This window comes from Isoptericola sp. 178 (assembly GCF_030586525.1).
Classification (GTDB): domain Bacteria; phylum Actinomycetota; class Actinomycetes; order Actinomycetales; family Cellulomonadaceae; genus Isoptericola; species Isoptericola sediminis.
In genome coordinates, this window is sequence record NZ_JAUQYN010000001.1 from 869905 (window position 1) to 983636 (window position 113732).

107 protein-coding genes, 2 tRNA genes and 1 pseudogene (2 of these 110 only partly in view) are annotated in these 113732 nt (G+C 71.3%); 57 read left to right on the forward strand and 53 right to left on the reverse strand.

Features of this window, described 5'->3' with window-relative positions:
* Together Q6349_RS04065 and pknB are read left to right on the forward strand one after the other, a co-directional pair.
* Window positions 1–192, forward strand: the final stretch of a protein-coding gene (locus Q6349_RS04065; protein ID WP_304602970.1) for a serine/threonine-protein kinase. Its footprint begins 1221 nt before the window's first position; 192 of the gene's 1413 nt are visible here — the last part of the coding sequence; its start codon lies beyond the left edge, outside the window; its stop codon occupies window positions 190–192.
* Window positions 193–2271: a Stk1 family PASTA domain-containing Ser/Thr kinase gene (gene pknB / locus Q6349_RS04070; RefSeq protein WP_304602971.1), complete on the forward strand. Its 2079-nt coding sequence runs from the start codon at window positions 193–195 to the stop codon at window positions 2269–2271.
* 359 nt (window positions 2272–2630) lie between these two features.
* Here pknB and Q6349_RS04075 read toward each other — a convergent pair whose 3' ends face one another.
* From Q6349_RS04075 to Q6349_RS04090, 4 genes are read right to left on the reverse strand one after another with little or no spacing between them, the layout of a single operon-like run.
* Window positions 2631–3284, reverse strand: coding sequence for an aminodeoxychorismate/anthranilate synthase component II (locus tag Q6349_RS04075; protein ID WP_171246688.1), 654 nt, complete (start codon window positions 3282–3284; stop codon window positions 2631–2633).
* Window positions 3281–3451, reverse strand: a complete 171-nt coding sequence (locus tag Q6349_RS04080) for a hypothetical protein (protein ID WP_278237581.1) — start codon at window positions 3449–3451, stop codon at window positions 3281–3283. Before Q6349_RS04080 ends, Q6349_RS04075 begins: the two co-directional genes overlap by 4 nt.
* Complete coding sequence (locus Q6349_RS04085) at window positions 3448–4269, reverse strand: class E sortase (protein ID WP_304602972.1); 822 nt, start codon at window positions 4267–4269, stop codon at window positions 3448–3450. Before Q6349_RS04085 ends, Q6349_RS04080 begins: the two co-directional genes overlap by 4 nt.
* On the reverse strand, window positions 4266–4997 hold the full coding sequence (locus tag Q6349_RS04090; protein ID WP_304602973.1) for a DUF881 domain-containing protein: 732 nt from the start codon (window positions 4995–4997) through the stop codon (window positions 4266–4268). The genes Q6349_RS04085 and Q6349_RS04090 overlap by 4 nt, the downstream gene beginning before the upstream one ends.
* Before the next feature lie 129 nt (window positions 4998–5126).
* Between Q6349_RS04090 and Q6349_RS04095 the strand changes: the two genes are divergently transcribed.
* Entirely contained in the window at window positions 5127–5384 is a 258-nt protein-coding gene (locus Q6349_RS04095) for a cell division protein CrgA (RefSeq protein ID WP_304602974.1), read from the forward strand.
* Between the two features lie 85 nt (window positions 5385–5469).
* Here the strand turns inward: Q6349_RS04095 and Q6349_RS04100 are convergent, their stop codons facing one another.
* Both Q6349_RS04100 and Q6349_RS04105 read right to left on the reverse strand, forming a co-directional pair.
* Entirely contained in the window at window positions 5470–6294 is an 825-nt protein-coding gene (locus Q6349_RS04100; RefSeq protein WP_370375597.1) for a rhomboid family intramembrane serine protease, read from the reverse strand.
* A gap of 86 nt (window positions 6295–6380) precedes the next feature.
* Window positions 6381–6920, reverse strand: a complete 540-nt coding sequence (locus Q6349_RS04105) for a peptidylprolyl isomerase (RefSeq protein WP_304602975.1) — start codon at window positions 6918–6920, stop codon at window positions 6381–6383.
* Window positions 6921–7009: 89 nt separating this feature from the next.
* Between Q6349_RS04105 and Q6349_RS04110 the strand changes: the two genes are divergently transcribed.
* A complete protein-coding gene (locus tag Q6349_RS04110) occupies window positions 7010–7939 on the forward strand; it encodes a hypothetical protein (protein ID WP_304602976.1) in 930 nt (309 codons plus the stop codon).
* A gap of 73 nt (window positions 7940–8012) precedes the next feature.
* Here the strand turns inward: Q6349_RS04110 and Q6349_RS04115 are convergent.
* The 11 genes from Q6349_RS04115 to dnaA all read right to left on the reverse strand — a co-directional run bounded on the left by Q6349_RS04115 (window position 8013) and on the right by dnaA (window position 20541).
* Window positions 8013–8085: transfer RNA gene (locus Q6349_RS04115), tRNA-Ala, on the reverse strand.
* Between the two features lie 9 nt (window positions 8086–8094).
* Window positions 8095–8214, reverse strand: coding sequence for a DLW-39 family protein (locus Q6349_RS04120; RefSeq protein WP_304602977.1), 120 nt, complete (start codon window positions 8212–8214; stop codon window positions 8095–8097).
* Window positions 8215–8240: 26 nt separating this feature from the next.
* A tRNA-Ile gene (locus Q6349_RS04125) sits at window positions 8241–8314 on the reverse strand.
* A gap of 119 nt (window positions 8315–8433) precedes the next feature.
* Entirely contained in the window at window positions 8434–9486 is a 1053-nt protein-coding gene (locus tag Q6349_RS04130) for a DUF3566 domain-containing protein (RefSeq protein WP_304602978.1), read from the reverse strand.
* On the reverse strand, window positions 9486–12119 hold the full coding sequence (gyrA, locus tag Q6349_RS04135) for a DNA gyrase subunit A (RefSeq protein WP_370375598.1): 2634 nt from the start codon (window positions 12117–12119) through the stop codon (window positions 9486–9488). Before gyrA ends, Q6349_RS04130 begins: the two co-directional genes overlap by 1 nt.
* A 97-nt stretch (window positions 12120–12216) precedes the next feature.
* Complete coding sequence (gene gyrB / locus Q6349_RS04140; protein ID WP_304602979.1) at window positions 12217–14313, reverse strand: DNA topoisomerase (ATP-hydrolyzing) subunit B; 2097 nt, start codon at window positions 14311–14313, stop codon at window positions 12217–12219.
* Window positions 14314–14648: 335 nt separating this feature from the next.
* Window positions 14649–15164 carry a DUF721 domain-containing protein gene (locus Q6349_RS04145; RefSeq protein ID WP_304603094.1) on the reverse strand — a complete coding sequence of 172 codons (516 nt, stop codon included), beginning with the start codon at window positions 15162–15164 and terminating at the stop codon, window positions 14649–14651.
* A 61-nt stretch (window positions 15165–15225) separates the two neighbouring features.
* Window positions 15226–16401, reverse strand: coding sequence for a DNA replication/repair protein RecF (gene recF / locus Q6349_RS04150; protein WP_304602980.1), 1176 nt, complete (start codon window positions 16399–16401; stop codon window positions 15226–15228).
* An 18-nt stretch (window positions 16402–16419) separates the two neighbouring features.
* Entirely contained in the window at window positions 16420–17319 is a 900-nt protein-coding gene (gene gnd, locus Q6349_RS04155; protein WP_304602981.1) for a phosphogluconate dehydrogenase (NAD(+)-dependent, decarboxylating), read from the reverse strand.
* A 111-nt stretch (window positions 17320–17430) separates the two neighbouring features.
* On the reverse strand, window positions 17431–18564 hold the full coding sequence (gene dnaN, locus Q6349_RS04160) for a DNA polymerase III subunit beta (RefSeq protein WP_304602982.1): 1134 nt from the start codon (window positions 18562–18564) through the stop codon (window positions 17431–17433).
* A 546-nt stretch (window positions 18565–19110) separates the two neighbouring features.
* Complete coding sequence (dnaA, locus tag Q6349_RS04165) at window positions 19111–20541, reverse strand: chromosomal replication initiator protein DnaA (RefSeq protein WP_171246677.1); 1431 nt, start codon at window positions 20539–20541, stop codon at window positions 19111–19113.
* A gap of 314 nt (window positions 20542–20855) precedes the next feature.
* Between dnaA and rpmH the strand changes: the two genes are divergently transcribed.
* The 8 genes from rpmH to Q6349_RS04205 all read left to right on the forward strand — a co-directional run bounded on the left by rpmH (window position 20856) and on the right by Q6349_RS04205 (window position 26757).
* The gene (rpmH, locus tag Q6349_RS04170) at window positions 20856–20993 is read left to right on the forward strand and encodes a 50S ribosomal protein L34 (RefSeq protein ID WP_171246676.1); all 138 of its coding nucleotides are present in this window, start codon (window positions 20856–20858) and stop codon (window positions 20991–20993) included.
* Window positions 20994–20996: 3 nt separating this feature from the next.
* Window positions 20997–21356 carry a ribonuclease P protein component gene (rnpA, locus tag Q6349_RS04175; RefSeq protein ID WP_304602983.1) on the forward strand — a complete coding sequence of 120 codons (360 nt, stop codon included), beginning with the start codon at window positions 20997–20999 and terminating at the stop codon, window positions 21354–21356.
* Window positions 21353–21649: a membrane protein insertion efficiency factor YidD gene (yidD, locus tag Q6349_RS04180; protein WP_171246674.1), complete on the forward strand. Its 297-nt coding sequence runs from the start codon at window positions 21353–21355 to the stop codon at window positions 21647–21649. The genes rnpA and yidD overlap by 4 nt, the downstream gene beginning before the upstream one ends.
* Window positions 21650–21697: 48 nt before the next feature.
* Window positions 21698–22651, forward strand: coding sequence for a membrane protein insertase YidC (gene yidC / locus Q6349_RS04185; protein WP_304602984.1), 954 nt, complete (start codon window positions 21698–21700; stop codon window positions 22649–22651).
* Between the two features lie 10 nt (window positions 22652–22661).
* Window positions 22662–23183 carry a R3H domain-containing nucleic acid-binding protein gene (locus tag Q6349_RS04190; RefSeq protein WP_171246672.1) on the forward strand — a complete coding sequence of 174 codons (522 nt, stop codon included), beginning with the start codon at window positions 22662–22664 and terminating at the stop codon, window positions 23181–23183.
* 138 nt (window positions 23184–23321) lie between these two features.
* Window positions 23322–23960, forward strand: coding sequence for a 16S rRNA (guanine(527)-N(7))-methyltransferase RsmG (gene rsmG, locus Q6349_RS04195; RefSeq protein WP_304602985.1), 639 nt, complete (start codon window positions 23322–23324; stop codon window positions 23958–23960).
* Window positions 23961–24408: 448 nt separating this feature from the next.
* Entirely contained in the window at window positions 24409–25326 is a 918-nt protein-coding gene (locus Q6349_RS04200) for a ParA family protein (RefSeq protein ID WP_304602986.1), read from the forward strand.
* 111 nt (window positions 25327–25437) lie between these two features.
* Window positions 25438–26757 carry a ParB/RepB/Spo0J family partition protein gene (locus Q6349_RS04205; protein ID WP_304602987.1) on the forward strand — a complete coding sequence of 440 codons (1320 nt, stop codon included), beginning with the start codon at window positions 25438–25440 and terminating at the stop codon, window positions 26755–26757.
* Window positions 26758–27338: 581 nt separating this feature from the next.
* Here Q6349_RS04205 and Q6349_RS04210 read toward each other — a convergent pair.
* From Q6349_RS04210 to Q6349_RS04245, 8 genes are all read right to left on the reverse strand, one after another.
* Complete coding sequence (locus tag Q6349_RS04210) at window positions 27339–28331, reverse strand: D-alanine--D-alanine ligase (RefSeq protein WP_304602988.1); 993 nt, start codon at window positions 28329–28331, stop codon at window positions 27339–27341.
* 29 nt (window positions 28332–28360) lie between these two features.
* Window positions 28361–29596, reverse strand: a complete 1236-nt coding sequence (locus Q6349_RS04215; protein WP_171246786.1) for a PLP-dependent aminotransferase family protein — start codon at window positions 29594–29596, stop codon at window positions 28361–28363.
* Between the two features lie 250 nt (window positions 29597–29846).
* A complete protein-coding gene (gene trxA / locus Q6349_RS04220) occupies window positions 29847–30185 on the reverse strand; it encodes a thioredoxin (protein WP_304602989.1) in 339 nt (112 codons plus the stop codon).
* 29 nt (window positions 30186–30214) lie between these two features.
* Window positions 30215–31228 (reverse strand): thioredoxin-disulfide reductase, encoded by a 1014-nt coding sequence (gene trxB / locus Q6349_RS04225; protein WP_304602990.1) that lies wholly within the window; start codon window positions 31226–31228, stop codon window positions 30215–30217.
* 82 nt (window positions 31229–31310) lie between these two features.
* Window positions 31311–33131 carry a hypothetical protein gene (locus Q6349_RS04230; RefSeq protein WP_304602991.1) on the reverse strand — a complete coding sequence of 607 codons (1821 nt, stop codon included), beginning with the start codon at window positions 33129–33131 and terminating at the stop codon, window positions 31311–31313.
* A gap of 91 nt (window positions 33132–33222) precedes the next feature.
* Complete coding sequence (murJ, locus tag Q6349_RS04235; RefSeq protein ID WP_304602992.1) at window positions 33223–34956, reverse strand: murein biosynthesis integral membrane protein MurJ; 1734 nt, start codon at window positions 34954–34956, stop codon at window positions 33223–33225.
* Window positions 34953–37067 (reverse strand): DUF6049 family protein, encoded by a 2115-nt coding sequence (locus tag Q6349_RS04240; protein WP_304602993.1) that lies wholly within the window; start codon window positions 37065–37067, stop codon window positions 34953–34955. The genes murJ and Q6349_RS04240 overlap by 4 nt, the downstream gene beginning before the upstream one ends.
* Before the next feature lie 10 nt (window positions 37068–37077).
* Window positions 37078–37683: an NUDIX hydrolase gene (locus tag Q6349_RS04245; RefSeq protein WP_304602994.1), complete on the reverse strand. Its 606-nt coding sequence runs from the start codon at window positions 37681–37683 to the stop codon at window positions 37078–37080.
* Between the two features lie 171 nt (window positions 37684–37854).
* Here Q6349_RS04245 and Q6349_RS04250 point away from each other — a divergent pair, with 171 nt between their 5' ends.
* On the forward strand, window positions 37855–39276 hold the full coding sequence (locus Q6349_RS04250; protein ID WP_304603095.1) for a CCA tRNA nucleotidyltransferase: 1422 nt from the start codon (window positions 37855–37857) through the stop codon (window positions 39274–39276).
* Here Q6349_RS04250 and Q6349_RS04255 read toward each other — a convergent pair.
* The 5 genes from Q6349_RS04255 to Q6349_RS04275 form a co-directional block, all read right to left on the reverse strand.
* Complete coding sequence (locus Q6349_RS04255) at window positions 39246–41459, reverse strand: SpoIIE family protein phosphatase (protein WP_304602995.1); 2214 nt, start codon at window positions 41457–41459, stop codon at window positions 39246–39248. The two genes, Q6349_RS04250 and Q6349_RS04255, sit on opposite strands and share 31 nt — an antisense overlap.
* Before the next feature lie 146 nt (window positions 41460–41605).
* Window positions 41606–43105 carry an MDR family MFS transporter gene (locus Q6349_RS04260; RefSeq protein ID WP_304602996.1) on the reverse strand — a complete coding sequence of 500 codons (1500 nt, stop codon included), beginning with the start codon at window positions 43103–43105 and terminating at the stop codon, window positions 41606–41608.
* A gap of 132 nt (window positions 43106–43237) precedes the next feature.
* On the reverse strand, window positions 43238–44578 hold the full coding sequence (locus Q6349_RS04265; protein ID WP_304602997.1) for an MFS transporter: 1341 nt from the start codon (window positions 44576–44578) through the stop codon (window positions 43238–43240).
* A 284-nt stretch (window positions 44579–44862) separates the two neighbouring features.
* A complete protein-coding gene (locus Q6349_RS04270; protein WP_304602998.1) occupies window positions 44863–45954 on the reverse strand; it encodes an inositol-3-phosphate synthase in 1092 nt (363 codons plus the stop codon).
* The gene (locus Q6349_RS04275) at window positions 45951–46622 is read right to left on the reverse strand and encodes a PadR family transcriptional regulator (protein ID WP_304602999.1); all 672 of its coding nucleotides are present in this window, start codon (window positions 46620–46622) and stop codon (window positions 45951–45953) included. The genes Q6349_RS04270 and Q6349_RS04275 overlap by 4 nt, the downstream gene beginning before the upstream one ends.
* 289 nt (window positions 46623–46911) lie before the next feature.
* Here Q6349_RS04275 and Q6349_RS04280 point away from each other — a divergent pair, with 289 nt between their 5' ends.
* The 6 genes from Q6349_RS04280 (at window position 46912) to Q6349_RS04305 (ending at window position 52512) form a co-directional block, all read left to right on the forward strand.
* Complete coding sequence (locus tag Q6349_RS04280; protein WP_304603000.1) at window positions 46912–49413, forward strand: transglycosylase domain-containing protein; 2502 nt, start codon at window positions 46912–46914, stop codon at window positions 49411–49413.
* Between the two features lie 175 nt (window positions 49414–49588).
* The gene (rpsF, locus tag Q6349_RS04285) at window positions 49589–49879 is read left to right on the forward strand and encodes a 30S ribosomal protein S6 (RefSeq protein WP_304603001.1); all 291 of its coding nucleotides are present in this window, start codon (window positions 49589–49591) and stop codon (window positions 49877–49879) included.
* Window positions 49880–49996: 117 nt separating this feature from the next.
* Window positions 49997–50533 (forward strand): single-stranded DNA-binding protein, encoded by a 537-nt coding sequence (locus tag Q6349_RS04290; RefSeq protein ID WP_171246654.1) that lies wholly within the window; start codon window positions 49997–49999, stop codon window positions 50531–50533.
* A 79-nt stretch (window positions 50534–50612) separates the two neighbouring features.
* Window positions 50613–50849, forward strand: a complete 237-nt coding sequence (gene rpsR, locus Q6349_RS04295; protein ID WP_106265817.1) for a 30S ribosomal protein S18 — start codon at window positions 50613–50615, stop codon at window positions 50847–50849.
* Window positions 50850–50865: 16 nt separating this feature from the next.
* On the forward strand, window positions 50866–51315 hold the full coding sequence (gene rplI, locus Q6349_RS04300; RefSeq protein ID WP_171246653.1) for a 50S ribosomal protein L9: 450 nt from the start codon (window positions 50866–50868) through the stop codon (window positions 51313–51315).
* 255 nt (window positions 51316–51570) lie between these two features.
* Window positions 51571–52512, forward strand: a complete 942-nt coding sequence (locus tag Q6349_RS04305) for a hypothetical protein (protein ID WP_304603002.1) — start codon at window positions 51571–51573, stop codon at window positions 52510–52512.
* Window positions 52513–52651: 139 nt separating this feature from the next.
* Here Q6349_RS04305 and Q6349_RS04310 read toward each other — a convergent pair whose 3' ends face one another.
* Window positions 52652–53974, reverse strand: coding sequence for an MATE family efflux transporter (locus tag Q6349_RS04310; RefSeq protein ID WP_304603003.1), 1323 nt, complete (start codon window positions 53972–53974; stop codon window positions 52652–52654).
* Between the two features lie 296 nt (window positions 53975–54270).
* Between Q6349_RS04310 and dnaB the strand changes: the two genes are divergently transcribed.
* From dnaB to Q6349_RS04330, 4 genes are all read left to right on the forward strand, one after another.
* Entirely contained in the window at window positions 54271–57087 is a 2817-nt protein-coding gene (gene dnaB, locus Q6349_RS04315) for a replicative DNA helicase (protein WP_304603004.1), read from the forward strand.
* 347 nt (window positions 57088–57434) lie between these two features.
* Window positions 57435–57695 carry a helix-turn-helix domain-containing protein gene (locus Q6349_RS04320; protein ID WP_304603005.1) on the forward strand — a complete coding sequence of 87 codons (261 nt, stop codon included), beginning with the start codon at window positions 57435–57437 and terminating at the stop codon, window positions 57693–57695.
* Window positions 57692–58960, forward strand: a complete 1269-nt coding sequence (locus Q6349_RS04325) for a type II toxin-antitoxin system HipA family toxin (protein ID WP_304603006.1) — start codon at window positions 57692–57694, stop codon at window positions 58958–58960. Before Q6349_RS04320 ends, Q6349_RS04325 begins: the two co-directional genes overlap by 4 nt.
* A 329-nt stretch (window positions 58961–59289) precedes the next feature.
* Window positions 59290–60561 carry an RICIN domain-containing protein gene (locus Q6349_RS04330; protein ID WP_304603007.1) on the forward strand — a complete coding sequence of 424 codons (1272 nt, stop codon included), beginning with the start codon at window positions 59290–59292 and terminating at the stop codon, window positions 60559–60561.
* A 2-nt stretch (window positions 60562–60563) separates the two neighbouring features.
* Here the strand turns inward: Q6349_RS04330 and Q6349_RS04335 are convergent, their stop codons facing one another.
* Together Q6349_RS04335 and Q6349_RS04340 are read right to left on the reverse strand one after the other, a co-directional pair.
* Window positions 60564–61082, reverse strand: coding sequence for a hypothetical protein (locus tag Q6349_RS04335; RefSeq protein WP_304603008.1), 519 nt, complete (start codon window positions 61080–61082; stop codon window positions 60564–60566).
* 162 nt (window positions 61083–61244) lie between these two features.
* The gene (locus Q6349_RS04340; protein WP_304603009.1) at window positions 61245–62534 is read right to left on the reverse strand and encodes a glycoside hydrolase family 32 protein; all 1290 of its coding nucleotides are present in this window, start codon (window positions 62532–62534) and stop codon (window positions 61245–61247) included.
* A 156-nt stretch (window positions 62535–62690) separates the two neighbouring features.
* Here Q6349_RS04340 and Q6349_RS04345 point away from each other — a divergent pair, with 156 nt between their 5' ends.
* The 5 genes from Q6349_RS04345 to Q6349_RS04365 all read left to right on the forward strand — a co-directional run bounded on the left by Q6349_RS04345 (window position 62691) and on the right by Q6349_RS04365 (window position 68471).
* The gene (locus Q6349_RS04345; RefSeq protein ID WP_304603010.1) at window positions 62691–64016 is read left to right on the forward strand and encodes an ABC transporter substrate-binding protein; all 1326 of its coding nucleotides are present in this window, start codon (window positions 62691–62693) and stop codon (window positions 64014–64016) included.
* Window positions 64017–64155: 139 nt separating this feature from the next.
* Window positions 64156–65043: a carbohydrate ABC transporter permease gene (locus Q6349_RS04350; RefSeq protein WP_304603011.1), complete on the forward strand. Its 888-nt coding sequence runs from the start codon at window positions 64156–64158 to the stop codon at window positions 65041–65043.
* A complete protein-coding gene (locus Q6349_RS04355; protein ID WP_304603012.1) occupies window positions 65040–65879 on the forward strand; it encodes a carbohydrate ABC transporter permease in 840 nt (279 codons plus the stop codon). The genes Q6349_RS04350 and Q6349_RS04355 overlap by 4 nt, the downstream gene beginning before the upstream one ends.
* A 76-nt stretch (window positions 65880–65955) precedes the next feature.
* Window positions 65956–67308, forward strand: a complete 1353-nt coding sequence (locus tag Q6349_RS04360; RefSeq protein WP_370375599.1) for a NosD domain-containing protein — start codon at window positions 65956–65958, stop codon at window positions 67306–67308.
* Between the two features lie 125 nt (window positions 67309–67433).
* Complete coding sequence (locus Q6349_RS04365) at window positions 67434–68471, forward strand: LacI family DNA-binding transcriptional regulator (RefSeq protein WP_304603013.1); 1038 nt, start codon at window positions 67434–67436, stop codon at window positions 68469–68471.
* Between the two features lie 150 nt (window positions 68472–68621).
* Here Q6349_RS04365 and Q6349_RS04370 read toward each other — a convergent pair whose 3' ends face one another.
* Together Q6349_RS04370 and Q6349_RS04375 are read right to left on the reverse strand one after the other, a co-directional pair.
* Window positions 68622–69848 (reverse strand): glycoside hydrolase family 32 protein, encoded by a 1227-nt coding sequence (locus tag Q6349_RS04370; RefSeq protein WP_304603014.1) that lies wholly within the window; start codon window positions 69846–69848, stop codon window positions 68622–68624.
* A 1-nt stretch (window position 69849) separates the two neighbouring features.
* Entirely contained in the window at window positions 69850–71202 is a 1353-nt protein-coding gene (locus tag Q6349_RS04375; protein WP_304603015.1) for a glycoside hydrolase family 172 protein, read from the reverse strand.
* Between the two features lie 171 nt (window positions 71203–71373).
* On the opposite strand from Q6349_RS04375, the gene Q6349_RS04380 reads away from it, so the two are divergent.
* From Q6349_RS04380 to Q6349_RS04420, 9 genes are all read left to right on the forward strand, one after another.
* Window positions 71374–72399 carry a LacI family DNA-binding transcriptional regulator gene (locus Q6349_RS04380; RefSeq protein WP_304603016.1) on the forward strand — a complete coding sequence of 342 codons (1026 nt, stop codon included), beginning with the start codon at window positions 71374–71376 and terminating at the stop codon, window positions 72397–72399.
* Window positions 72400–72496: 97 nt separating this feature from the next.
* Window positions 72497–73798: an ABC transporter substrate-binding protein gene (locus Q6349_RS04385; RefSeq protein ID WP_304603017.1), complete on the forward strand. Its 1302-nt coding sequence runs from the start codon at window positions 72497–72499 to the stop codon at window positions 73796–73798.
* An 80-nt stretch (window positions 73799–73878) separates the two neighbouring features.
* Window positions 73879–74748: a carbohydrate ABC transporter permease gene (locus Q6349_RS04390; RefSeq protein WP_304603018.1), complete on the forward strand. Its 870-nt coding sequence runs from the start codon at window positions 73879–73881 to the stop codon at window positions 74746–74748.
* A 17-nt stretch (window positions 74749–74765) separates the two neighbouring features.
* On the forward strand, window positions 74766–75710 hold the full coding sequence (locus tag Q6349_RS04395) for a carbohydrate ABC transporter permease (protein ID WP_304603019.1): 945 nt from the start codon (window positions 74766–74768) through the stop codon (window positions 75708–75710).
* A 90-nt stretch (window positions 75711–75800) separates the two neighbouring features.
* A complete protein-coding gene (locus tag Q6349_RS04400) occupies window positions 75801–76004 on the forward strand; it encodes a twin-arginine translocation signal domain-containing protein (protein WP_304603020.1) in 204 nt (67 codons plus the stop codon).
* Window positions 76005–76025: 21 nt separating this feature from the next.
* Window positions 76026–77204 carry a fructotransferase gene (locus Q6349_RS04405; protein WP_304603021.1) on the forward strand — a complete coding sequence of 393 codons (1179 nt, stop codon included), beginning with the start codon at window positions 76026–76028 and terminating at the stop codon, window positions 77202–77204.
* Window positions 77201–78139 (forward strand): carbohydrate kinase, encoded by a 939-nt coding sequence (locus tag Q6349_RS04410; protein ID WP_304603022.1) that lies wholly within the window; start codon window positions 77201–77203, stop codon window positions 78137–78139. The genes Q6349_RS04405 and Q6349_RS04410 overlap by 4 nt, the downstream gene beginning before the upstream one ends.
* A 120-nt stretch (window positions 78140–78259) precedes the next feature.
* The gene (locus Q6349_RS04415) at window positions 78260–79444 is read left to right on the forward strand and encodes an AI-2E family transporter (RefSeq protein ID WP_304603023.1); all 1185 of its coding nucleotides are present in this window, start codon (window positions 78260–78262) and stop codon (window positions 79442–79444) included.
* Between the two features lie 118 nt (window positions 79445–79562).
* A complete protein-coding gene (locus Q6349_RS04420) occupies window positions 79563–79793 on the forward strand; it encodes a hypothetical protein (protein ID WP_304603024.1) in 231 nt (76 codons plus the stop codon).
* Here Q6349_RS04420 and Q6349_RS04425 read toward each other — a convergent pair.
* The gene (locus tag Q6349_RS04425; protein ID WP_304603025.1) at window positions 79790–80377 is read right to left on the reverse strand and encodes a TetR/AcrR family transcriptional regulator; all 588 of its coding nucleotides are present in this window, start codon (window positions 80375–80377) and stop codon (window positions 79790–79792) included. The genes Q6349_RS04420 and Q6349_RS04425 overlap by 4 nt on opposite strands.
* A 118-nt stretch (window positions 80378–80495) precedes the next feature.
* On the opposite strand from Q6349_RS04425, the gene Q6349_RS04430 reads away from it, so the two are divergent.
* On the forward strand, window positions 80496–81515 hold the full coding sequence (locus Q6349_RS04430) for an aldo/keto reductase (RefSeq protein WP_304603026.1): 1020 nt from the start codon (window positions 80496–80498) through the stop codon (window positions 81513–81515).
* A 67-nt stretch (window positions 81516–81582) separates the two neighbouring features.
* Here the strand turns inward: Q6349_RS04430 and Q6349_RS04435 are convergent, their stop codons facing one another.
* Together Q6349_RS04435 and Q6349_RS04440 are read right to left on the reverse strand one after the other, a co-directional pair.
* The gene (locus tag Q6349_RS04435) at window positions 81583–82635 is read right to left on the reverse strand and encodes a S66 peptidase family protein (protein ID WP_304603027.1); all 1053 of its coding nucleotides are present in this window, start codon (window positions 82633–82635) and stop codon (window positions 81583–81585) included.
* Complete coding sequence (locus tag Q6349_RS04440; RefSeq protein ID WP_304603028.1) at window positions 82632–83450, reverse strand: alpha/beta fold hydrolase; 819 nt, start codon at window positions 83448–83450, stop codon at window positions 82632–82634. The genes Q6349_RS04435 and Q6349_RS04440 overlap by 4 nt, the downstream gene beginning before the upstream one ends.
* Window positions 83451–83600: 150 nt before the next feature.
* Between Q6349_RS04440 and Q6349_RS04445 the strand changes: the two genes are divergently transcribed.
* Window positions 83601–84284 (forward strand): type 1 glutamine amidotransferase domain-containing protein, encoded by a 684-nt coding sequence (locus Q6349_RS04445; RefSeq protein WP_304603029.1) that lies wholly within the window; start codon window positions 83601–83603, stop codon window positions 84282–84284.
* 31 nt (window positions 84285–84315) lie between these two features.
* Here Q6349_RS04445 and Q6349_RS04450 read toward each other — a convergent pair whose 3' ends face one another.
* Window positions 84316–85335, reverse strand: coding sequence for a bile acid:sodium symporter family protein (locus Q6349_RS04450; RefSeq protein WP_304603030.1), 1020 nt, complete (start codon window positions 85333–85335; stop codon window positions 84316–84318).
* A gap of 116 nt (window positions 85336–85451) precedes the next feature.
* Window positions 85452–85832, reverse strand: coding sequence for a helix-turn-helix domain-containing protein (locus Q6349_RS04455; protein ID WP_304603031.1), 381 nt, complete (start codon window positions 85830–85832; stop codon window positions 85452–85454).
* Between the two features lie 79 nt (window positions 85833–85911).
* Between Q6349_RS04455 and Q6349_RS04460 the strand changes: the two genes are divergently transcribed.
* Window positions 85912–86319 (forward strand): RidA family protein, encoded by a 408-nt coding sequence (locus tag Q6349_RS04460; RefSeq protein WP_304603032.1) that lies wholly within the window; start codon window positions 85912–85914, stop codon window positions 86317–86319.
* Between the two features lie 83 nt (window positions 86320–86402).
* Here Q6349_RS04460 and Q6349_RS04465 read toward each other — a convergent pair whose 3' ends face one another.
* Complete coding sequence (locus Q6349_RS04465) at window positions 86403–87245, reverse strand: alpha/beta fold hydrolase (protein ID WP_304603033.1); 843 nt, start codon at window positions 87243–87245, stop codon at window positions 86403–86405.
* 93 nt (window positions 87246–87338) lie between these two features.
* Between Q6349_RS04465 and Q6349_RS04470 the strand changes: the two genes are divergently transcribed.
* A complete protein-coding gene (locus tag Q6349_RS04470) occupies window positions 87339–87944 on the forward strand; it encodes a TetR/AcrR family transcriptional regulator (RefSeq protein WP_304603034.1) in 606 nt (201 codons plus the stop codon).
* A gap of 23 nt (window positions 87945–87967) precedes the next feature.
* On the opposite strand, the gene Q6349_RS04475 is transcribed toward Q6349_RS04470, so the two are convergent.
* A complete protein-coding gene (locus tag Q6349_RS04475; protein WP_304603035.1) occupies window positions 87968–88483 on the reverse strand; it encodes a CGNR zinc finger domain-containing protein in 516 nt (171 codons plus the stop codon).
* A gap of 93 nt (window positions 88484–88576) precedes the next feature.
* Between Q6349_RS04475 and Q6349_RS04480 the strand changes: the two genes are divergently transcribed.
* Window positions 88577–89437 (forward strand): alpha/beta fold hydrolase, encoded by an 861-nt coding sequence (locus Q6349_RS04480; protein ID WP_304603036.1) that lies wholly within the window; start codon window positions 88577–88579, stop codon window positions 89435–89437.
* Window positions 89438–89459: 22 nt separating this feature from the next.
* On the opposite strand, the gene Q6349_RS04485 is transcribed toward Q6349_RS04480, so the two are convergent.
* The 3 genes and pseudogenes from Q6349_RS04485 to Q6349_RS04495 all read right to left on the reverse strand — a co-directional run bounded on the left by Q6349_RS04485 (window position 89460) and on the right by Q6349_RS04495 (window position 91645).
* Window positions 89460–89909, reverse strand: coding sequence for an SRPBCC domain-containing protein (locus tag Q6349_RS04485; protein ID WP_304603037.1), 450 nt, complete (start codon window positions 89907–89909; stop codon window positions 89460–89462).
* 39 nt (window positions 89910–89948) lie between these two features.
* Window positions 89949–90626: pseudogene (locus tag Q6349_RS04490) on the reverse strand (NADPH-dependent F420 reductase); the annotation flags it as partial.
* Window positions 90593–91645 (reverse strand): LLM class flavin-dependent oxidoreductase, encoded by a 1053-nt coding sequence (locus Q6349_RS04495; RefSeq protein ID WP_304603039.1) that lies wholly within the window; start codon window positions 91643–91645, stop codon window positions 90593–90595. The pseudogene Q6349_RS04490 and the gene Q6349_RS04495, both read right to left, overlap by 34 nt.
* Before the next feature lie 80 nt (window positions 91646–91725).
* Here Q6349_RS04495 and Q6349_RS04500 point away from each other — a divergent pair, with 80 nt between their 5' ends.
* A complete protein-coding gene (locus tag Q6349_RS04500; protein ID WP_304603040.1) occupies window positions 91726–92241 on the forward strand; it encodes a MarR family winged helix-turn-helix transcriptional regulator in 516 nt (171 codons plus the stop codon).
* A gap of 45 nt (window positions 92242–92286) precedes the next feature.
* On the opposite strand, the gene Q6349_RS04505 is transcribed toward Q6349_RS04500, so the two are convergent.
* On the reverse strand, window positions 92287–92829 hold the full coding sequence (locus Q6349_RS04505) for a hypothetical protein (RefSeq protein ID WP_304603041.1): 543 nt from the start codon (window positions 92827–92829) through the stop codon (window positions 92287–92289).
* A gap of 82 nt (window positions 92830–92911) precedes the next feature.
* Here Q6349_RS04505 and Q6349_RS04510 point away from each other — a divergent pair, with 82 nt between their 5' ends.
* From Q6349_RS04510 to Q6349_RS04530, 5 genes are all read left to right on the forward strand, one after another.
* Window positions 92912–94552 (forward strand): alpha-amylase family glycosyl hydrolase, encoded by a 1641-nt coding sequence (locus Q6349_RS04510; protein ID WP_304603042.1) that lies wholly within the window; start codon window positions 92912–92914, stop codon window positions 94550–94552.
* 145 nt (window positions 94553–94697) lie between these two features.
* Window positions 94698–95240 (forward strand): hypothetical protein, encoded by a 543-nt coding sequence (locus Q6349_RS04515; RefSeq protein WP_304603043.1) that lies wholly within the window; start codon window positions 94698–94700, stop codon window positions 95238–95240.
* 1 nt (window position 95241) lies between these two features.
* Window positions 95242–96390 (forward strand): ComEC/Rec2 family competence protein, encoded by a 1149-nt coding sequence (locus tag Q6349_RS04520; protein ID WP_304603044.1) that lies wholly within the window; start codon window positions 95242–95244, stop codon window positions 96388–96390.
* Window positions 96387–97775: a patatin-like phospholipase family protein gene (locus tag Q6349_RS04525; RefSeq protein WP_304603045.1), complete on the forward strand. Its 1389-nt coding sequence runs from the start codon at window positions 96387–96389 to the stop codon at window positions 97773–97775. The genes Q6349_RS04520 and Q6349_RS04525 overlap by 4 nt, the downstream gene beginning before the upstream one ends.
* An 11-nt stretch (window positions 97776–97786) precedes the next feature.
* Complete coding sequence (locus Q6349_RS04530; protein ID WP_304603046.1) at window positions 97787–98629, forward strand: DUF3626 domain-containing protein; 843 nt, start codon at window positions 97787–97789, stop codon at window positions 98627–98629.
* A 9-nt stretch (window positions 98630–98638) separates the two neighbouring features.
* Here the strand turns inward: Q6349_RS04530 and Q6349_RS04535 are convergent, their stop codons facing one another.
* From Q6349_RS04535 to Q6349_RS04545, 3 genes are all read right to left on the reverse strand, one after another.
* On the reverse strand, window positions 98639–98860 hold the full coding sequence (locus tag Q6349_RS04535; protein ID WP_304603047.1) for a DUF2180 family protein: 222 nt from the start codon (window positions 98858–98860) through the stop codon (window positions 98639–98641).
* 171 nt (window positions 98861–99031) lie between these two features.
* Window positions 99032–99826, reverse strand: coding sequence for a 4'-phosphopantetheinyl transferase superfamily protein (locus tag Q6349_RS04540; RefSeq protein ID WP_304603048.1), 795 nt, complete (start codon window positions 99824–99826; stop codon window positions 99032–99034).
* A 26-nt stretch (window positions 99827–99852) separates the two neighbouring features.
* Window positions 99853–100125 carry a DUF1905 domain-containing protein gene (locus Q6349_RS04545; protein ID WP_304603049.1) on the reverse strand — a complete coding sequence of 91 codons (273 nt, stop codon included), beginning with the start codon at window positions 100123–100125 and terminating at the stop codon, window positions 99853–99855.
* 256 nt (window positions 100126–100381) lie between these two features.
* Between Q6349_RS04545 and Q6349_RS04550 the strand changes: the two genes are divergently transcribed.
* Entirely contained in the window at window positions 100382–101278 is an 897-nt protein-coding gene (locus tag Q6349_RS04550) for a hypothetical protein (protein WP_304603050.1), read from the forward strand.
* Between the two features lie 45 nt (window positions 101279–101323).
* Here Q6349_RS04550 and Q6349_RS04555 read toward each other — a convergent pair whose 3' ends face one another.
* The gene (locus Q6349_RS04555; RefSeq protein WP_304603051.1) at window positions 101324–103435 is read right to left on the reverse strand and encodes a glycosyltransferase family 39 protein; all 2112 of its coding nucleotides are present in this window, start codon (window positions 103433–103435) and stop codon (window positions 101324–101326) included.
* Window positions 103436–103621: 186 nt separating this feature from the next.
* Between Q6349_RS04555 and Q6349_RS04560 the strand changes: the two genes are divergently transcribed.
* Complete coding sequence (locus Q6349_RS04560; RefSeq protein WP_304603052.1) at window positions 103622–104485, forward strand: alpha/beta fold hydrolase; 864 nt, start codon at window positions 103622–103624, stop codon at window positions 104483–104485.
* A 41-nt stretch (window positions 104486–104526) separates the two neighbouring features.
* On the opposite strand, the gene Q6349_RS04565 is transcribed toward Q6349_RS04560, so the two are convergent.
* On the reverse strand, window positions 104527–105750 hold the full coding sequence (locus tag Q6349_RS04565) for a cytochrome P450 (protein ID WP_304603053.1): 1224 nt from the start codon (window positions 105748–105750) through the stop codon (window positions 104527–104529).
* Window positions 105747–106685 carry a PDR/VanB family oxidoreductase gene (locus Q6349_RS04570; RefSeq protein ID WP_304603054.1) on the reverse strand — a complete coding sequence of 313 codons (939 nt, stop codon included), beginning with the start codon at window positions 106683–106685 and terminating at the stop codon, window positions 105747–105749. Before Q6349_RS04570 ends, Q6349_RS04565 begins: the two co-directional genes overlap by 4 nt.
* A gap of 207 nt (window positions 106686–106892) precedes the next feature.
* Here Q6349_RS04570 and Q6349_RS04575 point away from each other — a divergent pair, with 207 nt between their 5' ends.
* From Q6349_RS04575 to Q6349_RS04590, 4 genes are read left to right on the forward strand one after another with little or no spacing between them, the layout of a single operon-like run.
* Window positions 106893–108431 carry an MFS transporter gene (locus Q6349_RS04575; protein ID WP_304603055.1) on the forward strand — a complete coding sequence of 513 codons (1539 nt, stop codon included), beginning with the start codon at window positions 106893–106895 and terminating at the stop codon, window positions 108429–108431.
* Window positions 108428–109414, forward strand: a complete 987-nt coding sequence (locus Q6349_RS04580) for a GDP-mannose 4,6-dehydratase (RefSeq protein WP_304603056.1) — start codon at window positions 108428–108430, stop codon at window positions 109412–109414. Before Q6349_RS04575 ends, Q6349_RS04580 begins: the two co-directional genes overlap by 4 nt.
* A 28-nt stretch (window positions 109415–109442) precedes the next feature.
* Window positions 109443–110156, forward strand: coding sequence for a sugar phosphate nucleotidyltransferase (locus Q6349_RS04585; RefSeq protein WP_304603057.1), 714 nt, complete (start codon window positions 109443–109445; stop codon window positions 110154–110156).
* Window positions 110157–110167: 11 nt separating this feature from the next.
* Window positions 110168–111064 carry an NAD(P)-dependent oxidoreductase gene (locus Q6349_RS04590; RefSeq protein ID WP_304603058.1) on the forward strand — a complete coding sequence of 299 codons (897 nt, stop codon included), beginning with the start codon at window positions 110168–110170 and terminating at the stop codon, window positions 111062–111064.
* A gap of 27 nt (window positions 111065–111091) precedes the next feature.
* On the opposite strand, the gene Q6349_RS04595 is transcribed toward Q6349_RS04590, so the two are convergent.
* Window positions 111092–111802, reverse strand: a complete 711-nt coding sequence (locus Q6349_RS04595; protein ID WP_304603059.1) for a bifunctional 2-polyprenyl-6-hydroxyphenol methylase/3-demethylubiquinol 3-O-methyltransferase UbiG — start codon at window positions 111800–111802, stop codon at window positions 111092–111094.
* 127 nt (window positions 111803–111929) lie between these two features.
* Between Q6349_RS04595 and Q6349_RS04600 the strand changes: the two genes are divergently transcribed.
* The 3 genes in view from Q6349_RS04600 to Q6349_RS04610 are tightly spaced (at most 19 nt apart) and all read left to right on the forward strand, a layout consistent with a single transcriptional unit that may run on beyond the window.
* Window positions 111930–112685, forward strand: a complete 756-nt coding sequence (locus tag Q6349_RS04600; protein ID WP_304603060.1) for a glycosyltransferase — start codon at window positions 111930–111932, stop codon at window positions 112683–112685.
* Between the two features lie 19 nt (window positions 112686–112704).
* A complete protein-coding gene (locus Q6349_RS04605) occupies window positions 112705–113115 on the forward strand; it encodes a GtrA family protein (RefSeq protein WP_304603061.1) in 411 nt (136 codons plus the stop codon).
* Window positions 113090–113732, forward strand: partial view of a carbohydrate deacetylase gene (locus tag Q6349_RS04610; protein ID WP_304603062.1) — the 5' portion only. 224 nt of this gene lie beyond the right edge of the window; the window shows 643 of its 867 coding nt (coding positions 1–643); it begins with the start codon at window positions 113090–113092; its stop codon lies beyond the right edge, outside the window. The genes Q6349_RS04605 and Q6349_RS04610 overlap by 26 nt, the downstream gene beginning before the upstream one ends.

The following is a 113732-nucleotide window of genomic DNA, read 5'->3' on the forward strand; positions in this document are numbered from 1 at the left end:
CTGCTGGGTCTGCTCGGCGTCCTGCTGGTGGCGACGCTGGTCAGCGGCTCCGGCGACGACGGGGACGCCTCCGCGACCGCAGGCACGACACATTCCGTGAACGTGGGGGCGATGACCGTGACCGACTCTGGGATGATGCTCCCAGACCCGCCGCGCCCCGTCGGCGCGGCCATGACCGAGAAGGACGTCTGAGTGGTGGAGAACACGCCCCGAGTACTCGCCGGCCGTTACGAGGTCGGTGAGCTCATCGGCCGTGGCGGCATGGCCGAGGTGCACATCGGCCACGACGCACGCCTGGGCCGCACGGTCGCGATCAAGGTGCTGCGGTCCGACCTCGCACGCGACCCGTCGTTCCTCGCCCGGTTCCGCCGCGAGGCGCAGTCCGCCGCAGCACTGAACCACCCGGCGATCGTCGCCGTCTACGACACCGGCGAGGACATCTCCACCGACGCCGTCGGTCACCAGGTCCACATCCCGTTCATCGTCATGGAGTACGTCGAGGGCCACACGGTCCGGGACATCCTCGCCGACGGCGCCGCCGTGCCGATCGAGGAGGCCGTCGAGATCACGGTCGGCGTGCTCAGCGCGCTCGAGTACTCCCACCACGCGGGCATCGTGCACCGCGACATCAAGCCCGCCAACGTCATGATCACGCCCACGGGTGCGGTCAAGGTGATGGACTTCGGCATCGCCCGCGCCGTCGCCGACTCCGCCGCGACGATGACCCAGGGCCAGGGCGTCATCGGCACCGCGCAGTACCTCTCGCCCGAGCAGGCGCGAGGCGAGCAGGTGGACGCCCGCAGCGACCTGTACTCCACCGGCTGCGTGCTGTTCGAGCTGCTCACCGGCCGTCCGCCCTTCATCGGCGACTCCCCGGTGGCGCTGGCCTACCAGCACGTCGGCCAGGCGCCGCAGCGACCCAGCGAGTTCGCCAACGACGTGCCCGAGGTGCTCGACCGCATCGTCCTGACCGCCCTGACGAAGGACCGCGACCAGCGGTACTCGACGGCCGCGGACTTCCGTTCGGACCTCGAGTCCGCGATGCGCGGCGGTGCCGTGGGGGCGCCGGCCATCGGTGCGCTGGCGGCCGGCGCTGCTGCCGGCTACGCCGCGACGCAGGTCCTGGGTGACGGCAGCTCGACCCAGGTCATGAACCCCGCCCAGCAGTCGCCGTGGGGGACGGCGGGAACGACCGCCGACCAGTCGGCCGTCGGTGCGGGGCCGCCGGAGAGGGACGACCAGAGCCGCAAGGGCCTGATGTGGACCCTCATCGCCGTCGCCGTGCTGGCCCTCGCCACGATCCTGTTCTTCGCGCTGCGCGGCGGCGACTCCGCCCCGGAGACCGTGACGGTGCCCGAGCTCACCTCGGACATGAGCCCGACCGAGGCGGAGCGGGCACTCGAGGCCGTCGGGCTCGGCTTCTCCCAGCGGCCAGACCCCGACTCCGACGAGCCGGAGAACACCCTGACCCGGTCGGACCCGGCGTCGGGCGAGGAGGTCGAGGCCGGCTCGACGGTCGACGTCTTCTTCTCCACCGGCCCGGAGACCTTCGGCATGCCGGACCTCACCGGCCTGTCCCAGGACGAGGCCGAGTCCCAGATCGAGGACGCCGGCCTCGAGGTCGGCGAGGTCTCCGAGCAGGCCAGTGCCGACTTCGACGAGGGCGAGGTCATCTCGACCGACCCGGCGCCCCGCGAGGCGGTCGAACCCGGCGACAGCGTCAACCTCACCGTGGCCAACGGCCAGGTCGAGCTGCCGAACCTCATCGGCATGTCCGAGGACGAGGCCAAGAGCACCCTCGACGGCCTTAACATCAGCTGGAACACAGAGCGCCAGGAGGTCGACGACGCCAACGACGCCGGCCGCGTGGTCAACCAGTCGCCCGAGGCCGGCACGATCGGTCGCGACGAGTCGGTGACGATCTCCATCGGCGAGGAGCGTGAGGTCGAGACCGTCCAGCTGCCCGACGTGGTCGGGCTCTCGGCCCAGGAGGCCGAGCAGCGGCTCAACAGCGAGGCCAACGTCAACGTCCAGCAGACGACCGCCAGCTCCGCGGACTACTGCTCCGGCTTCGTCTCGGCCATGGACCCGGGCGCCGGCTCCGAGGTCGAGGTGGGCTCCACCGTCACGATCACCGTCTCGACCGGCGAGCCCGGGCAGAACTGCACCGGTGGTCCGACACCGGAGGAGCAGCCCCCGGGTCAGCAGGACGGGAGCGGCAGCGCCGACGACGGTGCGTGGCTCCCGGTCGAGCCGGACCCGACCGACTGACCGCCGGTGGCGGGGACTCCAGAGGTCCCCGCCATCGCGCCGTCGGCATCGGCCAGCGACCTGTGGTCGGCCGCTCGCTGTCGATTCAGAACAACTTCTGTCGACTCAGGACAACTCCTGTCGAGTCAGGGCGTTCCTGCCGCGAGTCAGTACATTCCTGCCGCGAGTCAGGACGACCTCGATCGAGTCAGGGCGCGGGCATCAGCCGGGTTCCCCGACGAGATCAGGCCATGCCGGCCCTGACCGTGCCACGCACGTCCTGACTCCACAGAGTTCGTCCTGACTCGGCGAGGATCGGCCTGACTCGGCGGCCTTGGTCTTGACGCGCAGGGTCCTGGCCCGGCCGGCCCGTGGGCTGATCAGGCGGCGTGCACGAGCGGTGCCATGCCGGCTGACCGCTCCACGGCACCGGCGTCGCCGCACACGGCCAGCCAGTTGGCGAGGAGCCGGTGACCCCCCTCGGTCAGCACCGACTCCGGGTGGAACTGCACCCCGTGCAACGGCAGCTCGCGGTGCTGGAGACCCATGACGACCCCGCTGGCGGTCGCCCCCGTGACCTCGAGCTCGGCCGGCACCGTGTGCGGCTCGACGGCGAGGGAGTGGTACCGCGTCGCCGTGAAGGGCGAACCCAGGCCGGCCAGCACGCCGACTCCCCGGTGCTCGACCTCGCTGGTCTTGCCGTGCATGAGCTCGGGCGCGTGGGAGACCGTGGCGCCGTAGACCTCGGCGAGGGCCTGGTGCCCGAGGCAGACGCCCAGCATCGGCGTCGTGGAGCGGGCGCAGGCCCGGATGACGTCCTCGGAGGCCCCCGCCTGCTTCGGCGTTCCCGGCCCCGGGGAGATCAGCACGCCGTCGAACGCTGTGCCGTCCTCGGTGCGGTAGCGCCCGTCGGCATCCGGCTCGGGCACGGCGTCGTTGCGCACCACGGTGGTACGCGCGCCGAGCTGGTCCAGGTAGCCGACGATCGTGTAGACGAAGGAGTCGTAGTTGTCCACGACGAGGATGGAGGTCATGGTGCGTGCGCCTCGACGGTGTTGTCGTTGATGGGGACGTACTCGGAGAACCAGGGGAAGACCCACTCGAAGCAGACCCAGACGGCCGCGACGAAGAGCGCCAGGAGCAGGAGCGCCCGGAACCAGGCCGGACCCGGCAGGGCGCGCCACAACAGGCCGTACATCATCTCACCCCCGCGTCGTCGTCGGCCAGGGCCTGGATCTCGACCCCGGCGTCGAGGAGCTCCGCCGGGACCCCCTCGTCCACCGGCGCCCAGTAGTCCAGCTCGCCGTGCACGACGTAGCGCTGCGCCGCCGAGTACATCGGGTGGCACGCCGTCATCGTGAGGAAGCGCTGGGTCAGCTCGGGCAACGGTTCGCCCGGCCGCACGCCGGGGACCGGGGAGACGACCTCGACCTGGTTCGGCCAGACGATCTGCGACGAGGTCATCTTGTAGACGTACCAGGTGTCCCGGGTTCGCACGACGAGGGCGTCACCCTCTCGGAGATCGGCGATCTGGTGGAAGGGACGTCCGTAGGTGGTGCGGTGGCCCGCCATCGCGAAGTTGCCGAGCTCACCCGGGTTGGCGCTGTCCGGGTAGTGACCGATCCCGAGCCGGTCGAGCACGGTGGCCTTGTCGATGCCCTCGGCGATCGGCTCGACGTAGTCCGTGCCGAACCTGGGCACGTAGAACTGCGCGAACACCTCGGCGAACGCCGCGTCGTCGGCGGCGGGTGGCTCGCCACGGTGCTCCGAGGCGACCGCCGGGCCCTCGGCAGCGGTGTTGCCGGACGGCACCTCCGCCGCCGGCGGCTCGGGCCAGTCGAGCTCGGCCAGCACCTGGCTGTGGATGCGCTCGGCCTGGACGTCCGTCCACCACAGCTGCCAGACGACGAAGAGGCCGAGGACGACCCCCGCCGTGATGAGCAGCTCCCCGACGAACCCGACCAGGGCGCTGAGCGGGCCTCCCCGCCGTCCGGCATCGGCGCCGGAGGCGTGCCTCACGAGAACACGTCCGTTCCCTCGGGCACGTCCGCGAACTGCACGTCCTGCCCGCCGGAGGCCGCCGGCACCTCGATGTCGTCGAGCTGCTCGGCGGAGTACCCGAGGTCGATCCAGTCGACGTAGTCCCGGTAGATCGCCACGCCGGGGGAGGAGTCGAGGGCGGCCTGGAGCTGGTCCGGGTCACCCACGGCCTCGACGACGTAGGGCGGCGAGAAGACCTTGCCGTGCAGCAGCATGATGTTCCCCGAGCACCGGAACGCGCTGGTCGGCGTGACCCGCTCGCCCTGGAGCGTCATGGCCTCGGCGCCGCCGGCCCACAGGGCGTTGACGACGTGCTGGACGTCCTGCTGGTGCACGACGAGGTCGTCGGCGGTGACGTTCTCGATGGACAGCGACGACGACGGGGCGTCCTCCAGGCTGACCCGCATCCCCGGGCCCTCGACGGGCCATGCACCGGAGACGACGCCCTCCTCGGACCGCAGGTCGGCGGACCGCCGCGGGACGTCCCCCGGGACGTTCTCGCTCAGCTCCTGGATCTCCGCGTCGAGCGCGGCGACCTGCTCGGTGAGCGCGTCGACACGGTCCGCCTCCTCGGCGACGACGGCGGACAGGTCCTCGGCGTGCCGGCTCTGGTCGTCCCGGTTCAGCTGGGCGCTGACCGTGAACAGCACCCCGGACAGCGCGAGCACGACCGTGACGGTGATCCCTGAGCGGATTCGTTGTGACACGAAGCGCCTCCTTCGTCATGATCGTGCCCGGGGCGGTGCTGTTGACCACTACGCTAGACGACGAACCGTCGTCGGCGTGCCGGGTGCTCACCCGGGACGCCGCACCATCGTCCTGACAGGAGCCGATCCGTGCCCGAGAAGTCCGAGAAGCCCCGCAAGAAGTCCGACGCCGCGGAGCCGCAGCTGCCGCACAAGGCCTCGGCCAACCCGCGGTGGCTCGTCCCGACGATGCTCACCCTGATGCTCGTCGGGCTCGCCTGGATCGTGACCTACTACCTCACGAGCCAGAACCTCGGTCTGCCCGTCCCCGCGCTCGGGAACTGGAACCTGCTCGTCGGCTTCGTCCTCATCATCGCGGGCTTCTCGCTCACGACCAGGTGGAAGTGACCCTGCTGTACAGATCACACGGGTGTGATTCCACACCTGTGCATATCCCTGGGGACGACGGTACGCGGGACCGCGAGGACCGCCGCTAGAACAGGCCCAGCAGGCCCGCCGCGGTGGGCACGGTCGAGTACTTCCACACGGCCGCCGCGACGAGCACGACGCCGACGGCGGTCGGCAGCGCCCAGCCCACGAGGCGCTGCCGCTCCCTCGGCGCCAGGGCGAACCCGGCGCCGAGGACGAGACCGACCACGAGCCCGCCGATGTGCGCCTGCCAGGCGATGTTCGGCACGAACAGCGGCAGGGCCATGTTGATCGCGATGAGCACCACGATCTGCCCCGCGTTGCGCCCGAGCCGACGCAGCACGGGGATGATGGCACCGAAGAGGCCGAAGACGGCGCCCGAGGCACCGACCACGCCGACGTACCAGCTCTCCTGCAGCGGGTCGGCCAGCAGCAGCACCCCGACCTGCCCGCCGACGGCGGCCAGGACGTAGAGGGCGACGAACCGGCCCCGGCCGAACGCCTGCTCGAGGAACGGCCCCACGAGCCACAGCGCGTACATGTTGAACAGGATGTGCAGCGGCGTCGTGGAGTGCAGGAAGGCCGCGGTGAGGAACCGCCACGGCTCCGCCTGGCCGATCGCCGGCGAGAACGCCCACCGCTGCGTCCATGAGGGATCCAACTGCTGGGTGGTGAGTTGCAGGATCCAGCTCACCGCGCACAGGCCGATGATCGTCAGCGTGACGACCGGCCGACCGCCCCGCGCCGTCCCGCCGAACACCGTGCGGACGCTGCGCGTGTTCCGCTGCGCCTCGGCGACGCAGTCGACGCACTGCACGCCGACGGCGGCCGGGCGCTGGCACTCGGGGCACGCCGGACGCCCGCAGCGCTGGCAGCGGACGTAGGACACGCGGTCCGGGTGCCGCGGGCACACCGGAGGAGCGTCCGTCGGCGGACCCGACGGCGGGAGCGGCGGGGTGCTGATGGTCGGGCCCTTCAGTCCTCGATCGTCACGCTCTGGATGACGACGTCCTCGACCGGACGGTCGCCCGGGCGGGTCGCGGTGGTGTTGATGGCGTCGACCACGGCACGGGACTCGTCGTCGGCCACCTCGCCGAAGATGGTGTGCTTGCCGTTCAGCCACGGCGTCTCGGCGGTGGTGATGAAGAACTGCGAACCGTTGGTGCCCTCGGCCGCGCCGGTCACCGGGTTGCGGCGCTTGCCGGCGTTGGCCATGGCGAGCAGGTACTTGCGGTCGAACGACAGCTCCGGGTGGATCTCGTCGTCGAAGGTGTAGCCCGGACCACCGGTCCCGGTGCCGAGCGGGTCCCCGCCCTGGATCATGAAGTTCTCGATGACGCGGTGGAAGATGACGCCGTCGTACAGCGGCTCGGTGCGCTCGGCACCGGTGCGCGGGTCGGTCCACGGCGTGGTGCCCTTGGCGAGACCGACGAAGTTCGCGACGGTCTTCGGCGCGTGGTTCGGCAGCAGCTCGAGGCGGATGTCACCGGCGGTGGTGTGGAGGGTTGCGAACATGGCACCCATCATGTCACCACCACCGGGCCCGGGGAGGTCACCTCGCGTGTGACGCTGCGCCCTTCTACCAGGGGTGGCAGAGTGGGGCCATGGTGCAGACTCCCAAGATCGACCCCGCCAAGGTGAAGGACTCCACCGCGGAGGTCACGGCCGCGCTCGTCGGCGCGGGCACCCGTGCCGCGGACAGCGCCAAGGACGCCGCAGGTCAGGCCAAGGACTGGGCCGGACCCCGATACGACGCCTTCGTCGAGTGGCTGCGGCCACGCGCGGAGAAGGCGTGGTACGACAGCGTCCAGGCTGCCGCACCCCGCGTGGAGGAAGCGGCCGGCAAGGCCGCACCGCTCGTCGACACGGCCCACGACAAGATCGTCGACGAGTACCTCCCCCAGATCGTGACCGCGTTCAACGCTGCCGCCGCCCGGGCCGCGGTGACCGCCGGCGAGGCCAGCAAGGCCGCGCAGAAGGCGGCCAGGGCCGCCGAGAAGTCGGCGCGCAAGGCCCAGCGCCGGTCCCAGCGCCGCAAGACGGTCGGCTGGACCCTCGCGCTGGGCGGTGCGGCAGCCGCCGGCTACGCGTTCTACCGCCGGGCCCAGCCCCAGAACGACCCGTGGGCCGAGCCGTGGGAGCAGTCCCGGACGCCGGACTTCGACGGTGTCGCGCGGGATGCCCGCCACGCGGTCGGTGACGCGGCCGAGGCCGTCGGCGAGGCCGCCGGCTCCGCCGTGGCCAAGGGTAAGGAGGCCGTCTCCGACGCCCGCGAGAAGGCCGCCTCCCGGACGTCCAAGTCCCGCCAGAAGGCGACCGAGGCGACCGGCGAGACGGCCGAGAAGTCCGGCGCGGCGGCAGCCACCGGTGCCGACAAGACCGCCGGCTCCACCCCGAAGACGGGTGCGGCGGCAGCCACCGGTGCCGACAGGACCACAGGCTCCACCTCGAAGACCGGGTCCTCGACGAAGGCTGCCGAGGACGCGAAGAACTCCGCGGGCCAGGCATCGCCCGCCGAGGACAAGAAGGAGTAGTCGTCAGCTGATCCCCGACGACGACGAGAGCCCCCGTCCGCGACGGACGGGGGCTCTCGTGCTGTCTCGTGGGTGGAGCCAGGGGGACTCGAACCCCCAACCCCCTGCTTGCAAAGCAGGTGCGCTACCAATTGCGCCATGGCCCCTGGGGGTCGTCAGTCGAGCGAGTCGGTGACCTCGGTCCACAGGTCCCGGTCCGCGGCGTCCTCCGAGAGGCGGCGCCAGACGACGTAGCCGACGGTCGCGGTCAGCAGGGCGACGACGATCTTCTTCACTTCGGACCTCCTCGTCGACCGTGGAGTGGGGCTAGGAGGACTTGAACCTCCGACCTCTTCCTTATCAGGGAAGCGCTCTAACCGTCTGAGCTATAGCCCCTCGCGGCACGTCCTCGGTGAGGGCGTGCAGCACGGAACATTACCGTACCGGCCCCACCGGTCCCAAACCGGAACCGGGGCGGCCGGGTGTGACGTCCGTCGCGCGGTGGCGACGGGTCGTCACTCGTCCGTCAGGGTGAGGTGCACACCGCCGACCAGGGCCGCGGTGATGTTGTACAGCATCGCCATGATGGTCGCGATGGCCGTGAAGAGGACGACGTTGACCAGGGCGATCAGGGTCGCCAGGGACAGCGTGCGCTCGAACTGGACGATCTGGGTGATGTCGACGGCCTGGGGCCCGAGCGTCGAGATGAGGAACTCCTGGATCGTGGCGAACGTCCCGATCGAGTTCAGCGAGTACCAGACGACGGCGGTCGCGACGACGGTCATGATCCCCAGGGCCACGGAGAGCAGGAACGCCAGCTTCATGATCGACCAGGGGTCGATCCTCGACACCGACAGGCGGACGCGACGCGGGCTGCCGAGGCCCTCGGGCCCGGCGACCGACGGCTGCGTGCCGGTCTGCGGCGACCCGTCGGCGGTCGGCGACTGCTGCGCGGTGCCGTGGACGCCTCCCGCCGAGTAGTGCATCTCCGGGCGGGGTCCCGAGGACGTGCTGCCCGGCGGCGGGGGAGGTGCGGACGACCCGGTGGAGCTGCTGTCGTGCGACCCGGACGTGGACATCCCGGCCGAGGCGGCGGACGCGGCGGACTGGACCTTCTTGGCCGCCGTCCGCGCGGCGGCCAGGGCGACCGCGGCGGCCTTGACGGCACCGTTCTTGTCGGACGTCTCCACTGCGGGACCGGCGGCGGGCCGGTCCGAGGTCGACGCCGGGCGGCCGGCCGTCGGAGCCGGGTCGGACGTCGACGCCGGCGTGGCCGACGTCGAGGCCTCGTCGGCCGCCTGACCGTGCGTGGTCGGCTGGGCGGGCTCGGCGCGGTCGGCCCCGGCCGTGGAATCGCTGCGACCGTTCGTGGCGACGGACTCGCTGCGACCGTTCGGCGTCGAGGACTCCGACGTCTCGCCGGCCTCGTCAGGGGCGGTCGCGGAGGTCCCCGCGGCGGTGGCGGACGACGACTCCTTCGCCGTCCCGGACCCGTTCGTGGGCTCGCTGCTGTCGACCGGTGCGGTCGCGGAGGTGTCCGCCTTCGGCGTCGTCTTCTGGCTGACCATCAGATGTTCCCGTCCCCGGTCTCGTCCTGCGCCGGCGTGTCCGCCGTCGCCTCCTGCGTCGGCTCGACGTCGTCGGCCGGTCCTTCCACGCTAACCGACTCGGCCTCCTCGCGGCGCTCGACGTTCCGCGCGACGGCGATGATGCGGTCTCCCTTGTCCGGCTTTGCGAAGGTCACACCCTGGGTGGTGCGCCCCGTCTGGTTCACCTCGTCGACCCGGGAGCGGACGATCTTGCCCTTGGACATGATCACCAGCACCTCGGTGTCCGGTTCGGTGACGAGTGCCCCCACGAGGTCGCCGCGCGCCTCGACGAGGTTCGCCACCTTGATGCCGTAGCCATTGCGACCCTGGAGACGGTACTCCTCGATCCGGGTGCGCTTGGCGAACCCGCCCTCGGTGACGACGAACAGGTCGGTGTCCGGCTCGACGACGTCGGCCGCGAGCAGCTCGTCGCCCGTCCGGAACTTCATGCCCGTCACGCCGGAGGTGGCGCGGCCCATCGGCCGGAGCGTGTCGTCGTCGGCCGCGAAGCGGATCGACTGGCCCTTCCGCGACACGAGGATCAGCTCGTCGTCGGCGTCGACCAGGCGTGCCGCGACGAGCTCGTCCGGGGTGCCGTCCTCGTCCGTGCGCAGGTTGATCGCGATGAGTCCGCCGCTGCGCGGGGAGTCGTAGTCGGTCAGCCGGGTCTTCTTGACCAGTCCGCGCCGGGTCGCGAGCACCAGGTACTCGGCGTCGTCGTAGTCCCGCAGCGCCAGGACCTGGGCGATCTGCTCGCCCGGCTGGAAGGCGAGCAGGTTGGCCACGTGCTGGCCCTTGGCGTCGCGCGCGCCCTCGGGGATCTCGTACCCCTTGGCGCGGTAGACGCGGCCGGCGTCGGTGAAGAACAGCAGCCAGTGGTGCGTCGTGGTCACGAAGAAGTGGTCGACGATGTCGTCCTCGCGCAGCTGCGCCCCGCGGATCCCCTTGCCGCCGCGCCGCTGGGCCCGGTAGGAGTCGGTGCGGGTGCGCTTGGCGTACCCGCCGCGGGTGATCGTGACGACCACGTCCTCCTCGGGGATGAGGTCCTCGATGGACATGTCGCCGTCGAACGGCAGGATCTGCGTGCGGCGCTCGTCGCCCCAGCGCTCGACGACGGCGTCCAACTCGTCGGCGACGATCGTCCGCTGCCGCTCGGGCCGGGCCAGGATGTCCTGGTAGTCGTCGATCTGCGCCTGCAGCTTGGCGTGCTCCTCCAGGATCTGCTGCCGCTCCAGGGCCGCGAGACGGCGCAGCTGCAGGGCCAGGATCGCGCTCGCCTGCTGCTCGTCGATGTCGAGCAGGTCCATGAGCCCGGAACGTGCCTGCTCGGCGTCCGGGGAGCGACGGATGAGGGCGATGACCTCGTCGAGGGCGTCGAGGGCCTTGAGGTAGCCCTCGTAGATGTGGATCTTGTCCTGGGCCTCGCGGAGCAGGAACTCGGTCCGGCGCCGCACGACCTCGATCTGGTGCGTCGTCCAGTGCCGCACGAACGCGTCGAGGCTCAGGGTGCGGGGCACGTCGTCGACGAGCGCGAGCATGTTCGCGCTGAAGTTCTCCTGCAGCGAGGTGTGCTTGTACAGGTTGTTCAGCACGACCTTCGCGACGGCGTCGCGCTTGAGCACGATGACCAGCCGCTGACCGGTGCGCCCCGAGGTCTCGTCCCGGATGTCGGCGATGCCGGCGATCCTGCCGTCGTTGACCAGGTCCGCGATCTTCGTGGCCAGGTTGTCCGGATTGACCTGGTAGGGCAGCTCGGTGATGACCAGGCAGATCCGGTTCTGGATCTCCTCGACGTTGACCACGGCGCGCATCGTGATCGACCCGCGACCGGTGCGGTACGCCTCCTCGAGGCCCTGGGTCCCCAGGATCTGGGCGCCGGTGGGGAAGTCCGGCCCCTTGATGCGCTGGAGCAGCGCCTCGAGCAGCTCCTCCTTCGAAGCCTCGGGGTGGTCCAGGTGCCACCGCACGCCCGCGGCGACCTCCCGCAGGTTGTGCGGCGGGATGTTCGTCGCCATGCCGACGGCGATGCCGGCGGACCCGTTGACCAGCAGGTTCGGGATGCGCGAGGGCAGGACCGTCGGCTCCTGGGTGCGGCCGTCGTAGTTGTCCTGGAAGTCGACGGTGTCCTTCTCGATGTCCCGCACCATCTCCAGGGCGAGCGGGTCCATCTTGCACTCGGTGTACCGCGGGGCGGCCGCCGGGTCGTTGCCGGGGGAGCCGAAGTTCCCCTGGCCGGCCACCAGCGGGTAACGCATCGACCAGTCCTGCACGAGGCGGACCAGGGCGTCGTAGATCGCCGTGTCACCGTGCGGGTGGTACTTGCCCATGACGTCGCCGACGACGCGCGAGCACTTGGAGAACGAGCGGTCCGGCCGGTAGCCGCCGTCGTACATCGCGTACAGCACCCGCCGGTGGACCGGCTTGAGGCCGTCTCGCACGTCGGGCAGGGCACGCCCGACGATGACGCTCATCGCGTAGTCGAGGTAGCTGCGCTGCATCTCGAGCTGCAGGTCGACCTGCTCGATGCGTCCGTGCGCGATGGCCGTCAGGGCCTCCGGGGGACCGCCGTCGGCGCCCTCGGCCATGTCCGGGCCGGGAGTCTCGTCCGTCACCGTGAATCTGTTCCTTCCTGCGCCGCCGGGGCGCTGGTCCTGCCTCGATCACCCGATGTACAGGACGAGACGTCGCCCTGTACGTGCCGTCGTCGACTCAGATGTCGAGGAACCGGACGTCCTTGGCGTTGCGCTGGATGAAGCTGCGGCGGGACTCGACGTCCTCGCCCATGAGCACCGAGAAGATCTCGTCCGCCGCGGCCGCGTCGTCCATCGTGACCTGCAGCAACGTCCGGTGCTCGGGGTCCATCGTGGTGTCCCAGAGCTCGGAGTAGTCCATCTCGCCGAGGCCCTTGTACCGCTGGATGCCGTTGTCCTTCGGGATCCGCTTGCCGGCCGCCACGCCCTGCTCGAGGAACGCGTCGCGCTCCCGGTCCGAGTAGACGTACTCGTGCGGGGCGTTGGACCACTTGAGCCGGTAGAGCGGCGGCTGGGCCAGGTAGACGTGCCCGTGCTCGATGAGGGGGCGCATGTACCGGAACAGCAGCGTCAGCAGCAGGGTGCAGATGTGCTGGCCGTCGACGTCGGCGTCGGCCATGAGCACGATCTTGTGGTACCGCAGCTTGGCCAGGTCGAAGTCCTCGCCGATGCCGGTGCCGAACGCCGTGATGAGCGCCTGGACCTCGTTGTTCGACAGGGCCTTGTCCAGGCGCGCCCGCTCGACGTTGAGGATCTTGCCGCGGATCGGCAGGATCGCCTGGTGGTGCGGGTCGCGGCCGCGCACGGCCGAACCGCCGGCCGAGTCACCCTCCACGATGTAGATCTCGCACTCGTCGGGACGGTTCGACTGGCAGTCCTTCAGCTTGCCCGGCATGCCGCCGGAGCTGAGGATCCCCTTGCGGCGGGTGGCCTCGCGCGCCTTGCGGGCGGCGATGCGCGCCTGGGAGGCGGAGATCGCCTTGCGGATGATGTCGCGGCCCTCGTTCGGGTGCGCGTCGAACCAGTCCGTCAGGCGCTCCCGCACGATGCGCTGGACGAAGGTCTTCGCCTCGGTGTTGCCGAGCTTCGTCTTCGTCTGGCCCTCGAACTGGGGCTCGGCGAGCTTGACGCTGAGGACGGCGGTGAGCCCCTCGCGGATGTCGTCCCCAGTGAGGTTCTCGTCCTTGTCCTTGAGGATGGCCTTGTCCCGCGCGTAGGTGTTGACCAGGCTGGTCAGCGCCGCACGGAAACCCTCCTCGTGGGTACCGCCCTCGGTGGTGGAGATCGTGTTCGCGAACGTGTGGACCGACTCGCTGAACGCCGTCGTCCACTGCATCGCGATCTCGACCGAGACCTTGAGGTCCGTGTCCTCGGCCTCGAGGTCGATGATCTCGGGGTGGATGATGTCCGACTTCTTCGCGGTGTTGATGTGCGCGACGTAGTCCCGCAGCCCGCCGTCGTACTTGTACGTGACGGTGCGCACGGCACCCGCCGCGGACTCGGAGTCGTGCACCTCGTCGTCGGGCGAACCGGCCGTCTCGGCACCGTCCCCGGTCGACCCCTCGCCGTCCAGGGCCGCGACGACCGCCCGCGAGTCGAGCGCGCCGGTCACCTCGTCCGGGCCCGAGACGTGCTCGGTGCGCTCGTCGGTCAGCGTGATGCGCAGGCCCTTGTTGAGGAACGCCATCTGCTGGAACCGCGCGCGCAGCGTCTCGAAGTCGTAGTCCGTCGTCTCGAAGATCGACGCATCGGCCCAGAACGTCTGCGTGGTGCCGGTGCGGTCCGTCTCGCCCAGACGCTGCAGCTCGCCCACCGGCGCACCGCCGTCGGCGAAGTCCTGCCGCCAGGCGTAGCCGTCGCGCTCGACCTCGGTGATCACGCGGCTGGACAGCGCGTTGACCACGGAGATGCCCACGCCGTGCAGACCGCCGGAGACGGCGTAGCCGCCGCCACCGAACTTGCCGCCGGCGTGCAGGATCGTCATGACGACCTCGACGGTGGGCCGCCCCTCGGTCGGGTGCATGGCCACCGGGATGCCACGCCCGTTGTCCCGGACGCGCACCCCGCCGTCGGCCAGCAGGGTCACGTCGATCCGGTCCGCGTGGCCGGCCAGGGCCTCGTCCACGGAGTTGTCCACGACCTCGTAGACCAGGTGGTGCAGACCGCGTTCACCGGTCGACCCGATGTACATGCCGGGTCGCTTGCGGACGGCCTCGAGTCCCTCGAGGACGGTGATGTTCCCGGCGTCGTAGCCGCCGTCGGATCGCTGAGCCACAGGCTGGAGCACTCCTCGTCGTCCATGCACGCGACAGGGCCACCCGGGTGGTGCCCGGGCTGCAGCACACAGGATTGACGCGCGGGGCGCCGGCTGCGGGTCGGTGCTCGTTCGTCCCGGGGCAGCCTCACGACCCGAGCAGCCGACGACCGGCCCGAGGGCCGGTCGTACGCCGTTGACACGAGCCCGGGAGGCGGCCCGGGAACATCTGCTCAGTCTACCGTGAAAGCGCAAGAAATAGCGGGTCCCACGTGTCTGGGCGTGTGGGTTCCCCCACGTTGTCCACAGGCGTTGTCCACATCGGTGGTTGCTCGGGCCAACATCGCTCGCCCGGGTCAGCCGTAGGTGTCGCCCGGACCCGGTCCGCGCACCGTCCGACGGCCGCGCCGGAAGCTCGGACCCGACGGCCCGAGGACCGTCACCTGCTCCACGACGCCCTCACCGACCTCCTCGGCCAGCCGGCGCAGCAGGGTCGGCACGAGCAGCCGCACCTGCGTGGCCCACGCCGTGGAGTCGGTGCGCACCACCAGCACCTTGTCCTCGAACGTCTCGGGCGTGCAGTGGTCGGCCACCTGGGCGCCGACGATCTCGCGCCAGCGCCCGACGACGCCCCCGACCGACACCTCGGCCGTCCAGCCCTTGTCCCGCAGCAACCGCCCCACGACGTCCGACATCAGCTGCGGGTCGCGCGCGTTGGGGCCCTTGCCCTGGTCCTTCCGTGGTTCGGCCAGGGGGGAGCGCCGCGCGGGGGAGCCGGGCCGCAGGCCCTTGGCGCGGGCTGCTGCCTTGGCACGGTTGAGCGCCTCGCGCGCCACCTCCGAGGGCGGGGTGAGGTCGGTGCGGTCGACCACCGGCCGCGGATCACGGGGCCGTGGCTCGTCGTCGTCCGCCGGCTCCCGGGCGAGACCGTGCTCAGACACGCTCGACCCGCCCCTCGGCGACCTCGAAGCGGGCCCCGAGCAGTCGTTCCGGAACGTCACCGGGCACGGCCGCCGTGACCAGCACCTGACGGGCCTCGACCACGAGCTCCGCGAGCCGTTCACGACGCCGGACGTCCAGCTCGGCGAACACGTCGTCCAGGATCAGCACGGGGTCGGCGTCCGAGCCGTGGTCCGGGTCCCAGAAGACGTCGTCGGGCGCCGACGGCTCACCCCCGCCCAGGAGCCGGAACGAGGCGAGCCGCAGCGCCAGGGCGAACGACCACGACTCCCCGTGGCTGGCGTACCCCTTGGCCGGCAGCCCGCCGAGCGTGAGCTCCAGGTCGTCCCGGTGCGGGCCCACGAGGCTCTGGCCCCGGTCGATCTCGGCCGCCCGGCGCTCCTCGATCGCGGCGAGCATGAGCTTCTCGAGCTCGTCCGCGGGGACGGGGGCGCCGTCGCCCGCCACCACCGTGGACCGGTACACCAGCTCGGCGGCGCTGTCCGCATCGCTGACCTGCTCGTACGCGGTCGCCACCAGCGGCCCCAGGGCACGCACGAGCGCCGTGCGCCAGGCCAGCACCTGCCCGCCGAGCTGGGCGAGCCGGCCGTCCCACACCTCGAGGGTGGAGGTGTCCACGTCCCGCCCGCCGGCGCGGTGGCCCCGCAGCGACTTCAGCAGCGCCGAGCGCTGGCGGAGCACCCGCTCGTAGTCGGCGAGGACCCCGGCCGCGCGGGGCAGGAGCTGGACCACGAGCTGGTCGAGGAAGCGCCGGCGCCCCTCGGGGTCACCCTTGACCAGCGCGAGGTCCTCCGGGGCGAACAGCACCGTGCGCAGGATGCCGAGGACGTCGCGGGCACGACCGAGCTGACCGCGGTTGATGCGCGCGCGGTTGGCCTTGCCGGCGGTGATCTCGAGCTCGACGGTCGAGGCGCGGTCCCCCCGCACGACGCGTGTGCGCACCACGGCACGCTGTGCGCCGGCGCGGATCAGCGGGGTGTCGTTCGGGACCCGGTGGCTGCCCAGCGTGGCCACGTACCCGACGGCCTCGACCAGGTTCGTCTTGCCCCGCCCGTTGCGCCCCACGAACGCGTTCGGTCCGGGCTCCAGCTCGACGTCGACGGTCTCGTAGGACCGGAAGTCGAGGAGGGAGAGGTGCGAGACGTACATGACTCCAGTGTGGCGGGACTACTCGGCGGACGGTCTGACCGCGTGCCCGCCGAACTGCTGACGCAGCGCGGCGACGGACTTCATCGCGGGCGACTCGGGCTGGCGCGAGGAGAACCGCGCGAACAGCGCCGCCGAGATCACGGGCAGCGGCACGGCGTTGTCGATCGCCTCGTCGACGGTCCACCGACCCTCGCCGGAGTCCTCCACCCAGTCGTCGATGGCCTCGAACCGGGGGTCGTGCTCCAGCGCGCGGACCATGAGGTCCAGCAGCCAGGAGCGGACGACGGTGCCGCGCTGCCAGGCGCGCATCGTGCCGTGCACGTCGGTGATCAGGCCCTTCTTGGCCGCCAGCAGCTCGTAGCCCTCGGCGTAGGCCTGCATCAGGCCGTACTCGATCCCGTTGTGGACCATCTTGGCGTAGTGGCCGGCTCCCACCGGCCCCGCGTGCACGAAGCCTTCCTCCCGCGGTCCCTCGGGACGCAGGGCGTCGAAGACGGGCATGAGCTCGGCGACGTCGTCGTCGTCGCCGCCGCACATCAGGCCGTAGCCGTTCTCCAGACCCCAGACGCCGCCGGAGACGCCGACGTCGACGTACCCGACGCCACGCTCGGCGAGCTCGGCCGCCCGTGCCTGGTCCTCGGCGTAGTGCGAGTTGCCACCCTCGACGACGACGTCGCCCTCGCCCAGGAGTCCCGCCAGCTCGCCGAGGACGTCGCGGGTGGGGTCGCCGGCCGGCACCATCACCCACACCACGCGCCGCGGACCGGGCAGCGCGTCGACCAGCGCGGCGAGCGACTCGACGTCGGACACCTCGGGCCGGGGGTCGAACCCGGTCACCTCGATCCCGGCGCGGCGCAGCCGTTCGCGCATGTTGGCGCCCATCTTGCCCAGACCGACGAGACCCATGTGGGTGACCATGTGGAAAACCTCCGGAAGTGCGTCGCTGCGAGCGTACGTGGTGGGGCGCGCGGACGCGCGGGAAGCCGGACCGGGCGGGCGGCTACCGGGCCGGTGGCGCCGGCCCGGTCGTCAGGAGGAGAACCGGATGGGTACCAGGAGGTACCGGTACTCGGACGAGTCCTCGCCGTCCAGCGACTCCTGCCCGGTGAACTCCACCGGCTTGTTCGGGTGCGTGAACGACATCCGCACGAAGTCCGTGCCGAGCGCTCCGAGCCCGTCGAGGAGGAACTGCGGGTTGAACGCCACCTGGATGTCCTCGCCGACCAGGACGGCCTCCAACGCCTCGGACGCCTGCGCGTCGTCGCCCTGGCCGGCGTCGAGCACCACCTGGCCCTCCGAGAAGGCCAGCCGGATCGGGGTGTTGCGCTCCGCCACCAGGGAGACGCGCTTGGCGGCGTCGATGAGCGCCTGGGTGGGGACCACCGCGTGGATCGGGGTGGCGTCGGGGAAGAGCCGGCGCACCGCGGGGTAGTCGCCGTCCACGAGCTGGGAGGTGGTGTGCCGGCCGCCGGCCTCGAACCCGATCAGGTCGACGCCCTCGCCGGTGGACAGCCCGACGTTGACGAGGCCGCCGCCGGAACCGAGCGACTTGGCGACGTCGTTGAGGGTCCGCGCCCGGACCAGCGCGACGGCGCTGAACCCGGGGGTCGCGGGGGTCCAGGTGAGCTCGCGCAGCGCCAGACGGTACCGGTCGGTGGCGAGCAGCGTGATGCGCTCACCCTCGATCTCCATGCGCACACCCGTGAGCAGCGGCAGCGTGTCGTCCCGGCTCGCCGCGACGCTGACCTGAGCGACGGCGTGCGTGAGGGCGTCGCCCGCGACGGTGCCGCTCAGCTCGGGCATGGCGGGCAGGGCCGGGTAGTCCTCGACCGGCATGGTCAGCAGCGTGAAGCGCGAGGCCCCGCAGGTCAGGACCACCTTGTTGCCCTCGACCGTCACGTCGACCGGCTTGCTCGGCAGCGCGCGGGAGATCTCGGCGAGGAGTCGGCCGGAGACCAGCACGGTGCCCGGTTCGGACACCTCGGCCGCGATCTCGGAACGGGCGGAGACCTCGTAGTCGAAGCTCGCCAGCACGATGGAGCCGGCGGCGTCCGCCTCGATGCGCACACCGGCGAGCACGGGTGCGGGCGGCCGCGTGGGCAGGGTGCGGGCCGTCCAGGTCACGGCCTCGGCCAGGACGTCGCGCTCGACGCGGAACTTCATCCCACTCCTCGGGGCTCTCGTGCGGGTGGGGGCGGAGGTCTCGGCTGGTGGGGACCGAACCGCCCGTGGCCAAACACTACCGTGCCGCGGCCGCTCCGGTCCGCTCACCAGCAAGGGGTCGTCCGGCCCATGAAGGCGGAGGGGTCATCTGCAGAGAGAACACGTTCATCGTCGTCATAGGGCTTGTGGATTCTGTTGACGAACGCCGTTGCCGCAGGTCAGGGCGCTTGCAGCCGTGTGGAGACGGCTGGGGGCGAACCTGTGGGCAACCGGGGTCGCCTGGGGACGGCGGATTCTTTCCCCACAGGCGTCCACCGACGGAAGGGTGTTCGTCCACCGCGCTGACGGCGTGTTCCACAGGCGTCCACAGCAGAGTCCACAGGCGTGCTGCGGCGCTGGTCGGACCGGGGCCGAGTTGTCCACCACGCGGGTCCACAGCATGGGGACGACGCGGGTGAGGATCCCGTCGTCCCGGGGCAGTGCCTGTGGGCAACCCTGTGCACGGCCGTTGTCCACAGCTGTCCACAGGCCTGTGGAGAGGTGGGTTCAGCCGCGGTGCTGCTGCTTGATGCGGCTCGTGAGCTCGGTGACCTGGTTGTAGGTCGACCGGCGCTCGGCCATCTGACCGGCGATCTTCTTGTTCGCGTGCATGACCGTGGTGTGGTCGCGGCCGCCGAACTGCTGGCCGATCTTCGGCAGGGAGAGGTCGGTCAGCTCACGGCACAGGTACATGGCGATCTGCCGGGCCGTCACGAGGACCCGGGACCGGGACGACCCGCACAGGTCGTCGATCGTCAGGCCGAAGTAGGCGGCGGTCTGGGCGATGACGACGGCCGGGGTGATCTCGGTGGCCTGGTCGTCGTCGGTGATGAGGTCCTTGAGGACGATCTCGGCCAGGGCGAGGTCGACCTGCTGCTTGTTGAGGTTCGCGAAGGCGGTCACCCGGATCAGCGCGCCCTCGAGCTCACGGATGTTGGTGGAGATGCGCGAACCGATGTAGCTGAGGACGTCGGCCGGCACGTCCAGGCGTTCGCTCGCGGCCTTCTTGCGCAGGATCGCGATCCGCGTCTCGAGGTCCGGCGGCTGGACGTCGGTGATCAGGCCCCACTCGAACCGGGACCGCAGCCGGTCCTCGAAACCGTCGAGCTGCTTGGGCGGGACGTCGGACGTGATGACGACCTGCTTGTCGGCGTTGTGGAGCGCGTTGAAGGTGTGGAAGAACTCCTCCATCGTCTGTTCCTTGCCCTGCAGGAACTGGATGTCGTCGATGAGCAGGACGTCGACGTCCCGGTACCTGCGCTGGAAGGCACCGGTCCGGCCCTCACCGATGGAGTTGATGAAGTCGTTCGTGAACTCCTCGGAGTTCACGTACCGCACCCGCACGTGCGGGTAGAGGTTGTTCGCGTAGTGCCCGATGGCGTGCAGCAGGTGCGTCTTGCCGAGCCCCGAGTCGCCGTAGATGAACAGGGGGTTGTAGGCCTTGGCGGGTGCCTCGGCGACCGCGACGGCCGCGGCGTGGGCGAAGCGGTTGGAGGAGCCGATGACGAAGGACTCGAAGATGTACTTCGGGTTCAGCCGCGTGGGTTCGCTGTCCGCCGGGCGCTCGTCCGGCAGCCGGCCCGGGGGAGGGCCCGGCGTCGTCCGCTCGGGTTCCTCCATGCTCGGGGGCGGCGTGTAGTCCTGCGCCGGGCCCGTGAGGGCCTCGTGGCTCAGCTCGGGGTCGACCGTGATCCCGAAACGGGTGTCGCGTCCGAGGGTCGCCGACATGGCCGAGACCAGCTGGTCGCGCACGCTCGTCTCGAGGTACGTGCGCGTCTGCTCGTGCGGCACCGCGATGAACACGGTGTCGTCGAGGATCGCCATGGGCTTGGCCAGCTTGATGAACGCGAGCTGGCGTGCACTCATGTCGGGCCGTGCCTCGAGGGTCGCCAACGTCTGGTTCCAGACGTCGGTGATGTTCTCGTCGGGCTGTGGCACGGTGTCCTCCGGACTGTTCGCGAGCGGTGTCCACATAGTTTTCCACACCCTGTGGAGCCTGTGGACATCGGTGTGGACGATGAGGCCGGACCGTCCGTCCGTGTCGCCGTCGTCACGTCGGGAGCAGTTGACCTGACGGTGTCGGACGGCGTAACGTCGGACAGCCGTTCCAGGTACTTTTGCGCGCCTTCTTCCGGGCGCGAGCCTCGGGTCGGCTCGGTCGACACACTGCCTCGGCAGGTGTTGACCTGCAACCTGACCGACATCGTCGAGGAACTGACGGTGTACCTCCCCGACGTTTCTTGGAGTACCTCGTGAGCAAGCGGACCTTCCAGCCGAACAACCGCCGTCGCGCGAAGACCCACGGCTTCCGTCTGCGCATGCGCACCCGCGCCGGCCGCAGCATCCTGGGCAACCGCCGCCGCAAGGGCCGCGCGCAGCTCTCCGCCTGAGCCATGCTTCCCGCGGCGCACCGCATGCGCCGTTCCGTCGACTTCGAACGGGCGGTGCGCCGCGGCGCGCGCGCAGGCCGATCGACCGTGGTCGTCCACCTCTCCCGGGATCCGGAGAGGGGCGGGGGACCGCTGGTCGGTCTTGTCGTGTCCAAGGCTGTGGGCAATGCGGTTCGTCGCAACCTCGTCAAGCGCCGGCTGCGCAGCATCGCCGCCGGTCAGCTCTCGCGCGTCCCGGAGGACTCGCTCGTCGTCCTGCGGGCGCTGCCGCGCGCCGCGACGGCTGAGTACGCCCGCCTCGAGCGGGACGTCATGAGCGCGACGTCCACGGTCCTCCGACGCCTCGAGGAGCCGGTGCGATGAGCAGCACCGTGCTGTCCCGGAGCCGTGAGCTGATCCGCACGCTGCCCACCGCGGTACTCGTCGGAGCGATCCGCGTCTACCAGGCGGTCGTGTCACCGTGGACGGGACCGACCTGCAAGTACTACCCCTCCTGCTCGCAGTACGCGGTGGTGGCGCTCCGGCGCCACGGGCCGTTGCGCGGCACCGGGATGGCCCTGTGGAGGATTCTGCGGTGCAACCCGTGGAGCCTGGGCGGCGTCGACGACGTGCCGCCTGCTCGTGAGCACGAGCACCGCGGCGCCCACACGCACTGACATCCCGGGAGCGCGCCGCCCGGAGCCGCTTTTCGACAGAGGAGACATATGGGGTTTTTCGACACCATCCTGTACCCCATCCAATGGGTCGTGGCCTGGATCATGTACGGGTCGCACCAGATGTTCATGGCTCTGGGCATGCAGCCGGGACCGAGCTTCGCCTGGGTCCTATCCATCGTCGCCCTGGTGATCGTCATCCGGATCCTGCTGATCCCGCTGTTCTTCAAGCAGATCAAGGCGTCCCGCGGGATGCAGATGATGCAGCCGGAGCTGCAGGCCATCCAGAAGAAGTACAAGGGCAAGACCGACCCCTCGTCGCGTGAGGCCATGGGTCGCGAGACGATGGAGCTCTACCGCAAGCACGGCACCAACCCGATGGCGTCGTGCATGCCGATCCTGCTGCAGTCGCCGATCTTCTTCGCGCTGTTCCGCCTGCTCTACAACCTGGGCAACATCGCTGCCGGCACGCAGGACCCCATCGGTCCGATCGACCAGCCGGTCGCCGCCGACATTGAGAACTCCGCCCTCTTCGGCGCGAAGCTCTCGGACGTCTTCCTGCAGACGGACGACTGGGGCGTCCGCCTCGTCATCCTGTTCCTCATCGTGGCGATGAGCGCGACCACGTTCTTCACGCAGCGCCAGCTGACGATGAAGAACATGCCGAAGGCCGCGCTCGAGGGGCCGATGGCGAACACGCAGAAGATCCTGCTCTACATGCTGCCGCTGATCTTCCTGATCTCCGGCGTCAACTTCCCCGTGGGTGTGCTGATCTACTGGACCACGACGAACCTGTGGTCGATGGGTCAGCAGTTCTACACGATCAAGCGCATGCCGGCCCCGGGTTCGGAGGCGGAGCGTCTGCTCAAGGAGAAGCGCGCGGCCAAGGCGGCGAAGAAGGGGATCCTCCCGGAGGAGGAGAAGACCCCCGAGCCGCCGAAGCCGCAGGGCCAGCGCCAGCAGCCGGTGAGCAAGAGCCGCCAGAAGAAGAAGAGGAAGAAGTGAGGTCTGCGCGATGACCACGGACACGACGCCCGAGGGCTCCTCCGATCTCGTCACCCGTCTCGAGGAGGAGGGCGAGATCGCGGCCGACTACCTCGAGGAGTTCCTCGACATCGTCGACCTGGACGGTGACATCGATCTGGACATCAAGCACGACCGCGCGATCGTCGAGGTCGTCTCGGACGACGGCCCCGAGTCGCTCGAGGTGCTGGTCGGCGGCGACGGTGCGGTGCTGGACGCCCTGCAGGACCTGACCCGCCTCGCGGTGCAGGCCCGGACGGGGGAGCGCAGCCGGTTGATGCTGGACATCGCCGGGTTCCGCGCCGGCCGCCGGGGCCAGCTCGAGCGACGGGCGGAGGAAGCGATCCAGCAGGTGCGCCGGTCGGGGGAGGCGCTCTCGCTGGAGCCCATGAACGCGTTCGAACGGAAGGTCGTCCACGACGCCGTGGCGGCCGCGGGGCTGGTGAGCGACTCGGCCGGCGCTGATCCCCAGCGCCACGTCGTGGTGCACCCGGAGGCGTCGGCCTCCTCGTGATCGGTGACGAGAGCCCGTCGTTTCACGTGAAACGACGGGCTCTCGTCGTGTCCGGACCCGGTGGGCGGGGCGCCGCCGGGCCGGGGCGCGAGGCGCCCCGGAATCGTCAGGTGAGCGGAAGGTGCCAGGATGGGCGACATGACAGATGGCGACGAGGTGCTGGGTACCGGAGCTGCGGTGCGTGACTACTTCGGAGATCGATACGAGGTCGTGGCGGAGTACGCGCGGCGCCTGCGCGACGAGGGCGAGCTGCGCGGTCTGATCGGACCGCGTGAGGTCGACCGGCTGTGGGAGCGACACATCCTGAACTCCGCGGCCGTGGTGCCCTTCCTGTCCTCGGCGTCGACCGTCGCGGACATCGGCTCCGGGGCGGGCCTGCCCGGCATCGTCGTCGCGATCATGCGGCCGGATGCCGAGGTCTTCCTGGTCGAACCCATGGAACGCCGCACGACGTGGCTGACCGAGGTGTCGCAGGACCTCGGGCTCGAGAACGTCGTGGTCAAGCACGGGCGTGCGGAGGAGTACGACGGCGCGTTCGAGGTGGATGCTGTGACCTCCCGCGCCGTCGCTGCCCTGTCGAAGCTGGCGCGGCTGTCCCTGCCCCTCGTGCGCCCGGGCGGGGAGATGGTGGTCCTCAAGGGCCGGAGCGTCGAGCGGGAGATCGAGCCGGCGCGGAAGGTTCTGCGGAAGTTCAAGGCATCCGAGCCCGAGATCCTCGAGGGTCGGACGGTCGAGGGGGCCGAACCGACCACGGTCGTCCGTATCCGTCGCCGCTGAGTGTCATCACCGCGGCACGGGCGCCGCGTGGTCCAGTGCGCGTCCCGATGCCGGTGTGCCGTCCGGCACATGCGGGACCATGACCCGGGAGCACGGTCCACGTTTCACGTGAAACCGAGCACGCCCAGGTTGCGGGCGAAGGGCCTGCGTCCGCACGCTCTCGCGCCGATGGATGCGGTGGCAGCCGACCGCGGTGCACGGGGGTGTCAGGGCCGCGCCGGGGGGCGCGAGGCCGTAGAGTGTTCGCGGCACTGGTCAACGCCGACGCGACCTGGAGGATCGACCCGTGAACATGAGCAGCGATCGGCCGCACCACCCGTCGGAGGACGGTCGAGACGGATCTGCGTCGGGTGACGCGGACGGCTCCGATTCACGTGAAACCTGGTCGGCGTCGTGGGTCGGCGACGACCTCAGCGGGCCGCATCCGGAGGATCACCGTGAGGCGCTGATGGACTCGGTGCCGGAGGTGGACGACAGCACCCCGCTCGCTGCCCAGCTCGCACTCGACGCCCGTCGCCGGATCGAGCTCGACGGGCGTCGGTTCCCCCGCCCCGCGCACACCCGGATCCTGACGGTGGCCAATCAGAAGGGCGGCGTGGGCAAGACCACGACGACGGTGAATCTGGCCGCCGGTCTCGCGCGGGCCGGGCTCAAGGTGCTCGTCATCGACAACGACCCCCAGGGCAACGCGTCGACCGCTCTCGGGCTCGAGCACAGGGCCGGCACACCGTCCATCTACGAGGTGCTCGTGGACGAGGCGCCGCTGTCGAGCACCGTGCAGGAGTGCCCAGAAGTTCCCGGCCTCTGGGGCGTGCCCGCCACCATCGACCTCTCGGGCGCGGAGATCGAGCTCGTGTCGCTGGTCTCCCGGGAGACCCGTTTGCGCAAGGCGCTCGACACCTACCTGGACGAGCGGGAGGCGCGGGGCGAGGAGCCCATCGACTACGTGTTCGTCGACTGCCCGCCCAGCCTCGGCCTGTTGACCGTCAACGCATTCGTCACCGCTCGCGAGGTCCTCATCCCGATCCAGTGCGAGTACTACGCACTCGAGGGTCTCAGTCAGCTGCTGAAGACGATCGAGCTCATCAAGTCCCATCTCAACCGGGACCTCATCGTCTCGACGATCCTGTTGACGATGTACGACGGTCGGACCAATCTGGCCCAGCAGGTGGCCGCCGAGGTGCGGACCCACTTCCCGGACCAGACCCTCCGGACGACCGTGCCGCGGTCCGTGCGGATCTCCGAGGCCCCGTCTCACGGGCAGACGGTCATGACGTACGACCCGGGTTCGACGGGTGCGCTGGCGTACCTGGAGGCCGCCCGGGAGATGGCCGAGCACGCGGTCCAACGCGCTGACCTGCGATGACGCGCGTACGATCGGAGGAGTCAGGGTGAGTGACCTCGTGTGCACGATGCCGCAAGGACGCGGTGCGGACGGACCGACTCGCCCCGTTCACGACCAGGAGGCTGGTGGAGCATGAGCCAGAAGAAGCGCGGACTAGGCCGCGGACTCGGTGCCCTCATTCCCCAGGGCCCCGCCCCGGAGAAGCCGACCGACGTCTTCTTCGCCGGTGCGGAGGAGAGCGGGAACACCAACGTCCTCACGACGTCCGCCGAGAGTGCTGCGGACCCCGAGGAGGGGGGAGGTGCCCGGTCGGGGCGTCGCTCGGCTTCGTGGGACTCCGCGATCGCCGGTGGCCGACTGTCGATCAACGCGTCGTCGGCACGATCGGTGACGAGCGCTCCCGAGGCAGACGCCGCCTGGTCGGGGGAGACGATCGGCGCCCCGGGGCGGGACGGTGCGGTGGACTCGGCGACGCTCCGTACCCCGGCATTCGCCGTCTCGGAGCACGACGCCTCGGATGATCCTGCGTCGGCGGTCCTGACCGACTCCGGGGACCGCGAGCGGTCGGCCACGGTTCCGTCGGATCGGGCCGCCGACGGAGACGGACTGCTCCCGGTGCCGGGAGCACGGTTCGCCGAGGTTCCCCTGCGGGCGATCCGCCCGAACGCACGACAGCCGCGGACGGTCTTCGACGAGGGGGAGCTCGACGAGCTCGTCGACTCGATCCGCGAGATCGGTGTCCTGCAGCCGGTCGTCGTGCGTCCTCATCCGGAGATCGCGGGCGGCTTCGAGCTGATCATGGGTGAGCGGCGGTGGCGCGCAGCGGAACAGGCGGGGCTCGAGACCATCCCCGCCATCGTGCGTCAGACCGAGAACTCCCAGATGCTGCGAGATGCACTGCTGGAGAACCTTCACCGGGCCGCCCTCAACCCGCTGGAGGAAGCCGCGGCCTATCGTCAGCTCCTCGACGACTTCGGTTGCACGCATGACGAGCTCGCGGCTCGGATCGCTCGGTCCCGGCCGCAGATCTCCAACACCCTGCGGCTCCTGCGTCTCCCGCCGCTCGTCCAGCGACGTGTCGCCTCGGGCGTGTTGTCGGCCGGCCATGCCCGGGCACTCCTCGGCCTGTCTGATGGCGCCGAGATCGAGCGCCTGGCACAACGGATCGTCTCCGAGGGTCTCTCGGTCCGTGCGACCGAGGAGATCGTCACCCTCAAGCAGTCCGGGGACGACGAGTCGCCCCGTCGCAGGAAGCCTCGGGCCGGGCAGCGGGTCGAAGCGATGGACGAGTTGTCCTCCCGGTTGTCCGACCGGTTCGAGACCCGCGTGAAGGTCAACCTCGGCAAGACGAAGGGCCGGATGACGGTCGAGTTCGCCTCGGTCGAAGACCTCAACCGCATCTTGGAAGTCATGGCGCCGGAGGACCCCGGGGTGCTCAAACCGTCGGAGTAGGCGAGCAGAACTCAGGCCCGGGTGCCGTTTCACGTGAAACGGCACCCGGGCCTTGGTGTGTCCACCCATCCGCGCTCTCGCGTCCCGCGGCATCAGCCTCGCGTCCTGACTCCCCGGGCCTCGACGGCACTCCGTCGCCGCGCCGGGATGCGCCCACCTCGCAGTCCTCCGGAGGTGGGGGAAGGGTTTGTCACCGGGCCTCACGCCCGGTAGGGGGCGGTGGAGGCAGGAGTGTGTGGCGGGCAGGCCGTTTCACGTGAAACGCCGTGCCGTCGACGATGCGGAGCGCCACCCCGGTGAGCGATGCGGCGAGGAACGGAGAAGCCGCCGGACGTGGCGTGTGAAGAGGGAAGGCGGCACCACGAGGTCGCCGCGCCCGACCGCGTCGGCCGACGCGGCAGCGGCAGGAGGGTATGGGCCCGTCCCTCGGCAGATCCGGGGCCGCGCTCGTTCCACGTGGAACATGCCACGAGGCCAGAGGCCAGAGGCCAGACGCCAGAGGCGAGAGGCCAACGACCGCCGATCAGCACCCGCCGGTCAGCGGCGTGCAAACGCGACCGCCCACCGCCGGCCGCCCGCACTCAGTGCGTCGGAGCCAGAGCGTGCTCGACGATGCGCCGGTAGAGGGTCGGCAGCTCGTAGCCGGCGGCCGCGGCCGCCTGGGGAAGCAACGAGGTCTCGGTGAGGCCGGGGGAGACGTTGACCTCGAGCACGTGGGGTGTGCCGTCCGCATCGAGGATGATGTCGGTCCGCGACAGGTGCTTGAGCCCGAGGATCTCGTGCGCCCGGAGCGCGACGTCGGCGACCCGGGCACTGGCCTCGGCGTCGAGTCGTGCGGGGGTGAAGTACTCGACGGGGCCCGGGTTGTAGCGGGCGTCGTAGTCGTAGGACCCGCTGGTGACGATCTCGACCGCCGGGAGCGCTTCGAGGCCGTCCGGACCGTCGATCACCGACACCGCCACCTCGATCCCGTCCACGGCCCGCTCGATGAGGGCGGTGTCGCCGTAGGAGAAGCAGTCCACCATCGCGCGCGGGAACTGCGACGCCTCGTCCACGCGAGTGACGCCGAGTGCTGAGCCGCCCTGCACGGGCTTGACCACGAGCGGGAGACCCAGACGTTCGACGATCATGTCGAGGATCGTCTGCGCGCCGAGGTCGCGGAAGAGCGCCTGGGGCAGGGTGACGTAGTCGGGGGTGCTGATGCCGCCCTGGAGCAGCTCGGCCTTGGCGACCGGCTTGCTCCATGCCTGGCGGCTGCGGCGAGGTCCCGTGCCGACCGTGGGTACCCCGACCAGGGCGAGCACGTCCTGGAGCGACCCGTCCTCACCGCTCGCACCGTGCAGCACGGGCCACACCAGCGCCGGTTCGGTCTCCCGCAGGAAGCGCAGCAGGTCGGCGTCGACGTCGTGCACCTGGACCTCGACGCCGGCCTCCCGCAGGGCTTCGGCGACGCGGCGGCCCGACCGGACCGAGACGTCGCGCTCGTGGGAGAGCCCGCCGGCGAGAATCACGACAGGTCCGACACTTCCGGACGACATGGTCGTGGTGGCGGCGTCGGGCGCGGGGGCAGTCATGCGAGTGGTCACCTCAGAGGCTGGATGGGTCACGCGAGGTCGGGCGAGGGGATCTCGACGTCCGTCGGGTCGTCGTCGGGCTGGGCCGTGGTGCCGAACAGCTGCACGAGCTCGGACTCGGCGTTGACCACCGTCGCCAGGCGACGCACGCCCTCCCGGATGCGGTCCGGGGTCGGGAAGCAGAACGACAGCCGCATGTGGTCGGAGCCCTGGCCGTCGAAGTAGAACGCCGTGCCCGGGACGTAGGCCACGCGTTCGGTGACGGCACGCGGCAGCATCGACTTCGCGTCCAGCCCCTCGGGCAGCTTCACCCAGACGAAGAACCCCCCGACGGGTACGTTCCAGCTCGCGGCGGGGATGTGCTCGGCGAGCGCACCGACCAGGGCGTCGCGACGCTCGCGGTACATCTCCCGGTAGTCCTTGATCTGTGCTCGCCAGTCGCAGGTGTCGAGGTAGGTCTCGACCGCGAGCTGCGAAGCGTTCGAGGGCGACAGGATCGCGGACTCCGAGGCGAGCACGAGCTTCTCGCGCACGGCGTGCGGCGCGATGACGAAGCCGACGCGGTAGCCGGGGGCGAAGGTCTTGGAGAAGGAGCCGAGGTAGATCACGCCGTCGGCGTCGTAGGAACGCAGCGCCGGGTAGGGGTCGTCCTCGAAGCCGAGCAGACCGTACGGGTTGTCCTCCACGACGAGCACGCCGTGCCGGCGGCAGATCTCGAGGATCTGGGGGCGGCGCTCCACCGACATCGTCACGCCGGCGGGGTTGTGGAAGTTCGGGATGGTGTAGAGCATCTTGGCGCGGCGCCCCTCGGCCGCGAGCCGGCTCAGCGTCGCCTCGAGGGCCGCGGGAACCAGACCGTCGGCGTCGAGCTCCACGTGGACGACGTCGGCCTGGTAGGAGCGGAAGACGCCGAGGGCACCGACGTACGAGGGCGCCTCGGCGACGATGACGTCACCGGGATCGATGAAGATCCGCGTGACGAGGTCCAGTGCCTGCTGGGATCCCGTGGTCACGGTGATGTCGTCGGGGTGGGCCTCGACGCCCTCCATGGCGACGACCTCGGTGATGCGTTCGCGCAGGGACTCCTCGCCCTGCCCGGAACCGTACTGGAGCGCTCGGGTGCCCCGGGTGCGGATCAGGCGGTCCATGGCCTCGCCGATGACGTCGAGGGGGAGGCCCTCGATGAAGGGCATGCCACCTGCGAGGGAGACGACCTCGGGGCGGTTGGCGACCGAGAACAGTGCGCGGATCTCCGACGCTCGCATCCCGCGCGTCCGCTCTGCGTACGCGCCGAACCAGGGGTCGAGGCGCGTGCCGGAGGTCTGCTCGGTGAGGCGGTTCTGCTCAGTCACCTCGCCAGTGTCCCACGCCACCCGTGAAGGTCCCGTGAGCGGACCACAGTGCGGTCGTGGCCGCGGGGTCGGACCCGGGCCGCGAGCCGGGACGACAGCGGCCTCCCCCGTCGAGGACGGGGGAGGCCGCTGGACGTCGTGCCCCGGAGGTCGGGACGGTGTGTCAGGAGGAGGGGGCGGAGGCGAGCACGCCCTCGATCTCCTCGGTGAGGGCCCGCTTGGGACGGGCACCGATGATCGACTTGACGATCTCGCCACCGTGGTAGATGTTCAGCGTCGGGATCGACGTGATGCCGTAGGCCATCGTCGTGGCCTGGTTCGCGTCGGTGTCGAGCTTCGCGATCTTCACCTGGCCGGCGTACTCGTCGGAGAGCTCCTCCAGGATCGGGGCGACCATGCGGCAGGGACCGCACCAGGTCGCCCAGAAGTCGACGAGGACGGGGACGTCGGACTCGAGAACCTCGGTCTGGAAGGTGTCGTCGGTGACGGCGACGGTAGGCATGGTGTCTCCTTCGGTCGGGGAGCGGTGGGTCAGCCGGCGACGCTGTCGAGGGCGGCCGGAAGCTCCTCCGGGTCCGTCTCCGACATGTCGGCGAGGTCGGCGAGGTAGGCCTGGGCGTCGAGAGCGGCGGAGCACCCCGACCCGGCGGCGGTGATCGCCTGCCGGTAGGTGTGGTCGACGAGGTCGCCGCAGGCGAAGACGCCGGGGAGGTTGGTCCGGGTGGACCGGCCCTCGGCGAGCACGTAGCCGTCCTGGTCGAGGTCGACCTGACCCTGGAGCAGCTCGCTGCGCGGGTCGTGCCCGATCGCGACGAACACCCCGGTCACGTCCAGGTCGCGCTCCTCGCCGGTGACGGTGTCCCGCAGCCGCAGCCCGGAGACCTTGTCCTCGCCGTCGATCCCCACGACCTCGCTGTTCCAGGCGAAGTCGATCTTGGGGTCGGCCATCGCGCGGTCGGCCATGATCTTGGAGGCGCGCAGCGCGTCCCGGCGGTGGACGATCGTGACCTTCGACGCGAAACGGCTGAGGAACGTGGCCTCCTCCATCGCGGAGTCGCCACCGCCGACGACGGCGACGTGCTGGTCGCGGAAGAAGAAGCCGTCGCAGGTGGCGCACCACGACACGCCCCGCCCGGAGAGCTTCTTCTCCGCGGGGAGGCCGAGCTCGCGGTAGGCGGAACCGGTCGCCAGGACGACGGCGTAGGCGCGGAAGGTCTTCCCGCCGCCGGTGACGACGGTCTTGATCTCGCCGTCCAGCTCGAGCGTCTCGGCGTCGTCCCAGAGGATCTCGGCGCCGAAGCGTTCGGCCTGCTCACGCATGGCGTCCATGAGGTCCGGGCCCTGGATGCCGGGCGGGAAGCCGGGGTAGTTCTCGACCTCGGTGGTGTTCATCAGCGCGCCGCCGGCGGTCACGGAGCCGGCGACCACGACGGGGGCGAGTCCGGCGCGGGCGGCGTAGATCGCCGCGGTGTACCCGGCGGGGCCGGACCCGACGATGACGATGTCGCGCACCGGGGCGTCCTGGCTGTTCGACTGGTCGGTCACAATCTCTCCTGGAAGTCTGGGATCCGGTCGGAGGCCGGCACCTGGTGGCAACATGCGATACCCCCGGGACATTCCGAAGGGGTCAGGACACCGTGATCTCGTTGAGCTCGAGGCGGAACTCTCCCTCGGAGGTCGGCAGCTCGGAGGTCCACAGCACGAAACCGTCCATCACGACGGGCTCGTCCAGCTCGATGACGGTGTCGGACGAGTAGGACCCCGACGCGAGCACCTCGCCGTTCTCCGGGGCGTCGCTCCCGACGCGGCGGAGCTCCCACGCACCGCCCTCGCTGTTGGTGTTCAGCTCGATCTCGGTGACGGGCGCGGGCTCGCGCAGCTCGACCTGGTAGCCGAGTCCCTCCTTGAAGCCCCCGAAGACCGGGTCGTTCTCGTAGGTGTACGTGTGCCAGAACGTCGACGGGTCGGAGTCGAAGGCGAACTCGACCTTCTCCGGCTTCTCACCGTTGCCGAGCGGGTCGATCTCGCTGCCGGCCTCGATGATGGGCCGGACCTCGGGGCTCTCCGACTCGGTCGGTTCCGGCTCGCCGCCCTCGCCGCTGCTGCCGTCGGTGCCCTCGCTCGCCGCGGGGGCCGGTTCCTGGGACGGGTCCTCGGCGACGGTGGTGACGTCGAAGGGGCTGAGCGCCTGGCTCACCGCCCAGACGGCGGCGATCACGACGCCGACGAGGATCATGGCCAGGACGATCGGCGTGGGGTTCACGCCGCGCCGACGCGGGGCGGCGGTCGAGTCGAAGGAGCCCGTGGTCGGGCTCCCGGTGGCCGCCGGGCCGTACCCGGCTCCCGGCGGCGGAGGGGGGACCTGCCCCGGGGCGGCGGCCGGGGCCTGGCCGTAGGGAGCCTGCTGACCGTAGGCCGGGGGCTGAGCCTGGGTGGGCTGCTGCGCGTAGCCGCCCTGGGCGGCACCGTAGGCGGCGCCTGCCGCGCCTCCCATCGCCGCACCCCGGGCGATCCGGCCGCTGGAGGGCCGGCGCACGGGAGGTGCGGGCGGAGGCGTCCCGGGCAGGCTCTCGGTGCCGGCCGGGCTGCCGGCACCGAGCACCGACGAGCGCACCGGGCGTTCCGGCGTCGGCTGGACGAACTGCGGCAGGGATCCCAGGACGGAGACCTGGCCCCAGGGCTCGAGCGTGGCGACGACCTCGCCGGGATCGGCGGGCGCCTGGCCCTCGTCACCGAAGGTCCGTCGCACCAGCTCGTCGATCTGCTCGTCGACGTGCGGCACGAGCTCCGAGACCCCGAGGACCCCGTGCGGGCCGGTCTGGGCGGGCAGCGGTCGCACTGCGTCGGGCGCGATCCAGCTCACGTCCAGAGCCTCGCCGGGCCACCGCGCGGTGAGCGCGTAGTAGCCCAGGGCAACGACACCGCGGGCGTCCCGGGCCGCTGCGTCGCTCCCCGCCGCCTCGGCGTCGGCCAGCCCGGCGTCGATCCCGAGCCCGGTCACCACGACGCGGTGACCGTCGACCCGCACGGCCTCCGGCCGCAGCGCCAGGTGGTGCACGCCCCGCTGACGCGCGGACTCCAGGGCCGTGGCCGCCTCCCCCATGAGCGCCCGTGCCTGCTGGGCGTCCACGAGGCCGCGCGAGACGATCTGCGTGAGGGACTCCCCGGTGTACGGCTCGGTGATCACGTAGGACACCTCGCCGGTGCCGAGGTCGGTGCTGCCGACGTCGAGGACGCGGCACAGCCGCGGGTCGGCCACCAGCGCGGCGCGGCGGGCGGCGTCGATCGCCGCCGGCGCCTGCGGGCCGGTCACGAACGTGACGCGGACCGGACGGTCCAGGATCTGGTCGTGGGCCTCCCAGGCCTCGGCCGCCGCCAGGTCGGTGGCGGCGTGCTGGTTCAGCCGGTAGCGGTCGACCATGACGGTCCCGGGCTGGGCGGTGGTCACCTGGAGGCCTCCGTGGTGGTGTGGGGGAGCGTGGATCGTCGGGACGGTCCGGCGGGGCGTTCCTGCCGACCATGGTAGAGGGAGAGACCCGTCATGCGGGTCCCCGGCGGAGGCGACGCAGGATCGGGGCGAGCGCGTCGTCGAGCTCCCGGACCCGCATCAGCTTCAGCAGCCCGGCGTACGCAGCACCCATGACCAGGCCCGCGACGGCCGTCGTCAGCACCGCGAAGCCCCACGAGGACGACGCCGACGCGTCCAGCAGCCGGATCGTCAGCCACCCGAAGCCCCCCGCGACCGCCGCGGAGAGCAGGGCGCGGACGTACAGCCGCAGCACGCGGGCGCCGTCCATGCCGTGCAGCTTGCGGTTCATGCCGCGGATGCGCAGCAGCAGGGAGATCCACGTGGCCAGGGCGAAGGACCCTCCGGCCGCGGCCGCCCACGCCGTGTAGGGCAGCGTCTCCGTGGCGATCCACAACCCGGCCACCAGCGAGACGGTGGCGATGATCTGGATGACGAAGATGCTGCGACCGTCCTCGAAGGCGAAGTACATGCGTCGCACCAGCACGGTGGCGCCGAGGGCGATGGTCCCGACCGCCATCGCCCGCAGGATCGGCGCGATCGCCTCCACCTCGAGCTCGGACGCGGAGGGGAGCAGCGCCTTGGTCAGCGGGAACGCGAGGACGAGGAGCGCCGTCGCGGAGAAGACCGAGAAGATGCCCGCCGAACGCAGTCCGAGCGACATGTCCCGGCGCACACCCGGCAGGTCGCCCGCGTTGACGGCGGCGCTCATCCGGGGGAACAGCACCGTGACGATCGAGACCACGACCAGCGAGTGGGGCAACAGGTAGATCGACATCGCCTGGGTGTAGGCGGCAGGCCCGCCCGCGACCTCACCGAGGTCCTCGGCGAGCTGGCCGGCGGCACCGGTGACGTTCGTCAGGTAGATGACACCGAGCTGTTCCAGGACGACGGCGCCGATGGTCCAGCCGACCACCTTGCCGGCCGACCGCAGGCCGATGCCGCGCAGCCCCAGCCGGAAGCCCCAGCGGAACCCGGCCTTGCGCAGCGCGGGCACGAGGATCGCGGACTGCGCGGCGATCCCGAGGGTCGCGGTGCCGGCGAGCACCAGGGTCTGCACCGTCGTCCAGGCCCCCACGTCGTCCAGACCCGCGTCGGGCGCCTGCCCGAACAGCAGGATGAAGGTGCCGAAACCCACGATCGAGACGACGTTGTTCGCCACCGGGGCCCAGCCGTACGCCGCGAACCGGCCATGCGCGCTGAGCACCTGACCCAGCAACGTGTACAGGCCGTAGAAGAAGAGCTGCGGCAGGCACCAGTAGGCGAAGACCACCGCGAGCTGCCGGGCCTCGGGCGTCCAGGCGTCGCTGAGCGTCATGAGGTGCACGACCAGGGGCGCCGCCGCCACCAGCACGATCGTGCCGGACAGCAGGCCGAGCCCCGAGATCGTGAGCAGCTTGTCGAGGCGTTCGCGGGCGTTGCGCGCCGACATCGCCTTCATGATCTGCGGCACCAGGACCGACTGCAGGAAACCCGCCGAGATCAGCGCGAACAGCATGTTCGGCAGCTTGTTCGCGATGTCGAAGGCGTTGGCGACCGTCCCGACGGCACCGACCGCGCCGACGAGCAGCATCGTGCGCACCAGGCCCGACGCCCTCGAGGCGGCCGTGCCCAACGACATCGCCAGCGAGCCCTTGCCCAGGCTCGCCCTGCGCACCCCGTGCGGGTCCGCCGTCCGACCGGACGCGTCGTCGGGTCCGGCGGGGGTGGCGTCGGGTGCTCCCTGCTCAGGGGGATCGGTGGTCATGACGCGGTGTCCTCCGGGGATGGGGCCTGGGGCGGGACGGTCGTGGTCCGGCCCGTCGGGACGGCGGACTCGGCGACCTGCTCGCCGGTGGTGCGGCGGTCGGAGCGTCCGCGGCGGACGGTCCGCCAGATGCCGGTGAGGAACAGCAGGCCGATACCGGCCGCCATCACGGCGGTGCCGACCGTCTCCCACCCCGCCCGCACCCGCAGGGCGAACTCGGTGGGCGGGGCGACCTCGACACCGCTCGGTGCCAGCACCTCGACGGCGAGCGTCACGTCACCGGAACCGATCGCCCGGACCCGGACCTGGGCGTCCCGGGAGGTGCCGGCCGGGACGACGATCTCGGGGACCGTCTCCACGACCAGCCGGGGGTCGTCGGGCCGCAGCCGCACGGTGACGCGGGTGTCGACGGGCAGGTCGTTGCGGATGCGGACCGGGAGGTCTCCGGCGTCGCTGATCAGCAGGACGTCGGCCCGGTCCAGGACGCTGATGCCGGACCGCACCTGGGCGGCGTTCGCCTGCGCCAGCTCCACGGCGCCGGCCCGGGCCTCGGGGGTGTCCCGATAGGCGATCGACAAGGGCGCGAAGAGGTCGCGGTCCACCCCGGCGGTGAGGGTGCCCGGGTCCGCGGCGACGGTGGCGAAGGCGGCGACGTCCTCGGAGGTGGAGATCAGGCCGCGGACGGAACCGGGGGACAGCTCGGCGTCCGTCACCGCCTCCTCGGCGACGCGGGCGGACCGATCGTCGCCGGCGGAGGCCAGCGCCTCGCCGAGGTCGGTGAGCTCGACCCAGCTCTGCGCGGCCAACGCCCCGAGCACGGCGTCGAACGTGGCGACGTCCGGTGACCAGCCCCGCGGCAGCGCCGCCACGACGGGGGTGGCGGCCGCCGCCTCGGCCGCGTCCGCGGCGAGCACCGCCGTGTCGGCGAGGAGCCGTTGCACCGTGGCGGCGGGCTCGGACACCGCACCGCCGGAGCCCGTGGCGTCGTCGAGCACCGCGCTGATCGTCGCGTCCGGCACGGCGACCCGCAGCGGACCGGACCCGCTCGCCACGGAGCCGAGGGAGCCCGGGGCCTCGGGCAGCGCGATGCCCTCCGTGCCGAGCAACGCCCGGGCGCCCGCGGCGTCGGCGGCCGCGACCGTCGGTGCGTCCACCACCCCGGCGGGCCAGGCGATGCGGGGCCCCCAGTCGTCGGCCGCCTCCCAGTCCTCGGGCAGCACCTCCCGGCCCCCGGCGATCCGGGCGATGTCCGGCGCGTCGACGTCCGCATGGGCGAGCGCCGCCAGATCGGGGTCGCCGACGGGGAGGGTGACCACACCGGGACCGCCCTCCCGGAGCATCCGGTCGGCCCACCGGGCGGCGTCCTCGTCGACCGACCGCTCGGCGGTCGCCACGACGGCGGGGTCGACGGCGAGCGAGAGCGCGCCGACCTCGGAGGTGGCCGCCGCGAGGAGCTCGTCGTACGGGGCACCCGGCGCGCTCCAGGCCGCGACCGCGTCCGCGTAGTCCTCCGGTGCGGCCGGGTCGAAGGCCGGACCGGTCACGGGCGCGGCCACGCTGAGCGCGACGGGCGCCGGAGCACCCTGCCGTGCGGAGGAGGCACCGCGGCCCGGGTCGTACATCATGAACGTGTGCAGGGTCTCCAGCGTCGTCCGGGCGTCGTGGAGGCGGATCGACATCTGCCGGGGCCCCCACGGCGCGTTCTCCCCGAGGAGGAGGTCCTCGACGTCCAGCGTCAGCGTGACCTCCAGGGACTCGCCGGGCGGCAGGGGGTCGAGCTGCTCGCGCAGCTGGGTCGCGGCCAGACCCGTCTCCGCCGTCGACCAGGAGGCGACCTCGGTCCGTGTGGTGACCGGCCGCCAGCCCACCCCGAGCTCCGCGGTGAGGCCGGTGAACGCGCTGTCGCCGTCGTTGGTGACGCGGAGCGTGACCTCCTGGGTGTCGTCCGGGCCGACGACCGTCGGCGAGATCGCCACGATCTCGGTCGTGAGGTCTTCGTGGGCGGACGCCGGGACGGTCGGCAGGAGCACCAGGGGGGCGACCAGCAGCAGGGTGGACAGCAGGAGGAGCAGGGCGCGGCTGGGGGCGCCCCTCGTCCGGGAGTGGATCACGCGCAGGGCCTCACTCGACCAGGTCCGGGGTATGGGTCAGGACGTGCAGGGCCGTCGCCGCGAGGCGCTGCTCGTTGGGATACGCGAGCCGGTCGGGCAGCTCGGTCAGTGGCACCCAGCGGGCGTCCTCCGCCTCGCCGTCCGGGTCGTCGGCCGCCGTGATCAGGCCCCCGTCGGCACGCAGCAGGAAGTGGTGGACCACCTTGTGGACCCTGCGGTCCTCCCCGCTGAACCAGTAGTCGATGACCCCGAGGGTCCGGCGTACGGTGCCCTGGATCCCGGTTTCCTCGCGGATCTCGCGCACCGCGGCTTCCTCCGGGGTCTCGGCTCCCTCCAGGTGACCCTTGGGCAGGCACATCTCGAGCCGGCCGGCGCGGTTGCGCCGCAGGATGACCGCGGCCCGGTGACCCGAGACGTGCCGTTCGACGACCAGCCCGCCGGCCGACGTCTCGTCGACCACCGGCAGATGGCCCGTGCTTCCCGCGGTGCTCGGCACCGTCGCGCGGCGACGCAGCCGCGCCGGGTCGACCTTGAGGGGGTGCCCGCCCGGGGGGACCGGTACCGGCACGGGTGGGCGCTCCTCAGGAGCGCCGGGTGCCGGTACCGCAGATGACATGGACCTACCCTACCGAGAGAACCCGCTGGCCCTGACGACGTCGCCGACCGGGGACGACGGGGGCGGGCGCGCAGCGGGCACGGGGATCTGGGAAGATAGGCAGTCGTGTCGACCCCAGATTCTCCCGCCCCCGCGGCGCTGCTGCGCCGAGCCCTCGGTGTGCTCGCCCAGATGGCGCCGGCCGCCGTCGAGCTCGGCGAGATCTTCGCCGCCGCCGGCCACGAGCTCTCCCTCGTCGGCGGTCCGGTCCGCGACGCCTTCCTCGGCCGGACCAGCGCCGACCTCGACTTCGCCACCTCGGCGACGCCGGACGAGACCGAACGTCTCCTCGCCCGCTGGGGCGACGCGCACTGGGACATCGGCAAGGAGTTCGGCACGATCGGCGCCCGGCGGTACGCCCGGGACGCGGACGGCGGGACGGGTGGTGACGACGTCGTCGTGGAGGTCACCACCTACCGCTCCGACACCTACGACCCCGAGTCGCGCAAGCCCGTCGTGGCGTTCGGCGACACCCTCGACGGCGACCTCTCGCGGCGCGACTTCACGGTCAACGCCATGGCGGTGCGTCTGCCGGACCTGACGTTCGTGGACCCCTTCGGCGGGCTGTCCGACCTGGCCGCCCAGGTGCTGCGCACGCCCATCGCACCGGAGCGGTCCTTCGACGACGACCCGCTGCGGATGCTGCGCGCCGCGCGCTTCGCCGCCCAGCTCGGGTTCACCGTCGAACCCGCCACCCGGGCGGCTATCGACGAGATGGCCGGCCGGCTCGAGATCGTCTCGGCCGAGCGGGTCCAGGCCGAGCTCTCGAAGCTGCTCTGCTCGGACCGGCCCCGTGCCGGTCTCGAGGTGCTGGTCGACACCGGGATGGCCGACCACGTGCTGCCCGAGCTGCCGGCCCTGCGCCTGGAGATCGACGAGCACCACCGGCACAAGGACGTCTACGAGCACTCCCTGATCGTGCTCGACCAGGCGATCGCGCAGGAGACGGGGCCCGACGGCGCCGTGCCCGCTCCGGATCTCGTGCTGCGGCTCGCGGCGCTGCTGCACGACATCGGCAAGCCCGCCACCCGACGTTTCGAGCCCGGCGGCGGGGTGAGCTTCCACCACCACGAGGTCGTCGGCGCGAAGCTGACGGCCAAGCGGCTCCGCGCCCTGAAGTACGAGAAGCAGGTCGTCAAGGACGTCTCGCGGCTCGTCGAGCTGCACCTGCGCTTCCACGGGTACGGCGACGGCGCGTGGACGGACTCGGCAGTGCGGCGCTACGTCACCGACGCGGGGCCCTTGCTGGAACGGCTGCACCGGCTGACGCGGGCCGACTGCACCACCCGCAACCGGCGCAAGGCCAAGCGGCTCGCCGACGCCTACACCGACCTCGAGGAGCGGATCGCCCGGCTGCGCGAGCAGGAGGAGATCGACTCGATCCGGCCCGACCTGGACGGCACGCAGATCATGGCGATCCTCGGTGTCGGCCCCGGCCCGGTCGTGGGGCAGGCGTACCAGCACCTGCTGGGCCTGCGGATGGAGCACGGCCCGCTCGGCGAGGAGCGGGCGACCGCCGAGCTTCAGTCCTGGTGGGCGGCCCGGCAGGACTGACCGCTTCCGCGCCGGGAGCCGGTGCGGTTCTCGTGCGGGCCGACGATCTCCGTGTCGGCCTCGCCCGAGGACGGCACCGGGATGTTGCGCACCACGAGGATGCAGGTGTCGTCCTCCTGGGTGCCGTCCGCGCAGGCCTCGACGATCGCGTCCCGCGACGCCTCGGCCTCCAGGTCGGGGTCGACCTCCTCGACGCAGGTCAGCAGGTTCTCGAGCTGGGTGCGCAGCGGCCGGTCGCGGCGTTCGATGAGACCGTCGGTGAACAGGACCAGCGAGTCGCCGGGGTGCAGCACCGTCGAGGCCTCCGGCACCTCGCCGGTCAGCAACGGCGCCCCGATGGGCGTCGTGAGGGCCTCGTCGAGCTTCTCGACGTCGTGGTGGGAGTGGATCAGCAGCGGTGCGTGGTGCCCGGCCCGGGTGTAGGTGATCCGGCGGTTCCCGCCGTCGTCCGGGGGGTCGACGATCGCGAACACGCACGTGGTCATGTCCGCCATCTGCAGGCTCCGCACGAGGTCGTCGACGCCGGCGATCACCGCGCTCGGTGACAGCCCCGCCCAGGCCTCCGAGCGCAGCACGGAGCGCAGCTGGCCCATCGACGCGGCGGCGCGGATGTCGTGGCCGACGACGTCACCGACGGAGATCGCGACGCGACCGTCGGGCAGCGGCACGACGTCGTACCAGTCGCCGCCGACGTCGGCCCCCGCGGAGGCCGGCTCGTACAGCGCGGCGCAGTCCAGGCCCGGGGCCTCGACGATCTCCGGGAGCATGCTGTGCTGCAGGGTCAGGGCCGTCTGCTGCTCGCGGCGGTAGAGCCGGGCGTTGTCGAGGGCGAGCCCGGCCCGCGCCCCGAGGGCCACGATGTCGTGGACGTCGGAGGACGGGAAGGCGGTCGCGACGTCGCCGTCGTCGCTGACGACGATCAGGACGCCGATGTCGCCGGCGCGCCCGCGCAGCGGCACCACCATCGCCGAGCCGAGGCCGAGGCGCCGCAGCGCGTCGAGCTCCTCGGGGCCCGTGCGGGCCGGCAGCGACTCGATGTCGACGGGGAACGGTTCGGAGATCTCCTCGGTGCCGGTGGTGAGCACCCTGAGGACGGTCGGGGACTCGCGGATCCAGCGGTGCGAGCGTTCCAGCACGGCGATGTCGTCGGCTCGCTCGGGGTCGCGGGAGGCGCCGTGCACGATGCGCGGTGCGCCGTGCTCGTCGACGAGCAGCACGGCGCACCAGGAGCCGTAGTGGGGTGCCACGAGGGCCGGCAGCGCGGCCGCTCCCGACTCCTCGTCGAACAGGTCGACGAGGGCCTGGGTGATCGAGGCGAGCCGCCGCAGGCTCTCGGTCTGCCGGTTGGCGGCGTCGAGCTCCAGCGCCTGCCGGCGGTCGTGGTGCACCCGCTCCGTGACGTCCGTCTGGATCCCCACGTGGTGGGTGACGTTGCCCTCGTCGTCGTGGATGGGGGAGACGACGACCTGGTTCCAGAACGGGGTCCCGTCCTTGCGGTAGTTGAGCAGCGTCTCGCCGACGGCCTGCCCGGCGTCCAGCGCGGCGCGGATGCGGGCCACGGTCTGGCGGTCCGTCCCCTCGCCCTGCAGGAAGCGGCAGTTCGTGCCCAGGACGTCGTCCGTCGTGTAGCCGGTCACCTCGCAGAAGGCCGGGTTGACCCAGATGAGCGGGTCGTCCGGCAGCGACGGGTCCGAGATGGTGAAGCTGAGGTGGCTCGCCACGGCCGCGCGTCGCTGCAGCCCGTCGAACTCGGAGGGCGGGTGCGACTCCTGCAGGCCCGTCCCGGGCAGCATCACCACGAGGGCACGGTTCGCCAGGGTCCCGGGGGCCCCGGCGAGCGGGACGCCGACGGCCCAGAGGTCGTCGGGAGCGTTCTGCCGCGCGGAGAGCACCGCCACGCCGGAGCTGCCGTCCACAGCGGCCGCCAGGGCCCGCTCGGCGGAGATGTCGGCGTCCCGGACGGACAGGCCCGCCGCCGCGCACCAGGCACCGAGCGAGGTCGGCAGCTCGAGGCCGCCGACCATGCGCGCGCCGACCGGGTTCGTGTCGACCACCTCGTGCGTGCGGGTGTCGACGAGGAGCACGGCACCACCCGTGACCACCTTCGCGGGGTCGTGGACCTCCGGCAGGAGATCGCGCGCCAGCGTGGTGATGTCGGTCGGCGCCGACTGTTGCTGCGTCATTCGTGGAACCTTCCCCCCGTCCCTCCGACCCGCCGTCGGGAGGACCGGAGATCCCTATGATGCGGCGAACCGGAACGGCCTGTCCACATGATGGCGGTGCCCGCGGCCGCGTGCGACGCGGGTCACGACGGGCCGGACCGGTCCCGTCAGTGCGCCGCGGGGGTCTCCCGGCGGACGTCGTCGGCCTTGCGCAGGCGCGTGGCCAGCAGCACCGCACCGATCATGACGCCGGCCGCCACGCCGAAGGCGAGCCGCGCGCCGCCCGCCGTCGCCGCGGCCTCGGTGGCGCCGTCGTCGAGCAGGGCGACGGACCGCAGCGTGAGCAGGGCGACGAACAGCGCCGTCCCGGCCGCGCCCGCGAGCTGCTGCAGCGTGGTGATCGTGGCGGACCCGTGGGAGTACAGCCGGGGTGCCAGCCCGCCGAGGGCCGACGTGAGGGTCGGGGTGAACACGCAGGCCAGCCCGAGGCTGAGGACGACGTGCCCGACCATCACCCACCAGACGGGTGAGGACGGCGACAGCGTGGCGAACAGGACCATCGCCACCGCGACGGCCGACACGCCCGGCAGGACGAGCGGGCGCGGGCCGACCCGGTCGTACAGGCGGCCGACGACCGGGCCGAGCAGGCCCATCATGAGACCACCGGGCAGCATGACGAGCCCGCTGGCGAGCGGGGCGAGGCCGATCGCCTCCTGCAGCACCAGCGGCAGGCCGATGATCATGCCGAACATCGCGATCATCGCGACGACGAGCACGCTCAGACCGGCGGGGAAGCCCGGCGCCCGGAAGACCCGCAGGTCCAGCAGGGCGTCGTCGGTGCGCTGCAGGCGGAGCTGGCGCCGCACGAACAGCGCGAGGAACACGACCCCGCCCACGATCGGGAGCACGGGGGAGACCGGCGGCGTGTGCCGGGCCGCCTCACCGAGGGAGGACAGCCCGTAGACCAGCCCGCCGAACGCGAAGGCCGACAGCACCACCGACAGCGCGTCCAGGTGCTTGCGTGCCCGCTCGGCGACGTCGCGGACCAGGAACAGGCCGAGGGTGAGGCCCACCAGCGCGATCGGCAGCACGACCCAGAAGACCTCGCGCCAGCCCAGGGCGTTGACCACGGCGCCGGACATCGTCGGGCCGAGGGCCGGGGCGACCGCGATGACCAGGGACACGTTGCCCATCACCCGTCCGCGGTGGTGGGGCGGCACGATCGTCATCACCGTGGTCATGAGCAGGGGCAGCATGACCGCCGTGCCGGACGCCTGGACGACGCGGGCGGCGACCAGCAGCCCGAACACGGGGGCGAGCCCGGCGAGCAGGGTGCCGAGGCTGAACAGGGACATCCCCAGGATGAACGCCGTCCGCGTCCCGACACGCTGCAGCAGCCACCCCGTGGTGGGGATGACGACGGCCATCGTCAGCAGGAACGCGGTGGTCAGCCACTGCCCGGCCGACGGCTCGATCCCGAACTCGCTCATGACCGACGGCAGCGCCACACCCATGGTCGTCTCGTTGAGGATGACGATGAACGCCGACACCATGAGCAGCGCGATGACACCCAGGTGCTCGCGCGACAGCTTGTCGGTGTCGCGGGCGGGCACCTCCGCGGCGGGGGTCGCTCCGCCGGGCGGGGTCTCGGTGCTGCGTACGGTCATGAAACCTCCCGGTGGTTCGCTCGGACGTCGTCGACCGCGGGCGGCGCTGCGCACGGACGGACCCGTCGGATCAAGGCGTTCTCAGCCTGCGGTATTCCCTGTCACGGTGGCGACCTGATTTCGTCGCCGGACTCATCTGTCGACGCGGGCCGGGTCCCCGGACACCGTCACCGGAGCGGGGTGCCGCGCCCCGGCGAACCCGAGCAGCGCCGCGACGCCGACGTAGGCGAGCGCGAGCACGAGGAACAGACCCCGCGACCACCCCTCGTCGGGCACCGTCCAGGCGGCGAGCACCGCCGCACCGACGAACGCCGCGTTGTACAGCACGTCGAAGAAGGCGAAGGCGCGGCCGCGGAAGTCGTCGTGGGTGTCGCGCTGGACGATGGTGTCCACGGCGATCTTGGCGCTCTGGGCGGCGAGGCCGAGCAGACCGGCACCGACCAGCACGATCGTGCGGGACGGCGTGGTGGACAGCAGGAGCTGGGAGGCCGCGGCCAGCAGCAGCATCCACACGATCCAGCCCTGGGCCCCGGTGAGCCGGGACAGCACCGGGGTGATGACGACGGCGCACGCGCCGCCGACCGCGGTCGCCGCCAGGACGAGGGCGAAGTTCGCCAGCCCCGCGGCGGTCTGGCCGGGATCGGCCAGCAGGTTGCGGGAGATGAGGATGGCGGCGATGAAGACCACGCCGTAGAGGAACCGGTGGGCGGCCATCACCAGCAGCGCCTGGCCCGGTGTCCGCCGGGCGGCCAGGTAGCGGGCGCCGTCGACCAACCCGTGAGCGACGTCCGAGATCTCGGCCGCGAGGTGGCCGCGGGCGGGATGCTCCGGACCCAGCTGGTCGCGGCCGAGCCGCAGGGCGAGCAGCGCGGCGACACCGAAGACGACGGCGGCGCACACGAGCGCGGCCGCGTCGTGGGCCGGTCCGTCCGGGATGCCGAGCCCGATGGCCAGGGCGACCCCGCCCCCGAGGAAGACGGCGCCGGCGCCGAGGGTGGGCGTCAGCGAGTTGGCCGTGAGCAGGTACGGGCCCGCGACCACGTTGGGGAGCCCTGCGCTGAGCGCGGCGAGGAGGAAGCGGTTGACGCTCAGCGCCAGCAGCCCGAGCAGGATCACCCAGACGTCGCCGCTGCCCTCGAGGCCGACGGTGAGCATGATCGCGGCCATGGCCGCCGTGATGAGGACGCGCAGGGCGTTGCCGTGGGCGAGCACCTGGCGCCGCCGCCACCGGTCGAGGAACACGCCCGCGAAGGGGCCGACGATCGTGAAGGGCGCGAGCATGACGGCGAAGGCGCTCGCGACGCCGGTCGCCGTCCCCGCGCGTTCGGGGGAGAAGAAGAGGAGGGCGGCCAGGCCGACCTGGAACATGCCGTCGCCGGCCTGGGAGACGAGCCGCACGGCGAACAGCCGGCGGAACCCCTCCAGGCGCAGGAGAGCGCGCAGGTCGTGCCAGGTCTCGACCAGAGCTCCCACGGCTCCACCTTCCCATGGTGCGGCGCGGCCCGGAGGGGCTCACCCGCGTGGCGCGGCGCCGCCCTGTCCCGCGAGTCAGGACGTCCCGCCGCGAGTCAGGACGTCCCGCCGCGAGTCAGGACGTCCCGCCGCGAGTCAGGACGCGCGTGCGCGACTCAGGACGCCCGGGCTCGGTGTGCCGAGTGTCTCGTCCCGCTGCAGATCGACGGGCGACGTGCAGCGGGACGAGACGTTCGGGAACCGGCGGAAGCGGAGGCCTACTCGGGCCGTCCGAACGCTCCGGGTCAGCGCTCGACGTCGCCGGCGATGAAGGCCTCGAGCTGGGCGCGGCCCTGGGTGTCCTCCATCTGGACCGGCGGGGACTTCATGAAGTACGTCGACGCCGACAGGATCGGGCCGCCGATGCCGCGGTCCTTGGCGATCTTCGCCGCGCGGATCGCGTCGATGATGATGCCGGCCGAGTTAGGGGAGTCCCACACCTCGAGCTTGTACTCCAGGTTCAGGGGCGCCTCGCCGAACGCGCGACCCTCGAGGCGCACGTAGGCCCACTTGCGGTCGTCGAGCCAGGCGACGTAGTCCGAGGGGCCGATGTGGACGTTGCGGTCCTCCTTCTTGCCGGCGAGCGCGCCGGTCAGGTTGGAGGTGACGGCCTGGGTCTTGGAGACCTTCTTCGACTCGAGGCGGTCGCGCTGCAGCATGTTCTTGAAGTCCATGTTGCCGCCGACGTTGAGCTGGTACGTGCGGTCCAGCACGACGCCGCGCTGCTCGAACAGCTTGGCGAGCACGCGGTGCGTGATCGTTGCGCCCACCTGCGACTTGATGTCGTCGCCGACGATCGGCACGCCGGCGTCCTCGAACTTCTTCGCCCACTCGGGGTCGGAGGCGATGAAGACCGGCAGGGCGTTGACGAAGGCCACGCCCGCGTCGATGGCGCACTGCGCGTAGAACTTGTCGGCGTCCTCCGACCCCACGGGGAGGTAGGAGACGAGGACGTCGACGTTCGCGTCCTTGAGCGCCTGGGTGACGTCGACCGGCTCGTCGGCCGCCTCGTCGATGGTCGCGGCGTAGTAGTCGCCGAGCCCATCGAGGGTGGGGCCACGCTGGACCATGACACCCGTGGGCGGCACGTCGGCGATCTTGATGGTGTTGTTCTCGGAGGCGTTGATCGCCTCCGCCAGGTCGAAGCCGACCTTCTTCGCGTCGACGTCGAACGCCGCCACGAACTCGAGGTCGCTCACGTGGTACTCACCGAACTGCACGTGCATGAGACCCGGGACGGTGTCGGACGGGTCGGCGTCGCGGTAGTAGTGCACACCCTGGACCAGGGACGATGCACAGTTTCCGACGCCGACGATGGCAACGCGGACGGAGGTCATCCTCGCTCCTTGTTTCTCGGGGCCGGGGCGGGATGCGCCCCGGCGTCGTGGTCGCGGTCACGGCCGCTGACGCGGTCGCGCTCGGTCGTGATGAGCCCGTCGAGCCAGCGCACCTCGCGCTCGACCTGCTCCAGTCCGTGCCGCTGCAGCTCCAGAGTGTATTCGTCGAGCCGCTCGCGGGTCCGGGCTGCGGACTCCCGGACCGCCTCCAGGCGCTCGGTCAGCCGGGTGCGCCGGCCTTCGAGGATGCGGAGGCGGGTCTCGGCGTCCGTCTGCGCGAACAGCGCGAACCGGACGTCGAAGCTCTCGTCCTCCCAGGCCGCGGGGCCGGCGGAGGCGAGAGTGGTCTGCAGGTGTTCCTTGCCCTCCGGGGTGAGCCGGTAGACGATCCGTCCACGACGTCCCGTGAGGGGCTTCGTGCCCGACGCCGTCCGCCCGGACGCCCCGGAGGCTCCGGAGCGTGCCGGCGTGGCAGGGTCGGGGTCGACCGTCTCGATCAGGCCTCGTCCGACCAAGGACTTCAGGGCCGGGTAGAGGGTGCCGTAGGAGAAGGCGCGGAACGAACCCAGGAGCAGGTTGAGCCGCTTGCGCAGCTCGTAGCCGTGCAACGGGGCAGAGCTGAGCAGACCCAGGACGGCCGTCTCGAGAACGTTCGAGCGACTGCGCACCCGTGTTCTCCCTCCCGTGCCGACGGCACCTCTCATGGCGTTGTATCGAGTCGATACATCACGAGGATAGGACGAGCGCGACGGTGCGGCAATCGGCCGCTCCGGCGCGGCGAATGTGAAGGGCTCGTGGAGCCGCGGCCAGAGGTCTGGGGACGACCGGCGCACAAACGGTTGCGTCGCGCGTCCATCTCGACACCCCGCCGCGCGCATCCCCTAGTGTTCGGTGGGGTTCCTCGTGTCCGCAGGGGGCGGAACAGGGTCGAGGACATCGCACTTCGAAAGGGTGGACGTGGGTCGCTTCTGGAACTATCCGCGCCGGGGCCTGGGCCCTGTGCAGCGGTGGCTGCCGTCGTGGCGCATCGTCGTCGGCTGCGTGCTCGGGTTCGTCGCGCTCGGCGCCGGCGTCTTCTTCGCCGCGTGGACGTCGACCGCCATCCCGAAGAACCTCGACGACGTCGACCACCAGGCGACGACGGTCTACTACGCCAACGGCAAGGAGATCGGCACGTTCTCCAGCGTCAAGCGCGAGATCGTCGCCTACGAGGACCTGCCCAAGCACGTCGGCGACGCGGTCGTGGCCAGCGAGAACGAGTCCTTCTGGGAGGACGCTGGTGTCGACTTCTTCGGTATGGCGCGTGCCGCGTTCACCAACCTCACGACCGGCTCCCGGCAGGGCGGTTCCACGCTGACGCAGCAGTACGTCGAGCGCTACTACCTGGGCCAGACGAGCGACATCGCCGGCAAGGCGCGCGAGGCGATCATCGCCATGAAGATCGCCCAGAACCAGCCGAAGGAGCTGGTGCTGGACCGCTACCTCAACACGATCTACTTCGGCCGCGGGGCCTACGGCGTCCAGGCGGCCGCCCAGGCGTACTTCGACAAGGACGCCAAGGACCTGACCTACTCCGAGTCCGCCATGCTGTCCGGGATCATCCCGGCGCCCGTGCGCTACGACCCGTCGGAGAACCCGGACATCGCCAAGGCCCGCTGGGAGCGCAGCCTGAACCGGATGGCCGAGCAGGGCTACATCACCCAGGCCGAGGCCGACTCGGCCCAGTTCCCGGAGTTCGTCGAGAAGGACACCAGCAGCAACAGCCTCGGCGGCCAAAAGGGCTACATCATGAACGCCGTCAAGAAGGAGCTGCTCGCCACCGGGGAGTTCACCGAGGAGGACCTCGAGTCCCGGGGCCTGCAGATCCACACGACGATCAAGCCGAAGCTGCAGCGCACCGCAGCGAAGATCGTCAAGGACCTGCCCGAGGACGCGAACAAGAACATCCGTGCGTCCCTGGTGTCGATCGATCCCGAGACCGGGGCGATCGTGACGCTGTACGGCGGCGCCGACTACCTCAAGCAGTCGCTCAACACCGCCACCCAGGACAGGGTGCAGGCGGGTTCGACCTTCAAGCCGTTCACGCTGATCGGCGCGCTCGAGGACGGGGTCCAGCTCACCGACCGCTTCGACGGCAACACCCCGAAGACCTTCGAAGGCGTGGGCGAGAACGAAGAGGGCTACACGGTCAACAACTTCGGCGAGGAGTCGTACGGCGAGGTCGACCTCGTCGAGGCCACCACGCACTCGATCAACACCGCCTACGTCGAGCTGAACGTCGAGAACGGGCCGAAGCGCACCGTCGACGTCGCGCACCGCCTCGGCATCCGGGAGGACGAGGACGACCCGATCGCGCCCTATGCGTCCAACGTGCTCGGCACCCACTCGGTCTACCCGATCGACATGGCCGAGGCCTACGCCACGATCGCCGGGGGCGGCTACCACGTGGAGCCGTACATCGTGGACCGGGTGGAGCACATGGACGGCACCCAGCGCTACGCGAGGGAGACGACCGCCGAGAAGCGCTTCGAACCCGACGTGATCAACGCCGCGACCTACGCGATGACCCAGGTCGTGGAGAAGGGCTCGGGGCGCGCCGCGCTCGAGCTCACCGGGCCGGACGGGCAGCGCCGGCCGGTGGCCGGCAAGACCGGTACGGCCAACAACAACGAGACCGCCTGGTTCACCGGCTTCACCCCGCAGCTCGCGACCGTCGTCAACCTGCGGCAGTACAAGACGGTCGATGTCGAGCAGGGCATCATGAAGGACAAGGCGCCGATCGAGGCCTTCGGCCCCTACAGCGAGATCACCGGTTCGACCTGGCCGGCCGCCGCGTGGACCGAGTTCATGCAGGTCGCGCTCGAGGGCAAGGAGATCGCGGAGTTCCCCGAGTACACCCCGCCGACGCCGTCGTTCGAGCCGTCCCCGACGCCGAGCGAGACCGCCGAGTGGGTCGAGCTGCCGGACAACCTCGTCGGCATGAACATCAACGAGGCCACGAGGCTGCTGGAGAGCCTGGGCCTGTCGGTGGCGACGCAGGCGACCGACGACGAGGCCCGCAAGGGCACCGTCGTGAACGTCTACGACACGGGCGGCTCCGTCCAGACGGGGTCGACGGTCACGCTCTGGGTCTCGACCGGCAAGGTCGAGGAGCAGCAGAAGGTCGCTGTGCCCAACGTCGTCGGGCAGTCCGCCGGCTCGGCCGAGAGTCAGCTCAACCGGGTCGGTCTCTCGACGGCCGTGGTCGAGGAGCCCAGCAACCAGGTCCAGCGCGGCCAGGTGATCCGCACCGAGCCCGGCGCCGGGAGCGAGGTCGAGTCCGGGTCCACCGTCACGATGGTGGTCTCGTCCGGGCCCCAGCAGACCCAGGAACCGACGCAGGAGCCGACCTCGGAGCCGTCGCAGTCACCGTCCCCGACGGACCAGCCGGGCAACGGCAACGGGAACGGCAACGGGTGACCGAGGCCACCCGACGATGAACTTCGTCCGGGGTGCCTGTAGCGGGTATCCTGGTCGACTGGCCGTACCACGCCGCCCCCGCTCGGGGAACGGCAGGGCACGGCCGACGCACGCACTAACCCTCCTGCCACGGAACGACCGTGGCCGCTGAGACCAGAGGAGGTGGGTTGAACTCATGCGTCAGTACGAACTGATGGTGATCCTGGACCCGGAGGTCGAGGAGCGCACCGTGGCCCCGACGCTGGAGAAGCTGCTCAAGGTCGTCACGACCGACGGCGGCAGCGTCGACAACGTGGACATCTGGGGTCGTCGCCGCATGGCGTACGACATCAACAAGCGCTCCGAGGGCATCTACGCCGTCGTGAATTACACCGCGACGCCGGACACCGCGAAGGAGCTGGACCGTCAGCTGGGCCTCAACGAGGGCGTGCTGCGGATCAAGACGCTCCGCGCCGCTGCTCACTGAGACCCGCTGAACCGAGTCACCCCGCATCCTCGCTGGGCACCTGTCGGTGCCCCGTGATGGGATGCCACTGGACCATCGAGGACAGCCGAATCTCGCGGACGAACGAAGGAGCTTGGCATGGCTGGTGAGACCGTCATCACGGTCGTCGGAAACCTGACCGCGGACCCGGAGCTGCGCTTCACCCCGTCGGGTGCAGCCGTCGCCAACTTCACGATCGCGTCGACGCCCCGCACGTTCGACCGTCAGTCGAACGAGTGGAAGGACGGGGAGGCGCTGTTCCTGCGCTGCTCCATCTGGCGCGAGGCGGCGGAGAACGTCGCCGAGTCGCTGACGAAGGGCATGCGCGTCATCGCGCAGGGCCGCCTTCAGCAGCGTTCGTTCGAGACCCGCGAGGGCGAGAAGCGCACCGTCGTGGAGCTGCAGGTCGACGAGATCGGCCCGTCGCTGAGGTGGGCGTCCGCCAAGGTCGCCCGCGCTCAGCGCAGCGGTGGCGGTGGCGGCGGATTCGGTGGCGGCTACGGCGGCAACGCCGGTGGCCAGCCCGGTGGCGGCGGTGGATTCGGTTCCTCCGGCGGCGGACAGCAGAGCGACCCCTGGGCCACGGCTGGCCCGGCGTCCTCGGGCGGCGGGTTCTCGGACGAGCCCCCGTTCTGATCGTCGCCCACATCCAGAATCACCCGTGACCTCCCGGCGTCGCGCCGGAGAGGTCCACACCTGAGAAGGAGCACACACCATGGCCAAGCCTGTGGTGCGGAAGCCCAAGAAGAAGGCCAACCCGCTCAAGGCCGCGAAGGTCGAGACGGTCGACTACAAGGACACCGCCCTGCTGCGGAAGTTCATCTCCGACCGCGGCAAGATCCGTGCGCGTCGCGTCACCGGCGTGAGCGTGCAGGAGCAGCGCCAGATCGCCAAGGCCGTCAAGAACGCGCGCGAGATGGCCCTGCTGCCGTACTCGTCGTCGGCCCGCTGAGGAAAGGATCCAGATCATGGCAAAGCTGATCCTGACCCACGAGGTGACCGGTCTCGGTGAGCCCGGCGACGTCGTCGAGGTGAAGGACGGGTACGCCCGTAACTTCCTCATCCCGCGTTCGCTGGCCACGCCGTGGACCAAGGGCGCCGAGTCGCAGATCTCCGCGATCCGCAAGGCCCGCAAGGCCCGCGAGATCGCCACGCGCGAGGACGCCCAGGCCGCGGCCGAGTCGATCCAGTCGCGGACCTACACCGTCGAGGCGCACGCCGGCGAGTCCGGCCGCCTGTTCGGTGCGGTCACGACCGCGGACATCGCCAAGGCCGTGCAGTCGGCCGGCGGCCCGTCCGTCGACAAGCGCAAGATCGAGATCGGCCAGCCGATCAAGTCGCTCGGTGAGCACACCGTGTCGATCCGCCTGCACCCCGAGGTGTCGGCGAAGATCGAGCTGGAGGTCGTCGCCGGCTGACGCCGGTCCGATCGTCCGAAGGCCCCGGTTCCCGTCATGGGGAGCCGGGGCCTTCGTCGTGCCCCGTGAGCGTCGGTGCTCGTGCCGCCCCGCCGATGGACCGGTCCGCGCCCGCCACCGAGACGAGCACGCGCTCGGCAGTTCGTGCCTCGCTCGGCAGTTCAAGCTGCCGAACGAGGCACGAACTGCCGAGTGAATCCCCAGGCTGTGGATGACCAGCGGTGACCCCTCGGTCGGGCCGCGATGCTGAAGTCCGTGCCCTCCGAGATCGTGATCGCCCGCGAGTCCTTGCCGTCGGACCTCCGGCAGGCGTGCCGCGCCGGCGAGATCGAGCGCATCCGACGAGGTGCCTACCGGTCCGTGCCGGACGCTCCGGACGGAGGGCGTCGGAGTGCGGCGCGTGACCTGCAGATCGACCGGGCACGGGCGTTGGACCGACAGCTGCGAGCCGGCCACTGGTTCAGCCACGCGACAGCGGCGATGCTCCACGGACTCCCGCTGTGGCGGCTGCCGAGCGGCATCCACGTGCTGCAGGCCTACCGCGCGTCGTCGCGCGCCGCTCAGGACGTGCACCGGCACGTGACGCCGGTGCCGCCGGGGGAGCGCACCGAGGCTCTGGGGCTGCCGTCGACCACCCTGGAACGCACCGTGGCGGACTGCGCCACGACGATGCCTCCGCTGGAGGGACTCGTGATCGCCGACTCCGCTCTGGTCCGTGGGCTCGACTGGTCGGCCACGCGGGCACTGATCGGTGCGCGGACCCGTGGCCGCCGGCGTGGGCTGCTCGTGCTCGAGCTCGCTGACCGGGGTGCCGAGAGTCCCTGGGAGTCGTGGCTGCGCTACGTGGCCCACTGGGCCGGTCTGCCGCGGCCGCGGACCCAGGTACCCGTCGCCACGCGGCTCGGACGTTTCCGCGTCGACATCGGTTGGCCCGAGCACGCGGTTCTCGCGGAGTTCGACGGGCTGGTGAAGTACCGGACCGGTGCGTTGGGCGCTGACCACGATCCCGACCGGGCACGTATCGAGGAGAAGCGCCGCGCCGACGCGATCACGGAGGCGACCGGCATCCAGCTGCTGCGTGTCACGTCGAAGGACGCCCACGACCCGCAGGCGGTGGCGGACCGGCTGCTCGCCCGTTTCCCGGCTGCCGTGCGCGGGACGGCGCGCCGGAACCCGCTGCTGTCCCGGCCGCGCTGACCGGGGGCCGCCGTCGCGGGTACCAGCGGGAGGCTCGCACCGACGAGTCGCGATCGGCAGTTCGTGCCTCATTCGGCAGTTCAAGATGCCGATCCAGGCACGAACTGCCGAGCGGGCGCAGCTGAACACGGCATCGGGGTCAGACGCCGGTGGTCATCCAGCGCTCGCCGCGGGCGCGCAGACCAGTCGTCAGGGCGCGGGCCAGCATGAAGACCCCGGCGAACGCCGCCCACAGCCAGGCCAGCCCCACCGCACCCTCCGGAGCCCAGGAGCGCACCGCCAGGGCGACCGGCGCGTAGACCACGAGGGTGAGCATGCCCGCCCAGGCGAGGAACCGGCCGTCCCCGGCGCCGATGAGGACGCCGTCGAGCACGAACACCCACCCGGCCATCGGCATGAACACCCCGCAGACGACGAGCCCGGCGGTGATGGCCACACGCACGTCGGGGTCGGGGGAGAACAGCGGGGCGATCCACCAGGACGCCGCCGCGAGGACGACGCCGATGAGCGCCCCGGCGCCGACGCCCCACTGCAGGCACCGCCGCAGCACGGCGCGCACCCGGGCGGTGTCGCCGGACCCGAGGCCGAAGCCGACCAGCGCCTGCGCCGCGATCGCGAGGGCGTCCAGCGCGAAGGCCGCGAGTCCCCACAGGCTGTTGACGACCTGGTGCCCGCCGAGCGCGACGGCGCCGAGCCCGGTGGCGACCCACACGGTCAGCAGGATCGCCAGGCGCAGCGAGATCGTGCGCACCAGCAGGGGAGCGCCGGCGACCGCGTTGGCCCAGATGCCCGCGTGGTGGGGGCGCATCGAGGCACCCCGGCGTCGGGCCCCGGTGACCACGACGACGGCGAGCACGGCTCCCATCAGGAGCTGCGCCGTCGTCGTCGCGAGGGCCGAGCCGGCGATCCCCATCCCGACGCCGTAGACGAGCGTCACCGAGCCGACGGCGTTGAACACCGCCCCGCCGGACGCCACCCACAGGGGGGTACGGGTGTCCTGGAGTCCGCGGAGCACACCGGTCGTGGCGAGCACGAGGAGCATGCCGGGCAGCCCGGGGGAGGACCACCGCAGGTAGGTGACCGCGTGGTCGGCGACCTCGCCGGTGGCACCCATGGCGGAGACCGCCCCGGGCGCCGCCGTCCACAGGAGTGTCCCCAGGACGAGGCCCAGCCCGAGGGCGAGCCACATACCGTCGACGCCGGACTGGAGGGCCTCGCGGTCGTGCCCGGCGCCCAGCCGTCGCGCCACGGCGGCGGTGGTGGCGTAGGCGAGGAAGATGCACAGCCCCACGAGGGTCAGCAGGATCGTCGAGGCGAGCGAGAGCCCGGCGAGCTGGGCCGTCCCCAGGTGGCCGACGACGGAGCTGTCGACGAGCACGAACAACGGTTCCGCGACGAGGGCGCCGAGGGCCGGCCAGGCGAGCGCGAGGATCTCGCGGTCGATGCGGCGGAAGTCACCCACCGAGTTTTCCTCCACAGCATGAGTACGACGTCGTGGCTGTTCACACCCCGTTTCGGGGCTTGTACACAGCAGATTTCCCCAGTTGTGCACAGGGTTGTCCACCGGCTGTGCACAGGATGTGGGCAGTCTTCCACACCGGGGTCCACACGTTCGTCCACAGGGTCCGTTGCGTCGGTCCCTGGGCGCGCCTAGCGTCATCCACACTGTCAGAGGCGCACGCTAGAACAAGACCTTGACGACCGGTGAACGAGCCCACGTGGGGCATTGATTCCGGTGAGAACCGGACTGGGGGACGCATGTCGATCGAGGAGCTCGAAGCAGGCTACGGATCACGGCCGGCCTTCGACCGCACCCCTCCCCAGGACCTCGACGCCGAGATGAGCGTGCTGGGCGGCATGCTGCTGTCCAAGGACGCGATCGCCGACGTCGTCGAGCAGATCCGCGGCAACGACTTCTACCGGCCGGCGCACGAGGCGATCTACGAGGCGATCATCGACCTCTACGGCCGCGGCGAGCCGGCCGACGCCATCACGGTCGTGGCCGAGCTGACCAAGCGCGGCGAGATCGGCCGCATGGGCGGCGCCTCCTACATCCACGACCTCATGGCCGGGGTGCCGACCGCCGCGAACGCCGGCTACTACGCGCGCATCGTGCGCGAGCGGGCGGTGCTGCGCCGTCTCGTCGAGGCCGGCACCAAGATCGTCCAGCTCGGGTACGCGACCGACGGCGGGGACGTCGAGACCGTCGTCAACAACGCCCAGGCGGAGATCTACGCCGTCACCGAGCGCAGGACCACCGAGGACTACGCGCCGCTGGCGGACATCATCGGCGGCACGATGGACGAGATCGAGGCCGCCGGGAACCGTGGCGAGGGCATGGTCGGCGTGCCCACCGGGTTCGCGGACCTCGACCGGCTGACGAACGGTCTGCACCCCGGGCAGATGATCGTCGTGGCCGCGCGACCCGCCATGGGTAAGGCGCTCGCGCTCGACACCCCGCTGCCGACGCCGAACGGCTGGACCACGATGGGCGAGGTCGCCGTCGGCGACGAGCTGCTCGCTCCCGACGGCACGCCCACGCGCGTCGTGGAGGCCACCGAGGTCCTGACCGACCGGGCCTGCTACGAGGTGGAGTTCGACGACGGCACGACGATCGTCGCGGACGCCCAGCACGAGTGGGCCACCAGCCTGACCGGCGATCCCGTCGATACATCGGTGCGGACGACCGAGGCGATCGTGGCGTCGATGGATCGCGGCGCGGCGCACTCGGTGTCGCGCCCGGGCGCGGCCTGGAAGATCGTGGCCGTGCGCCCGGCAGTGTCGGTGCCGGTGCGTTGCGTCCAGATCGATCATGCGGATCACCTCTACCTGGCGAGCCGGGCCATGATCCCGACCCACAACTCGACCCTGGCGCTGGACCTGGCCCGCGCTGCGTCGATCAAGGCCCAGAAGACCTCCGTGGTGTTCTCGCTCGAGATGAGCCGCAACGAGATCACGATGCGTCTGCTGTCCGCCGAGGCGCGCGTGCACCTGCAGAAGCTGCGCAACGGCTCCATGGGCGACGACGACTGGCAGAAGCTGGCCAAGATCATGGGCAAGGTCTCCGAGGCGCCGCTGTTCATCGACGACTCGCCGAACATGTCGCTGACCGAGATCCGCGCCAAGTGCCGCCGGCTCAAGCAGAAGCACGACCTCGAGCTCGTCATCGTCGACTACCTGCAGCTCATGACGTCCGGCAAGAAGGTCGAGTCCCGGCAGCAGGAGGTCTCCGAGTTCTCGCGTGCGCTGAAGCTGCTCGCGAAGGAGATCGAGGTCCCGGTCATCGCTTTGTCGCAGCTGAACCGTGGTCCCGAGACCCGCAGCGACAAGAAGCCGCAGATGTCGGACCTGCGTGAGTCGGGCTGCCTGACCGAGGACACGAAGATCCTCCGCGCCGACACGGGCGCCGAAACGACGATGGGTGAGCTCCACGCGGAGGGCGCTACCGACGTGCCGGTGTGGGCCCTCAACGACCGCTTGCAGTACGTGCGCCGCCACCTCACCCACGTGTTCTCCACCGGGGTGAAGCCGGTGTACCGGCTGCGGTTGGCGTCCGGCAAGGAGATCGAGGCGACGGCGAACCACCCGTTCCTCACCTACGAGGGCTGGACCCCCCTCGGCGAGCTCGAGGTCGGGTCCAGGCTCGGTGTGCCGCGGCACGTCCCGGGGCCGGAGCAGAACACTGCGTGGGACGACCGCAAGGTCGTCATGCTGGCGCACCTGCTCGGTGGCGGTGAATCGTCGGCGCAGGTTGCCTCTCTCGCGGACGGCGACTGGGCTGCTCCCGAGCTCGGCGTCCCGGCAGCGGTCTTCCACCTGCCGAAGGACCAGATCGCGCTCTTCCTCAAGACGCTGTTCACCGATCGCGGTGCAGTGCTGGGCTCGGACGACGATGGACGCGTGACGCTGCCTGGATCGCGGCGGGTCCTCGAGGGAGTCGCCCGGCTCCTGTTGCGATTCGGCATCGCCACCCGGGTCACAACGGCACCCTCGAACCCGCGTCTCACCGTCGACGGGGTCGACGATCTGCGACGGTTCCTGCAGGAGATCGGGATCGACGGTTCGGAGACCGCTGCGGCGGCTCGGCTGCTGGAGCAGGTTCGTGCGCAGTCGTCCGGCGCGCGAGGGGGGACCCGCCACATCTGGGACGAGGTGCGCGACGTCCTCAGTGCCCAGGTGGTTGTTGCAGGAACGGTCACCGTTCAGGACGGCGGGCGCCAGCGGCTGGGCGTCGTCGCTGAGGTGCTCGACGAGGCTGATCTCGAGATCGAGGCCGTCAACGACCTGCTGTGGGAGGAGGTCGTGTCGATCGAGCCGGTGGGGGAGAAACAGGTCTTCGACGCGACGGTGCTCGGCACCCACAACTTCATCGCCAACGGCATCGCTGTCCACAACAGCATCGAGCAGGACGCCGACATGGTCATCCTGCTGCACCGCGAGGACGCCTACGAGAAGGAGTCCCCGCGCGCGGGTGAGGCCGACCTGATCGTCGCCAAGCACCGTAACGGTCCGACCGACACCATCACGGTGGCGTTCCAGGGCCACTACTCGCGCTTCGTCGACATGCAGGTCTAGCGAGCTTTTTGTCGACGTGCAGCCTAGATTGCAGCGAGCATCCTGCCGCACTTCACCGGTGACCAGCTCGCAGCGACCGAGCGATGGGCACACCGGCACAGCACGGCCGTCCTCGGGCTCCCGGAAACCGCCGGCCTTCACGGCGTCGAGCAGTACCTGCCCGGCGAGCGGATCCCGGACGTGGGACGGGCTCGTCGCGCAGCAGGCCGACGGCGATCCTGGAGCCCCCTGACGCCAAGAACGAGCGGGCTGACGGGCTCCAGCCACTCCGCGATGACGGGGTACGCTAACTTCCCGCCATGACGTGGTTCTTTGACATTCCGCGATGTAGGCGTACCTTGACAGACATGGACGGGACGAGCGCTGCGGGCATCGGCGCCCAGCTGCGCGCCGCCCGTCGTGCGGCGGGTTGGACACAGCAGGAGCTGGCCCGACGGTCAGGAGTCTCCCGACCGACCGTCGGGCTCATCGAGCGGGGGCACCCGAACGGCGAGCTGGGCAAGGTCCTGGCGATGGTCAAGACGCTCGGGCTGCAGCTTCGCCTCGAGCAGGGCCCCGCCCAGACCTTCTCCCTGGACGCCCTCGAGGCGGAGACCGAGCCGCTGTGACCCGAGAGCTGGCGGTGCTGCTCTACGGTCGGCAGGTCGCCACCGTGACGCAGGACGCCCACGGGCGCCATCACCTGACCTACGAGCCTGGCTACAGCGGCCCCGACGCGACTCCGGTGTCGACGTCGATGCCGACGGTGCTGGAGGTGCACGTCGGCAAGCCCGTGGACGCCTACATGGCAGGTCTCCTGCCCGACGGCCTGGACGTCCGTGAACGCTGGGCGGACCGGTGGGGCGTGTCGGCGACCAACTCCTTCGCCCTGTTGGAGCACATGGGCCTGGACTGCGCCGGCGCGGTGCAGTTCGTCCCTCCGGACGGCGTCGAGCAGGCGCTGACGCGCCCGAAGCGGCTGACGGCAGTGTCGCAGGAGGACATCGCCTCCCGGCTGGCCGCGCTGCGCACGGACGACACGTCCTGGGTGGTGTCCGGCGAACGGTGGTCCCTGGCCGGAGCCCAGGGCAAGTTCACGCTCACCCGCTCCCGGGAGGGCCACTGGAGCGAACCTGAAGGAGCCTCACCCTCCACCCACATCGTCAAGCCCGGCATCAGCGGCTACCGCGACCAGGCCCTGAACGAGCACCTGTGCCTGCGGGCGGCCGCCGCGTGCGGGCTGGAGGCCGTCGCCACCGAGTACACCGCGTTCGCCGGCCAGCCGGCCCTCGTGATCGCCCGCTACGACCGGCGCCGGTCCGGCGATCTGGTCGTCCGCCTGCACCAGGAAGACATGTGCCAGGCGCTGTCGGTGTTCCCCCGCAGGAAGGACGAGGCGTCCGGCGGGCCCGGCGTCGCGCGTATCGCGGAGCTGTTGCGAGACCGGAGCACGCGACCCGACCGTGACGTGCGAGCGTTCCTGACGGCGGTCGCGTTCAACTACCTGATCGGCGCGCCCGACGCGCACGCCAAGAACTACTCCGTTCTCCTGGCGGGCTCCCAGGTACGCCTCGCGCCCTTGTACGACGTCGCCTCGGGGCTGCCGTACGAGGCCACCGGAGCCGATGCCGAGATGGTCCGATCGGCGATGTCGATCGGCGGGCACCGGATCTTCGGGGACGTCGCCGGGCGCCACTGGGACCGCATGGCGCGCCTCGCGCGCTTCAGCCCGAGGCAGATGCGCGAGATCGTGGCCGACCTCGCCGAACGAATTCCGTCCGCGCTCGAGCAGGGCGTCAGCGCGCAGTCACACGCCGATGACGAGCTCGGCGTGCGCCTGATCGAGCGGGTCGGAGCCCTGTGCGCCACCACGCTCGAGCAACTGAGGCACTGACGGAAGGCCCCTAGCCGTTCGGGACCAGCGGTCCGGCCCGCTGATCGAACCGTCCCGGACAACCCAGCACCCGTTCGAGACCTCCGCCTCGGGCTCGTCGCCGGCAGCAATGGTGACCCGGACGAGTGCGCCGTCCTCGCCGGCAACCCCGACCGGAACGGGGTGTGGGTCCTGGTCGACGCCGGGGCGGCACCAGGATTCGGATCCCCCTCGGCGGGGCGTGCGGGTGGATCTGGACATAGCCTCAAGTGGCCGGCCCGGAAGGAGAGGCTCCACCGCGACGACGCGGGCGTGTGCCGCAGCAGGGTCCTCCGAACGGGATGGTCGCCATGAAGATCGAGAATCAGACGGACACGAGGCTGTACTGGCGCGTGTTCAGGCCCGATGACCTGGTCCGGGTGTCAGGGCTCGCGGACGGGTGGATCGGTGCGCGCAGCGCCGCCGCATGGAGCGACAACGCGTTCGGGCAGGTGCGGCTCGAGATCAAGAACGGCACGACGTCACGGTACGACGACGTGGTGAAGACCGGCGTCGACCTGATCGTCACGGGTACCTCCGTCCACGCCCGCGGACGTGCCACGGAGATGCCGCTCTCGGGTCAACCGGGCGAGCGGCGCGAGGTGAAGCCGTTCCCGCCCGCCCCCGGAGCGGTCAGGCGCCTGCTCGTGGTGAACGAGGCGAACATCCCGGTCCACGTGGGCATCTCGTGGGGGAACGTGCTGCAACAGGTGCGCAACAACCTGGCAGCCGGCGACTTCGACTGGTTCTCGCTCTCCGAGGCGGGCGACCACGACCTCACGATCCTGCCGGCGTTCAGCGTCGACGAGAAGCCGAGCGAGCTGAACAGCATCGACCACAACGGCAAGGCGATCACGGGCTGGACCATCGCGGCGGCAGGGGTGGCCCTGACCGTGGCCACCGGAGGCGCCGCGCTCGTGTTCGGCGCCGGCCTGGTCGTCTCGGGCGCGGGGCTCGTCTCGATCGCGGCGGACTCCAAGGTCGCCCCCTGGACGACGGTCCTGACGGGTGCCCGCGGGTTCGACGTCGTCGTCACGGGCGGCGTGTCCGGCACCCGCGAGAAGCCGAGCATCGCGTTGCAGCCCTTCGACCTCGAGACCACGGTGCCGGGCTACTACGACCAGCTCGTCAGGACGATGGCCGACCCGACCGCGCGGATCGTCAGCATCGACCAGCAGAGCGTCGGCCGGACGATGGACGCCTACCGCTCCGGGGACTTCATCGCCGTCACCCGCGACAGGGACGCGCGCATCGCCTCGCGGCACTGGGTGCTCACCGAGGTGGGCGACGGGTCGGTGTGGATCCAGCAGCTCAGCAACGGTCGGTACCTCGACGCGCACCAGGACGCTTCTCAGGACTTCCGAGCCTGCACCCGCGGTGGGCCGGGGCCGGGCAACCAGGCCTCCCGACGATGGCGGTTGCTTCCCGACGGTGACGCGTTCCGGATCCAGCAGGTCAGCTCGGGCCGCATCCTCGACGCGCACGCAACGCCGTCGTACGACTACGGCGTCGTCACCCGGGAGAACACCGCGCAGGCGTCGCGGCGGTGGGTCGTCACGGACGTGCGTCCCGCGTTCGACTGAGATCAGGTCCCCTCCCGGGACCAACCGTCCTCCGGGGGACGGCCCGAGGGTCCGACGCCCCCGGGTCGCTCCGGCTCGAGCTGGTGCGCGCGGTAGTCGGTCATGCGGCCGTCGTAGGTGGCGATGTGCGCCTCCACGCGTTCCACGTACAAGCGGTCCGGGTCGGGCGTGCCGGCGTAGGCCCCCGCGGTGGTCAGGTGCAGGCGACGTTCCCGTGCGAGCTCGCGGCGCAGGACGTCGAGCGCGACGGCGGCGGGCGTCGTGCGGCTGAAGATCCTCTCGACGCCCGCACCCACGACGACGAGGAAGCCCAGTGTCGGGATGATCCACGTCGGGGCGTCGGGGGCGACCGCTTGCGTGAGCGGGATGGCGGCGCCGGCGGCGAGCACCAGCAGCCACACGAGCTGGATCCCGCCGGACCGCAGCCACGCCGCGACGTCGGCGACGCGCAGCCGCGTGCGGAGAGTGCGGTCGTACCGGGACTGCGTGCGCGTGGACTGCTGTTCGCTGCTGCGTGCCATGACGGCTCCTGTCCGACGCCGGCCGCCCCGTCGCGCGCCGTTCGCGACAGCGTAGGCACAGTCGGGAGCCCACACCCCCGGGGGGCGTCGACGCTGGCGTGGGGCGGAACCCGTCGGTGGCATCGCAGAGCGGGGCGGACTCGCGGTCGGTACCGCTGTGGCTCAGGCCCGGGCGCTGTCGAGGCGGTGCACCCGGGCCGTCGCCCCGCGGACCTCCAGGGCGGAACCGTCGCGGTGCCAGGGCGTGTGGGCCGCGAGAACACCCGCGGTGGTGAACACCTCGAGCACGGGTCCGTCCAGGACCACCCGGACACCGGGATCGACGAGCGGGACGGACCATTCGCCGTCCGCCGTCCGCACCTCGAGCGTCGTGGGTGACGCCGTGAGCGTCGCCCCCTCCGAGCCGTCGGGCGCGGTCAGGCGCAGCGTGGAACCGGCGACCGCCGTCCACTCGACGTCGCAGAGGGTCGGCAACGGAGCCACGGCGAGGTTCGCCGTGCCGTCGGCCTCGACGGTCTCGGCACGCAGCGCGTCCACGGCCGGCGGCGGAGCGGCGACCAGACGGCCGGCTGCGAGGCTCAGGCGGTGCGGCAGGCTGTGCGCACTGGCCCAGCGGTCGTGCGGGTCGTCGATGCCGCGCAGCCAGTGGATCAGGCCGCGTCCGCCGTCGGCGTCGACGAACGCCGAGGCGGCGTAGTAGGCCGGGCCGTAGGACAGCCGGTGCCAGCTCTCCGCGTGGAACCGACCGTCCGCGTAGTCGCCGATCGCGTAGGCGACGTGGTGCGGCACCTCCGGCTCCCAGACCGACACGACCAGCACCCAGCGGTCGCCGACGGGGAAGAGCTGCGGGCACTCCCACACGGTGCCGGTCCACTCGGGGTCCGTCTCGTCACCGTGGCGGGCGGCGAGCACGCCGTCGTACACCCAGGACTCGAGGTCGTCGGAGGTGTGGACCAGCGCTGCCGCCGTGCCGTCCGTGAAGCCGACGCCCATGAGCATCCGCCAGTGGTCACCGTCGTGGAAGACGTACGGGTCGCGGTATGCGATCACCTCCACCTCGTCCGGGACCGTCGCGACCACCGGCCCCTTGGTCCAGGCGGTCCAGGTGTCGTCGGTGGGGCGTGCGCTCCGGACCCGGCCGACCTGGACGTCCGGGACGTCGACCGCGGTGTAGAGGAGCGTCGCGCCGTCAGTGGTGGGGACGACCGTCCCGGACCAGACGCCGTCCTCCCCGTCGCCGGGGGAGAGGACGACGTCGAGCTCCTCCCAGCGCAGGCCGTCGGCGCTCGTGGCGTGTCCCCAGTGCTGGGCCGGGCTCCACGTGGTCCGGTCGGGTACGTGCTGGAAGAACAGGTGGTAGCGATCGTCGTGGAAGGTCAGCCCGAGGGGGTCGTTGATCCATCCGGTCCGCGGGGTGAAGTGCAGCAGGGGCCGGGTTCCGTCGGTGCTCACGTCATCGTCTCCGTTCGGTGCGGCCCGGTGGCCTCGTGCTCGGACCCGGCTCCACATCACTGCTTGACAGCCGGATCCGACGCGTCTACGTTTGCCAAATCGGTTGGGCAGAACGTTTTGGCATCGTACACCAGCAGCTGACGAAGGAGTCTCGCGATGACCTGCAGAACGAAGACGAAGTCGGGAACGGCGTCACGTCGCGGCGCGATCGGAGCCGGAGCGGCCGTGCTCGCCCTGACGCTGACCGCGTGCGGTGCCGGGGGTGGGACCGACGCCGGTGGCGGTGACGACGCGCTGACCGTCCTGGTGGAAGGGGGCGGCAAGGCCCAGCTCGAACCGGTCGCCGCGGCCTTCACCGAGGAGACGGGCACGGAGGTTACCTTCGTCGAGCTGCCGTACGACGGTCTCTACGACCGGCTCTCCAGCGAGCTCGGGTCCGGGCAGGTCTCGTTCGACGTGGCGGCTCTCGACGCGATCTGGCTCAGCGCGTTCGCCGACGGCCTGGCGCCGCTCGACGACCTGTTCACCGACGAGGTCGTCGACGACCTGTTCCCGGCCCTCGTCGAGGAGGCGCAGATCGACGGCCAGTTCGTCGGCATGCCGGTGTGGACCAACGCGCAGACGCTCTTCTACCGGACGGACCTCTTCTCCGACCCGGAGCAGCAGGAGGCGTTCGAGTCCGAGTACGGCTACGAGCTCGCTCCGCCGACGACCTGGGAGGAGTACGACGACGTCGCGGCGTTCTTGACGCAGGACACCGACGGCGACGGCTCCATCGACCTGCACGGGACCGACGTCAAGGGTGCGGTGGAGACGGAGTGGCTCGCGCTCGTCCTCCAGGCGGGCGCGGACGGGGTGGTCCTCGACGACGAGGGCGACGTGATCATCGACGACGCCGCCCACAAGAAGGCGCTGGACGCCTACGTCGCACCGCTGCGTGCGGGGTCGGCGACCGGGGGAGCGGCGCAGGTCGACTGGGCCGAGGCCCAGAACCTCTTCTACCAGGGCTCGACAGCCATGACCCGGTTCTGGGCGCACGCCTACACCCAGGTGCCCGAGGACTCCGCGATCGCCGGCGACGTCGGGGTCACCACGATGCCGGCCGGGCCGGGGGGCTCGGCGGCCGTCCCCGGTGCCTGGTACCTGTCGGTGCCGCAGGCGACGGAGCAGGCAGAGCTGTCGCAGGAGTTCGTCCGGTTCGCCATCGAGCACAACGAGCTCGGCATCGACACGTCCCTCGGGCTCGCGGCGACCGTCTCGGCGCTCGAGAGCGGTGCCGAGCAGGACGGCAAGGAGAACCTGGGCGTCCTGGTCGAGGCGCTCGAGGCCCCGGGGACCGCCCCTCGACCGGCCACCGCGAAGTGGCAGCAGATCGTCGACGCCGTGCTCGTCCCGATGCTCCAGAAGGCCACCGCGGAGGGAGCCGACACGCAGGCGCTCCTGGACGACGCCAAGGTCCAGATCGAGGAGATCCTCGGATGAGGACCCGGGGGGACCACCTCGGCGGCCCTGCCGCACCGTCGGCCCCCTGACATCGTCCTCGCCCGGTGGCGCGCGCTGAGCGCCGACGTCACCGGGCGAGGGCCACCCCGTCCTCGTCGCGACACTCGAAGGATCTGGCATGCGACTCACCGACCGGCGCTACGCAGCGCTGCTCATGGCCCCCGCGGCGTTGTTCCTGACCGCCTTCGTCGCCTGGCCGCTGGTGCGGCTCGTGGTGGACAGCTTCTACGACATCTCCCCGGTCGCCGGAGGGCCTCGTGAGTTCGTGGGGCTGGGCAACTACGCCGAGATCCTCGGCAGCGAGGCGTTCCAGGGAGCGGCCTGGCGGACGCTCGCCTACACGGCGATCGTCCTCACGGCGGAGTTCGTCCTGGGGTTCGCCGTCGCGCTCCTGTTCTCCGCGCTGGGACATCGGTCGGCGGTCTTCCGCACGATCTTCCTCTACCCGCTGATGATCGCCCCGGTCGTCGCCGGGCTCCTGTGGCGCTTCCTGCTCATCGACAACTCCGGCATCGTCAACCAGCTGCTGTTCGAGGTGGGGATCCTCGACTCCCCGAACGACATCGGATGGCTGAGCGACCCGGACATCGTCCTGTGGGCGGTGGCGATCCCCGACATCTGGCTCACGACGTCGTTCATGACGCTCGTGCTGTTCGCCGGGCTGCAGAACGTGCCGGGAGACGTCCTGGAGGCCGCGCGACTCGACGGCGCGCGCTTCCCGACGCTGCTCGCGCGGATCATCGTCCCGCTGATCCGCCCGGTCATCGCGGTCGCGCTGATCGTGCGCGGCATCGACGCCGCCAAGGCCTTCGACATCATCCTCATCCAGACCGGAGGCGGACCCGAGAACGCCTCCCAGACGCTCAGCCTGCTGATCTACCAGACGATGGTGCGCTTCGGCGAGCCGGGCCAGGCGAGTGCCATGGGCACCCTGTACCTGGTCGCGATGCTCGCCGTCGCCAGCCTCGCCGTGTGGTTCATCTGGCGACCGGGGGACGCATCATGACCGGACTGACCGTACGCCGACCGGCGACACGTGCACTGCTGTGGACCTTTCTCGTCAGCACCGTGGTGCTGTACGGGTTCCCCTTCGTCTACCTGCTGCTGACGTCATTCAAGCCGCCGTTCGAGACGATCGCGATCCCGCCCACCGTCCTCCCCGACACGTGGACCCTGGAGAACTACTCGGCGGCGCTGGAACGACCGGGTGTCGTCCCGTCGTTCGTGAACAGCCTCTCGACGGCGGTCCTCAGCACCCTGCTCGCGCTGGGGCTCGCCGTCCCCGCCGCGTACGGCATCACCCGTTTCCGCACCCGGACCGGCCGACTGGTGAGCATGACGGCGCTCGTCACCCGGATGGTCCCGCCCGTGGCGGTCGGCGTCCCGCTGATGTCGATGATCGCCGCACTCCGCCTGACGGACACGCCCACGGGGCTCGCGATCGCGCACACCACGATCTCCCTGCCGTTGTGCATCCTGCTGATGGCGAGCTTCTTCGAAGCCGTGCCGTTCGAGCTCGAGGAAGCGGCCAAGATCGACGGCTGCAGCCGGCTGCGCGCGCTGTGGAGCGTGGTCGTCCCCGTCGTCTCAGGAGGCGTCGCGGTCACCGCGATCTTCGCCTTCCTGGCCTCGTGGAACGAGTTCCTGTTCGCCATCCTCCTGACGTCCGTCAAGGCGCAGACGACGCCGATCGTGATCGCGAACTTCCAGACGCAGTTCGGGCTCGACTGGGGACCGATGACGGCGCTCGCGGCGCTCTACTCCGTCCCCGTGATCGTGCTGACGCTGATCCTGCAGCGACACATCGTCGCCGGCCTGACCCTCGGCGCCGTCAAGGGCTGAGCACGACGACGTGACCGGCCCCTTGCCGCGGGGCCGGAGCGGCACGACCGGCGGCATCTTCGAGCACCGACACGAGGTGAGGTACAGCGTGGTCCACGACAACGTCTACGACGTCACGACCTGGACGGTGGGAAACCCCCACCACGACGTCGGCGAGGTCATCAACAGCATCATCGCGGACGTCAAGAGCCGTCAGAAGGACGCGGACGTGGACGGCGGGGGGAAGCCCGGTGCGGTCATCTACATCCCGCCCGGCGACTACCACCTGCGCACGCAGGTCGTCATCGACGTCAGCTACCTGCGGATCGAGGGATCCGGGCACGGATTCACGTCGTCCAGCATCCGGTTCAACACCCCCGAGGAGGAGTGGGCGGACCTGCACGAGCTCTGGCCGGGCGGAAGCCGGGTCCTCGTCGAGTCGCTCCCGGGCGCCGGGTCCGACGAGGCCGCGGGCGCTGCGTTCTTCGTGGGGCGTGCCGGAGAACCCCGGCTGAGCTCGGTCGAGTTCGCCGACTTCTGCATCGACGGCCTCCACTTCACCGACGACGGCACCGGGCTCCCTCCCGAGAACAGCTACGTGAACGGCAAGACGGGCATCCGCGTCGCCAGCGCCAACGACTCGTTCCGCGTCACCGGGATGGGGCTCGTCTACCTCGAGCACGGCCTGACGATCCATCACGCGGACGCGCTCTCCGTGCACGACAACTTCATCGCCGAGTGCGGCAGCTGTATCAGCCTCCGTGGGTGGGGACAGGCGTCCAAGGTCACCGACAACCTGGTCGGGGCGGGGTTCCGCGGGCACGCGATCTCTGCGGAGAACCACGGGGGACTGCTGATCACCGCGAACAACGTCTTTCCTCGCGGCGCCAGCAGCATCCACCTCGACGGCGTCACCCGCTCGAGCGTGACCAACAACCGCCTGCACTCGTTCTACCCCGGCATGGTCGTCCTCGACGGCGACTCGTGCGAGAACCTCGTGGCCACGAACCACTTCCTGCGGGACCAGGAGCCGTGGACGCCGTTCCTCGGGGTCGGCAACGGCACCGACGACCTGTACGGCCTGCTCCGGGTCAGCGGCAGCAACAACTCCGTCGTCGCCAACCACTTCTCGGCGGTTATCGGTGCGCAGGAGGTCCGCCCGGCCGGTGCCGACCTGGTGATCGTCCGCCTGGTGGAGGGTGCCGGGAACTTCGTCGCCACCAATCACACGGTGGCCTCGGACGTCCACTCCACGGCGGACGACTCCTGCTTCGCCGCCCAGGTCGGCGCGTTGCTGGCACCGGGAGGTTCGACGAGGCTCGCCGTCACGACGGTCCACGTGGACCCCGAGTCGGCCGGGAACACCGTCCTCGACTCGGGAAGCGACGCCCAGGTCCGCATGGACAGGGGCGCCAACGCGTTCCGGGCGACGCCGACGGTCGGCGCCTAGCCGAGCGGCGAGGCGCGTCAGGTGCGCGTCTCGCCTGGTCGAGGAGCGATGGGTAACCGTCGCACCCGGTAGATTCAGTTGTCCAGCCCGCACGGCCCGGCAACGCATCAGTGAGGAGCAGCCCGGTGTCCAGCAGAGTACGGATCAAGGACGTCGCCGCCGAGGCCGACGTCTCGGTCACGACCGTCTCGCACGTGCTGAACCAGACCCCGCACACCCGCGTCAACGAGGAGACCCGGCGCCGTGTCCTCGACGTGGCGGCACGACTGAACTACCGCCCCAACCGGGTCGCGCGGAGCCTGCGCACGCAGAGCTCGGGCATGATCGGCCTGCTGACCGAGGAGTTCGCCACCACGCCGCACGCGGGGCGCATCATCCTCGGTGCCCAGGAGGCGGCGAGCAGGAACAACCTGACGCTCGCGATCATCAACTCTGCTCTCCAGGCTGACGCCGTGGAACGACGCGACGACGTCGCGGCCCTGCTGGACCGTCAGGTCGACGGCATCATCTACGCCACCGTGTTCCACGACGTCGTCAGCCCGCCCGCCGAGCTGCGCACCGTGCCGTCCGTCCTCATCGGCGCGCGGGACCGGACCCGCCGCGTCTCCTCCGTCACACCGGACGAGCGGCAGGGCGCACGCGACGCGGTGCGCTCCCTGGTGGCGCTCGGCCACCGACGGATCGGCTTCGTGGCCAACACCACCGACGTCCCCGCCACCCGGGGCCGACGTCTGGGATACCTCGATGCGCTGGAGGAGGCCGGGATCGAGGCGGATCCGGACCTGGTGGCGGAGGGAGAGGCCGAGGCCGGTGGCGGGTTCGAGGCGGCCACCGCGCTGCTCGATCGGCCGGGTGAACGACCGACGGCCATCTTCTGCTACAACGACCGGATGGCCATGGGGGTCTACCGCGCGATCGGGGACCACGGACTGCGGATCCCCGACGACATCTCGGTGATCGGGTTCGACGACCAGGAGCCGATCGCCAGCGGACTCTACCCGGGCCTGACGACCGTCTCGCTGCCCCACTACGAGATGGGTGCCTGGGCTGTGGACAGCCTGGTGTCCCAGCGGGACGGGGATCGAGCGGCCGGGACGCACCGGCTGCCCTGCCCGCTCGTGCATCGCGGATCGGTGGCGCCGGTGGGCGTGAGTCCCGCGTAGCGCGCTCGAGTCGTCGGACCGCGCATCTGCGGGATGCCGACGACCCCCACGACGTAGGACGGCGGGCCCTCGCAGCCGCGGGGGCCCGCCGTCGGCGGCAGCAGAGTGGATGTCATCCTGCATGCCTGGGGGCTCAGGGGAACCGGACCGTCAGTCGACCTTCCAGGTGCGCAGCTCCCCAGCCACAGGCAGCACCGTGCTCAGGGGCGTGATGGGTCCACCGAGCACTCCGTCGAGCGACGAGATCTCGATCGTCGGTCCGTCGACGACGACGCGGAGCGCCCCGCCCGTCCACGGCATCTCGGTGGTCTTGCACCCCGGCCGGTCGAGCCGGACGACGCCGTCGGCGGCGGAGACGGCGGCGCTCTCCAGGTCCCCGGCGGTGAGCACCAGGCGGTCCCCGCCAGGGTGCGGCGCCCACTCCGCGTCGATCACCTGGTCGCCGTCCACGGCCTCCCGCCCGCGTCGTGCGTCGAGGTCGGGGTGCGGGGTGGCGACGAGGCGCTCGCCGACGACGGAAAGGACATGGGGAACGCTCAGGCAGCTGCTCCATCCGGCGTCGTCGTCATGCACACCTCGCATCCAGAACATCAGGCACGGGCGACCGTCACGGTCTCGGAAGAAGGACGGCGCGTAGTAGCTGTCACCGAAGCTGAGCCGGCCCCAGGTGTCGGCCTCGAAGCGACCATCGGCGTAGGACCCGATCGCATAGCCGGCGTAGTGCAGCACGTCGTCGTCCCAGATCGAGCTCACCATGACCCAGCGACCGTCGACCTCGAAGAACTGCGGGCACTCCCACAGCGCCCCCATCCAGACCGGTGAGCGCTCGTCGGTCGAGCGGGACGCGGCCACGCCGTCGTAGGCCCAGTCGGTCAGGTCCGCCGAGGTATAGGTCAGGGCCATGGCCGTGCCAGCGCGGTCCGCGGCGCCCACGAACATGCGCCAGCCGTCGTCCTCGCGCAGGACGAACGGGTCGCGGTAGGCGATGAGGTCGAGGTCGTCGGGCGCCTCGACCAGGACGTCGCCCTTGGTCCACCCGTCCCAGGTGTCGTCGGTGGGTACGGCGACCCGGACCCGCCCGATCCCGATGTCCGGCCGGACCACCGAGGTGTACAGGATGCGCGCCGTGCCGTCCTCGGCGACGAGGCTCCCGGTCCAGATGCCGTCGTCCCCGTCACCCGGCGCGATCGCCACCGGACGACGCTCCCAGGTGAGCAGGTCGCGGCCGACGGCGTGTCCCCAGTGGCAGTTCGGCGCCCACTCCATGCTGCCGGGCACGAACTGGTGGAAGAGGTGGTAAGCGCCGTCGTGCCAGGTGAGGCCGTGCGGGTCGTTGATCCAGCCGGACTCCGCGGTGAAGTGCAGGTGCGGTCGCATCTCATCGCCCCCCGTCGTAGGCGCGGCGGACGGCGCGCGCCTGGTCGAGGTTCCCGCGTTCCCAGTCGTCGACCTCACGACGGCGCTCCGCGCGCAGCGCGTCACGTTCGGCGACGAACCGCTCCATCCGGTCGGACGCGGCCCGGCGGGCGGCCTCCTGCTCGTCGGTCAGGGGCGGCAGCGGCGCCTCGATGACCCGGTCGACGGGTCGCAGCGGCAGCCGCTCCTCCACCTCGGGCACGGTGAGGACGGGCGAGGGGAGCGTCTGGTACCAGTACGCCGTCGAGGACCAGTCGTCGGACAGGTGGTTGCCGTGACCGTGCTCGAACGTCACCTTGATCCGCTTCTCGAAGCGGATCGGGTCGACGAGGTGGAACCGGTAGCTGTGGTGGAATCCGGGCACGTCCTCCTCGTGGACGATCGTCCCGTTGAACAGGTAGGCGTTGCGCTGCATGCCCCAGGCGTGACCGAAGTAGTCCTCCATGCCGGTGCCGTGCAGGCTCGGCGGCCACGTGTCGTCGTCGATGAAGATCATGTCGTCGCCCTCGCCCCACCAGGATCCCTGGAAGTGGCGGACGGCGAGGTTGCAGCCCACGTAGTGCCCGCGGCCCTCGGTCTCCAGCGCGACATAGTTGTCCGCACCGTCGAGGTTGGCCACCGTCGTCTCGATGCTGTTGGTCTGCAGGTCCGGACCCCACCCGCGGTTGGGCAGGGCGCGGCGCCAGTGGGCGTGGAAGTAGACCGTGTCGGCCGGCAGCGGTTCCGGCGAGAGCTCGTAGTCGATGTAGAAGTACTGCAGGTACGGGATGTCGTTCTGATTCTCGACGACGACGCGGGCGCGCTTGCCGAAGGGCATCCGGAAGTAGCTGTTGAACGCCGCGCTGCCGCCGAAGCTGTGCAGCTCGGGCTCCTTGGCCGACACCGACAGCGGCAGGGAGTCGTAGCTGCCCGAGAGCGAGTTCATCAGACCGAAGAAGTCGCCGAGCGGCGCGATGACGCTCGGCGTCTCCTGGTCGTCCCAGTAGATCTTCAGCAGGATCTTCCGGTAGTAATCCGGGTCGACGACCTCCCAGCTGACCCCGAGGGCGTTGTGGATCTCGAGCATCGGGACGCCGACGACGTCGGGAGCGATCTGACCGGGACCCGGCTGGACGCGGCAGGACTGGGTCATCCAGATGTGGGTGATGAACCCGGGCCCCTCGAGGTCGGCGAGGACGCGCTCCTCCCCGGGCATCACGATCCAGTTGTCGCGGTTGCGACCCGTCTGGTCGAAGCTGGACGCCCGGGCGCTGCGTCCCGGTCGGGCTCGGGTGAGGTCTCCGAGGAGCCCACCGGGGGCGGGGGTGGGGGTCATGACTGTCCTTTCGCGACGACTCTGTGGCCAGGAAGAACGCATCGAAACGTTTGCGTGCCTGGATTCGCAGCGTAGACGACGCGTATCCTGCGCGCAAGGACTGAAAAGCCTGTAGGTACAGGCTCCGCGACCGGTGGGGCCGACCAGGAAAATGTTTGATTGGAGTGGTCGATGGCGACCATCGTCGAAGTCGCCCGCATGGCCGGGGTGTCCACGTCGACCGTCTCGCACGTGCTCAACGGGACGCGGCCGGTCCGACCGGCGACCCGCAAGCGGGTGGCGGCCGCGATCGAGAAGACCGGCTACCGCCAGGACGCCGTGGCTCGCGCCATGCGCCGGTCACGGACGGACAGCATCGGGCTGGTCGTCTCCGACGCCGGCGAGCCTGCCTTCGCGGAGATGGTCCACGGGGTGGAGCACGCCGCGGCGGCACGCGGGCTGACCCTGGTGCTCGCCAACTCGGCCGAGGACCCGGAACGCGAGGAACGCGCGGTGAGCACGCTCCTGGCGCGCCGCGTGGACGGGCTGATCCTGGCCCACTGCGCGGGCTCGGGGCGCGCCGTCGGCACCCGGCTCGACGCCGACGACGCCCGGCCCGTCGTCCTGCTCGACCGTGTTTTCGACGGTTCGCCGCACGACCAGGTGGGGGCGGACAACCGCGAGACCATGCGCCGCCTCGTGACGCACCTGCGCGGAGCGGGCCACCGACGCTTCCTGCTGGTGGCCGGCGACCAGCGGGTCCCCACGCTCGCCGAGCGCCGGCAGGGCTTCCGCGACGCCACCCCCGACTCCGAGCTCGGCGAGCAGACGATCGTCGACGCCGTCGACACCGCGTCGGTCCGCGCCCACGTGGCGGCCGCCCTCCGCTCCGGCGGCGCGACCTGTGTCATCGCCTGCAGCACGCCGCTGGCGGTCGTCGGTCTCGAATGTCTGCGCGACGCGGGGATCGCGACGCCCGAGCAGATCGCGTTCGCCGCGTTCGACGGGTTCAGCCACTCGGACCTGTTCCGACCCACGATCACGACGGTGCGGCAGCCGGCGTTCGAGATGGGCGAGGCCGCGGTCTCGTTGCTGATGGACCGGATCGCGTCCCCGGAGGCGAGCCCGCGCACGCTCCGGCTCAACCAACGCCTCGAGCTGCGGGAGTCGACCGAGGACTACCGTGTCCCGGAAGTTGACCCGCCACCCATCTCTTGACAGCCGTCGAGCGGCGCGCGTAACCTCGCAAACGATTCGCGCAAACGTTTCGCTTAGCCGTATCCGCCCCCGGGCCTCACCCAACGAAGGACGAGACATGCCTGGCTACCCTTTCCGCCGCCCCGTCGCCGCCGCGGTGACACTCGCCGTGCTCCTGCCGCTCGCCGCCTGCTCCCAGGCGAGTGACGCCGAGCAGGGCGGCCCCACGACCATCACGCTCTCCATGCAGAACCCCGACGTGAAGACCGCCGACCCCGCCACCTGGGCGATCGTGGAGGCCTTCGAGAGCGCCAACCCGGACGTCGACGTCGAAGTCAGCGGCCAGCCGGTCGCCGAGCACCTGCAGTCGCTGTCCATCGCCGCGCAGAGCGACACGCTCCCCGACGTCTTCTGGGTCTACAAGTCGAACGCCGAGGAGATGCTCGCCGGCGACCGGTTGCTGGACCTGCAGCCGATCCTGGAGGAGCAGGGCGTCATCGACAGCCTGCCCGCGACCACCGTCGAGTACTTCACGTCGGACGGCACGGTCTTCGGCGTGCCGTACCAGGGCCTGTTGACCGGTCTGTGGACCAACACGCAGGTCCTCTCCGACCACGGCATGTCGACGCCGACCACGTTCGACGAGCTGCTCCAGGTCGCCGAGACGCTGGCCGACGAGGACGTCGTGACGATCTCGAACGGCGCGAGCCAGTCGGCGTTCAGCGTCTGGCAGTTCCTCGTGTGGCTGGACCGCTTCGGGTTCGAGGAGAGGATGGACGGCCTGCTCGACGGATCGGAGTCGTGGGAGAACCCCGACTTCGTGCGGATGTACGAGCACATCGCCGAGCTGCGCGACGCCGGGGCGTTCTCCAGCAACGTGTCCACCCAGACCTACCAGCAGGCGGTGGACCAGTTCCTCCAGGGCGAGGCGGCTTTCCTCGACGCGGGTGTCTGGGCCGCGGGGGCGATCCAGGACTCCGAGGTCGCGCCGCACACCACCTTCTGGAAGGGCCCGACGTTCGCCGACGGCGTCGGTGAGCAGAACATCATCATGAACGTGGCCTCCGCCCCCCTCGTCGTCGCGAAGAAGGTCGGTGAGGACGAGGCCAAGCTTGACGCCGTCGAGCGGTTCCTCGGCTTCTACTACAGCGACGAGGCGCAGCAGCTCATGGTCGACAACGGTCAGCCGCCCGTCACGACCTACGAGCCGGAGCTCGACGAGGAGGAGCAGTCGGTCCTGAAGTCGGCGCTCGACGCCGCTCGGGAGGAGGGCGTGTCGACGCCCGGGACCCAGCCGGACCTCGTGTTCCCGGTCGCCGTGTCGAACGCCATCTACGACTCGATCTACGGCGTCATCCAGGACCAGCTCACCCCCGAGGAAGCCGCCGCGCTCGTGCAGCGAGCGCTCGACGCCGAGTGAGGCACGCGGGTGCGCCGCCGAGCGGCGCACCCGCGTCCCTGACCGAACCCGCAGCATCGTCGAGACAAGGAACGACCGTCATGATCTGGCTCAGCTCGCGGTGGAGGATCGCGGTGATGGTGCTGCCCGCGGTGGTCCTGTTCACCCTGTTCTTCGCCTATCCGGTGCTGTACGGCGTCGGCTACAGCCTCACCGACGCGCAGGGCTTCAGCGCTCCCCGGCTCGTCGGGCTCGACAACTACGCCGCGCTGGGCGACGACCCGTTCTTCTGGCTCTCCCTGAAGAACACCGTCATCATCCTCGTGGTCAGCGTGGCCTTCCTGGTGCCGGCCTCCTTCGCCCTGGCGCTGCTGATGCAGCAGAGGATCCGGGCCGCAGGAGCGCTCCGGGCACTCCTGTTCGGACCGGCCATCGTGGCGCCGATCCTCGTCGGTCTCGTCTGGGTGTTCATCCTCGACCCGCGGGTCGGACTGCTCAACCGGCTGCTCGTGCCGCTCGGCATCCCCGAGATCCAGTGGATCGGCGGCGACTCGCTCACCCCGTACTCCATCGCCCTCGTCTTCAGCTGGGCGAGCATCGGCTTCGCCATGACGATCTTCTACGCCGGCCTGCAGCAGCTGCCCGACGACGTGATGGAGGCGAGCTCGCTCGACGGGGCGACCCGGTGGCAGCAGCTGCTCCACGTCACCGTCCCGATGATGCGCGAGACCATCGGCATCGTGTCGATCCTGCTCGTCACGAACGTCTTCAAGATCTTCGAGCTCGTCTACATGCTGACCGGCGGCGGTCCCGTCCACCGCTCCGAGACCCTGGTCAGCTACATGTACTTCGTCACGTTCACCAGCCAGCGCTACGGGGCCGGCATGGCGATCGCCGTCGTCGTGCTCGTGCTCGGCGCGCTGACATCGCTCGTCTACCTGGCCCTCGCACGCCGCGGCCGGTCCGCATGAACTCCCGGAGCGCACCCATGACCTCTGCCACCGTCGCCGGTCGCGAGACCGCGCCGCCGCCCGTGCCGGCCACCGAGCGCCGGCGCGGACGCGAGCAGCACCGGCCCACCCGGTCGCCCGCCGCCGAGCGCCGCCGACGGGTACGCACGCGGATCATCGTCGCCGGCATCGCGTACCTGGTCACCTTCCTCGTCGTGCTGCCCATCCTCTGGATCGTCCTGCTGTCCTTCCAGCAGAGCGACCAGATCCTCTCGGACCCGTTCTCGGTGCAGACCCTGACCCTCGAGAACTACCGGGACGCGATCGCCACGCTGCCGCTCGTGCAGATGTACAAGAACACGATCATCATCGCCGCGGTCGCGGTGACGATCGGCACGACCGTCTCGTTCATGGCGTCCTTCGCGCTGACCCGGATGGTCTTCCGGCGACGCGGCGTGCAGTCCGCGCTGCTGCTGTACTTCCTGGCGGGGCTCGCGGTGCCCGTCTACGTGCTGCTCTTCCCGGTCTACCGTCTCGACCTGGCGCTGGGCATCTTCGGGACCTACGCCGCGGTGATCCTCCCGTACGCCGTGGTGTCCATCCCCTTCAACACCCTGCTGCTGACCGGGTTCCTGCGCGGTATGCCGGGGGAGCTCGAGGAGGCCGCCATCATCGACGGCGCCGGTCTGTTCCGGATCTGCTGGTCCGTCGTCCTCCCGGTCATGCGCCCGATCCTCGCGACCGTCGTGATCTTCAACGTCGTGTACGTGTTCAACGAGTTCCCCTTCGTGTCGGTCCTCATCAACGACCCGGACCTGGCGACGGTGTCGCTGGCCGTGTCCAAGTTCCAGGGCCAGTACTCCGTGAACTACGGCGGGATGATGGCCGCGGCGACGCTGGTGCTGCTTCCCCAGCTCGCCATCTACGCCGTGCTGCAGCGACACGTGATCGCCGGTCTGACGGCGGGCGCGGTCAAGGGGTGACGGCCCGTACGTAGCCCGCCAGGGCCGTCGGTCCGATCGCGCTCGCTGCGTCGTCGCACCAGATCCAGCCCGAGAAGAGAGGCAGAACCCATGGATGACCGCAACGACGCGGCCGCCCCCTCCGCACGTCACGACCTCGTCTCACGACGCCAGGTGCTCGTCGCGCTCGGCGTCGCCGCCGCGGCCGCTGTCCCGCTCACCGTGCTCGACGGCGGACCGGTAGAGATGCACGCCGCCTCGGCGGCGGAGGCTCCTGAGCTCCCGCCCTACGACGCCATCACCGGCCTGATCTGACCACCCGAAGGAGCAACTCCCGTGGCCTCCACCGTGTACGACGTGACCACCTTTGCCGCGAGCGTCTCGCCGCAGGACGACATCGGGCAGGTGATCAACGAGATCATCGCCGACATCCACGCACGGCAGACCGGTCAAGCCACCCGTCCCGGCGCCGTCGTCTACATCCCCCCGGGTCACTACGTGTTGCGGACGACGGTGGTCGTCGACGTCGGGTTCCTGACGATCAAGGGCTCCGGCCACGGCTTCCTGTCGGAGGCGATCCGGGACGACGTCAATCACTCGGCGTGGGTCGAGACGCTCCCGGGGTCGAGCCACGTCCAGATCGCCAACGACGGTCAGGTGGGCTTCCTCGTGGACCGGGTGGGTGACCCGGGGACGAACGGTCGGCTCAACTCGGTCGTCTTCCAGGACTTCTGCCTCGACGGCATGAACAGCGCCAAGCCCTATGTCGGCACGAACGGCAACGGCAAGACCGGCATCAGGTTCGAGTACGACAACGACGCGATCCGCGTCGAGGGCATGGGCTTCGTCTACCTCGAGGAAGCCCTCACCGTCCGCAACGCCGACGCCTACAGCATCACGAACAACTTCATCGGCGAGTGCGGCCACGGGGTCAGGATGATCAACGGCTCGATCGCCGGAAAGATCACGAACAACTACATCGTCACGCCCTGGGGCGGTAACTCGATCTTCGTCGAGAACGCCGAGAACTGCCTGATCAACGGCAACAGTCTGCTGTGGGGGGCTCGCATCCAGTGCAAGAGCGTCCACCGAGCCGTGATCACGGGCAACAAGCTCGTGAGCAACTTCTCCGGGATGATCGTGCAGGAGACCCCCTGCCATGAGCACCTCATCTCCGGCAACCACTTCCGGCGGATCCACGGGGACGGTGGCCCGGCGCGCAACGACGACCTCTACGGGATGCTGCACCTCAACGGTGACGACAACGCGGTGACGGCCAACATGTTCTCGTTCGACGTCGGCAGCGGGGCCGTCGTCCCTGCAGGGGCCACTCCGACCGTCGTCCTCGTCAAGAGCGGCGCGAGGAACTTCCTCTCCAGCAACCAGCTCGCCGCGACCATGGCCGTGCGACACGTCGTGGACGCGAGCGCGACCTCGTCTAAGGTCCTGTGGTCGGGAACCGCGGGACAGCTGCAGGATCTGAGCTCGAGCACGTCGTTCGTGGCGACGCCGTGAGAGCCCCGCTCAGGCACCCCGCTCCGGACCACGACGCCCTGGTCGTCGGCGAGGCGTTGATCGATGAGGTCGTCGCCGCCGACGGTTCTGTCCGGGAGCATCCCGGAGGGAGTCCGGCGAACGTGGCGGTCACGCTCGGTCGGCTCGGCCGTCGACCGCGGCTCGCGACCCAGCTCGGTCGGGACGACAGGGGCCGCAGTGTGCAGCAGTGGTTGTCGGCGTCGGGAGTGGTACTGGCTCCCGGGTGCGAGCACGGGGGCCCGACGTCGGTCGCGACGTCTCGCCTGGGCGCCGACGGGGGAGCCACGTACGACTTCGCGCTGACCTGGTCACCGGACCTCTCCGGCGTCGGGACGGCGCCGCTGGTTCACGTCGGCAGCATCGCGACGCTCCTGGAGCCCGGGGCCGATGACGTGTTGCGGCTCCTCCACCGGTCGCGCGAGACCGCGCTCGTCACGTACGACCCGAACGTGCGCCCGACGATCTGCCCCGACCGCGAGGCGGTGCGAGGCCGGGTGGAACAGTTCGTCGGCCTGGCGGACGTCGTCAAGGTCTCGGACGAGGACCTCGCGTGGCTCTATCCCGGCGAGGGCGCGATGACGGTCCTGCGGCGGTGGGCGACCGCCGGGCCCGGGGCCGTCGTCGTCACACGGGGGGCCGAGGGTTCGGTGCTCCTGACGGGGGAGTCCTGCCGAGAGGTGCCGGGACGCAGCGTCGACGTGGTGGACACCATCGGTGCCGGCGACTCGTTCATGGGTGCGCTGATCCACGGACTGCTCGACCTGGTGCCCCTCGGAGCGGACGCGCGTACAGCGCTGCGTGGGGTGTCGGTGGAGACCCTGGCACCGATCGTGGAGTTCGCCGGCGAGGTCGCGGCCGTGACCGTCGCGCGCGCCGGGGCCAACCCCCCGTGGCGGCACGAGCTCGCTGCCTAGGGGCGGAGCGCGACCATCGGGTCCCTGGGGCTGCGCCCCGCGCGCCGCCACCGCGTCACGGGGCGGTCGCACTACGGTCGACACGTCCGGGTCCACCGGTTCAGCGAGGGAAGGAAGTCGATGGGTCTCTTCGGCCGACGTGCCCGACGTGCCCGCCCGGCCGGCCGCCGTCCGCCGGAGGTGCCCGACGTCGAGGCCTCCCGGCCGGTCGTCACCGAGCCGCTGGGTGCGTCGAAGCTGTGGTCCGACGGCATGGGCAAGGTCGCGACGCGCTCGGTGCAGGCGCTCGCGGTGATCGCCCTCGTCGGCGTGCTGGTGTTCGCGAGCACCCGGCTGACCCTGGTGGTCATCCCGGTGCTCATCGCGCTGGTCCTCGCCGCGGCGATCTCACCGCTGGTGTCCTGGCTGCGCCGCCGCGGGGTGCGGTCGATCCTCGCGACGTGGCTCGCGCTGATCGCGCTGCTCGCCATCCTCGGTGCCGTCCTGTGGCTCGTCGTGCGGGCCGTCGTCGACCAGTGGGACGAGCTTCAGCAACAGGCGCTCGACGGCTTCGACTCCTTGCAGACCTACGTCCAGGACCTGCCGTTCCAGATCTCCTCCGAGCAGATCAGCTCGGTGCGGGACTCCGCGGTGAACTTCCTCCAGTCCAGCGCGGTGGGGTCCGGTGCGCTCCAGGGGGTGTCGCAGACCGCGGACTTCGTCGCGGGCTTCTTCATCATGGTCGTGGTCCTGTTCTTCTTCCTCAAGGACGGCCCGGCGATGTGGGAGTTCCTGCTGCGGCCGTTCGACGGCGAGGCGTACCAGCGGGGACGGCGCGTCGGCACGGCGACCATCCAGACCCTGGGCAACTACGTCCGCGGGACGGCGATCGTGGCGGCCGTCGACGCGATCGGCATCGGCATCGGCCTCGCGATCGTGGGCGTCCCCCTGGCGCTCCCGCTGTCGGTCCTGGTCTTCCTGCTCGCCTTCATCCCCCTCGTCGGTGCGACCCTGGCGGGCATCCTCGCCGCGCTGGTCGCGCTGGTCGCCGTCGGCCCGGTCGAGGCGCTGATCGTCGTCGCGATCGTCGTCGGCGTGAACCAGCTCGAGGGCAACTTCCTGCAGCCGATCGTCATGGGCCGCACGCTCAGGCTGCACCCGCTCGTCATCCTCTTCGCGCTGACGGCCGGGACGGTGCTCGTCGGCATCACCGGCGCGGTGCTCGCCGTGCCGATCGCCGCGTCGATCTGGCGGGCGATCCAGGTGTGGGACGGGCCCGACCTGCCCGCGAAGTTCGCCCGGCAGAAGCGGGTCGAGACCGTCTGACGGCGCCGGTGGTGCCAGCGCCGTGCCGCCCCACCCACATCGGTGACCAGGCGCCTCCGCCCGGCGCCGGACCCGCTACCTTCACCTCGTGCATCACCTGCGGAGAACGGCCCGGTTCATGGCTCTTGTCGCGGCTCTGCTGGCGATCGCGGACGGCTTCCGGTGGGGCAACCGCTGGTACGTCTCGACGATGTACGGCGGTGCGGCGGACGGCGGTGCGCTCGCGGTGGAGCGGCTGGTTGCCGCGCACAGCGCTCTGGTCAGCGGTCTGGGTTGGCTGTGCCTGGCGGTCGCGGCTGCAGTCCTGGGATGGCGCCTCCGGATCGTCGCGGCTCCGGGCGTCCGTTAACGCATTCCTGCCAGGAGCAGGTGGGTGAGCTTGCGGGCGTCGTAGCGGCCGTCGTCACCGGCGAAGAGGCAGAGGTTGCCGATGCCGCGCATGAGCTCGTAGCCGCTGACGTCGACGGCGACCTCTCCGTCCTCGCGCGCTGCGGCGAGGAGACGGTCGCAGATCGGCACGAGGCGGTCGAGGAAGTAGTCGTGCAGACCGCTGCCCGACTCGTCGCTGGTGCGGACGGAGGCGAGGCCGTGCTTGGTCGCCAGGAAGTCCACGAAGGCGTCGATCCACTCGCTGAGTGCGGCGAAGCGTGACGAGTCGTCCTGGAGCAGCGTCTCGCCGAGGTCGACGCACGCGTCGACCTGGTGGCGGTAGACGGCGGCGACGAGCTCGGCACGGGAGGGGAAGTGCCGGTAGATGGTGCCCATCCCGACCCCTGCCTCGGCGGCGATGAGCCGCACCGGGGCGTCGATCCCTGACTCCGCGAACACCCGCGCCGCGGCCTCGAGCAGGGCTTGCTCGTTGCGTCGGGCGTCGGAGCGCCGCGTCCGGGTCGGAGCCACGGGCTCGCTGCGGTCGGACTGGGTGGGGGGCATGACAGGACTCCTCCTTGCTAAACGGAACATCGCTCCGTATATTTAACGGAGCAGCGTTCCGCTTCAATGATGCCAGACCCTCGCTGCACCGCACCATCCTCATGACAGGAGAACGCTCATGCAGTACCGCACGCTCGGGCACACCGGCATCCAGGTGAGCAGCCTGGCGCTGGGCACGATGAACTTCGGGAAGATCGGCGGCACGACGCAGGCCGAGGTCGACACCCTCGTCGGCACCGCGCTGGATGCCGGGATCAACCTCGTCGACACCGCCGACGTCTACAGCGCAGGGGAGTCGGAGGAGCTGCTCGGCAAGGCCCTCGTCGGCCGCCGCGACGACGTCGTGCTCGCCACCAAGGCCGGGCTCCCGATGGGCGACGGACCTGGCCAGAGGGGTGCGTCGCGGCGCTGGCTCACCACGGCGCTGGACGCGAGTCTGCGCAGGCTGGGGGTCGACCATGTCGACCTGTTCCAGATCCACCGGTGGGACCCGGCCACGAGCGACGAGGAGACTCTCGCGGCGCTGTCGGATCTGCAGCGGGCCGGGAAGATCCGCCACTTCGGCACCTCGACCTACCCGGCCTACCGGATGGTCCAGGCCCAGTGGGCGGCCGCCGAGGCGAAGCTCGGTCGGTTCGTCACGGAGCAGCCCAGCTACTCGCTCCTGCAGCGCGGCGTCGAGCGGGACGTGCTGCCCGTGGCGCAGCAGTACGGGCTCGGAGTGATGGTGTGGAGTCCGCTGGCGTCGGGATGGCTCTCCGGAGCCGTGCGCCGCGACCAGGAGGTCACCACCCACCGCGCGGCGTTCATGCCGCAGCGGTTCGACCTCGCCGACCGCGCGAACCAGGCGCGGATGGACGCTGTCGAGCAGCTCGCGGCCGTCGCCGAGGAGGCCGGCCTGAGCCTCGTCCAGCTCGCGCTGGGGTTCGTGACCGCCCATCCCGGCGTCACCAGCGCCCTGATCGGGCCGCGCACGCCCGACCACCTCGCCTCGCAGCTCGCGGCCGCCGAGACGGTGCTGACGGCCGAGATGCTCGACGCGATCGACGCGATCGTCCCGCCCGGCACCGACCTGGCTGCGCACGAGAAGAACGACGCCCCGCCGGCGTTGCAGGACGCGGCGCTGCGCCGTCGGTGAGCTGAACCGCCCCGTCCTCGAACCAGGTGACCCGGGGCGCCCGAGGAGTCGGGCGCCCCCGGGTCACCTACGCGTAGTCGGCCCAGACGCGGCGCTCCGCCCCGTCGACCGTGAGCATCCCGCCGTACGGCAGGATCCACTGCGGCCGGGTGTGGCCGAACGGCACCCCGACGACGATCACGGCCTCCGGGTTGTAGCGCTGCACGGTCTCGATGACGACGTCGCGCTGCTCGGCGCGCTTCACGGTGCGCTCCGCGGGCGTGAGCTTCACGTCGAACGACGTGGTCGGTGGGCGCGCGACGACGACGGCGTCGACGGCGTCGAGCAGCCCGCGCTCGCCGAGGGAGCGCACGACGAAGCCCACCTCCCGGGCGGGCAGCAGCTCCTCGGAGGTCTCGAGCAGCAGGACGCCGCCGTCGACGACGGCAGGGTCGGCCGGGAAGCGGCCCGCGGTGAGGATCCACTCGATCACCTCGATGCAGCCTCCCCAGGTCCGTCCGGTGACGGACCGCTCGGGCCCCGCCCACGTCCACGGCTCGGTGGGTTCGCGGTCGCCGAACGAGGTGAGGGCGGCCGGGTCCTGCCAGTCGACGCCGAAGTCCTCGGCCTCGCCGGGTTCGGTGATCTCCAACCGCTCGCCCGTCAGCAGGGCGGCGCGCAGGGACGCGGCGTGGACCGGGTCGACGGACGGCCCGGGCCCGAGGTGCACCTGGGTCGACCCGCCGTAGTAGCCCGCGACGCCGTGCGTCCACAGCCAGCTCAGCAGGTTCGTGTTGTCGCTGTACCCGAGGAACGGCTTCGGGTCGGCGCGCACCAGGTCGGCCTCGAGGTGCGGGATCACGGTGATCTGGTCCTCGCCGCCGATCGTGGCCAGCACCGCACGGATCTCGGGGTCGCCGAAGGCGGTGTTGAGGTCTGCGGCGCGGTCCTGCGGCGTCGCGCCGAGGCGTCGGGTGGTCGGGTACTCGACCGGGACCAGACCGGTGATCTCCTGGAGCCGCTCCATGGCCTGCTCGTGCACCGCGGGCGCGAACCCGGGTGCCGCGAACGACGGCGAGACGACGGCGACCTTGTCACCGGGTGCGGGCTTGCGGGGCGATATGAGCTCCATGTCCGTCATGGTGCCGTGGGTGCGGGCGACGGGGGAACCTGATTCCCGGCCCACCAGTCCACCGCGGCGGAGACCACCCGCTCGGGGGACCGGACCCAGCGGATGTGGTCGTTGCTGGCTCCGGCGGGCACCTCGCGGTCGGCGTAGTGCCAGCGGGTGACGGTCCCGGGTGCGAACAGGTCGCGGGCGAACGCCTCGACCGCCCGGCGTGGTGCCAGCGGGTCGTCGCCGAGGCTGACGACGAGCGACGGCGTCGCGATGGGTGGTGCGGTCGGGAAGGGCGGCCGTCCGCTCCGTGCCATCGTCGCCCACTCGCGCATGAGGGTGCGAGCGCCGGGACCGCCGAACGCCGGCCGGGGGAGGTACCCGAAGACGGCCGTCAGCGTCGGCACGATCACGCCTCCCATGAGCACGAGGTGCAGGCCGCCGTACGGGAAGTGGCGGTGGTAGGGCAGGGCTCCGGCGACGGTGATCAGCCCGTCCACTCTGCCGCCGGTCAGCAGGTACCCCGCCGCGAGCTGCGCGCCGAGGCTGTGGCCGAGCAGCAGGACGGGACGGTCCGGACGCTCCCGGCGTGCCGCGGCGACGGCGTCCGCGATGTCGTCGATCTCGTCCTGGTAGGCCCAGTCCAGCCCCCGGCCGGCCGTGACCGACGGGTCCTCGAAGCCGCGACGGGTCAGGGCGCGCGCGTCCCACCCGGCCTCCTCGAACGCCGCGACCACCGGCCGGTAGTAGCGGGAGCCGATGGCCATCGCCGGGGAGATCAGCACCACGGGTGCCGGCTCGCCGGAGCTCCGGCCGTTCGTTCCCAGGGTGGTCTGCATCGATCTCGACTTTCGACGGCCTCGCCGCGCAGCAGTGTGAGGGCGGCACACCTGAGCCTAGGGGCAGCGCGTGCACGCTGCGGTCGCCGCGATCCTCGCCGTCGGTTTGGATGGTCAGGTCCCGACACCCGCTCGACTGGAGGCACACCCGTGACCCGACGCATCCTCCACGTGGTCACCAACGTCGGCCACTACGACGACCCGTCGCACCCGACCGGACTGTGGCTGTCCGAGCTCACGCACGCCTGGCACGTCTTCGCCGAGCACGGCTTCGAGCAGACGATCGTCAGCCCGCAGGGCGGGCGCTCGCCCCTGGAACCGCGGTCCCTGAAGTTCCCGACCTACGACAAGACCGCCAAGGCATGGCACGGCGACCCGGACCGGATGGAGCTGCTGGAGCACACCGCCGGCCCGGACGAGATCGACGCCGCGGACTACGACGCGATCTACTTCACCGGCGGTCACGGGGTGATGTACGACTTCCCCGACAGCGAGGGCCTGCAGCGGATCACCCGACAGATCTGGGAGCAGGGCGGCGTCGTGGCCTCCGTCTGCCACGGCTACTGCGGCCTGCTCAACACGCTGCTCTCCGACGGCAGCCTCCTCATCGCCGGACGGCAGGTCACCGGCTTCGCCTGGACCGAAGAGGTGGTCGCGCGCGTCGACAAGCTCGTGCCGTACAACGTCGAGGAGGAGGCGAAGAAGAGGGGCGCGCGCTACCAGAAGGCGACGCTGCCGTTCGCTCCGTACACCGTCGTCGACGGACGCCTCGTCACCGGGCAGAACCCCGGCTCCGCGAAGAAGACCGCCGAGAAGGTCGCCGAGCTGCTCTGAGGCTCAGCAGGAACCACCAGCACCTCCCGGCTCATCCCCGCCCGGCCCTGGCCTCGGCGGGCACGGGCTCCTGCCCGAGCCGGCGGGCCAGCACCGAACAGACCACGAGCTGGAGCTGGTGGAAGACGACCAGCGGCACGACGACGACGGCGAGCGTCGCGGCGGGCAGCAGCGCCGAGGCCATCGGCAGACCCGTGGCCAGCGACTTCATCCCCCCGACGAGCAGCAGGGTGACCCGCTGGTCGCGCGGCAGCCCCAGCGCCCGGCCGCCCCACCACGTGAGGGCCAGCATGACGGCCAGCAGCACCCCGGCGGACCCGACGAGCACGAGCACGACCCCCACGGTCATGTCCGCCCAGATGCCCTCGGCGGTGGCGCCGCTGATCGCCGTGAACACGATGAGCAGGATCGTCCCGCGGTCCACCGCCGTGGTGACGGCCTTGTGCCGACGCACGAGACCGCCCACCCAGGGCTGCAGGAGCTGGCCGAGCACCAGCGGCGCGAGGAGCTGCAGCAGCACGGTCTGCAGGCCGTCCGCCCCGACGGCGCCGTCGCCGGCGACCGCTCCGCTCATCAGGCCGAGGACCAGCAGGGGAGTGGCGACCATGCCGACAACGTTCGACACGGTCGCCCCGCAGATCGCGCCGGCGACGTCGCCGCGTGCCACGGACGTGAACGCGACGGCGGAGTTCACCGTGGACGGCAGGAGCGAGACGCACAGGAGCCCGACGGCGATCCCCTGGCCGACGACCGGGCCGGCGGCCGCGGAGACGCCGAGCCCGACGAGCGGGAACACGACGAACGTCGCGACGAGCAGCGATCCCTGCAGGCGCCAGTCGGTCAGCGACCGCCAGATCTCCCGCGTCGGCAGCCGTGCTCCGTAGAGCAGGAACAGCAGGGCGATCGCGACGTCGGTGACGACGTCGAGCGCTTCCCGGGCGCCGTCGGGGACGGGCACCACGACGCCGACCAGGAGGGCGAGGACGATGGCGACGACGAACGGGTCGACCCACTGGCGTACCCCGCGCCACAGGCTGGATCGTCGTGTCACAAGTGGTCCCTCTCGGTCGTCGCGTCGACCGTACGGTACGCGTCGACGTGCACGGGGCGTCTGGTTCGACGTCGGCGGCCCGCCCGTGACCAGGGCGAGGCGTTCGCCGCGACCTCTCAGCTTCCCGTCGACGCCTGGTCGTACGCGTCCCGCGCGCGCTCGACCTCGTCGGCGTTCTCGGCGGCCCAGATGATCAAGGCGTCGACGGGCTCCCGGAGGGTCTTGCCCAGGGGCGAGATGCGGTACTCCACGGCCACCGGGCGGGTCGACAGCACGACCCGCGTGACGATGCCGTTGCGTTCGAGCCGCCGCAGCGTCGCGCTGAGCGACTTCTGCGTCACCCCGGGGATGGCCCGACGGAGCCCGTTGAACCGCAGGGGCTGCTCGCACAGGAGCTCGAGGATCTCGAGGGACCACTTGTCGAGGACCTGGTCGAGCAGGTCGCGGCGGTGCTGGGCGATCGTCAGGTGTGGTGCGGGTGACGTGGTGTCGTTCATGAAACCTGGTCTCGTTGTAGTGACTTCCTGCTACTAGGTACCTTACAGAAACCAGATCACCGAGTACAGGAGGATTCCCATGACCGTCACCTATGTGTCGCCCGAGGGCATGACGCAGCCCGTTCCCTACCACCACGTCGCCGTCGCGACGGGCACCCGCCAGGTCCACGTGGCCGGTCAGGTCAGCCGTGACGCCGACGGGCAGGCGCTCTCCGCCGACCTCCGCGGCCAGACCGCGGACGCGCTGCGCAACGTCGCGGTCGGGCTGGCCGGGGGCGGCGCGGGCTTCGCCGACGTCGTCCGCCTCACGTTCTACGTGACCGGATGGCGACCGGACCGCATCGAGGACTTCCTGGCCGGCGTCGGGGACGTCGCCGCGGAGCTCGGCCTGCCCCAGCCGCTGCCGCCGTCGTCGCTCATCGGGGTCGAGATCCTGTTCGAGCCCGACGTCCTCGTCGAGGTCGAGGCGATCGCGGTCACCGACTGAGAGCCGCCGCACCGCGCACGCACGAGTCCCGGCCGGATCGATGATCCGGCCGGGACTCGTCGTCTACCCCTGGGGGCGTCCGGTCAGGACCGGACGAACTCCAGCAGCGCCTCGTTGACCTCGGACGCGTGCGTCCACAGCAGCCCGTGGGGCGCACCCTCGATCTCGACGTACTCCGCCTCGGGCAGGGCGTCGCGGAAACGTCGGCCGGTGGCGTCGATCGGCAGGATGTTGTCCTTCGTCCCGTGCAGGATGAGCGTCGGCTTGGCCGCGGCCCGGACGGCCTCGACGTCGGGCCGGAAGTCCTCGATCCAGGCCGGGACGACGCTGTAGGCCGCGACGGGCGCGGAGCCGACGGCGGTGTTCCAGTTGGCCCGGACGACCTCCTCCGAGATCCGGCTGCCGAGGGTCTCGTCGAGGTTGTAGAAGTCCTGGTAGAACTGCGTGAACCAGGCGTAGCGGTCGGCTCGGGCCGTCGCGGCGATCCCGTCGAAGACCGACTGCGGCACACCCTCCGGGTTGTCGTCGCGCTGGACGAGGAACGGCTCCAGCGAGGCGAGGAACGCCAGCTTGGCGACCCGGTCGTGCCCGTACTTCCTCACGTACCGGGCCAGCTCGCCCGTACCCATCGAGAAGCCCACGAGGATGACGTCGCGCAGGTCGAGGTTCTCGAGCAGGGCGTCGAGGTCCCCGGCGAACGTGTCGTAGTCGTACCCGGCCCCGACCTTGCTCGACCGGCCGAACCCGCGGCGGTCGTAGGTGATGACGCGGTACCCGGCGTCCACGAGCTCGCGGGCCTGCAGCTCCCAGCTGTTGCCGTCGAGCGGGTAGCCGTGGATGAGGACGACGGGCTGGCCGGTGCCGTGGTCCTCGTAGTAGATCTCGACGTCGGTGCTGTTCTCGTGGCTGACGGTGATGTAGCCCATGGTGGCGTTCCCTCCGAATGGTGGAGAACGATCGTTCTCCGTTGGGGGTCGTAACCTGGAGAACGATGGTTTTGTTCCCGGGAGGTGGTCGGCGTGACGAAGCTCGACGACGCGGGCGCCCGGGAGGCGATCGTCACGGCCGCCGACCGGCTGTTCTACGTCCGTGGCATCCAGAACGTCGGCATGGACGCGGTCCGCGCCGAGGCGGGGATGTCGCTGAAGCGGATCTACGCCCTGTTCCCGTCCAAGGAGCATCTCGTCGTCGCCGTGCTGGCCCACCGGACGACGATCTGGTGGAGCGGTGTCGACCGGGCCGCCGAGGGGGCGGGCTCACCCCGGGAGCAGCTGCTGTCCGTGTTCGACTTCCTCGAGGCGTGGTTCCGCGAGGACGACTTCCGCGGCTGTGCGTTCATCAACTCCTTCGGCGAGCTCGGCGCGACGTCGCCCCGGGTGGTGGCCGCCGTGCGTGAGCAGAAGGAGTCGGTCCGGGCGTACGTCCGCGACCTGGTCCGCCGGGAAGGGCTCCCCGATGACGTCGCACTGCAGGTCGACCTCCTCGTCGAGGGCGCGCAGACCACGGCGGCGATCACCCGGGACGACGACGTCGCGCCGCAGGCCCGCCGTGCCGCTGCCGCGCTGCTCGACGCGGCGGCCGCGTCGGGCGGGAGCCGGGTGGGGACCACCGCTGACTCACGGTGACCGCGCCCTCGCGCGCGATCCCGTCAGGTGGTCTCCCGGGCCTGCTGTCGCGAGTAGTGGCGGCGCGCCTTCATGCGGTTGCCGCAGGTGGCCATGGAGCACCACCGTGCCGTGTTGCCCTTGGACCGGTCGACGAGGAACCGTCGGCACTCGGGGTTCCCGCACGGGCGGAGCCTGCCGGGTCGACGGGTGACGAGCTCGGACCAGGTGATGATCGCGCGCGCCGCGGGCAGCGTCGCGGCGGGGCCGGCGAGGTGCCAGTGCAGGCCGTCCGGGGTGAGCGGCGACGGTTCCTGCGCGACGTCCCGAAGGATCTGGTCCAGCTCGTCGCCGACCGTGCCCGTGCGCGCCACCTCCTGCAGCCCGTCGCGGGCTCGGGCCAGCTCGCGCACCTCGCTCGTCGTCCCCTGCCCGCCGAAGCGTCGCGCGAGGTCCGCCGCGTGGTCCGGGTCGGCCATCAGGTCCTCGACGACGCCGTCCGTGACGGGTGTGGAGTTCAGCAGCGCGAGCAGCGCGTCGACGGAATCGTCGTCCGCCACCATATCCAACCCCCTCAATGGTCTTGAACGGTTAGGTCCAGCGTGGTCTACTGACCTAACCACCGAAACCATTTTAGACCGAAGGGCGTCGTCGTGAACACCTACCACCGCTTCGTGGACATCGAAGGGCTGCGAGTCTTCTACCGGGAGGCGGGCGACCCCGCGGCTCCCACCGTCGTGCTGCTGCACGGCTACCCGACCAGCTCGTTCATGTTCCGCCACCTCATCCCCGAGCTGGCCGGCGACTTCCACGTGATCGCGCCCGACCACATCGGGTTCGGGCTCTCCGACGCGCCGTCGGTGGACGAGTTCGGGTACACCTTCGACGCCCTGGCCGCGCACACCGCGAAGCTCCTCGAAGCCCTCGGCGTCGACACCTACGCGATCTACGTCCAGGACTACGGGGCACCGATCGGCTGGCGCCTCGCGCTGGAGGACCCCGAGCGGGTGTGGGCCGTCGTCAGCCAGAACGGCAACGCCTACGAGGAGGGCTTCGTCGAGGGGTTCTGGTCGGACGTGTGGGCCTACGCCGCCGAGCCGAACGCCGAGACCGAGGCCGCGTTGCGGCCGGCGCTCGGCGAGGAGGCCATCCGGTGGCAGTACACCCACGGCGTTCCCGACCCGGCCGTCGTGAGCCCGGACACCTGGCGGCACGACGCCGCGCTGGTCGCCCGGCCCGGCAACGACCGGGCCCAGCTCGCGCTCTTCCGCGACTACATCACCAACGTCCGGCTCTACCCGGCCCTCCACGAGTACCTGCGCGACTCCCGCGTCCCGGTCCTCGCGATCTGGGGCAAGAACGACGAGATCTTCGGGCCCGCGGGCGCCGAGGCCTTCCGCCGCCACGCCCACGACCCCGAGATCCACCTGCTCGACGGCGGGCACTTCCTGCTCGAGAGCGCGCTCGACGAGGTGGCGCCCCTGATGCGCCGGTTCCTCGCCCGGCACTCCTGATGCGGCCGCGCCGGCCGCGTGGTCACGAACGGGCGGCGGGCAGCCCTTCCGTGCGCGCCTTGAGGGCATCGTTCATCTGCTCGAACCCGAGCCGTGTCGGGGCGAGGATCGACCGGAGCAACGGGACCAGGACGCCGCTGAAGGTCTCGCTCTGGGTCAGCAGCGTCCGGCCGGAGGAGAGCTCGTCGAGCTCGAAGCGGTGGTCGCCGTCGAAGATCCCGGGGAGCAGGAGGCGGCCCCGCCAGTGCAGCACCCGCCCCGGCTCCCGGTCGACGACCGTGGGCCGGAAGGTCATCGGGCGCCCGCCGGGAGGCTCGATCACGGCCTCGAGCCGGGACCCCACCTCGAGGTCCCCGGAGAGGCGCGTGATGAACGGGTTCCAGTCCGGGTAGCGAGCGGTGTCGGCGAGCACGCTCCAGACGTCGGCCGGTGCGCGGTCGATCTCGACGGCGTGACTGATGGTCGTGGACATGACGGGTCTCCCGGGTGGACTGGGACGGACGAGGTGGGGTCAGGCTGCGGCCGACTCGGTGAGGAGCCGGAGCCGGTCCGCGTCGACGTTCGCGCCGAAGGCGGGATGCCCCGGTTCGAGCCGCCGGCCGGTGGCGAGAGCGCCGGTGACGACCGGGTCGAAGCCGAGATCGTCGACGACGGCGGCCGCGGCGGTGACGTCGTCGACGTCGTCCCCCGCGACGGCGATCGCCTTGCGCTCGGCGTGACCGGCGGGCCGGGAGCCGTCCTCCAGGTCGTGGTACCCCATGTGGTTGAACGCCTTGACGACGCGGGCGTCGGGCAGCGAGGCCTGGACGAGCTCGCTGGTGGAGCTGGCGGGCCGGGCGAGGTCCTCACGGTGGCCGTCGGTCTCCCACCAGTAGTTCATGGCGTCGACGACGAGCTTGCCGGCCAGCGCGTCGGCGGGCAGCGTGCGGTGCTTGCCCAGCGGGAGGGCGAGGATGACGACGTCTGCCTTCGCCGCGGCCTCGGCCGTGGTGACGGGTTCGGCGCCGGGCGCGAGCACCTCGACGGTGAGGGCGATCTTCGCCGGGTCCCCGGAACCGGAGATCAGGACGCGGTAGCCGGCCCGGACCGCGAGACGGGCGAGGACGGTGCCGACCTTGCCTGCGCCGATGATGCCGAGGGTCTGGTTGCTGGTGCTCATGCGATCTCCTGGGGCTGGTCGGCGAGCAGGTCGCGGACCAGGGGGACGACCTTGGTCCCGTACAGCTCGACGTTGCGCAGGCGCGCGTCGGCGGGCTGCGCGCCGGTGGTGTAGATGAGGTCGAACCGCCCCACGCCGAGGCTGGTCACGGCTGCGGCGATCCTGCGGGCGACGGTCTCGGGCGAGCCGACGTAGAGGGACCCGCCCGCGATCTCGGCGTCGAACTCCTCCTTGCGCAGGGGAGGCCAGCCCCGCGTGGCGCCGATGCGGTCGCGCTGCAGGCGGTAGTGGGGCCAGTAGATCTCGCGGGCCTCCTCGTCGGTGTCGGCGATGAAGCCGGGCGAGTGCATGCCGACCGCGTGGGCGGTGGTGCCGAGCTGCGCGGCAGCGCGCCGGTACAGGTCGACGTACGGGCGGAAGCGCGCGGGGTCGCCGCCGATGATGGCGAGCATGAGAGGCAGGTCGTAGTGGGCCGCGCGGATCACGGACTGCGGGGAACCGCCGACGCCGACCCAGGTGCTCAGGTGGCCGGACTCGGTGGTGGGGAAGACCTCCGCGTCGGTGAGAGCTGCTCGGGTGGTGCCGGACCAGGTGACGGGCTGCTCCTTGAGCAGCTCGGCGAAGAGCTGGATCTTCTCCTCGAACAGCAGGTCGTAGTCGGCCAGGTCGTAGCCGAACAGCGGGAAGGACTCGGTGAACGAGCCGCGGCCGAGGATGACCTCGGCCCGCCCGCGGGACAGGGCGTCGACCGTGGCGAAGCGCTGGAAGACCCGGACCGGGTCGTCGGAGGACAGCACGGTCACCCCGGAGGCGAGCCGGATGTTCTGCGTGACGCCGGCGAGCCCGGCCAGGACGGTGTCCGGGGAGGAGATCGCGTACTCCGGGCGGTGGTGCTCGCCCAGGGCGATGACGTCGACGCCGGTCTGGTCGGCCAGCACGGCCTCGTCGACGACCTGACGGATGGCCGCGGCGTGCGAGACCAGCTCGCCGTCGGTGCCCATCGGGCGGTCGCCGAACGAGTCGAGGCCGAACTCAACGGTGGTGCTCACGGTGTGACTCCCCAGGTGATCGAGGTGGAGGATGGTGGAAGTTGACACGTCAACACTTGACAGGTCAACAACTATTCCCGATGGTTGACATGTCCATCGAGGAGGGGAGGCCCGCCGTGGCAGAGGTAGCTCGGCACGCTCCGACGGCGCAGCAGCTGGCGACCTGGCGCGCGTTCATCGAGACGACCGAGCTGCTGCGCTCGCGGTTGGGCGCCCGGCTCCAGTCCGAGTCGGGGATGTCCCTGCAGGACTACTCGGTCCTGCTCGCGCTGCGTGAGGCCCCCGCGCGCAACCTGCGCTCCTCCGAGCTGGCGGACGCCGTCGGCTGGGAACGCAGCCGGCTGTCCCACCACGTCGGACGCATGGAACGTCGCGGCCTGGTGGAACGGAAGGGCCCCGCGGGTGGGGGCTGGGGTTCCTGCGTCCATCTGACCGATGCGGGCGCCGACGTCTTCCGCCGCGCCTCGGTCGGCCACCTGCAGGCGGTCTCCGAGCTGTTCATCGACGCCCTCTCACCCGCCCAGCTCGACGCGGCCGGTGAGATCGCCCAGGCGCTGTCCGCCCGGCTGGCCGACACCGGTGGTCCGCGACGGTGACCCCGTCCGGTGGGTCCGAGCGTGCTGGGGAGACGCGTCGGTCGCCTAGGTGGAAGTGTTTCGGCCGGTCGGGAGCTCGGTCGGAGGGTCGTCCGTCCCGTGCCGTGGCCCGGCGCCCGCCGGGCGGGTGACCACGTACGCCCCGGTGAGGCCGATGGCGACACCGAGCACCGAGAACGAGGCCACCGGACCCCACGAGACGCCCTCCCGGACGAGGTCCGGCAGCCCGAGCGTGCCGGAGACGATCCAGGGGAACGCGGCGACGCGGCCCCAGTCGGGCAGGGAGAGCATGACGGCACCGAGGATCAGCGACCCGAGCCCCCCGTACATCGCGAACTCCGGGTAGCCGTACCAGAACACGAACGTGCTCGCGGCGCCGACGGCGGCACCCGTGGCCGCCACCCAGCCCCGGAGGCGCACCATCACGGGGACCAGCAGGACCAGCCCGAACGTCGTGCCGAGGTAGGCGAGGATCAGTCCCCAGGAGCCGTCCGTCTGGTTCCACGAGAGCCAGGCGTCGACGCCGATGCCCGCCGCGCCGATCAGCAGCAGCACACCCGTGGCCCGCACCAGCCAGCCCTTCGCCATGGCCGCCTCCTCGCCGCCGCTTCCACGATGCCACGGGCGGCACCGACACGCGCCGCACGCCGATCGCTCCTAGGCTCGCGGCATGACGACGGCGGAGCAGCGGCACGAAGGCACGACCGGCGAAACACCCGGATGGCTGGCGGACGCCGTCATCTACGAGATCTACCCGCAGTCGTTCGCCGACTCGAACGGCGACGGGATCGGGGACCTGCCGGGCGTCATCGACCACCTCGACCACCTGGAGTGGCTCGGGGTGGACGTGATCTGGTTCAACCCGTGCTTCGCCTCCCCGTTCCGGGACGCCGGCTACGACGTCGAGGACTACCTGACGATCGCGCCCCGGTACGGGACGAACGAGGACATGGTCGAGCTCGTCGAGCAGGCCCGCCGGCGCGGCATCCGGATCCTGCTCGACCTCGTCGCGGGACACACCTCGATCGACCACCCGTGGTTCGCCCGGTCCCTCGCCGACCCCTCCGACGAACGGTACATCTGGGCCGACCGCGACGGGCCGGGGCTCGTCCCGTCGCCCGGGCCGCGCGAGGGCTGGTACCTGAAGAACTTCTTCGACTCCCAGCCCGCGCTGAACTTCGGCTACGCCCGACCGCACCCCGACGAGCCGTGGCGGCAGGCGACCGACGCCCCGGGCCCGACGCGCAATCGCGAGGCCCTGCAGGAGATCATCGGGTTCTGGCTGGACCGCGGGGTGGCCGGGTTCCGTGTGGACCTGGCCTTCTCCCTCGTCAAGGACGACCCCGACCTCGAGGCGACCACCGCGTTGTGGCGGGAGATCGCCGGCTGGATGCGCGCGCGGTACCCGGACGCGGTGCTGCTGCCGGAGGCCGACGACGACAACACCGCCGACGCCGGGTTGCGGGGAGGCTTCGACGCGGACTTCGCGCTCGTCATCCAGCGCGAGCACAGCGCGCTGTTCAACAACGGCGCCACCGGCCACCTGACCTGGCAGGACCCGGCGGCGATGGAGCCCTGCTACTACGACCCCGAGGTCGACGAGGAGGCGGGCACCCGCGCGCTGGAGACGTTCCTGCGGGAGTGGGACGAGCGGGACCGCCGGGCCGGCGCGGACCGGCTCGTCGTCCTGCCGACGGCGGACCACGACTTCTCACGGCTCGCCGCTGGGCCGCGCACCGGTGACCAGCTGCGCCCTGCCTTCACGTTCCTGCTGACGTGGGGGTCGCTGCCGTCGATCTACTACGGCGACGAGATCGGGATGCGCAACCTGCCCGACGCGCCCGAGACGGAGGGAAGCCGCTGGAACCCGGGGTACGACCGTGCCGGGTGCCGGACCCCGATGCAGTGGGACGACGCCCTGCCGAACAGCGGTTTCTCTTCCGCGCCGGTCGAGCGGCTCTACCTCCCGCAGGACCCGGACCCGTCCCGCCCCACCGTGGCGGCCCAGCGTGCGGACCCGGGATCGCTGCTGCACCACGTGCGCGACCTCGTGGACCTGCGTCGGCGCACCCCGGCGCTGCGCACCGGTGGGGCGCGCACCGTCCTGCACGTCGGGTATCCGTTCGTCTACCTGCGCGGCGAGGAGCACCTCGTCGTCGTCAACCCGCGGCGCGAGCCGGCCCAGGCCACGATCCCGGCGCTCGCGGGCGCGACCGCCACGATGCTCCTGGGCGACGGCGTCCGGGTCGAGGACGGGGTCGTGGAGGTCGCCGGTGGTGGTCACGCGGTGCTCGCCGTGACTCGACCCTGACGCGCGCACGGCCGACCCGGAGGGCGACGAGCGCGGCGGGCGAGCCCGGGCGCCGGGTGATCTCGCGGCCGGTGGGCTGCGAGTCGACCGGGACGGGGAGAGCCTGAGGTGTCGGGGGATCGGGTTCGGGGATGCGGGGTGCGGGATGTCTGAGCAGCGCAGCGCGGCGCGGGGGGAGACGCACGGGGTCCTCCGGTTGTGGACACCTGCCCCCGAGGGCGACCGGGTGCGGTTCGCACCGGACCCGGACGACCGGTACGCCGTCGTCGACGATCTCGAGGCCGAGCACGTCATCCTCGTGCTGGACCGGTGGCCCCAGGTCGACGGCGTGGGGCACCTGGTCTTCACGGAGCACCCGCAGGTCCGCTCCTTCCGGGTGTCGACGTTCCAGCAGCATGTCGACGCCCGCCGTGCGCAGGCGGGGCAGCCGGCCCCGGGCCGGGCGCTGCGCGTGGGCGACGTGTTCTGGGTCCGGGCCGGTGACGACCCCCGGTGGAACGACCCCCGGCGTTGGCAGCTCCTGGACGTGACCGCCTCGGCGCGGCGTGCCGCGCACGCGGCGCAGGTCGTCGCGGTCAACCCGGCGATGCGGCTGCGGGAGGCGGACGTGGCCCACGAGTCCTCGGGACCACCGTCCCCGGAAGGGCCTCGCCGTCCTCCGGCCGGTGCGGCCGCCTCGACGGTGTGACATGTCCGTCCCGCAGCGCATCCCGGCGGACCACTTCACCGCGCGCGACCTCGTCGACGAGCTCGAGGAGCGACCGGACGCCCTGGCGCACTTCGTGCTCAACGTGGGTGACGGTGACGCCCAGGTGGTGCTGCTGCCGACCGACCCGGTGGCGGAGCACCGTCGCGCCGTCGTCGTCGACGCCGGACGGGACAAGCCGTTGTCGCTGATCGCGGCGCTCACGGCCGAGGGCTCGCTCCCCGGCGTGGACGACGTGGCCCTCGTGGTGGCCACCCACCCGCACCAGGACCACATCGGCGCGATGGCCGAGGTGCTGGCCGGTCTGGGCGACCGGGTCGCCGAGTTCTGGGACCCCGGGTACTTCCACCCGATCGGTGCGTTCCACCGGATGATGGCCGAGGTGGAGCGGCGCACCGGGCTGCTGTACAGCCACCCGGCGTCGGGGCTGAGCCGGTGGATCGGCCGGACCGGGATCACCGTGCTGTCCCCGTCGATCCACCTCAGGAACCGGTTCGACACCTACGGGGTCGAGATCAACGACTCCTCCCTGTCGATGCGCCTGCAGCATCCCGCCGCGCGCGTGGTCACCCGTGACGAGGCCGGCAACGTCGTGGACAAGAGCTCGTCCGAGGTCTCCCTCGTGCTCGGCGGGGACGCGCAGACGTTGTCGTGGTCCTACGTGCTGACGGACTTCCCGTTCCTCATGAAGTCGAACTCCGCCAGCTCGGCGGCGATCGCCGCGGCGACCGGGGACGTCGACCTGCTGCAGGCCGACGTCTTCAAGGTCTCGCACCACGCGTCCAAGCGCGGGGTCAATCTCGAGCTGATGGAACGGATCAGGCCGTGGGCCTCGGTGGTGTCGTGCGGACCGGACTCGCCCCGGTACCACTTCCCGCACGACCTGGCGCAGGAGATCCTGCGCGAGGCCCGCGACCCGAGGGCCGGGTCCGGGGGGAAGCGCTCGGAGGAGGACTGGGAGCTGAGGATCTACTACACGGCCGACCGGGACACCGACGGGCGTGCCCTGGGCACCGTGGTCACCGTGCTGGAGGAGGGTCGTCGACCCCAGGTGTGGCGGCTGGGTGACACCCCTGGCCGGTCGGTATCCGTTGCGGCACTGCGGAAGGCCCGTAGGCTCGACAACCGATGACACAGCACATCGGCGTGGCCATATCCGGCGGGGGGCACCGCGCGACGGCGTGGGGGCTGGGCGCGCTGCTCTATCTCGTCGACAGCGGCAAGAACGAGGAGGTCTCCGCGATCTCCTCGGTGTCCGGAGGGTCGATCGCCAACGCCGTCGTGGCGCAGGAGACCGACTACAGGACCGTCGACCCGCCCGGGTTCGACCGCACCATCCAGCGGCTGGTGCGCCACCTCGCCGACACCGGTCTCTTCTTCTGGGGTCCGCCCACCAACGCCTACCTGATCTCGGTGTTCGTCGGGGCCGGCGTCGCCGTGGCCACGATGCTGACCGGCATCGTCTTCGTGTTCCTCAACGGGCTGTCCTGGCGATCCGGGCTCACGCTGCTGGCGGGGGGCGTGCTGATGGGGCTCACGGCCCGCTGGTTCGAGCGCCGTTCGCACGTCCTCGACCGCGCGTTGGCCCGGACCCACTTCCAGCGGGACGGACGGTCGACGCGACTGGGGGACATCGACCGGTCCCTCGACCACGTCGTGTGCGCGACCGAGCTGCAGTCGGCCGAGCACCTCTACCTCACCCCGCGGTTCCTCTACTCCCACCGGCTGGGCACGGGGTCGACGAACGACATGAGGTTGTCCACCGCCGTCCAGGCCTCCCTGGGTATGCCCGGCGCCTTCACCCCGCGACGGCTGAAGACCGCACCGTACGGGTTTCACGGCGGTACGCAGGAGGGCGGCGTCGCCGAGGACTTCCTGCTCACCGACGGCGGCGTGTACGACAACCTGGCCGACCAGTGGCCCGACGGTCTCGAGAAGAGGCTGGAGCGCGCCCCGGAGCTGCCGGTCGTGGGCCGCAGCATCGACGAGCTCGTCATCGTCAACGCCACCACCGCGCTGAGCTGGAGGCGGCTGCGGTACGCACGCCGGTTCCTGGTGGGCGAGCTGTTCACCCTGCTGCGGTCCAGCAGCGTGATGTACCAGGTGCCGACCGAACGGCGTCAACGCGGTCTGGTGCACACCTGGGTCGACTGCGAGCGCACCGGGCGAGGGCAGCGCGGCGCGATCGTCCAGATCCAGCAGTCCCCGTACCGGGTGGCCGACGCGTTCCTCCGGAAGGACCAGGAGGAGCGGGCCCGCCGTGCCCGTGCCGTGCTGGACCTGCTCGGCGACGACGACGAGTCCCGCGAGGCCTGGCGGGCCCGGGCGGACTCCAACGCGGACGTGCCCACCGTGCTGCGGCGACTCGGGAGGACCGCGACCGTCGACCTGCTCGAGCACTCCTACGTGCTCGCCATGTGCAACCTGCACGTCCTGCACGGGTACCCGCTGCTCGATCTGCCGGAGCGCGAGCGGTTCGAGCGTCTCCTGGACGACCCGGAGCCGTCGGCGGCCTAGGCTCGGCCGGCATGGAGCCCGAGGACGAGCGGTGGCGCAGCGCGGTCGAGCACGTTCGGGACCGTGCCGCGGGAGGTCCGCTGCCCGCGGACGCCCGGGTGGTGCTCCACTTCCACCCGGATGCCCCGGCCGGGCGCGGGTCGGTGCTGGAGACGGTCGCGCGCGAGGGTGTCTACCGGTCGCAGTTCGAGACGAGGACCAGCAACGGCGGGTTGACCGCTTTCCCCGGCGGGGACCGGTGGCGGTGGGAGAGCCGGATCTTCGGCGGCGTGTACGACGACGCAGCACCGGCCGCCCGCCCGCGGTACGGGGCGCTCCTGCTCGACGGCGACCCCTACGGCGCGGCACCGCGGTTCGGCTCCAGCTATCTGCGGCTGCGGCCGGGCGTCCTCGAGCGGGCGACCCTCTGCTACCCGGACAGCGTCCACACGCCGCACGACTTCGGCACCCGGGACCGGTCCGGCCTGACGGTGCTGCTGCGCTCGGACCCGTGCCGCGACCCTCTCGACCGCTACGTCGAGGCGCACGTGCACGGCGAGGTTCGCGTCGACCGCGACCTGGAGGCGGTGGTCCTGGACCCCTCTTACCGCGGGACGGCGGTCGCCGCGGCGGCGGAGCGGCTCGGCTGCGCCGTCGAGTGGCACCCCGGCTATCGGGCCTTCCCGACCGCGTTCGACGAGCGCTACCGGGGGCCGGAACCGGTCCGGCTCGCCGAGTCCGTCGCCGCCGAGGGCGAGCTGAAGCCCGCGCTGCTGGGCCCGTGGCGCGGAGCCGACGACGTCGACCCCCAGACGCTGAAGCAGGTGTGGCACCTGCTGGCCCGTTACGGACGCCGCAGCGGCGCCCTTCCCTAGCCGGGGCCGCTACGCGACGTCGATCGTGTGGGCGAAGTCGGGTGCGCACGTCGTGCAGAACATGCGGCGGCCGAGGTCGCGCTCGCCGGGTGCCCCGGGGGAGTAGTAGACCTCCTTGTGCGCGTGGGCCGCCCGGGTGTGCTTGATGCACGAGCCGGCGCCGCACTGCGAACAGACGGTGACCGCCGGGGTGGTGGCCTGGTGCTCGGTGGCGCATTCGAAACAGTTCATGGGACATCTCCTGTGATGCGTGCTGCCAGTCCGGGCGACGCCCGCGGACCCCCGCGTGCCGGACAGGTGCGGGATCCGTGCCGTCCTTGCCGGGGCGCTCGCGGGGTCTGCCGACAGGGCCGCCGTCTCCAGTATCGCAGCGGGTCGATCACTCGCCCGTCCGCGACGGGATCACGGACGCCCCCCGCGGCGTGCCTTCGGCCCGGGCGGTACCCGCACGCCATGACGTGCCAGCACCCCGAGGCCGTCCGCGACGGTGACCGCGGCGATCACGGCGTGGTGCGGCTTCCTCGAGCGCAGTGCGACCGCCGCGAGGTGTTCCGACGCCACGGTGCCGAGCGGCGGCAGTTCCACGTCGTGCACGGCGAGGCACGTCGGCTCCGGCAACGCGCCCCGGGAGCAGAGGACGGCCGGGGCGGCGTCAGGGGGAGTCAGCAGCAGGTCGTCGCGGGGAGCGCCGAGACCGGTGCCGACCGCCTTGAGCACCGCCTCGCGCCGGACCCACGACCGGGTCAGGGTCCGGGCCGTCCAGCCGGCGGCCGGCCGTTCCGCGACGGGCACGACGCCGGCCAGGTCGTCCAGGTGCCGTCCGACGCCCGCCGCTGCCTCGACGTCCACACCGACGTCGACCCCGTGGGCGCCGACGTCGTCGACGACCGCCACGAGCACCCACGACCCGGCGTGCGAGACCGAGAAGGCGGGACCCCCACTGACGACGGGCTTGCCCGGGGCGGGTCCCCCCGGTGCTCCCATGCGGACGTCGACGCCACGGGGAGGGACGCCGAGCGTCTCGCCGAGCACGGCACGCGTGAGTGCGCGCCCCGTCGCGAACCGGTCACGATCGTCGGCGCGCAGGAACGAGCCGACCGTGCCCGCCTCGTCCGTGGTGAGCAGCGCGGCACTCCCGCACGAGACCGGCACCGTCGGGGCACACCAGACGGTGACCGCACGGGGTGGCCCGGTCATCACGGGAGCACCGCGCCTCCGGTGACCTACCGTTGCGTGATCGTCACCTTGACCGGGTCGCCGACGTCCTTGCCAAGCTGCTTACGCACCTTCGCGTTCAGGGACACCATGTGCCCTCCCGTGCCGGTCACCATCGCCCCGACGTTCTCGAGCGTGACGTCGTCGACGGTCGCGTCGACCCGGACGGTCTTGCCGGTCCCGAAGAACTCGGCCGAGTCGGGGATCTCGACGCAGCTCCACGTCTCACCCTTGACATCGACGCCGATCTTGGTCTCGAAGCTCATCTGTTCGCTCGCCATGCCGACAAGTTACCCCCAGGGCGGCACGTCGGACATCGGACGATCCGGGTCGGTACGGCGTGGCGCGGGTCCTGCGGCTGGTTCCGCAAGCCAGGAGGCAGGCCCCCGGCCCGCCGTTGAGACGCTCCTGGTCCCAGGAGGTCGTCGGGGTGGCCTGTCCCCACCGCCCCGCACGGGGTCCGGGCCGGCCGCAGCCGCCGGCGTCCGTTCGAGCCGTCGACCGACGCTCGAGACCCACGTGCAGGGAGAGCGAGTCATGGAAGCCACTACCGCACCACCTCCGGTCACGACCCCTACTCGCCGGGCCCTGCCCGGGGCCGCCGTCGCCGTCGTCGTCGGCGTCCTGATCGCCGTGATCTGGTCCTACGAGTTCGTCGACGACGTCGTCGGGGGCGCCATCTCGGGGCTCTTCCTCGGCGCGGACCACGTCGCCGAACCCGGCCTCGTCGGCACGCTCGCCTTCGCGACCGTGGCCGGTCTGGCGGGCACGTTCACCGCGTGCAACATCGCGTGCTTCGCGTCGGTGGGTCCCCTGGCCGCCGGGACCGGGGCCACAACACCGTCCCGAGCTGCGCTCGTCCGGCACGCGGCGGCCCAGCTGGGCTGGTTGGCTCTCGGGATGAGCGTCGTCGCCGCCGCGTACGGCGTCGTGGTCGTCGCCGCCGGTGACGGCACCGTGATGCTCAGCGACGAGACCATGGCCGGTATGCCGGTGCGGCTCGTCCAGGCCTCCGTCATCAACGTCGTCCTCGGCGTGGGGCTCGTGTACGTCGCCGTCCGCTACCTCACCGGTGCCCCGCTGCGGGGCCGTCGGGGCATCCTCTCGCTGGGTGCGCTGCTCGGTCTGCTCGTCGTAGGACGGCCGTTCCCGATGTTCCGCGAGGTGCTCGCCGCGGCGGTCGACGCTCACCCGCTCGTCGGCGTCGGGCTGCTCGTGCTCGTCGTGCTGGGCAACCTGGCCCTCGTGGGGATCCTCTACCTGGCGTTCGTCGCCGCGGCCGGGCCGGCCCTCCAGCGGTTCGTCGCCCGCCACCAGCTCACCGTTCTGCGGGTCGGGGGCTATCTGCTGCTGGCGCTGGGTGCCTTCTCGATCGCCTACTGGGGTCTACGGGTGCCGGCGATCTTCGGCATCGGGTGGTTCCCGACCGTCTGAGGGACGTCCGGGCGGCCGGTACCAGGTACCGGCCGCCCGGACGTGTCAGCCGCAGTCGTAGAGCACGGAGTCGCCGTAGCTCGGGATGGGCAGGTCGTCCGCCGCGGTGAAGTTCGACCCCCCGTACGCCGCCGGCGGGACCGGAGAGCAGTTCGACTGCACCCAGGCGACCCGCTCCCGGGCCTCCTCGCCACCCATCCCGGCGATGCCGCCGACCCGGTCCGGCCCAGGAGCCGCCGAGAGGACGAACCGCAGCCTGCCCGACGCCTTCCACGCATCGAGGGTCGCCGTGGTCGGGACCGGGTCGGCACCGAGGAAGCCCCCGAAACCGGCGACGGCCTCGTCGCTGTCGAGCACGAACTCCGACGCCGCGAGGCCACCACCCTCGGTGAGCAGCGTCAGCGGCGCCCCGTCGGCGTGCGTCCTGGCGAAGTCGAGGACGGCCGCGTTCTCCGCGGACATCGTGTGGCCCGCCAGCCCGCCGGCACGCACGGGGCCGGTGAACTCGGGGTCCGTCAGCGCCGCCAGCTCGGCCGGCATCTCCGTCGGCAGCGCGTCGCGGTCGAGCGACACGGGCGGCATCGGCAGGTCCGCGAGATCGACCGGGACGAGCACCCCGGCCCGCATCGCCTCGAACCGCTCGTTCGGGGGGCCTGCCTTGGGGAACCCGCCCGACGACGGCGCCGACGCGGCCGACGCGACGGACCAGGACGCGGAACCGGCGAGGACGGCGACGGCGACGAGCGCCAGACCGTACCCGGCACGCCGGAGACGAGGCGCCGCCAGGACGGCGAGCGCGGCGAGGGACAGCGCCACGACCATCCAGCGGATCCAGCCGTGCCACTCCGGGGACCGGCCGACCAGCACCACCGCGGTGAGGGCCGTCGCGGCCACGCCTACGGCCAGCAGGGCCGTCGCGGTGCGTTCACCGTCGCGGTGCGCGTCCCACAGCCGGACCAGTCCGGCCCCGGCCACGGCACCGACGGCCGGGACGAGCAGCGAGACGTAGTAGGAGTTGAAGATGCCCTGCGTGAAGCTCAGCACCGTGAAGGCGGTGACGAGCCAACCTCCCCACAGCACCCAGCCGCCGGCGCGCGGTCCGGCGGCCATCGGCTCGGCGCGCCAGGCACGGCGGTAGGCACCGGCCCCCACGACGACGAGGACGATCGCGCACAACGGCAGCAGCCAGGCGATCTGCCCGCCGGTCTCCGGCGAGAAGAGCCGATCGAGACCCGGCGCACCACCGAAGAGCCCGACGACCGCCAGCGGGACGTTGAGCCCCGAGCCGCCGGCCGACTGGCCCGAGCCCAGCAGGGCGCCGAAGCCGTTGTAGCCGAACACGAGCTCGAACGCGCTGTCCGAGACGGTCCCTCCCATGTAGGGCTTCTCGCCCGGCCACAGGTCTCGCAGCGCCGACCAGGAGAAGGAGACCAGCACGAGCGTGACGAACGACCGCACCAGGTCGCCGACCCTCGTCCGCACGGACAGCCCGGCCGCGCCCCACCAGACCGCTCCGGCGAAGGCGGGCAGGACGATCCACGCCTCCAGCATCTTCGTGTTGAACCCCAGGCCGACCAGGACGGCGGCCGTGACGAGCCATCGCCGGCGCCGGGCGTCCGTGTCCTCCTGCAGCCCTCGCGTGAGCGCCCAGGCGGCCAGCACCAGGAAGAGGATCAGGAGCGTGTCGGTGTTGTTGTGCCGGTTGAGCGCCACCGTCACGGGGGAGAGCGTCATCACCGCGGCGGCGATCAGAGCGGCCCGCTCGCCGGCCCAGATCCGCACGGCGCGGTGCAGCGCGACGACGGTCAGCACGCCCGCGACCACCTGCGGCAGGAAGAGCCCCCAGCTGTGGAACCCCAGGAGAGAAGCGCTCGCGGCCTGCACCCACAGTGCCAGCGGCGGCTTGTCCACCGACACGATGCCTGCGGGGTCAGCCGCCCCGAAGAGGAAGTTCGTGGGGCTCTGCAGCATGGACCGGACCGCTGCCGCGTAGTAGGTGTTCCCGAGGTCCGCCTCGGAGACCCTCCAGGAGTACATCACGGCAGCCGCGATGCAGAGCACGACCAGTGCGACCGTATACCAGACCGAGCTCGCCGCCGGAGGGCCGGTGGCCCCCGTGCGCCGCTTCCGGGCGGTCGGTGTCAGAACAGCGGCCATCGTGGTCCCTTCGTCGTGGTGGTGCTCCTCAGGCAACCGACCGCACGGGCGGCGGCCAACTCTCGGTTTGCCCGGCGGCCCGGGTCCCGGCGGGACCAGCACGCGAGAAGAATCCCGGCCCGTCCGACCGGCCTACGGTGATCGCGACAACCCGACACCACTCGGGCAGCAGACACGGGAGGTCCGATGAACACCACCGCCACGACCGTCGACGAACGCCGCTCGTTGCCGCTCGACGACGACTACGCAGCTGACCGCCAGCTCCCCGTGGAGTTCGCGACGTCGGCGGACGGCACGAGGATCGCCTACGAGCGGTCGGGCAGCGGTCGCCCCGTCGTCATCGTGGGCGGCGGTCTGAACGACCGGGCCATGTTCCGCCCGATGGCCGGCATCATGTCCACGCGCTTCACCGTCTACAACTACGACCGGCGGGGACGGGGCGACAGCGACCTCGGCGATCCCGACGCCTGGACGCTGGACACCGAGGTCGAGGACCTGCGGGCCGTGATCGAGGCCGTCGGGGAACCGTGCGACGTGTTCGGCAACTGCACCGGCGGCATGGTCGCGATCGAAGGCGCGGCGGCGGGCCTCGACATCCGTCGCATGGCCCTCTACGAGCCGCCGTACCGGTCACCGGAAGCCACCACCGAGCAGCTCGTGGCGATCCGTCGGCTCATCGACGAGGGTCGCCGCGGCGAGATCGTCGAGATGTTCGGTCGCGACATCGTGGGGTTCATCAGCCCCGACACCATGGAGTACTTCAAGCAGCACCCTGCGTGGGACGCCTTCGAGTCGATGGCCTACTCGGCCTACTACGACGCCATCATCAGCCGGGACCACACGGCCATCCCCGCCGAGAAGCTCCCCGCGGTTCAGGTCCCGACGGTGATCATGCGCGGCGACATCGGGGACGGGGGCATCCACGACGCCTGCGTGCAGCTCGCGGACGGGATCCCGGACGCCCATCTGCTGACGATGAAGGGGTGCGACCACCTCCTGGACCAGGCCGCCTGGTCCCGGTATGTGATGGCCTTCCTCGACGAGGACTGACGCGCCCGCCGCCCTCCGCCGCACCGGCCGGGGGCGGCGGCTCAGGCCCGTACCGTCACCCGGACGGGGATCCGTGCCCAGGCCCGGAGCGTGTTGTTCGGGCGCGGGACCGCCGGCCCAGCGGGCTCGATGGTCTCGATCCTAGCCACCATCGCGGCCAGGAGCGCCTCCGCCTCGAGGCGGGCGAAGCTCTGACCGAGGCAGGCGTGCAGGCCGGTGCCGAACCCGACGTGGCCGGCCGTGTCCCGGGTGACGTCGAAGCGGTCGGGGTCCTCCCAGCGCCGGGGGTCGCGGTTGGCCGCCCCGAGGAGCACCATCACCTTCTCGTGCGTGCCGATCCGCGCGCCGGCCAGGGACACGTCGCGCAGGGTCGTCCGGAAGAAGGTCTGCACCGGTGTCGACCATCGCAGCGCCTCGTCGAGCGCCCGCCGGCGCAGCGCCTCGTCCTCGCGGACCAGCGCCCACTGCTCCGGGTGGTTCGCCAGGGCGTGCACCATCGAGCCCAGAGCGTGCACGGCCGTGTTCACCCCGGCCGCGAACAACGAGCGCACGACATCGGGCGCCTGGTCGGCGGTGATCTCCCCGCGGTCCGCGGCGGCCCAGATCCGCGCCCCGAGCCCGTCCGGCGACAGCTCCTCGCGCCGACAGCTCGCGTCCACCCACGCCGCCAGAGCACGAGCGTCCGCCGCGGCGTCCCGCACGAGGGCGTTGCGCGGGCCGAACGCGTTGAAGAGGACGTCGCTGAACCCGAGGAGCCGGTGCCTACCGCCCGGGGCGATGCCGACGGCGTCCGGGAACACGCGGAGCGGGAACGCCGTCGCCAGCTCCGTCAGGGCATCGAAGGTCGTCGTGCGGGCGAGCAGCCGTCCGACCAGTGCGTCCGCCCCGGCATACCACTGGTCGCGGAGGGTGCGCTGGGTCCGCGGGCCGAGGACCTCGGCGAGGACCCGGTGCGGGGCGTCGTGGTGCGGGGGGTCGGCCTCGAGGATGATGCTCCGCTGCCGCCACGGGGTGCTGACGGCGAAGTTCGACAGGCCCACCCCGGCGGCCGAGCCGTAGTCCTGCCAGTTGCGCAGCACCGCCGCCACGTGTTCGTGGCGACCCGTCGCGTAGCAGCCGTACCGGCCGAGGCGGACGACGTCGGCGGTCTCGCGGACGGCGACCTGGAACGGGTACGGGTCGACACTGCCACCGTCGCCGAAGGGGTCGGCGTCGATCGTGGGGACCTCGGCCGATGGCGTCGACGCGAGCGGGAGCTCGTTCACAGGTCCAGCACCACGCTCTCGTCGCGAGCCCGGGACACGCAGGGGAACATCACGCCGTCCTCTCCGTCGACGAGGATCGTGTCCCGGTGGTCGACCGCACCTTCGAGCACCGGGGTCTCGCAGGCGCCGCACGTGCCGGTCAGGCACGACGACATGACGGTGACACCGGAAGCGTGGATCGCCTCGAGCAGAGTGCTCGTCCGCGGGACCGTGAGGGTCCTGCCGGTCCGTCGGAGCTCGGCGGTGAACGGTTCGTCGGTGTCGAGCCCGGTCCGGCAGCCGAAGGACTCGGTACGCAACGTGTGGGCCGGCCAGGCACGGCCGATCTCCTCGACCCGCGCAGCCAACCCCGGGGGGCCGCACACGTAGACCCGGTCTCCCGCGGCGACGGGACCGATCGCCTCTGCGAGGTCCGGACGACCACCGGTGGCCGTCGTGAAGACCTCGAGGGACCCGGCGTGCGGTCCGTCGAGCAGGTCGTGCAGGTACGGCATCGTCCCGACGTCCCGGCCCACGTACAGGAGCCGGTACGGCATGTCGAGGCGCTCGGCCGCCTGCATCATCGACAGGAACGGCGTGATGCCGATGCCGCCGGCCACGAAGGTGCATGTCCTGCCGGGGACGAGGGGGAACGACGTGCGGGGCGCGCCGACCCGCACCGTGTCGCCCACCGCGAGACGGTCGTGGACGAACGCCGAGCCCCCGGCACCCTCGGCGTCGCGCCGCACCGCGACCACGAAGCTGTACGCGTCCCAGCGGTCGCCGCAGAGGCTGTACGGGCGCACCATCCCGTTGGGCAGGGTCAGGGCGACATGGGCGCCCGGTGCCCAGTCGGGCAGCCGCTCGTCGCCGGGGTGCCGCAGCTCGAGCTCCACGACGTCGCGCGCGATCCGGCGCCGGGCCACCACGTCCAGCTGTGTCGTGCCGTTCGTCATGGGAAACGTCCCGGAGGTCAGGGGGCTAAGCCGCCGGTCGTCGTGGACCGAGCGGCCGGCGGCCACAGCGTCCACGCACCGCCCGTCGTGGCTGCCGGTGACCCGACGCTAGCGGGACGTGGTCCGCCAGCGCTTCTTCCCGGTTGCGCAGACGGCGACGCAACCCAGGAGTCGGTCTGTTGGAGTGGTCGCCATAGCCTCGCTCGCATGGCGACATCGAGCACGGATCCGTCCCGCCGGCAGAAGGCCTCGGCTCATCCGCCGGGTGCTGACCCGCGACGATGGAAGGCCCTGCTGGTCCTGTCCGCGCTCCAGTTCATGATCCTCCTGGACATGACGATCGTGAACGTCGCCCTGCCGGCGATCGAGGACGGGATGGCGTTCGACCCGGCCGGCCTCACATGGGTGGTCAACGGGTACGCACTGGCCGCGGGCTCGCTCCTGATCCTCGGTGGCCGCCTCGCCGACTACTACGGCCGCCGTCGGTTGCTGATCATCGGTGTCGTGCTGTTCGCAGCTTCCTCGGCGCTCTGCGGGTTCGCGACCCACCCGGCCATGATGATTCTGGGACGGTTCGGCCAGGGCGCCGCCGAGGCCATCGCCGCGCCGGCCTCTCTCGGTCTCATCGCACTGTTGTTCACCGATGCGAAGGAGCGGTCGAAGGCTCTCGGGATCTGGGGCGGACTCGTGGCTCTCGGCGGCACGCTGGGGTACGTCTTCTCCGGTCTGCTGACCAGCTTCACGTCCTGGCGGTGGATCTTCCTCATCAACCTCCCCGTGGCCCTCGTCGCCCTGATCGCGATCCCGGCCCTGCTGGACGAGTCCCGGATGGCACCCGGACGGCGCGGCCGTCTCGACGTCTGGGGAGCCGCCACCTCGACCGCAGGCTTGGTCGCGATCGTCTACGGGCTGCTCGAGGCCGCCGAGAACCCCTGGGGGTCCGCCGCCGTCGTCTTCCCGGTCGCGGCCGGGATCGCGCTCCTCCTCGGCATGCTGATCATCGAGCGCCGGGTTCCCGACCCGCTGCTCCCGCGGGGCTTCTTCGACAACCGGACGCGCTCCGTCGTGAACTTCACCAGCCTGTTCTTCATGGCCGCGTTCATCGGCTACACGTTCATGCTGACGCTGTTCGAGCAGGACGTCCTCGGCTACACGCCGCTGCAGAGCGGTCTGGGCTACCTCCCGCTCGGGATCGGGATCGGGGTCGGCATCGGCATCTCGTCGGTCCTCGTACCGAAGATCGGTGTCAAACCGGTCGTCGTCGCCGGGTTCCTGGGGGCCGGCGTGGGTCTCGCGCTCACCAGCTTCGCCACGACGGACAGCTCCTACCTCCTCGGGATCCTCCCCGGGATGATCGTCTTCGCGGTGTTCGCGGGCGCCACCATGCCGGCGGCGACGAACGCCGCGCTCCACAACGTCACGACGCAGGACTCGGGGCTCGCCTCGGGGGTGCAGAGCACGGCGCAGCAGATCGGCGGCGCCCTCGGGCTGGCGGTGCTCGTGACCTTCGCGATGCGCCGGTTCCTCGCCGACGTGACCGCGGGCGAACCCGTCGAGGTCGCGATGACCAACGGATTCACGCTGGGCTTCCAGATCGGCGCCGTCCTGATGTTCGTCGGCGGCGTCCTCCTCGCGGTCTTCCTCGAGCGTGTCGACGGCGCACTGCGGGACCCGGTCGTCGAGGGTGTCGAGGCCGACCTCGCGGCCCTCTCGGCGTCCGACGACGAGGTCGGACACCGACCGTGAAGGTCGCGGTCACCGGGGCGGACGGGTTCATCGGGTCCCACCTCGTCGAGGCGCTCGTCCGGGCGGGCGCCGACGTCGTCGCCATGGCGCAGTACAACTCGGTCGGTTCGTGGGGATGGCTGGAGGACCTCCCCGCCGACGTGCTCGACGGTGTCGAGGTGCGGCTCGGGGACCTGCGGGACGCAGGGACGACGAGCAGCGCGCTCGCCGGCGCCTCCGTCGTCTACCACCTCGGCGCCCTGATCGCGGTGCCCTACTCGTTCGACGCGCCACGCTCCTACGTCGAGACGAACGTCCTGGGAACCCAGAACGTCCTGGAGGCGGTGCGCCGTGAGAGCAGCCGGCTCGTGCACACCTCCACCAGCGAGGTGTACGGGAGCGCCCTCAGCGTGCCCATCTCCGAGGACCACCCGCTGCAGGCGCAGTCCCCGTACGCGGCCACCAAGATCGCCGCGGACAAGCTCGTCGAGTCGTACGTCGCCGCGTACGGAGTGCGGGCCGTCACGGTCCGGCCGTTCAACACGTACGGGCCCCGGCAGTCGGCCCGGGCGTTCATCCCCGCGGTGATGGCCCAGGCTCTCGCGGGCCGGACGACCGTTCGGGTCGGTTCGTTGAGCCCGCGACGCGACCTGACGTTCGTGGCCGACACCGTGGCCGCCTTCCGGGCGGTCGGCGAGCTCGACGACGACCCGTGGAACGGCGCGACCTTCAACGCGGGCACCGGTAGCTCGTGGTCGATGGGGCACGTCCTCCACGAGATCGCGCGGGTCGTCGGTGTTCACCTGGACGTCGACACGGACGCCGAGCGCGTCCGGCCCCCGGCCGCCGAGGTCCGGCACCTCGAGTGCGACGCCTCGCGGCTGCGGGCGGCGACGGGCTGGGAGGCTCGCTCGTCGCTCCGGGAGGGGCTGGAGGCGACGCGGGCGTGGATGGCCGAGCCACGTCACTTCGGGTCGTACAAGCCCGACCTGCACCAGGTGTGAGCCCGACCCGACGGAAGGACCCGATGTGATGGAAGCCGTGATCCTCGCCGGGGGCAAGGGAGTGCGACTGCGCCCGTACACCACGAGGCTGCCGAAACCGCTGGTCCCCATCGGTGACGACCACGCGATCCTCGAGATCGTGCTGCACCAGCTGGCGCGGCAGGGCTTTCGCCGGGTGACGCTCGCCATCGGCCACTTCGGTCACCTGATCAGGTCCTTCGTCGGTGACGGGCGGCGCTGGGGGCTCGACATCGTCTACGTCAACGAGTTCCAGCCGCTCGGGACGCTCGGGCCCGTGGTCGGCGTGCGGGAGGACCTCCCCGACGACTTCCTGGTCATGAACGGCGACGTGCTCACGGACATCGACGCGACCGCCCTGCTTCGCGCGCACGTTGCCGCCGCCGCGCCGCTGACCGTCGCGACGTACAAGAGACAGGTCACCGTGGACCTCGGCGTGATCGAGGCCGACGCCGGCTGCATCGTCGACTTCATCGAGAAGCCGACCTACCACTACCGGGTCTCGACGGGGGTGTACGCCGTCTCCCGCGACGCGCTGGCCGGATACAGCCCGGGGGAGGCGCTCGGGTTCGACCGCTTCATCCTCGACCTCATCCGGGCGGGCCGGCACCCTGCCGAGTTCGTCCACGACGGCTACTGGCTCGACATCGGGAGACCGGACGACTACGACCGGGCCAACGAGGAGTTCGGACGCATGCGCGGGGCCCTCCTGCGGGGTGCGTGATGCTTGCGGTGGTGGTCGGGTCCACCGGTTTCGTGGGGGGGCACCTCCGGACGGGCATGGTCCGCGGCGGCTGGGACGTCGTGACCGTCGACCGTTCCGGCAGCACAGGCGGGGACCTGGTCGCGGTCCTCGAGGCGACGCTGGCGAGGTCCGCGCCCGACGTGGTCGTCGTCTGCGCGGGCGCGACAGCCGGTTCGCGGCACCGGCTCCGGCGGGCGAACGTCGACCTGGCCGGCAGGCTGGCGGGCGTGGTGGCGCGCGCGCGGCCACGTCCTCGCCTGGTCCACCTGGGCTCGGCCGCCGAGTACGGTGCGGTGTCCGCGCCCGGGCCGTGCCGCGAGGACGCCGCGGCCGTGCCGACGACCGACTACGGCTGGTCGAAGCTGGCCGGGACCCGCGCGGTGCTGGCGGCGATGCCCGCCGCGGTGGTGCTCCGGGCGACGACGGTGATCGGTCCGGGCTGCCGCGGGTTCCTCGGATCGTTCTGCCGGCAGGTCGCCCTCGAGGGGCCGCAGGGTGTCGTGCACGTGGGGTCGTTGGCGGCGGCACGGGACTTCGTCGACGTCGCCGACCTCGCCGCGGCGGTCGTCGCGGTAGCGGGCGCGCCGACGGCGCGGCCGGGCGTCTACAACGTCGGGACCGGGCGAGCGGTACCCCTCGGCCACGTGGTCGAGCGGGTCCGGGCGATCACGGGCTTCCGCGGCCGCGTCGTGAGCGACGCGCCGTCGGCGAGCACCTCCGCCGGGATCGCGACGCAGTTCTCCGACGTCGCGAAGGTCCGACGGGCCTTCGGCTGGACCCCGTCGGTCCCGCTCGACGCGTCGATCCGAGCGACCTGGGAGCGTGCTCGGGCCGACGGCTTGGCGGGGGCCGAGCAGGTTCAGGCGGCCGGCACCGTTCCGGGGTGACCCCCGTGCCCCTGGGGTCGGCGGACGTCACGGCCCGCGACGCACGGCGTGCATCGTCCAGCGTGCCTCGTTGTTCCCCAGGTTCGCCGGCAGCTGCTGCACGTCGAACCCGAGGGGTCCGACGCGTCGCGCCAGACCCGCGAAGGAGTAGTGCACGAGTCCGTGCTCGCGCCGGGTGCGCGCGTAGCTCGTGACCGGCAGTGTCGCCAGCCGCGCCACGGCCGCACCGACGAACCGGCCACGGCGGGCGAACCGCAGGAGCTCGCGGAGGTCGGCCAGGGCCGAGCCGCCGGGCCGGATCAGGTCACCGAGGAGCAGGACGCCGCGCGGAGGGAGCAGGCGGGCCGCCGACGACAGGAACGCGTCCACCTCCGGGTCCGTCAGATACTGGAGGACCGAGTGGGCGAGCACCAGGTCGACCGAGCCGGCCGGGATCGTCCGCAGCTCCTGCGGTTCGATCACGCGGACCTCGGGCGTCGCGGCGAACGTCGTGGTGAGACCCGCCCGGATGGCCGGGGCCGCCTCGCACAGGACCAGCCGTCTGCACCGGGCCAGGACGCTCCCGGCGTGGAGCGCGTCGCCGGGCCCGAAGTCCAGGACCACGCCGTCCGGCGGCAGGTGCTCCTGAAGACTGCCCGCCAGCGCGGAGAAGTGGGCTTCCTTGTGCGTCTCGCCGAAATAGGCCCGTTGCCCACGGTCCCACTCCTCCAGCCAGGGTGTCGTCCGGTTCTCCGCCATGAGGCCGAGTCAACGTCGCGGCGCGGCCGGGCGACAACTCCCGGGTGGCGGGCCGCCCGCAGACCAGGAGTCGTCGGGCCCCGGACCGCTGGCTAGCGTCGCCAGCCAGTGCACGAGAGGGGTTGTCATGCCGCCGTCCACGGCACCCAGGGTCGACGTCGTGGTGCCCGCCTACAACGAGGCGGGCGTCCTGAGGTCCAGCGTCCGCACGCTCCACGCCTACCTGGCGTCCGAGCTGTCCTACCGGTGCGTGATCACCATCGCCGAGAGCGGCAGCACGGACGGGACTGCGGCGGTGGCGGCAGACCTCGCCCGACGGCTCGAGGGGGTCCGGGTGCTCTCCGACCCGGCCCGCGGTCGCGGCCTCGCACTGCGCAACGCCTGGGCCTCGAGCGACGCCGAGGTCGTCGCCTACATCGACGCGGACCTGTCCATCGGGCTGGAGGCGTTCCGGTCGCTGCTCGCACCCGTCGTGGCGGGCCGGGCGGATCTGTCCGTCGGGAGCCGCCACCTCGCCGGCTCGAACGTCGTGCGCTCGCTGCACCGTGCGTTCCTGTCCCGGTCGCTCAACCTGCTGCTGCGGGTCGCTCTCGGAGCACGATTCACGGACGCCCAGTGCGGCTTCAAGGCGGGGCGTCGCGAGACGCTCGCGCCCGTCATGGCGGAGGTGCGGGCCGACCACTGGTTCTTCGACACCGAGCTCCTCGTCCTCGCCCAGCGCCATGGCCTGCGCATCCACGAGGTCCCGGTCGACTGCCTGGACGACCCACGCTCCTCCGTCGACGTGGTGCCGACGGCCGTCGGGTTCCTCCGCGAGATCGTGCGCCTCGCCCGGGACCGTCGCTCCCGCCCCGCCACCCGTGCGGGGGCCATCCGTGCCTGAGGGGCGTCTCCTGGCACCCGTGCGGAGCTCCTTCGTGCGCTTCGTCCTGGTCGGGGCCGGCACGGGCGTCCTGCACCTGGGCGTGTTCGTCGCGCTCCGCGCCTGGCTCGACCCCGTCGCGGCGAACGCCGTCGCCCTGTCGCTGGCGACGGTCGTGAACACCGAGGGGAACCGGCGCTTCTCCTTCCCCGGGCCGAAGGACGACCCCGTCTGGTACCAGCACGTCAAGGCCGCGCTGGCGCTTCTGGCGAGCCTCGGGCTCTCCGCCGTGGCGTTCTCCGCGCTCGAGCCCGCCCGACGTGGCCTCGAGGTGCTCGTCGTCGTGGGAGCCGATGCGACGTCCACCCTGGTGCGCTTCCTCCTGCTGCGGTTCTGGGTGTTCCGCCCGGCGCGAGGAGGTGGACGTGCTCGACGTGATCGTCACCGCTGACGACCTGGGCATCAGCCGAGGGATCACCCGGGGGATCCTGACGGCCCACGACCTCGGGGTCGTGACCGCCGCGTCCGTGATGGCCAACGGCACTGCGCTCGACGCCGTGATCGACGAGGTCACCGCGCGCCCGAGCCTGGCTCTCGGGGCGCACCTGGTGTTCGTCGGCGAGGACCGTCCGCTGCTGACCCACCGAGAGGTCCCGACGCTCGTCGACCGGTCCGGCGCGCTGCCCCGCTCGTGGCGCCACCTCGCCGCGCGCGTGCTGTCCGGTCGGGTGTCGCCCGACGACCTCCGGGCGGAAGGGCGTGCCCAGCTGGAACGTCTCCGGGACGGGCTGGGCCTGGACCTGAGCCACGTGAACACCCATCAGCACGTCCACCTGCTCCCCGCGGTCGCGCGGGTGGTGGTCGACCTGGCCGTCGAGGCGGGCGTGGGGTACCTGCGAGCTCCCACCACGAGTTCGCGGTCGCCACGCGCGGTGGTGATCCGCCGGTGGCGCCGGCAGCTGGTCGACGCCGCGGGCCGGGCCGGGCTCGCCACCAGCGACACGTTCGCCGGGCTCGACGAGGCGGGACACCTGACGGCGGCGGACGTGGTCGCGGCGGTCGCCCGGT

Excerpts from the sequence above, each read along its gene's own strand:
- Q6349_RS04075 (WP_171246688.1), bottom strand. The coding sequence starts at position 3,284 with ATGACCTCCATCCTCGTCGTGGACAACTACGACTCCTTCGTCTACACG.
- Q6349_RS04080 (WP_278237581.1), bottom strand. The coding sequence starts at position 3,451 with ATGATGTACGGCCTGTTGTGGCGCGCCCTGCCGGGTCCGGCCTGGTTC.
- Q6349_RS04105 (WP_304602975.1), bottom strand. The coding sequence starts at position 6,920 with ATGTTCGCAACCCTCCACACCACCGCCGGTGACATCCGCCTCGAGCTG.
- Q6349_RS04110 (WP_304602976.1), top strand. The coding sequence starts at position 7,010 with ATGGTGCAGACTCCCAAGATCGACCCCGCCAAGGTGAAGGACTCCACC.
- Q6349_RS04130 (WP_304602978.1), bottom strand. The coding sequence starts at position 9,486 with ATGGTCAGCCAGAAGACGACGCCGAAGGCGGACACCTCCGCGACCGCA.
- recF (WP_304602980.1), bottom strand. The coding sequence starts at position 16,401 with ATGTACGTCTCGCACCTCTCCCTCCTCGACTTCCGGTCCTACGAGACC.
- gnd (WP_304602981.1), bottom strand. The coding sequence starts at position 17,319 with ATGGTCACCCACATGGGTCTCGTCGGTCTGGGCAAGATGGGCGCCAAC.
- dnaN (WP_304602982.1), bottom strand. The coding sequence starts at position 18,564 with ATGAAGTTCCGCGTCGAGCGCGACGTCCTGGCCGAGGCCGTGACCTGG.
- rnpA (WP_304602983.1), top strand. The coding sequence starts at position 20,997 with ATGCTTCCCGCGGCGCACCGCATGCGCCGTTCCGTCGACTTCGAACGG.
- yidD (WP_171246674.1), top strand. The coding sequence starts at position 21,353 with ATGAGCAGCACCGTGCTGTCCCGGAGCCGTGAGCTGATCCGCACGCTG.
- yidC (WP_304602984.1), top strand. The coding sequence starts at position 21,698 with ATGGGGTTTTTCGACACCATCCTGTACCCCATCCAATGGGTCGTGGCC.
- Q6349_RS04190 (WP_171246672.1), top strand. The coding sequence starts at position 22,662 with ATGACCACGGACACGACGCCCGAGGGCTCCTCCGATCTCGTCACCCGT.
- rsmG (WP_304602985.1), top strand. The coding sequence starts at position 23,322 with ATGACAGATGGCGACGAGGTGCTGGGTACCGGAGCTGCGGTGCGTGAC.
- Q6349_RS04200 (WP_304602986.1), top strand. The coding sequence starts at position 24,409 with ATGGACTCGGTGCCGGAGGTGGACGACAGCACCCCGCTCGCTGCCCAG.
- Q6349_RS04205 (WP_304602987.1), top strand. The coding sequence starts at position 25,438 with ATGAGCCAGAAGAAGCGCGGACTAGGCCGCGGACTCGGTGCCCTCATT.
- Q6349_RS04210 (WP_304602988.1), bottom strand. The coding sequence starts at position 28,331 with ATGACTGCCCCCGCGCCCGACGCCGCCACCACGACCATGTCGTCCGGA.
- Q6349_RS04215 (WP_171246786.1), bottom strand. The coding sequence starts at position 29,596 with ATGCGAGCGTCGGAGATCCGCGCACTGTTCTCGGTCGCCAACCGCCCC.
- trxA (WP_304602989.1), bottom strand. The coding sequence starts at position 30,185 with ATGCCTACCGTCGCCGTCACCGACGACACCTTCCAGACCGAGGTTCTC.
- murJ (WP_304602992.1), bottom strand. The coding sequence starts at position 34,956 with ATGACCACCGATCCCCCTGAGCAGGGAGCACCCGACGCCACCCCCGCC.
- Q6349_RS04245 (WP_304602994.1), bottom strand. The coding sequence starts at position 37,683 with ATGTCATCTGCGGTACCGGCACCCGGCGCTCCTGAGGAGCGCCCACCC.
- Q6349_RS04250 (WP_304603095.1), top strand. The coding sequence starts at position 37,855 with ATGGCGCCGGCCGCCGTCGAGCTCGGCGAGATCTTCGCCGCCGCCGGC.
- Q6349_RS04255 (WP_304602995.1), bottom strand. The coding sequence starts at position 41,459 with ATGACGCAGCAACAGTCGGCGCCGACCGACATCACCACGCTGGCGCGC.
- Q6349_RS04260 (WP_304602996.1), bottom strand. The coding sequence starts at position 43,105 with ATGACCGTACGCAGCACCGAGACCCCGCCCGGCGGAGCGACCCCCGCC.
- Q6349_RS04270 (WP_304602998.1), bottom strand. The coding sequence starts at position 45,954 with ATGACCTCCGTCCGCGTTGCCATCGTCGGCGTCGGAAACTGTGCATCG.
- rpsF (WP_304603001.1), top strand. The coding sequence starts at position 49,589 with ATGCGTCAGTACGAACTGATGGTGATCCTGGACCCGGAGGTCGAGGAG.
- Q6349_RS04290 (WP_171246654.1), top strand. The coding sequence starts at position 49,997 with ATGGCTGGTGAGACCGTCATCACGGTCGTCGGAAACCTGACCGCGGAC.
- rpsR (WP_106265817.1), top strand. The coding sequence starts at position 50,613 with ATGGCCAAGCCTGTGGTGCGGAAGCCCAAGAAGAAGGCCAACCCGCTC.
- rplI (WP_171246653.1), top strand. The coding sequence starts at position 50,866 with ATGGCAAAGCTGATCCTGACCCACGAGGTGACCGGTCTCGGTGAGCCC.
- dnaB (WP_304603004.1), top strand. The coding sequence starts at position 54,271 with ATGTCGATCGAGGAGCTCGAAGCAGGCTACGGATCACGGCCGGCCTTC.
- Q6349_RS04320 (WP_304603005.1), top strand. The coding sequence starts at position 57,435 with ATGGACGGGACGAGCGCTGCGGGCATCGGCGCCCAGCTGCGCGCCGCC.
- Q6349_RS04330 (WP_304603007.1), top strand. The coding sequence starts at position 59,290 with ATGAAGATCGAGAATCAGACGGACACGAGGCTGTACTGGCGCGTGTTC.
- Q6349_RS04335 (WP_304603008.1), bottom strand. The coding sequence starts at position 61,082 with ATGGCACGCAGCAGCGAACAGCAGTCCACGCGCACGCAGTCCCGGTAC.
- Q6349_RS04345 (WP_304603010.1), top strand. The coding sequence starts at position 62,691 with ATGACCTGCAGAACGAAGACGAAGTCGGGAACGGCGTCACGTCGCGGC.
- Q6349_RS04350 (WP_304603011.1), top strand. The coding sequence starts at position 64,156 with ATGCGACTCACCGACCGGCGCTACGCAGCGCTGCTCATGGCCCCCGCG.
- Q6349_RS04355 (WP_304603012.1), top strand. The coding sequence starts at position 65,040 with ATGACCGGACTGACCGTACGCCGACCGGCGACACGTGCACTGCTGTGG.
- Q6349_RS04370 (WP_304603014.1), bottom strand. The coding sequence starts at position 69,848 with ATGCGACCGCACCTGCACTTCACCGCGGAGTCCGGCTGGATCAACGAC.
- Q6349_RS04375 (WP_304603015.1), bottom strand. The coding sequence starts at position 71,202 with ATGACCCCCACCCCCGCCCCCGGTGGGCTCCTCGGAGACCTCACCCGA.
- Q6349_RS04380 (WP_304603016.1), top strand. The coding sequence starts at position 71,374 with ATGGCGACCATCGTCGAAGTCGCCCGCATGGCCGGGGTGTCCACGTCG.
- Q6349_RS04385 (WP_304603017.1), top strand. The coding sequence starts at position 72,497 with ATGCCTGGCTACCCTTTCCGCCGCCCCGTCGCCGCCGCGGTGACACTC.
- Q6349_RS04390 (WP_304603018.1), top strand. The coding sequence starts at position 73,879 with ATGATCTGGCTCAGCTCGCGGTGGAGGATCGCGGTGATGGTGCTGCCC.
- Q6349_RS04395 (WP_304603019.1), top strand. The coding sequence starts at position 74,766 with ATGACCTCTGCCACCGTCGCCGGTCGCGAGACCGCGCCGCCGCCCGTG.
- Q6349_RS04400 (WP_304603020.1), top strand. The coding sequence starts at position 75,801 with ATGGATGACCGCAACGACGCGGCCGCCCCCTCCGCACGTCACGACCTC.
- Q6349_RS04415 (WP_304603023.1), top strand. The coding sequence starts at position 78,260 with ATGGGTCTCTTCGGCCGACGTGCCCGACGTGCCCGCCCGGCCGGCCGC.
- Q6349_RS04420 (WP_304603024.1), top strand. The coding sequence starts at position 79,563 with ATGGCTCTTGTCGCGGCTCTGCTGGCGATCGCGGACGGCTTCCGGTGG.
- Q6349_RS04425 (WP_304603025.1), bottom strand. The coding sequence starts at position 80,377 with ATGCCCCCCACCCAGTCCGACCGCAGCGAGCCCGTGGCTCCGACCCGG.
- Q6349_RS04430 (WP_304603026.1), top strand. The coding sequence starts at position 80,496 with ATGCAGTACCGCACGCTCGGGCACACCGGCATCCAGGTGAGCAGCCTG.
- Q6349_RS04435 (WP_304603027.1), bottom strand. The coding sequence starts at position 82,635 with ATGACGGACATGGAGCTCATATCGCCCCGCAAGCCCGCACCCGGTGAC.
- Q6349_RS04440 (WP_304603028.1), bottom strand. The coding sequence starts at position 83,450 with ATGCAGACCACCCTGGGAACGAACGGCCGGAGCTCCGGCGAGCCGGCA.
- Q6349_RS04455 (WP_304603031.1), bottom strand. The coding sequence starts at position 85,832 with ATGAACGACACCACGTCACCCGCACCACACCTGACGATCGCCCAGCAC.
- Q6349_RS04460 (WP_304603032.1), top strand. The coding sequence starts at position 85,912 with ATGACCGTCACCTATGTGTCGCCCGAGGGCATGACGCAGCCCGTTCCC.
- Q6349_RS04465 (WP_304603033.1), bottom strand. The coding sequence starts at position 87,245 with ATGGGCTACATCACCGTCAGCCACGAGAACAGCACCGACGTCGAGATC.
- Q6349_RS04485 (WP_304603037.1), bottom strand. The coding sequence starts at position 89,909 with ATGTCCACGACCATCAGTCACGCCGTCGAGATCGACCGCGCACCGGCC.
- Q6349_RS04500 (WP_304603040.1), top strand. The coding sequence starts at position 91,726 with ATGGTTGACATGTCCATCGAGGAGGGGAGGCCCGCCGTGGCAGAGGTA.
- Q6349_RS04505 (WP_304603041.1), bottom strand. The coding sequence starts at position 92,829 with ATGGCGAAGGGCTGGCTGGTGCGGGCCACGGGTGTGCTGCTGCTGATC.
- Q6349_RS04510 (WP_304603042.1), top strand. The coding sequence starts at position 92,912 with ATGACGACGGCGGAGCAGCGGCACGAAGGCACGACCGGCGAAACACCC.
- Q6349_RS04515 (WP_304603043.1), top strand. The coding sequence starts at position 94,698 with ATGTCTGAGCAGCGCAGCGCGGCGCGGGGGGAGACGCACGGGGTCCTC.
- Q6349_RS04520 (WP_304603044.1), top strand. The coding sequence starts at position 95,242 with ATGTCCGTCCCGCAGCGCATCCCGGCGGACCACTTCACCGCGCGCGAC.
- Q6349_RS04525 (WP_304603045.1), top strand. The coding sequence starts at position 96,387 with ATGACACAGCACATCGGCGTGGCCATATCCGGCGGGGGGCACCGCGCG.
- Q6349_RS04530 (WP_304603046.1), top strand. The coding sequence starts at position 97,787 with ATGGAGCCCGAGGACGAGCGGTGGCGCAGCGCGGTCGAGCACGTTCGG.
- Q6349_RS04535 (WP_304603047.1), bottom strand. The coding sequence starts at position 98,860 with ATGAACTGTTTCGAATGCGCCACCGAGCACCAGGCCACCACCCCGGCG.
- Q6349_RS04540 (WP_304603048.1), bottom strand. The coding sequence starts at position 99,826 with ATGACCGGGCCACCCCGTGCGGTCACCGTCTGGTGTGCCCCGACGGTG.
- Q6349_RS04545 (WP_304603049.1), bottom strand. The coding sequence starts at position 100,125 with ATGGCGAGCGAACAGATGAGCTTCGAGACCAAGATCGGCGTCGATGTC.
- Q6349_RS04550 (WP_304603050.1), top strand. The coding sequence starts at position 100,382 with ATGGAAGCCACTACCGCACCACCTCCGGTCACGACCCCTACTCGCCGG.
- Q6349_RS04555 (WP_304603051.1), bottom strand. The coding sequence starts at position 103,435 with ATGGCCGCTGTTCTGACACCGACCGCCCGGAAGCGGCGCACGGGGGCC.
- Q6349_RS04560 (WP_304603052.1), top strand. The coding sequence starts at position 103,622 with ATGAACACCACCGCCACGACCGTCGACGAACGCCGCTCGTTGCCGCTC.
- Q6349_RS04570 (WP_304603054.1), bottom strand. The coding sequence starts at position 106,685 with ATGACGAACGGCACGACACAGCTGGACGTGGTGGCCCGGCGCCGGATC.
- Q6349_RS04575 (WP_304603055.1), top strand. The coding sequence starts at position 106,893 with ATGGCGACATCGAGCACGGATCCGTCCCGCCGGCAGAAGGCCTCGGCT.
- Q6349_RS04585 (WP_304603057.1), top strand. The coding sequence starts at position 109,443 with ATGGAAGCCGTGATCCTCGCCGGGGGCAAGGGAGTGCGACTGCGCCCG.
- Q6349_RS04595 (WP_304603059.1), bottom strand. The coding sequence starts at position 111,802 with ATGGCGGAGAACCGGACGACACCCTGGCTGGAGGAGTGGGACCGTGGG.
- Q6349_RS04600 (WP_304603060.1), top strand. The coding sequence starts at position 111,930 with ATGCCGCCGTCCACGGCACCCAGGGTCGACGTCGTGGTGCCCGCCTAC.